Source organism: Clostridium moutaii, from assembly GCF_041205085.1.
Lineage (GTDB): Bacteria > Bacillota > Clostridia > Clostridiales > Clostridiaceae > Clostridium_B > Clostridium_B moutaii.
This window is the reverse complement of sequence record NZ_JBGEWD010000007.1, coordinates 115,343-203,880: the sequence shown is the minus strand read 5'-3', so window position 1 is coordinate 203,880 and position 88,538 is coordinate 115,343. Positions and strand designations below refer to the sequence as shown.

At 31.9% G+C, this 88,538-nt stretch carries 74 protein-coding genes, 5 tRNA genes, 1 pseudogene and 4 other annotated features; of the genes and pseudogenes, 64 read left to right on the top strand and 16 right to left on the bottom strand.

Features of this window, described 5'->3' with window-relative positions:
• Window positions 1–340 (top strand): EamA family transporter (locus AB8U03_RS09460; RefSeq protein ID WP_369704294.1); only part of this gene is annotated, 340 nt, incomplete at its 5' end.
• A 100-nt stretch (window positions 341–440) separates the two neighbouring features.
• Here the strand turns inward: AB8U03_RS09460 and AB8U03_RS09455 are convergent.
• Window positions 441–1,184 carry a type 1 glutamine amidotransferase gene (locus AB8U03_RS09455; protein WP_369704293.1) on the bottom strand — a complete coding sequence of 248 codons (744 nt, stop codon included), beginning with the start codon at window positions 1,182–1,184 and terminating at the stop codon, window positions 441–443.
• 32 nt (window positions 1,185–1,216) lie between these two features.
• Window positions 1,217–2,575 (bottom strand): MurT ligase domain-containing protein, encoded by a 1,359-nt coding sequence (locus AB8U03_RS09450; RefSeq protein ID WP_369704307.1) that lies wholly within the window; start codon window positions 2,573–2,575, stop codon window positions 1,217–1,219.
• A 418-nt stretch (window positions 2,576–2,993) separates the two neighbouring features.
• Between AB8U03_RS09450 and pckA the strand changes: the two genes are divergently transcribed.
• The 5 genes from pckA (at window position 2,994) to dapB (ending at window position 8,963) form a co-directional block, all read left to right on the top strand.
• Window positions 2,994–4,580 carry a phosphoenolpyruvate carboxykinase (ATP) gene (gene pckA, locus AB8U03_RS09445; RefSeq protein WP_369704292.1) on the top strand — a complete coding sequence of 529 codons (1,587 nt, stop codon included), beginning with the start codon at window positions 2,994–2,996 and terminating at the stop codon, window positions 4,578–4,580.
• 427 nt (window positions 4,581–5,007) lie between these two features.
• On the top strand, window positions 5,008–5,841 hold the full coding sequence (locus tag AB8U03_RS09440; RefSeq protein WP_369704306.1) for an undecaprenyl-diphosphate phosphatase: 834 nt from the start codon (window positions 5,008–5,010) through the stop codon (window positions 5,839–5,841).
• 301 nt (window positions 5,842–6,142) lie between these two features.
• On the top strand, window positions 6,143–7,138 hold the full coding sequence (locus AB8U03_RS09435; RefSeq protein ID WP_369704291.1) for an aspartate-semialdehyde dehydrogenase: 996 nt from the start codon (window positions 6,143–6,145) through the stop codon (window positions 7,136–7,138).
• Between the two features lie 38 nt (window positions 7,139–7,176).
• The gene (gene dapA / locus AB8U03_RS09430) at window positions 7,177–8,058 is read left to right on the top strand and encodes a 4-hydroxy-tetrahydrodipicolinate synthase (RefSeq protein ID WP_369704290.1); all 882 of its coding nucleotides are present in this window, start codon (window positions 7,177–7,179) and stop codon (window positions 8,056–8,058) included.
• A gap of 158 nt (window positions 8,059–8,216) precedes the next feature.
• Window positions 8,217–8,963, top strand: coding sequence for a 4-hydroxy-tetrahydrodipicolinate reductase (gene dapB / locus AB8U03_RS09425; RefSeq protein ID WP_369704289.1), 747 nt, complete (start codon window positions 8,217–8,219; stop codon window positions 8,961–8,963).
• Window positions 8,964–9,009: 46 nt separating this feature from the next.
• Here the strand turns inward: dapB and AB8U03_RS09420 are convergent, their stop codons facing one another.
• Window positions 9,010–10,173 (bottom strand): pyridoxal phosphate-dependent aminotransferase, encoded by a 1,164-nt coding sequence (locus tag AB8U03_RS09420; protein WP_369704288.1) that lies wholly within the window; start codon window positions 10,171–10,173, stop codon window positions 9,010–9,012.
• Between the two features lie 220 nt (window positions 10,174–10,393).
• Between AB8U03_RS09420 and AB8U03_RS09415 the strand changes: the two are divergent.
• Both AB8U03_RS09415 and AB8U03_RS09410 read left to right on the top strand, forming a co-directional pair.
• A pseudogene (locus AB8U03_RS09415) lies at window positions 10,394–11,236 on the top strand (helix-turn-helix domain-containing protein).
• On the top strand, window positions 11,233–11,658 hold the full coding sequence (locus AB8U03_RS09410) for a DUF2000 domain-containing protein (protein ID WP_369704287.1): 426 nt from the start codon (window positions 11,233–11,235) through the stop codon (window positions 11,656–11,658). Before AB8U03_RS09415 ends, AB8U03_RS09410 begins: the two are co-directional and overlap by 4 nt.
• A 549-nt stretch (window positions 11,659–12,207) precedes the next feature.
• On the opposite strand, the gene AB8U03_RS09405 is transcribed toward AB8U03_RS09410, so the two are convergent.
• The 5 genes from AB8U03_RS09405 to AB8U03_RS09385 form a co-directional block, all read right to left on the bottom strand.
• Window positions 12,208–12,281: transfer RNA gene (locus tag AB8U03_RS09405), tRNA-Cys, on the bottom strand.
• Between the two features lie 10 nt (window positions 12,282–12,291).
• Window positions 12,292–12,366: transfer RNA gene (locus AB8U03_RS09400), tRNA-Gly, on the bottom strand.
• Between the two features lie 10 nt (window positions 12,367–12,376).
• Window positions 12,377–12,452, bottom strand: a tRNA-Phe gene (locus AB8U03_RS09395).
• A 3-nt stretch (window positions 12,453–12,455) separates the two neighbouring features.
• A tRNA-Asp gene (locus tag AB8U03_RS09390) sits at window positions 12,456–12,532 on the bottom strand.
• Between the two features lie 9 nt (window positions 12,533–12,541).
• A tRNA-Val gene (locus tag AB8U03_RS09385) sits at window positions 12,542–12,617 on the bottom strand.
• Window positions 12,618–12,886: 269 nt separating this feature from the next.
• Between AB8U03_RS09385 and ytxC the strand changes: the two genes are divergently transcribed.
• The 11 genes from ytxC to AB8U03_RS09330 all read left to right on the top strand — a co-directional run bounded on the left by ytxC (window position 12,887) and on the right by AB8U03_RS09330 (window position 25,419).
• Window positions 12,887–13,789 (top strand): putative sporulation protein YtxC, encoded by a 903-nt coding sequence (gene ytxC / locus AB8U03_RS09380; RefSeq protein ID WP_369704286.1) that lies wholly within the window; start codon window positions 12,887–12,889, stop codon window positions 13,787–13,789.
• 68 nt (window positions 13,790–13,857) lie between these two features.
• Window positions 13,858–14,079, top strand: a binding site (T-box leader).
• Between the two features lie 75 nt (window positions 14,080–14,154).
• Window positions 14,155–14,378 (top strand) — a binding site (T-box leader).
• 61 nt (window positions 14,379–14,439) lie between these two features.
• Window positions 14,440–16,353, top strand: a complete 1,914-nt coding sequence (gene thrS / locus AB8U03_RS09375; protein ID WP_369704285.1) for a threonine--tRNA ligase — start codon at window positions 14,440–14,442, stop codon at window positions 16,351–16,353.
• Window positions 16,354–16,403: 50 nt separating this feature from the next.
• Window positions 16,404–16,534, top strand: a sequence feature (ribosomal protein L20 leader region).
• Between the two features lie 17 nt (window positions 16,535–16,551).
• Window positions 16,552–17,073 (top strand): translation initiation factor IF-3, encoded by a 522-nt coding sequence (infC, locus tag AB8U03_RS09370; RefSeq protein ID WP_369704284.1) that lies wholly within the window; start codon window positions 16,552–16,554, stop codon window positions 17,071–17,073.
• Between the two features lie 19 nt (window positions 17,074–17,092).
• Entirely contained in the window at window positions 17,093–17,290 is a 198-nt protein-coding gene (gene rpmI / locus AB8U03_RS09365; protein WP_369704283.1) for a 50S ribosomal protein L35, read from the top strand.
• Between the two features lie 28 nt (window positions 17,291–17,318).
• Window positions 17,319–17,678: a 50S ribosomal protein L20 gene (rplT, locus tag AB8U03_RS09360; protein ID WP_369704282.1), complete on the top strand. Its 360-nt coding sequence runs from the start codon at window positions 17,319–17,321 to the stop codon at window positions 17,676–17,678.
• Between the two features lie 241 nt (window positions 17,679–17,919).
• On the top strand, window positions 17,920–18,705 hold the full coding sequence (locus AB8U03_RS09355; RefSeq protein WP_369704281.1) for a TrmH family RNA methyltransferase: 786 nt from the start codon (window positions 17,920–17,922) through the stop codon (window positions 18,703–18,705).
• Between the two features lie 62 nt (window positions 18,706–18,767).
• Window positions 18,768–18,987 (top strand) — a binding site (T-box leader).
• A gap of 82 nt (window positions 18,988–19,069) precedes the next feature.
• Window positions 19,070–20,089 carry a phenylalanine--tRNA ligase subunit alpha gene (gene pheS / locus AB8U03_RS09350; RefSeq protein WP_369704305.1) on the top strand — a complete coding sequence of 340 codons (1,020 nt, stop codon included), beginning with the start codon at window positions 19,070–19,072 and terminating at the stop codon, window positions 20,087–20,089.
• A gap of 63 nt (window positions 20,090–20,152) precedes the next feature.
• Window positions 20,153–22,534, top strand: coding sequence for a phenylalanine--tRNA ligase subunit beta (gene pheT, locus AB8U03_RS09345; RefSeq protein ID WP_369704280.1), 2,382 nt, complete (start codon window positions 20,153–20,155; stop codon window positions 22,532–22,534).
• Between the two features lie 171 nt (window positions 22,535–22,705).
• The gene (zapA, locus tag AB8U03_RS09340; protein ID WP_369704279.1) at window positions 22,706–23,305 is read left to right on the top strand and encodes a cell division protein ZapA; all 600 of its coding nucleotides are present in this window, start codon (window positions 22,706–22,708) and stop codon (window positions 23,303–23,305) included.
• Between the two features lie 116 nt (window positions 23,306–23,421).
• Window positions 23,422–24,405: a glycosyltransferase gene (locus AB8U03_RS09335; RefSeq protein WP_369704278.1), complete on the top strand. Its 984-nt coding sequence runs from the start codon at window positions 23,422–23,424 to the stop codon at window positions 24,403–24,405.
• A 21-nt stretch (window positions 24,406–24,426) separates the two neighbouring features.
• Complete coding sequence (locus tag AB8U03_RS09330; RefSeq protein WP_369704277.1) at window positions 24,427–25,419, top strand: glycosyltransferase; 993 nt, start codon at window positions 24,427–24,429, stop codon at window positions 25,417–25,419.
• Window positions 25,420–25,523: 104 nt separating this feature from the next.
• Here the strand turns inward: AB8U03_RS09330 and AB8U03_RS09325 are convergent, their stop codons facing one another.
• The 3 genes from AB8U03_RS09325 to AB8U03_RS09315 form a co-directional block, all read right to left on the bottom strand.
• Window positions 25,524–26,573 carry a glycosyltransferase gene (locus tag AB8U03_RS09325; RefSeq protein WP_369704304.1) on the bottom strand — a complete coding sequence of 350 codons (1,050 nt, stop codon included), beginning with the start codon at window positions 26,571–26,573 and terminating at the stop codon, window positions 25,524–25,526.
• 432 nt (window positions 26,574–27,005) lie between these two features.
• On the bottom strand, window positions 27,006–30,128 hold the full coding sequence (locus AB8U03_RS09320) for an exosporium glycoprotein BclB-related protein (RefSeq protein ID WP_369704276.1): 3,123 nt from the start codon (window positions 30,126–30,128) through the stop codon (window positions 27,006–27,008).
• A 141-nt stretch (window positions 30,129–30,269) separates the two neighbouring features.
• Window positions 30,270–30,839, bottom strand: a complete 570-nt coding sequence (locus AB8U03_RS09315; protein WP_369704275.1) for a DNRLRE domain-containing protein — start codon at window positions 30,837–30,839, stop codon at window positions 30,270–30,272.
• Window positions 30,840–30,982: 143 nt separating this feature from the next.
• Here AB8U03_RS09315 and AB8U03_RS09310 point away from each other — a divergent pair, with 143 nt between their 5' ends.
• The 4 genes from AB8U03_RS09310 to AB8U03_RS09295 all read left to right on the top strand — a co-directional run bounded on the left by AB8U03_RS09310 (window position 30,983) and on the right by AB8U03_RS09295 (window position 37,931).
• Complete coding sequence (locus AB8U03_RS09310) at window positions 30,983–33,352, top strand: DUF3656 domain-containing U32 family peptidase (RefSeq protein ID WP_369704274.1); 2,370 nt, start codon at window positions 30,983–30,985, stop codon at window positions 33,350–33,352.
• Window positions 33,353–33,406: 54 nt separating this feature from the next.
• Window positions 33,407–35,767, top strand: a complete 2,361-nt coding sequence (locus AB8U03_RS09305) for an endonuclease MutS2 (RefSeq protein ID WP_369704273.1) — start codon at window positions 33,407–33,409, stop codon at window positions 35,765–35,767.
• A 129-nt stretch (window positions 35,768–35,896) separates the two neighbouring features.
• On the top strand, window positions 35,897–36,916 hold the full coding sequence (locus AB8U03_RS09300; protein ID WP_369704272.1) for an alpha-hydroxy-acid oxidizing protein: 1,020 nt from the start codon (window positions 35,897–35,899) through the stop codon (window positions 36,914–36,916).
• Between the two features lie 118 nt (window positions 36,917–37,034).
• Window positions 37,035–37,931: a bifunctional enoyl-CoA hydratase/phosphate acetyltransferase gene (locus AB8U03_RS09295; RefSeq protein ID WP_369704271.1), complete on the top strand. Its 897-nt coding sequence runs from the start codon at window positions 37,035–37,037 to the stop codon at window positions 37,929–37,931.
• Between the two features lie 87 nt (window positions 37,932–38,018).
• On the opposite strand, the gene AB8U03_RS09290 is transcribed toward AB8U03_RS09295, so the two are convergent.
• A complete protein-coding gene (locus tag AB8U03_RS09290; protein WP_369704270.1) occupies window positions 38,019–39,479 on the bottom strand; it encodes an aminotransferase class I/II-fold pyridoxal phosphate-dependent enzyme in 1,461 nt (486 codons plus the stop codon).
• Between the two features lie 283 nt (window positions 39,480–39,762).
• On the opposite strand from AB8U03_RS09290, the gene AB8U03_RS09285 reads away from it, so the two are divergent.
• From AB8U03_RS09285 to AB8U03_RS09185, 21 genes are all read left to right on the top strand, one after another.
• On the top strand, window positions 39,763–41,490 hold the full coding sequence (locus AB8U03_RS09285) for a phospho-sugar mutase (protein WP_369704269.1): 1,728 nt from the start codon (window positions 39,763–39,765) through the stop codon (window positions 41,488–41,490).
• Window positions 41,491–41,514: 24 nt separating this feature from the next.
• Complete coding sequence (locus AB8U03_RS09280; RefSeq protein ID WP_369704268.1) at window positions 41,515–42,606, top strand: tetratricopeptide repeat protein; 1,092 nt, start codon at window positions 41,515–41,517, stop codon at window positions 42,604–42,606.
• A gap of 32 nt (window positions 42,607–42,638) precedes the next feature.
• On the top strand, window positions 42,639–43,544 hold the full coding sequence (gene galU, locus AB8U03_RS09275; RefSeq protein WP_369704267.1) for a UTP--glucose-1-phosphate uridylyltransferase GalU: 906 nt from the start codon (window positions 42,639–42,641) through the stop codon (window positions 43,542–43,544).
• 134 nt (window positions 43,545–43,678) lie between these two features.
• Window positions 43,679–45,532, top strand: a complete 1,854-nt coding sequence (locus AB8U03_RS09270) for a polysaccharide biosynthesis protein (protein ID WP_369704266.1) — start codon at window positions 43,679–43,681, stop codon at window positions 45,530–45,532.
• Window positions 45,533–45,536: 4 nt separating this feature from the next.
• Window positions 45,537–46,718 carry a glycosyltransferase gene (locus tag AB8U03_RS09265; RefSeq protein WP_369704265.1) on the top strand — a complete coding sequence of 394 codons (1,182 nt, stop codon included), beginning with the start codon at window positions 45,537–45,539 and terminating at the stop codon, window positions 46,716–46,718.
• A 6-nt stretch (window positions 46,719–46,724) separates the two neighbouring features.
• Complete coding sequence (locus tag AB8U03_RS09260; protein ID WP_369704264.1) at window positions 46,725–47,837, top strand: glycosyltransferase; 1,113 nt, start codon at window positions 46,725–46,727, stop codon at window positions 47,835–47,837.
• Window positions 47,838–47,863: 26 nt separating this feature from the next.
• The gene (locus AB8U03_RS09255) at window positions 47,864–48,865 is read left to right on the top strand and encodes a glycosyltransferase family 2 protein (RefSeq protein WP_369704263.1); all 1,002 of its coding nucleotides are present in this window, start codon (window positions 47,864–47,866) and stop codon (window positions 48,863–48,865) included.
• A 34-nt stretch (window positions 48,866–48,899) separates the two neighbouring features.
• On the top strand, window positions 48,900–50,189 hold the full coding sequence (locus tag AB8U03_RS09250) for an O-antigen polymerase (RefSeq protein ID WP_369704262.1): 1,290 nt from the start codon (window positions 48,900–48,902) through the stop codon (window positions 50,187–50,189).
• A gap of 25 nt (window positions 50,190–50,214) precedes the next feature.
• Window positions 50,215–51,198 carry an acyltransferase family protein gene (locus AB8U03_RS09245; protein ID WP_369704261.1) on the top strand — a complete coding sequence of 328 codons (984 nt, stop codon included), beginning with the start codon at window positions 50,215–50,217 and terminating at the stop codon, window positions 51,196–51,198.
• A 106-nt stretch (window positions 51,199–51,304) separates the two neighbouring features.
• Window positions 51,305–52,843, top strand: coding sequence for a murein biosynthesis integral membrane protein MurJ (gene murJ / locus AB8U03_RS09240; RefSeq protein WP_369704260.1), 1,539 nt, complete (start codon window positions 51,305–51,307; stop codon window positions 52,841–52,843).
• Between the two features lie 44 nt (window positions 52,844–52,887).
• Window positions 52,888–54,081 (top strand): sugar ABC transporter substrate-binding protein, encoded by a 1,194-nt coding sequence (locus tag AB8U03_RS09235; protein ID WP_369704259.1) that lies wholly within the window; start codon window positions 52,888–52,890, stop codon window positions 54,079–54,081.
• A gap of 77 nt (window positions 54,082–54,158) precedes the next feature.
• Window positions 54,159–55,475, top strand: a complete 1,317-nt coding sequence (locus tag AB8U03_RS09230) for a nucleotide sugar dehydrogenase (RefSeq protein WP_369704258.1) — start codon at window positions 54,159–54,161, stop codon at window positions 55,473–55,475.
• 31 nt (window positions 55,476–55,506) lie between these two features.
• Window positions 55,507–56,613 (top strand): Gfo/Idh/MocA family protein, encoded by a 1,107-nt coding sequence (locus tag AB8U03_RS09225; protein ID WP_369704257.1) that lies wholly within the window; start codon window positions 55,507–55,509, stop codon window positions 56,611–56,613.
• Window positions 56,614–56,685: 72 nt separating this feature from the next.
• Complete coding sequence (locus tag AB8U03_RS09220; RefSeq protein ID WP_369704256.1) at window positions 56,686–57,432, top strand: N-acetyltransferase; 747 nt, start codon at window positions 56,686–56,688, stop codon at window positions 57,430–57,432.
• Window positions 57,433–57,454: 22 nt separating this feature from the next.
• Complete coding sequence (gene wecB, locus AB8U03_RS09215; protein WP_369704255.1) at window positions 57,455–58,507, top strand: non-hydrolyzing UDP-N-acetylglucosamine 2-epimerase; 1,053 nt, start codon at window positions 57,455–57,457, stop codon at window positions 58,505–58,507.
• A gap of 29 nt (window positions 58,508–58,536) precedes the next feature.
• Window positions 58,537–59,793, top strand: coding sequence for an O-antigen ligase family protein (locus AB8U03_RS09210; RefSeq protein WP_369704254.1), 1,257 nt, complete (start codon window positions 58,537–58,539; stop codon window positions 59,791–59,793).
• A gap of 9 nt (window positions 59,794–59,802) precedes the next feature.
• On the top strand, window positions 59,803–60,915 hold the full coding sequence (locus AB8U03_RS09205; RefSeq protein ID WP_369704253.1) for a glycosyltransferase family 4 protein: 1,113 nt from the start codon (window positions 59,803–59,805) through the stop codon (window positions 60,913–60,915).
• 14 nt (window positions 60,916–60,929) lie between these two features.
• A complete protein-coding gene (gene murJ, locus AB8U03_RS09200) occupies window positions 60,930–62,480 on the top strand; it encodes a murein biosynthesis integral membrane protein MurJ (RefSeq protein ID WP_369704252.1) in 1,551 nt (516 codons plus the stop codon).
• Window positions 62,481–62,534: 54 nt separating this feature from the next.
• Window positions 62,535–63,509 (top strand): acyltransferase, encoded by a 975-nt coding sequence (locus tag AB8U03_RS09195; protein ID WP_369704251.1) that lies wholly within the window; start codon window positions 62,535–62,537, stop codon window positions 63,507–63,509.
• A 60-nt stretch (window positions 63,510–63,569) separates the two neighbouring features.
• Window positions 63,570–64,223 carry a sugar transferase gene (locus AB8U03_RS09190; protein WP_369704250.1) on the top strand — a complete coding sequence of 218 codons (654 nt, stop codon included), beginning with the start codon at window positions 63,570–63,572 and terminating at the stop codon, window positions 64,221–64,223.
• Window positions 64,224–64,937, top strand: coding sequence for a WecB/TagA/CpsF family glycosyltransferase (locus AB8U03_RS09185; RefSeq protein ID WP_369704249.1), 714 nt, complete (start codon window positions 64,224–64,226; stop codon window positions 64,935–64,937).
• Window positions 64,938–65,057: 120 nt separating this feature from the next.
• Here AB8U03_RS09185 and AB8U03_RS09180 read toward each other — a convergent pair whose 3' ends face one another.
• Window positions 65,058–65,471: an RrF2 family transcriptional regulator gene (locus AB8U03_RS09180; protein WP_369704248.1), complete on the bottom strand. Its 414-nt coding sequence runs from the start codon at window positions 65,469–65,471 to the stop codon at window positions 65,058–65,060.
• 136 nt (window positions 65,472–65,607) lie between these two features.
• Window positions 65,608–66,498, bottom strand: coding sequence for a delta-lactam-biosynthetic de-N-acetylase (pdaA, locus tag AB8U03_RS09175; RefSeq protein WP_369704247.1), 891 nt, complete (start codon window positions 66,496–66,498; stop codon window positions 65,608–65,610).
• A 161-nt stretch (window positions 66,499–66,659) separates the two neighbouring features.
• Between pdaA and AB8U03_RS09170 the strand changes: the two genes are divergently transcribed.
• From AB8U03_RS09170 to sigF, 5 genes are all read left to right on the top strand, one after another.
• Window positions 66,660–68,426: an Eco57I restriction-modification methylase domain-containing protein gene (locus AB8U03_RS09170; protein ID WP_369704246.1), complete on the top strand. Its 1,767-nt coding sequence runs from the start codon at window positions 66,660–66,662 to the stop codon at window positions 68,424–68,426.
• Between the two features lie 111 nt (window positions 68,427–68,537).
• Window positions 68,538–69,365, top strand: a complete 828-nt coding sequence (gene speE, locus AB8U03_RS09165) for a polyamine aminopropyltransferase (RefSeq protein ID WP_369704245.1) — start codon at window positions 68,538–68,540, stop codon at window positions 69,363–69,365.
• Window positions 69,366–69,844: 479 nt separating this feature from the next.
• Complete coding sequence (spoIIAA, locus tag AB8U03_RS09160) at window positions 69,845–70,180, top strand: anti-sigma F factor antagonist (RefSeq protein ID WP_369704244.1); 336 nt, start codon at window positions 69,845–69,847, stop codon at window positions 70,178–70,180.
• A gap of 16 nt (window positions 70,181–70,196) precedes the next feature.
• A complete protein-coding gene (gene spoIIAB / locus AB8U03_RS09155; protein WP_369704243.1) occupies window positions 70,197–70,625 on the top strand; it encodes an anti-sigma F factor in 429 nt (142 codons plus the stop codon).
• A gap of 9 nt (window positions 70,626–70,634) precedes the next feature.
• Window positions 70,635–71,390: an RNA polymerase sporulation sigma factor SigF gene (gene sigF / locus AB8U03_RS09150; RefSeq protein ID WP_369704242.1), complete on the top strand. Its 756-nt coding sequence runs from the start codon at window positions 70,635–70,637 to the stop codon at window positions 71,388–71,390.
• A gap of 127 nt (window positions 71,391–71,517) precedes the next feature.
• Here sigF and AB8U03_RS09145 read toward each other — a convergent pair whose 3' ends face one another.
• Complete coding sequence (locus tag AB8U03_RS09145; protein ID WP_369704241.1) at window positions 71,518–73,881, bottom strand: transglycosylase domain-containing protein; 2,364 nt, start codon at window positions 73,879–73,881, stop codon at window positions 71,518–71,520.
• A 113-nt stretch (window positions 73,882–73,994) separates the two neighbouring features.
• Here AB8U03_RS09145 and yunB point away from each other — a divergent pair, with 113 nt between their 5' ends.
• Window positions 73,995–74,687, top strand: coding sequence for a sporulation protein YunB (gene yunB / locus AB8U03_RS09140; protein WP_369704240.1), 693 nt, complete (start codon window positions 73,995–73,997; stop codon window positions 74,685–74,687).
• Between the two features lie 76 nt (window positions 74,688–74,763).
• Here the strand turns inward: yunB and hpt are convergent, their stop codons facing one another.
• The gene (gene hpt, locus AB8U03_RS09135; RefSeq protein ID WP_369704239.1) at window positions 74,764–75,285 is read right to left on the bottom strand and encodes a hypoxanthine phosphoribosyltransferase; all 522 of its coding nucleotides are present in this window, start codon (window positions 75,283–75,285) and stop codon (window positions 74,764–74,766) included.
• Window positions 75,286–75,661: 376 nt separating this feature from the next.
• Between hpt and hflX the strand changes: the two genes are divergently transcribed.
• The 14 genes from hflX to AB8U03_RS09065 all read left to right on the top strand — a co-directional run bounded on the left by hflX (window position 75,662) and on the right by AB8U03_RS09065 (window position 88,476).
• A complete protein-coding gene (gene hflX, locus AB8U03_RS09130) occupies window positions 75,662–77,440 on the top strand; it encodes a GTPase HflX (protein WP_369704238.1) in 1,779 nt (592 codons plus the stop codon).
• A gap of 89 nt (window positions 77,441–77,529) precedes the next feature.
• A complete protein-coding gene (gene rd / locus AB8U03_RS09125; RefSeq protein ID WP_369704237.1) occupies window positions 77,530–77,691 on the top strand; it encodes a rubredoxin in 162 nt (53 codons plus the stop codon).
• Between the two features lie 231 nt (window positions 77,692–77,922).
• The gene (locus AB8U03_RS09120) at window positions 77,923–78,822 is read left to right on the top strand and encodes a nucleotidyltransferase domain-containing protein (protein ID WP_369704236.1); all 900 of its coding nucleotides are present in this window, start codon (window positions 77,923–77,925) and stop codon (window positions 78,820–78,822) included.
• A 137-nt stretch (window positions 78,823–78,959) separates the two neighbouring features.
• Window positions 78,960–80,378 (top strand): MocR-like pyridoxine biosynthesis transcription factor PdxR, encoded by a 1,419-nt coding sequence (gene pdxR, locus AB8U03_RS09115; RefSeq protein WP_369704235.1) that lies wholly within the window; start codon window positions 78,960–78,962, stop codon window positions 80,376–80,378.
• A gap of 54 nt (window positions 80,379–80,432) precedes the next feature.
• Window positions 80,433–81,077, top strand: a complete 645-nt coding sequence (locus AB8U03_RS09110) for a YigZ family protein (protein WP_369704234.1) — start codon at window positions 80,433–80,435, stop codon at window positions 81,075–81,077.
• Between the two features lie 116 nt (window positions 81,078–81,193).
• Complete coding sequence (locus tag AB8U03_RS09105) at window positions 81,194–81,934, top strand: YebC/PmpR family DNA-binding transcriptional regulator (RefSeq protein WP_369704233.1); 741 nt, start codon at window positions 81,194–81,196, stop codon at window positions 81,932–81,934.
• A gap of 271 nt (window positions 81,935–82,205) precedes the next feature.
• Entirely contained in the window at window positions 82,206–83,030 is an 825-nt protein-coding gene (locus tag AB8U03_RS09100) for a ComEC/Rec2 family competence protein (RefSeq protein ID WP_369704232.1), read from the top strand.
• Between the two features lie 53 nt (window positions 83,031–83,083).
• A complete protein-coding gene (locus AB8U03_RS09095; RefSeq protein ID WP_369704231.1) occupies window positions 83,084–83,686 on the top strand; it encodes a hypothetical protein in 603 nt (200 codons plus the stop codon).
• Window positions 83,687–83,818: 132 nt separating this feature from the next.
• Window positions 83,819–84,409, top strand: a complete 591-nt coding sequence (ruvA, locus tag AB8U03_RS09090; protein WP_369704230.1) for a Holliday junction branch migration protein RuvA — start codon at window positions 83,819–83,821, stop codon at window positions 84,407–84,409.
• A 14-nt stretch (window positions 84,410–84,423) separates the two neighbouring features.
• Window positions 84,424–85,467 carry a Holliday junction branch migration DNA helicase RuvB gene (ruvB, locus tag AB8U03_RS09085; protein WP_369704229.1) on the top strand — a complete coding sequence of 348 codons (1,044 nt, stop codon included), beginning with the start codon at window positions 84,424–84,426 and terminating at the stop codon, window positions 85,465–85,467.
• A 36-nt stretch (window positions 85,468–85,503) separates the two neighbouring features.
• A complete protein-coding gene (gene queA / locus AB8U03_RS09080; protein ID WP_369704228.1) occupies window positions 85,504–86,529 on the top strand; it encodes a tRNA preQ1(34) S-adenosylmethionine ribosyltransferase-isomerase QueA in 1,026 nt (341 codons plus the stop codon).
• Between the two features lie 15 nt (window positions 86,530–86,544).
• Window positions 86,545–87,675: a tRNA guanosine(34) transglycosylase Tgt gene (tgt, locus tag AB8U03_RS09075; protein WP_369704227.1), complete on the top strand. Its 1,131-nt coding sequence runs from the start codon at window positions 86,545–86,547 to the stop codon at window positions 87,673–87,675.
• Between the two features lie 51 nt (window positions 87,676–87,726).
• Entirely contained in the window at window positions 87,727–88,044 is a 318-nt protein-coding gene (gene yajC, locus AB8U03_RS09070) for a preprotein translocase subunit YajC (protein WP_369704226.1), read from the top strand.
• A gap of 60 nt (window positions 88,045–88,104) precedes the next feature.
• Complete coding sequence (locus AB8U03_RS09065) at window positions 88,105–88,476, top strand: TIGR04086 family membrane protein (protein ID WP_369704225.1); 372 nt, start codon at window positions 88,105–88,107, stop codon at window positions 88,474–88,476.
• Window positions 88,477–88,538 lie beyond the last annotated feature (62 nt).

Sequence of the window (88,538 nt, the reverse complement as noted above, 5' to 3'; positions counted from 1 at the left end):
CTTCGGCTTTTCTTTTGGAGTATTAGCTCTGTTGATTATCCTCATAGTAACAGGGAGACCAATTTTTTCAGGAATAACTTTAAGTAATATACTGGTATTATTATATATGGGTATTTTTATAAAGGCAATTGGTTATATATGCTATCTTGGTGCTATAAAGGAAACTTCAGCAATAACTGCATCAATGGTATTCCTAATAAAACCTGCATTGGCCACTATTTTTGCCATACTTATACTGGGTGAAAGTATAAAAATAAATATGATTATAGGAATAATATGTATAATTGCAGGATCTTATGTGAAATTTAGTGCAGGTAAAAAAGAAACTGTAAAGGCTTAATAGAAGATTCAGGTATGTGATTTTAGTTTAAAAGTTTAAAAGAGCAGCAGAGGTTATTTAATAAATAATCAGGTGACTCCTAACATAAAGAAAGATCATATTATATAATATGATCTTTCTTATTTTTAGTTTCTCTTTCTATTATAAAATTTTTAGCATCTATTTCAAATTTATCATCCAAAGGTTCTAATTTTACATCCTTGTATTTTTTAGATAGAGCCGTATATATAAATCTGTCTGCCAATTCAGGATTTTTGGAAAGCAGGGAACCATGAAAATATGTGCATAAGCAATTTTTGTAAATACATCCTTCGTAACCATCCTCACCATTGTTTCCATAGCCTACAATTACCTTTCCAAAAGGTTCCAGGCCATTTATGTAAGTCCTTCCCGAATGGTTTTCAAAACCCACATAAGTTTCTTTAAACTTTTTATTGTATATCACTGTATTTCCAATGAATCTTTTATTACCCCCTTCCGTGTATATATCCAATACATCAAGGCCAGGGAGTTTTTCACCATCTGGAGTACAGTAGTATTTACCTAAAAGCTGATAACCACCGCAAATTGACAAGAACACTTTTCCTTCTTCGATATAATTTACTATACCTTCTCTTTTATTCTGGGTTAAGTCTTCTGATACTATGGATTGCTCATAATCCTGTCCTCCGCCAAAGAAAGTTATATCATAATTGGAACCATCAAAAGCATCACCTAAAGATACATTGTATATATTAACAGATATTCCTCTTTGCTGTGCCCTGTATTTTAAGATACGGATATTTCCCAGGTCTCCATATACATTTAATAGATCGGGATACAAGTGGCATATGTTCAGCTCCATTTTATATTACACCTCCTATTGATTTAAATAGTTTACCATAACTTTTTAATATAGCCTTTAAGATTGAGAAATTTTCTAAAATTTATCATAGCAGTATAAGTGGCAAGTATGTATACAGTATCTAGTTTGCAATTTTTTATTTCATCAACCAGTTTTTCATAGGTCTTGCAAATTACAAAATTTTTCTCCGGTAATCCTGCAATCTTTAACCTAACAGCCATATCATAAAGCCGTATGCCAGATATCATTATTTTATCTATGTCAAGATGGGATAATTTTTCAAAATTAACATCCCATATCCATGATACATCTCTTCCATCCGCATAGTTGTCATTTAAAAGTACTGCCAGATTGAAAGTCCTATTGTCAAGGCTTATAGTATTTATAGCTTGATCATAACCAGCAGGATTTTTTACTAAAATTATCTTAACCTTCTTGCCATCTATATCTATGCTTTCCTGTCTTCCAAAAGTGCTCTGCTGGTTTTTCAAAGAGTTATATATGTGAGAAGTTGGGATTCCACAAACTCTGGTTATAGAATAGGCACATAGGGCATTGTACATGTTATATACGCCTGGTTGATTTATGTAATACTCCTTCCCATTTATCATTATCAATGATCCTTCCGGTGTCTGAAGTTTTATTTCATCCAAAGTATAGTCCAAATCGGGTCTTTTATAACCGCAGTTTTCGCAGTAATAATCACCCAAATGGCTGTAGGTAAGAAAATTATATTTATAAGGATTCTTGCACTTTTTACAAAACTTAGCATCAGCATTGATTTCTACTTTCTTGTTTTCTGTGGGAGAGCAGTTAAATCCATAGTAAATAGTTCTATTTGGCAGATTTAAATCTCCCAGTAATGATTCATCACCATTTAGAACTAAGTTTGTAAGAGGGGTCTTTTTAATACCTTGGAGAATTTTATTCAAAGTAGTATAAACTTCACCGTATCTATCCAACTGATCTCTAAATAAGTTGGTAACAGTTATAACCTGGGGGGTCACATAATCTGTAAAAAGAGGAACATTCGCTTCATCGCATTCTATAACCGCGTAGCTGGTTTCACAGCATCTCTTAAATGAATAATTTTTCACAAAGCAGGCAACTATTCCAGTGATCATGTTTGCTCCCGTGCTATTGGTTATTACACGGGCATCTGCGTCTTTTAATATGTTGTATACCATACTTGTAGTAGTGGTTTTACCATTTGTACCTGTTATAAGTATAACCTTGTAATTCCTGCATAGGACTTTTAGAATGTTCTTGTCTAATTTTAATGCAACTTTTCCAGGGAAATTACTCCCGCCCTTAAATAAAATCTTTGATAATTTTATTATGATTTTGGAAATAACAATACTAAAAAAAGATTTTATATTAATTTTCCACACCACCTTCATGTAAGTAAAAAATTATTATGTCTTTACTTATGTAAATTAACTCTTAAATATTATAATACAATATGATGACTTTTACATTAAAAAAGTAAAAAAACTGTTTCAAATTTAATAGTAAAACAAATTTTAACTATATAATAACTGATTAATATAATATAAAGCATAAATTATTGGATAAAAATGTTGAAAAATAAAATATGAAAATTAAAGGTTGAAGAAATTATAAATTCTTGATATAATATATCATATATTGAAATAGCATAGCACAATAGTTCTTAAACTTAAATAAGGAGTATGCTATTGCAAGCGTTCAATCAGAAATCTTTAAAAACTTAAAAAAAATAATTTTTTTGTTGCATTTTTCTATAAATAGTATAATATATAATTATAAGATTATTTGGGGGGAAGGAACATGAATGTTGATTTGGCATATTTGAATATTGAGGGTTATAAAAATGTGTACAAAAATTTATCACCAGCAGAATTGATAGAACTTTCAATCAAAAGAAGTGAGGGATTTCTGTCTGACAAGGGAGCTTTGATAATTAATACAGGGAAGTATACGGGCAGATCTCCTAAAGACAGATTCATAGTTAAACAAGAAAGTATAATGGATAAAATAAACTGGGGAAATTCAAATTTATCCATAGATGAGAAAACTTTTGATAAATTATATGATAGAGTTCTAAATTATTTAAAAGACAGAGATATCTTTATATTTGATGGATTTGTGGGGGCATTAGAGGAATATTCCATGCCCATAAGAGTTATATGTGAAAATGCATCCCAGGCTCTGTTTAGCACCCAAATGTTTAGAAGACCCGATCACGATAAATTGGAATATTTTAGTCCTGAATTTAATGTAATAGCTGTACCTGATTTTAAGGCTAATGGAGAAGAGGACGGCATTAATTCGGAAACTTTTATATTGATAAATTTTGACAAAAAGGTCATATTAATAGGAGGAACCCATTACTGCGGTGAAATAAAAAAATCTGTGTTTTCAGTGATGAATTTTTTATTACCTCAAAGAGAAGTCATGCCCATGCACTGCTCTGCTAATATAGGAGATAACGGAAGAACTTCTTTGTTTTTTGGTCTTTCGGGAACGGGAAAGACAACTTTATCCGCAGATGAAAAGAGAAAATTAATAGGAGACGATGAACATGGATGGTGTGATAAAGGTGTGTTCAATTTTGAAGGAGGATGTTACGCCAAAACTATAAGACTTCACCGGGAAAAGGAGCATGAGATATATGATGCCATAAAATTTGGAACTGTTCTTGAAAACGTAGTTACAGATGAGCATAGAGTACCTGATTATGATGACAACAGGTATACGGAAAATACAAGAGCTGCCTATCCTATTGAATATATAGATAATATAGAAAAAAGTGGGGTGGGAGGGAATCCACAAGCTATAATATTTTTAACTGCAGATGCTTTTGGAGTAATACCGCCTATATCCAAGCTGTCTAAAGAGGCAGCCATGTATCATTTTATGTCTGGATACACCAGTAAGGTATCTGGTACAGAAAGAGGTATAACTGAACCTGAGACAACTTTTTCAGCATGTTTTGGAGAACCCTTTATGTTAATGAATCCTGCAGTATATGCCAGATTGTTGGGCAAAAAAATAAATAAGTACAATACAGAAGTATATTTGGTAAATACAGGATGGATAGGCGGTGTATACGGAATGGGAAGCAGAATAAATCTATCATATACAAGAGCTATGGTTAAAGCAGCCTTGGATGGAAAACTTAAAAATGTAAATTTTATAGAACATCCTGTATTTAAAATAATGATGCCTACAGAATGTCCTGGAGTTCCAGATGAAATATTAAATCCTAGAAATATGTGGGAAGACAAAAAAGCCTATGACATTAAAGCAGGGGAATTATCCAGAAAATTTTATGAGAATTTTAAAAGGTTTAAAGGAGTTTCGCAGGATATAATAAATGCCGGGCCCAGAGTTAAATCCTTAAGTTATTTGTAAATTTCACATGTTACTGGTGCTATTATAAGGCATATGATGTAATTAGTATTATAAAAATCTATTTAGCCATCAAATTTTAATTGATGGTTAATTTTTTTTATGTTTCAAATTAAGTGATAAGACAGATATGTGGATATGAATATTTAATAAAATTATAATAAGATATATATGGGTACGCAGTTTTCTATTGTTAATACTTGACAATTAGCTATTAATACTGGATAATTATTAGAAAATGCTTAAAATATACAGATGAAATATGACTTGTGAATTAACTTGCTATGATAGTATAATGATGTTTGTTGTTAAAAGATTTGCAGTGATAATTGCTGTGAAAATTATAAACTGCATCAATTATATGTAAATGCAGCTATGACAAGGGGCTTAATCCTTGTACGATAGATATACAAGAAGGGAAGTAAAATTAATGGAAATAATCTTTATTATTAAAGCTGCTATTATTGGAATAGTAGAGGGAATAACTGAATTTCTTCCAATATCATCTACAGGACATATGATAATAGTGGGAAACTTAATAAATTTCAAAGCACCCACTTATAATAAAGTTTACATAGACATGTTTGAGGTTGTAATTCAACTTGGAGCAATATTAGCTATAGTAGTTCTTTATTGGGATAAAATAGTTAATTCTCTTAAAAATCTTGCACCAGGCAAATGGGGATTTAAACTTTGGTTTAGCATTTTAATCGCTTTTATACCTGCTGCAATTGCGGGAGTACTTTTCAATGATCTTATTCAGGAGAAACTGTTTAATCCGGTTACAGTTTCTTGTGCCTTGATATTCGGTGGTTTTCTCATGATATATATGGAGAATAAATATAGAATTGGAAACAGTACTAAAAAAATTGAAGATGTAAGTGTTGTACAAGCATTTAAAATTGGGTGTTTTCAGTGCCTTTCATTATGGCCAGGCATGTCTAGATCTGCATCTACCATAATGGGAGGATGGATAAGCGGACTTACAAATGTAGCAGCAGCGGAATTTTCTTTTTTCCTTGCCATACCTACTATGGTAGCAGCATCAGGATGGTCTCTTTTAAAGGTTAAAATTGTTATGGATTCTTCTCAGATAATTGCACTTGTAGTGGGATTCGTGGTTTCATTTTTAGTAGCACTTGTGGTAGTAGAAAAATTCATAGGGTTTTTGAAGAGAAAACCTATGAGGGTTTTTGCCATATATAGAATATTTATAGGAATAGTAGTACTTATTTTGGCTTTTACAAAAGTTATAAATGCTTAAAATTATTTGTATGTATTGGAAATAAGCCGTGATATGTCTTATCTCATTAATAAATATGCATGAATCATATGCTGCATGATATAGCATGCATGCAGCATATGTATGTTATTTTTAATTCTAAATAATATTTATTTTTATTAACATATTTCAGTGATTTAGTGTAAAATATTTAATAGGATTAAATTTAATTGACAATTTAAAAATATACTTAAATGCAATATGAATTTTAACTTATAGAATTATAGGTAGGAATAAGATTATGACAACTAATCTTATCTTATAAATTTTAGGAGGGACTAACATGAATTGTAATGTAGCAGTAGTTGGATGTACTGGAATGGTAGGAAGAAAATTTCTTCAGGTACTAGATGAAAGAAATTTTCCAATAAAAAATTTATATCTGTATGCTTCCGCTAAATCCAGTGGAAAAGTGTTAAAGTTTAAAAATGAGGATTTCATTGTGGAAGAATTAGATGAAAAAAATATAAAAAATAAAAAAATAGATATTGCTCTTTTTTCAGCAGGAGCAAGTGTGAGTGTTAAATTTGCACCTGTATTTTCAAAGTATGGAGCAGTAGTTGTGGATAACAGCAGTGCCTGGAGAATGGATACTAAGGTACCTTTAGTGGTTCCAGAGGTAAATCCTGAAGATATAAATTGGAATAGTGGAATAATTGCCAATCCCAATTGTTCAACTATACAGGCAGTGGTGTCAATTAAACCTCTCTATGATAAATACGGCATAAAGCGAATAGTATATTCTACATATCAAGCTGTATCTGGTGCTGGAATGGGAGGATACAATGATTTGATGGAGGGTTATAAGGGAAATCCACCTAAAAAATTTCCTTACCCAATAGCAGGAAACATACTCCCTCACATAGATGTTTTTTTGGATAATGGATATACAAAAGAAGAAATGAAGATGATAAATGAAACTAGAAAAATATTACATGACGATACTTTAAAAATTACAGCTACTACAGCTAGAGTACCGGTGATATATGGACACAGCGAGAGTATAAATGTAGAACTTAAAAAGAATTTTAATATAGAAGATATATTTAAATTATATAAAGAGTATAATGGAATAGTACTAAAAGATGACGTCAAAAACCTGGTATATCCTATGCCTGTGGACTGTGCTGGAAAGGATGAAGTGTTTGTGGGAAGAATAAGAAGAGATTTTAGTTTGGACAGTGGATTGAATTTATGGGTTGTGGCAGATAATATAAGGAAAGGTGCTGCTACAAATGCTGTTCAAATAGCAGAATGTATAATTAAGGATAAAAAGTAATATATTTTATTAAATATTTTAATAACGAGGTGTCTTTTATGAGTTTATTTAAGGGTTCAGGGGTTGCAATAATTACTCCATTTAATGACAGGGGAATTGACTTTAAAAAATTAGAAGAATTATTGGAATGGCAGATTAAGTCAGGCATTGATGCCATAATAATTTGCGGGACTACAGGAGAAGCTTCCACTATGACGGAAAAGGAGAGAAAGGATACCATAAAGTTTACTGTAGATACAGTTAAGGGAAGGATTCCGGTTATTGCAGGAACAGGAAGCAACTGTACCCAATCAGCTATAAATATGAGCAAATGGGCAGAAAGCATAGGTGTAGATGGAGTGCTAGTAATTACTCCTTACTACAATAAAACTACCCAAAAAGGATTGGTAGAGCATTTTAAGGCAGTGGCTTCAAGTATAAAAATTCCGGTAGTCATATACAATGTACCGGGAAGAACAGGATTAAATTTGAAACCTAAAACACTTGAAAAATTATGCCATATAGAAAATATAGCAGCTGTTAAGGAAGCAAGCGGGAATATAAGTCAAATTGCTCAAATAAAAGCACTATGTGGGGATAAAATTGATTTGTATTCTGGCAATGATGATCAAACCATACCTATACTTTCATTGGGGGGAATAGGTGTTATATCAGTACTCGCCAATATTATTCCAAAAGATATGCATAATATGTGCAAGTTATTTTTAGAGGGAAATATAAAGGAAGCATTGGATTTACAATTAAAGGCACTGTCCTTAATGAATTCTATGTTTATAGAAACAAATCCTATACCTATAAAAACAGCTATGAATATTTTAGGAATGGATGTAGGGGATTTGAGACTTCCACTTTGCAGTATGTCAGAAGAAAATCTGGAAATTGTAAAGGCAGAATTGAAAAATTATGGGCTTTTAAAATAAAAGATAATAAAAAATATTAAGAATATTATGTATACAGAAAGTTTATTTTATTGGATTTAACGTGGAAGACTAATTTCTTTCACGTTAAATTATATATGCCAAACTTTGAATTTTCTGAAATAAAGTAATTTTACAAAGAACTTTAAGGAGAGATGTAAATGATTAGGATTATATTGAATGGGTGTAATGGTAAAATGGGAAAGGTAATAACGGATTTGTCAGAAAAGAATTCAAAATTATCTATAGTGGCAGGAGTGGATAAAAACTGTATAAAGGGTAAATTCCCTATATTCCCAGATATATCTAAATGTGATGTAGAAGCGGATGTAATATTGGATTTTTCAAGACCAGAAGCTTTGAATTCTCTTTTGCAGTATGGCAGGGAAAAAAATGTAGCGATTATATTATGTACTACGGGATACAGTGATGATGAAATAAAAAAAATCAGTACAGCATCCAAGTACATTCCAGTTTTTAGATCTGCCAACATGTCAATAGGTATAAATGTGATAAACAAGGTACTAAAGGATATAAGTGCCTTTTTATATAAAAATTTTGATATAGAGATAATAGAAAAACATCATAACCAGAAGGTAGATGCTCCAAGTGGTACAGCATTACTGTTGGGAAATACCATAAGGGATTCCATTTCAGAGAATATAAATTTTGTAAATGGAAGAGAGGGAATTAGAAAAAGAACCCATAATGAAATAGGTATTCATGCTGTAAGAGGAGGAAGTATAGTAGGAGAGCATGAAGTCATATTTGCAGGACAGGGTGAGACCATAGAGATAAAACATACGGCTATCTCCAGAGAAGTGTTTGCAGTAGGGGCCTTAAAAGCTTGTGAGTTTATGTATAAACGTGAAAGTGGACTTTATTCAATGGAAGACGTAATTTCCTAAAAAATAAAATTCCCTACACAATTCATCTGTAGGGAATTCATTTTTGTCATTTTAAAGTGTTAATCCAATATTCTATTTTTTCCATGGATAATTTAAGTTTATCCATGCTGTATGCATAAGATATTCTAACATATCCTTTACCTTTTGTCCCAAAGGCGGATCCGGGTACAATCGCAACTTTGGCTTCTTTTAAGAGTTTTTCACAAAATTCATCACTTTTCATGCCGAATTTTTTTATAGATGGAAATATGTAAAAAGCTCCTTTAGGCAGATTCACAGAAAATCCCATGGATTTTAATCTATTATACATGTAATCTCTTCTTTCCATAAATTTGGAACACATATAATCTATATCTTTCATGCAGTTTTTAAGACCTTCGTAAGCCCCCCATTGAGAAATAGATGGTGCACAGGATACATTATATTGATGAACCTTCATTATTTCATCCATAAATAACTTGTCTGCACATACATATCCAATTCTAAGTCCTGTCATGGAGAACATTTTAGAAAATCCACCGATCAATATGGTTCTGTCCTTTATTTCACTATACTGTGAAATAGAATAGTAATTTTTTTCAAAACAGAGTGAAGCGTATATTTCATCACTTATTATAAGAACTTCATTATTTTTTAGCAGCTCAAAGAGTTTTATTGTATCCTCCTTTGACAAAATGGCACCTGTGGGATTGGAGGGATAAGATAAAACCATTGCCTTGGGTTTTTCATGCTCGAGTATTTTTTTCAAATTGTCAAAGTCAATGGAAAAGTCATCTTTCAAGTCATAATTTAATACAGTTCCGCCTAAAATTTTTACGCAGCTTTCATAAGCAGGATAGGCAGGATCGGGTATAAGTATTTTATCACCATGATTAATTAAAGCTGTAAATACGTCCATAAGAGCTTCACTTCCACCTATTGTAATGCAAATTTCATCTTTTGTATAGTTTATACCAAAGCTTTCAAGATATTTTGATATTTCTTCCCTGAGTTCTATGATACCGGCATTTGAAGTATATGAGGTTTTGTTATCTTCAATGGCTTTTACCATAGCCGCTTTAATTTTATCAGGTACATTGAAATCAGGCTGCCCCAAAGTCAAGGATATTGCATCTGGATATTGGACGACTTTATTATAAAATTTTCTAATGCCTGAAATTTCTACAGACTGTACATTTCTTGATATGCTATTCAAATTTACACTTCCCATCTATTTTTAAATTGCTATAAAATTTATTTTTCCTTTACTTTTAATATATTTTAATTATACTTTTATATTTTACAATTTTAAATGGATATAGTAAATAGATTATATTGAAGAGGATGATGATATTTGTGGATAAAATTAATTGTATGTAATGCAATATCATACAAGAATTATTGATTTATTTATGTTATCTTTAGAAACGAGTAGAAGGGAGTATTATAAAATGCAAAGGGAAACTCGAACTGTTTATTTAGATAAGGAGTTAAATATAGAAGCTTATAATTTTAAAGGAATTAAGCAGAAATTTCCAAACCATTTTCATGAGTATTATGTTATTGGCTTTATTAAAAGTGGAAGGCGACATTTGTCTTGTAAAAATAAAGAATACGATATTAAAAATGGTGATTTAATTTTATTTAATCCTCATGACAATCATACTTGTGAACAGATTGATGGAAAGGCACTTGATTATAGATGCTTAAATATTAAACCTGATGTAATGAAACAAACTGTATTTGAAATTACAGGTAAAAATTATATGCCGTATTTTACAGAGCCAGTAATATTCAATAATGATATTGTGCCATAATTGCAGGAATTATACCTTATGATCATGCAGGGTGAAAAAGATTTTAAAAAAGAGGAAATTTTTTTGTTTATAATTGAACAATTGATAACTGGATATGCTAAACCAATAGCTGTAGCTGTTATACAGGAAATAAATACGGAGATTAAAACAGTATGCGATTTTTTGGAAAAAAATTATATGAAAAATATTACACTGGATAATCTGAGTAATTTGACAGGGATAAGTAAATACAATTTGGTGCATTCATTTACCAGACAAAAGGGAATATCACCTTATAGCTATCTTGAGAGCATTCGTATAGATGAAGCTAAGAGATTTTTGGAAAGTGGAGTTAGTCCAATAGAGGTTGCATTAAGTACAGGATTTACTGACCAAAGTCATTTTACTAAATTTTTCAAAAAGTTCATTGGTTTAACCCCAAAACAATACATGAATATTTTTATAGACAAATTTACGGACAAAGGAGAATGTAAATGAATAAACAAGAAAATATAAAATGTGTTATGGTAATAAATGAAGATCTTCCATTGGGAGTGATTGCAAATGCATCAGCAATATTGGGTATTACTCTAGGAAAACATATTCCTGAATTAGTAGGCAAAGATGTTGCTGACGCTTCAGGGAAAAAACATCTAGGTATTATTACAATCCCAGTGCCAATTTTAAAGGGGAATAAAGAGATTATTAGAGAATTAAGAGAAAAATTATATACTTCTGATTTTGATGATGTTATTGCAGTTGACTTTTCGGATATTGCACAAAGTTGCAATGTTTACAGTGAGTATCTACAGAAAGTATCAACTGTTTTGGAAAAACAACATACATATTTTGGGATTGCCATTTTTGGTAATAAGAAAAAAGTTAACAAGCTAACAGGTAGTATGCCTTTGTTAAGATAGCCAATGTTAGCAAAAAATCTATATGATATAATTTTTTATAGAATAGACTGCAAATTTAAACTTTAGTGTAGGTGTGAGTATACTTAGAGAAAATAAGTATTATCCTTAATTAATCTCTAGTAATTTAATTCGTGTTAATTGAAACTTGCGAACTAGTTGTGATCAAATATTTTAGGGTATAAGTGAGACGAACAGCCACTTATTATTGTAAGTATAGTGTAGTTAATTATACTACTTTTTAATTTTATAATTTGAAATCCTTCCTGTAAAAAATGTCAAAAATATAATTATGATATTTACTACTGCAAATAATTTATTCCTTTCCATATGCCATTATACCCCAATTTATAAATGTAAATTACTTTCTGAAATTAGACCATATATTTTTATAACATTAAGAATTTTAATTACAACACCAAAAATGAATATGCTGGTTAGAATTGATAATATTCCATATTTTGCTAAATGAAAAAAAGTTACAATTCAAAAGAACCAGTATTAAAAATAAAAGATAGTTTAATCAGTGATTAAACTATCTTTTATTTTCTTTGGAGGCGCCACCCAGATTTGAACTGGGGATGAAGGTTTTGCAGACCTCTGCCTTACCACTTGGCTATAGCGCCATATAAAAAATGGAGCGGAAGACGAGATTCGAACTCGCGACGTTCACCTTGGCAAGGTGACGCTCTACCACTGAGCCACTCCCGCATATTTTAAATGGTGGCCAGACCAGGAATCGAACCAGGGACACGAGGATTTTCAGTCCTCTGCTCTACCGACTGAGCTATCTGGCCACATGGCGACCCAGAAGGGGTTCGGACCCTCGACCTCCGGCGTGACAGGCCGGCACTCTAACCAACTGAGCCACTGGGCCATAATATTATGGTGGGCACAACAGGGCTCGAACCTGTGACCCTCTGCTTGTAAGGCAGATGCTCTCCCAGCTGAGCTATGCGCCCATAATCACATTATCACCACGACAATTCATATTATATATTGAGTTCTATATATTGTCAATACTTTATATTAAAAAATTGCACTAGCCTTAGCAAACTTTAAAATTATTGATAATATGATTTTATTTATCATTTATTTATGGTATTAAAATATTATATGATATTAAAATATTATTTTGAATATATTGATTTTGTTATGTCGATATTTGACAATAGAAATTTGAATATAGATTTTTTTTAGACACATACTATTTTTGAAGGGAGTGTGAATAATGCTATTAACAACTATAGTTTACAATAAGGAAAAGAAAAGTGTAATACATGGTATTCAAGAATTAAAAGAATATTTTAGGCATAAAGGCGTGCTCATTGGTATATATGAAAGTATAGAGTCTGATACTCACTTCCTTAAACTATTTTGTGATAGAGAAATAAACAACAAACTTATGAATATATATAATATGTATATTGCAAATATTATATATGATATAGTAATAGATGAGTTTTATGAAAAAGATATTCTGGCTTTTTTGTCTGATGAATATTTTTTCCTAAAATATGAAGAATTAGAGGAAATTAGACTGGAAAGCTTAAAAGTATTGAAGGGTAAAATGACAATTATAGATGAAAATTCTATTTTTTGCATAAATAAGAGAAATGATATACTGGATAAAATATCAAATTGTATAAATGAAAATAATGAGATAAATATAGAGGGATTTATAACTTTTAGAATCAGGGAACTTTTAGATGATTTGGAAAGTATAATTGATAAAGTGGTTGAGAAATATATGGTGGATAAGGAATACAATGAATTTATAAAGCTTTTAAAATATTTTGTGGAAATTCAAGAAAGTAAAATAGACTATTTAAGTATAATAATAGATAATGATGGTAAATATATAATAAAAGATAAAGAAGGAGATATAACAGAAAGCTTTTTTAAGGACTTAAAAGCATTAAAATGCAATAAAAATATAAATTCAGATTTGGATGATGTTTTAATAAGTGCATTGATAACCAATTCACCGGACAAGATAGTAATTCATTGTGCTGAAAATTGCAGAAATTCAGAATTAATGGATACTATTGAAAAAGTTTTTACCGATAGAGTTGAATTCTGTAACAGCTGCAGCATATGCAAATCCGTAAAAAGCAATTTGAATAGAGTATAATTTATAAAAATTTTTAATTCCCATATTGACATACTGATTTTAGAATAATATAATGAATTTAAACAGAAATAAAGGCTATGAAAGGGAAAAGTAAATAAATTAATTATTTTAAGAGAGAAGGATTTTAAGCTGAAATATCCTTTAAATAAAATTTATTGAAAAACCACCTTTGAGTTGTATACTGAAATTTTAGTAAGTATTTCCGTTAACCCACGTTAAAGGTAGAGTGAATAGTAATTAAATTTTTTACTATTAACTTGGGTGGAACCGCGGTAATACTCGTCCCATATTTTGGGGGGAGTTTTTTTATTATTTATTTTTATATCAATTAAAAGTAAAGTGTCTATGTTTTATTAAATATTAAGAAAAAAGTCATGAAAAGGAAGAGTAAATAAAAAATTATTTTAAGAGAGAAGGATTTTAAGCTGAAATATCCTTTAAATAATTTTATTGAAAACCACCTTTGAATTGTATACTGAATTTTAGTAGGTATTTCCGTTTAATCTGCGTTAAAGATTCAAAGATAACAGATGGCCTTATATATTGCACTGTTAAATTTGGGTGGAACCACGGTAAATTCGTCCCTTATATTTGGGAAGAATTTTTTTTATAAATTTTAAATTAAAATAGATTTATAAGGAGGAACAATTATGATAAAAATAAGCCTTAAAAATGGTAAAGAATTGGATTCAGAGAAAGGATTAAAGGTAAGTGATATTGCAAAGAAATTAAGTACTTCCCTGGGGAAGAAAGCACTGGGAGCTAAAATAAATGGTGAAATAGTGGAATTAAATCATCCTGTAAATGAAGATTGCAAACTTGAAGTTCTTACTTTTGAAGATGAAGATGGAAAAAAGATATTGAGACATACAGCTTCTCATATACTTGCTCAGGCAATAAAAAAATTGTATCCGGAGGTTAAGCTTGCTATAGGACCTGCTATAGATTCAGGATTTTATTATGATGTAGATGCAGATTTTTCATTTACACCGGAATTATTAGTTAAGATCGAAAATGAAATGAACAAAATAGTCAAAGAGAATATTAAATTGGAAAGATTTGAGCTTCCAAGAGCAGAAGCAATAAAATTTATGGAAGAAAGAAAAGAACCGTACAAGGTGGAATTGATAAAGGATTTACCAGAGAATGAAATTATATCCTTTTACAGACAAGGGGATTTTGTAGATCTATGTGCAGGACCTCATTTACCTTCTACAGGGAAGGTAAAGGCAATAAAACTTCTTTCCATAGCAGGTGCCTATTGGCGTGGAGACGAAAAGAATAAAATGCTTCAAAGAATATATGGAACTGCATTTGAAAAGAAGAGTGATCTTGAAGATTATATTAAACTTATGGAAGAAGCCAAGAAAAGGGATCATAGAAAATTGGGGAAGGAATTGGATTTATTCAGTATGCATGAAGAAGGACCTGGATTCCCATTTTTCCATCCAAAGGGAATGATAATTAGAAATGAGCTTCAAAATTTTTGGAGACAAATGCACAGAAGAGCTGATTATGATGAAGTAATGACTCCAGTTTTGTTAAATGAAGAGTTATGGCATCAGTCAGGACACTGGGATCATTATAAGGAAAATATGTACTTTACTAAGATAGATGGAGAAAATTATGCTATAAAGCCTATGAATTGTCCAGGAGCTATACTTATTTATAAGAACAGCATACGTTCTTATAGAGATTTACCTAAAAGATATGGTGAAATGGGAATTGTCCATAGGCATGAAAAATCAGGAGCTCTCCATGGACTTATGAGAGTAAGATGTTTTACTCAGGATGATGCCCATATATTCATTACTAAAGAGGATATTACAAATGAAATAATACAGGTTATAAAACTTATAGATGATTTTTATAAGATATTTGGATTTAAGTATTTTGTAGAGCTTTCTACAAGACCTGAAAATTCCATGGGAAGTGATGAAGATTGGGAGGCTGCAACTGATGGATTGAGAAATGCATTAAAAGTGGCAGGACTTGATTACAAAGTTAATGAAGGTGATGGAGCTTTTTACGGACCTAAGATAGATTTCCATTTAAGAGACTGCATAGGAAGAACTTGGCAATGTGGGACAGTACAGCTGGATTTCCAGATGCCGGAGAAATTTGATCTCAGCTATATAGGGGCAGATGGAGAAAAACACAGGCCAGTTATGATACACAGAGTTGTATTTGGTTCCATAGAGAGATTCATAGGAATTCTTATAGAACATTATGCAGGGGCATTTCCAGCTTGGCTTGCACCAGTTCAGGTAGAGGTCATGGATATTACTGATGATCAAAAAGAATATGCAAAAGAGGTAATCCAAAAATTAAAAGACCAGGATATAAGGGTGGAAGCTGATGTGAGAAATGAAAAAATAGGCTATAAGATAAGAGAAGCTCAGATGCAAAAAGTACCTTATATGATTATTTTAGGTGATAAAGAAATGGGTCAAAAGAATATATCTGTAAGAAGCAGAAAAAATGGAGATTTAGGATCAATGTCATTGGATGATTTTATAGCAAAGCTTAAAGATGAAATTTCCAATAAAGTAAGTGATATATAAAAAGTTAAATTTATATATTGACTTACAATGACAAAAATAGTATAATATAATTCGTTAAGAAGAAACCAGCCGTTTCTCACCTTACGGCAGAGCCAGTAAGGTTTTAAGAATTTTATATTGTAAATTCTTTATTTTGATGTATTCAAGGGACGGCAGATGCTGTCCCTTTTCATATTTTTTGTTAAATCCACCTAGGAGGTGAATGTTATTAATAAAGGTTTTCTTTTAAATAGTGAGATAGTTGAAAAGGAAGTAAGGGTTATTTCAAATAATGGAGATAAGATTGGAATTGTACCTTTAGAAGAAGCTTTAAAGCTTGCAGAAGAAAAAGAACTTGATTTGGTTATGATATCTCCTAATGCAAATCCACCAGTGTGCAAGGTAATGAATTATGGAAAGTTTATTTATGAGCAATCCAAAAAGGAGAAAGAAGCTAAAAAAAAGCAGAAAGTCATTGATATAAAAGAAGTTAGACTTAGTCCAACTATAGAAGAACATGATATTTCCATTAAGGCTAAAAATGCAAGAAAATTTTTGCTTACAGGGGATAAAGTTAAAGTTACTATAAGATTTAGAGGTAGGGAAGCAGGCTATTCCTTTATAGGTAGAAAGACTTTAAATAATTTTTATTCTAAACTTGAAGATATTAGTATAATAGAAAAACAGCCAAAACTTGAAGGCAGAAATATGACAATGACATTATCAATAAAAAAAGCATAATTGAGAGGAGGAAGTTGTTATGCCAAAAATGAAAACAAAAAGAAGTGTAGCAAAGAGATTCAAAGTTACAGGAACAGGCAAGTTAAAGAGGGCAAAAGCCTTTAGAAGCCACATATTGACGAAGAAAAGTACAAAGACTAAGAGAAATCTTAGAAAAACAGGATATGTATCAGAAACTCAAGAGAAAACAATGAAGAAATTAATACCTTATGTATAATTAAAAGATTTTAAAAGGAGGTTTTAAAATGGCAAGAGTAAAAAGAGCTATGAATGCTCGTAAACATCATAAGAAAATATTAAAGCTTGCAAAGGGCTATTATGGCGGCAAAAGCAGGTTATTCAGATCTGCTAATGAAACAGTTATAAGAGCTTTAAGAAATGCATATATAGGAAGAAAATTAAAAAAGAGAGATTTTAGAAAACTTTGGATAGCAAGGATAAATGCTGCAACTAGAATAAATGGACTTTCCTATTCCAAGTTTATAAATGGAATAAAGACAGCTGGTATTGATGTAAACAGAAAAATGCTTTCAGAAATAGCAATAAACGATCCAAAAGCATTTACTGAATTAGTTGACATAGCTAAAAAACAATTAAGCGCATAATTCAGATAAGCGCATAATTCAGACTACATCAAGTGATTCTTAGGTTTAGCGGAGTTTTCTCACAAGAAATACTTTTCACACAGAACCTTGGAAGAACTTATCCAGGGGCATAGCATTGCTTATGATCTCCCGCCTTGAAAAGATGGGAGTGTTAGCAATGATAGCTATCGGATAAAAGAGTGCAGTATAGTTTACTGGGCTCTTTTATTGAATTCTAAGATAAATTATGAGGATGAGTCCAATGGATATAATTAAGAGCAGGGGTAATCTGCAGGTAAAACAAGCTAGAAAGCTAATGGAAAAAAAATATAGAATTGAAAATAAAAAGTTTTTAATAGAAGGCTTTAGATTCGTAAAGGAAGCTTTGAATTCCAGCTTTAGAGTGACTGCTATTTTCTTAAGTGATAGTTTTTATGATAAGTGGGAAAAGACTTTGATGGAAGAAAAGATTGGGTACAAATCTTCCGTATATATTGTTACTGATGAGGTGCTAAAGAGTATCAGCAGTACTGAAAGTCCTCAGGGGGTAGTTGCTGTGGTAGAGAATACACAGTTAAGCCTTAAAAATACAGAGGGATTTTATGTGCTGGCAGATAGAATACAGGATCCAGGAAATATGGGCACTATAATACGAAGCTCTCATGCAGCTGGAGCTTTAGGCGTTATAATAACAAAAGGAACAGTAGACATATATAATGAAAAAACATTGAGATCCACTATGGGTTCTGTTTTTTATATACCGATAATTCAAGACACAGATCTTGAAAAAACGAAAGTCCTGAGAGAAGATGGGTTTAAGCTCATAGCCAGTTCCTTGGATACAGATACTAATTTTTATAATATAAATTTAAAACAAAAAATTATATTTGCTGTGGGAAATGAAGCAAATGGATTAAGCGAGGATATAGGGAAAATTGCAGATATAAAAGTAAGAATACCAATGCCTGGTAAAGCTGAATCCTTAAATGCAGCTGTAGCAGTATCTATAATGATGTTTGAAGCAGTGAGACAAAATTCAAAATTTTGATATTGACAATAGATAAAAGTATATGTAATATTTAAAGATATAGATAATAAAAAATTTTATAATGTTATACTGTGAAAGAGAAAGTAGATATATGAGTTTTTTTAGAGAAAAAAAGTCAGGGCTGAAAGCTTTTTTAAAAATATTGTATATTGAAGTTCACTCTGGAGTACTATCTGTGAAATATGAGTAGCATCTAGCGGTAATGCCGATAAATTTTCAAAGAGAATATTATTTTATAATATTAATTTGGGTGGTAACGCGGAATAGAAGTTCGTCCCTTAAATGGGAGGGGCTTTTTTTATATAATATTTTAATTTAAGAAATTGAATTTTACTGAGAAGGGAGAGAATTTAGTATGAGTATGATTAAGGAAAAATTAGAGAAAATTAAAGAAAATGCACTTAAGGAATTACAGGATAGAGAAAGCAATCTGAGTATAGAGGATATAAGGATTAAGTATTTAGGCAAGAAAGGTGAATTAACTAAAATACTTAGGGCAATGAAAACACTTTCTAAAGAAGAGAGGCCCATGGTTGGAAGGCTTGCCAATGAAATTAGATCCGTTTTAGAAAATGCCATAGAAGAAGCATCCAGAAAAATAAAAGATTTTAAAACAGAAGAAAAACTTAAGAGTGAGACAATTGATATAACTATGCCTGGCATAAAACAAAATATTGGAAGACGCCATCCATTGGAACAGATTTTAGAGAATATGAAAGAAATATTTATTTCAATGGGGTTTACTATAGAAGAAGGACCCGAAATTGAAGAGGATTACTATAATTTTGAAGCATTAAACATACCTAAAAATCATCCGGCAAGAGGAGAACAGGATACATTCTATATAAACGATAATATAGTGCTTAGAACCCAGACATCGCCAATACAGATAAGAACTATGAAGAAGCAAAAACCTCCAATAAAAATGATATCTCCGGGAAAAGTCTATCGTTCAGATTCAGTAGATGCTACTCATTCACCTATATTTTATCAAATGGAAGGCCTTGTAGTGGATAAAGGTATAACTTTTGCAAATTTAAAGGGTACTCTTGAACTGTTTGCTAAAAAAATGTTTGGAGAAGGCATGAAAACAAAATTCAGGCCACATCATTTTCCTTTTACGGAACCATCAGCAGAAATGGATGCTACCTGTTTTGTATGCAATGGAAAGGGATGCAGGGTATGTAAAGGAGAGGGATGGATAGAACTTTTGGGATGTGGTATGGTTCATCCACAGGTACTTAGAAATTGCGGCATAGATCCTGAAGTCTACAGCGGATTTGCCTTTGGAATGGGTGTAGACAGAATGGTCATGCTAAAATATGGCATAGATGATATAAGAAATATGTATGAAAGTGATATGAGATTCCTGGACCAATTTTAGTTTAGGTAAAATGGTTGGGATTTAATTAGTGACTTTAGTTAGATTGAGAAAGGAGATTTTTTTATGAAAGTACCAGTAAATTGGTTAAAAGATTATGTTAAGATAGATATTATAGGGAAGGATTTAGGAGACAAATTGACTTTAAGCGGTTCAAAGGTTGAAGAAGTTATTACAACTGGAGATGAAATTCAAAATGTAGTTACAGGTAAAATAGTAAAAATAGAAGCACATCCAAATGCGGATAAATTGGTTGTATGTCAGGTGGATATAGGAAAAGACGAATTACTTCAAATTATAACAGCTGCAACTAATATGAAAGAAAATGATATAATCCCAGTTGCACTCCATGATTCAATAATCCATGGAGGAGTAAAGATAAAAAGGGGAAAATTAAGAGGAATTATGTCAAACGGAATGTTTTGTTCTGAAGAAGAATTGGGAATAGCCGGTGATAAGCCGGTATATGGGCTTATGATTTTACCGGCAGACACTCCAGTTGGAAAAGATATAAAAGAAGTATTAAATATGACCAGCAGCATATTGGATTTTGAAATAACTTCTAATAGGCCTGATTGTCTAAGTATCATAGGAATGGCAAGAGAGACCGCAGCAACTTTAGATGAAAAGTATAATATGCCTGAGTTAGGATATGTGACCTCTTCACATAAGAATATAAATGATGAGCTGAAGGTTGAGGTAAAGGATGAGCTTTGCAGAAGATATATGGCAAGAGGAATAGAAAATGTAAAAATAGAACAGTCTCCCGGATGGATGCAGGAAAGGCTTTTGGAGGCAGGGGTAAGACCTATAAATAATTTGGTGGATATAACTAATTTTGTAATGCTTGAAACAGGGCAGCCTATGCATGCCTATGATACAAGACATATAGAATCCGGTAACATAATAGTTGAAAGATCAAAAAATGGAGAAGAATTTGTCACATTGGATAATGAAAAAAGAATATTAAATGAAAATGTGCTTACCATAAGAGATGGAAACAGAGCTATAGGCATTGCAGGAATAATGGGAGGACTTAATTCTGAAGTTAAGGAGGATACTTCATCCATAGTATTTGAGTGTGCTAATTTTGACGGGGTTAATATAAGAATTTCTTCCCAAAGATTGGGGCTTAGAACAGAAGCCTCAGCCAGATTTGAAAAAGATCTGGACCCCAATTTGGCTGAAATGGCTATGGATAGGGCTTGTCATTTGGTGGAGAAACTAAGGGCAGGAAAAGTTATGCAGGGTACAATTGATATATACAACAAAAAAGTTGAACCGTTTAGCTTGCAGGTAAATTACAATTGGATAAATAATTTTTTAGGTACGGAAATATCTAAAAATGAAATGGCCCAATGCTTAAATAGACTGGAATTAAATACAGAAATTGAAGGAGAAGTTTTAAAGATAAATATACCTACTTTTAGAACTGCAGATATAAAGATAAAGGAAGATATAGCCGAGGAAGTAGCTAGAATATATGGATACAGTAACGTGCCTTCCACTATAATAAAAAGTGTAAGTACCAGGGGAGGGAAAAATACTAAACAAAAATTAGATGATGAAATTCTAAGAGCACTTACTTCAAGCGGTTTAAATCAATCTATAAGTTATTCCTTTATTAGCAGGAAGGTGTTTGACAAAATACTTTTGCCAGAGGATAGTGCCCTCAGAAATGCTGTAGCTATAAAGAATCCTCTGGGAGAGGATTACAGTATAATGAGAACTACTACAATTCCTTCTATGATGGAATCTTTAGGTAGAAATTACTCCAGAAAAAATGAACTGGTCAGATTATTTGAAATAGGTAAAGTATATATGCCAAATAAAAATGCAAATAAATTACCTCATGAAAAGAATATTGTCACTATTGGTATTTACGGTGGAGTGAATTATTTTAATTTAAAGGGTATAGTAGAAAATATATTAGAGGTGCTGGGAATAGAAAAATTTTATTTTGAAAGGGAAAGCAATAATCCAAGTTTCCATCCGGGAAAGACAGCATCCTTATATATAAGAAAGAATATGGCGGGAATATTAGGAGAGATTCATCCTAATGTACTAGACAATTATGGAATTGATGAGAAGTGTTATGTGGCAGAATTGAGTTTAGATGTGCTTTATGAATATGCCAATTGGGATAAAAAGTATAAACCACTTCCTAAATTTCCTGCAGTTACAAGAGACTTGGCAATATTGGTGGATGAAGATGTTCTGGTAAAAGAAATAGAAAATGTTATAAAAAAGCAGGGTGGAAATATAGTAGAGAGTGTAAAATTCTTTGATGTCTATAGGGGAAAGCAAGTGGCTCAGGGGAAAAAGAGTGTAGCTTATTCTATATCCTACAGGCTTGAAAATAGGACCCTTACAGATGATGAAGTAAATAAGATTCATGATAAAATATTAAAGGCATTAGAGCATAAATTCGGGGCACAACTTAGATAAATAATTATGGCTTAAATTAAGTTAGATGGTAAATCAATAACTGTCTAACTTAATTCCATTACCCTTTATAAAAATTTAAACTTAAATATAATATTTAACATATATAAGATTTGTGATAGAATGTTCTTATAGGAGATTGGAAAAACAGCATTGATCTGAGAGGGTGTTTGAATGAATGTAGTAACAGTATTTATAAATGGAATTGAATACAATTTAAAAGGTGATGAACAAGAAGAATATTTGCATAAAGTAGCCAGCTATGTAGATAAGAAAGTAAAAAATATATTGGGAAACAATAGTAAATTAAGCACTTCCTCAGCAGCTATTTTATCTGCACTTAATGTGGCAGATGATATGTTAAAAACACAAGAACATAATGATGAGTTGTTAAAGCAGGTAAGAGAGTTAAAAAAGATTGAAAAGGTTTATGAAGATCAGATTAATTCTCTTAAAAAACAACTTAAATATACAGAAGAGCTTAATGAAGAATTTAAAGAAAAGTTAAAAAGAACTGAAAATAGTAAACAATTAAAAGAAAAGGACAAACATATTGAAAAACTTCAGGCTGAAATAGAAATTATAAAGGAAACCACTCAAAAATATATAAAGGAAAATACAAAAATTACAGAAGAAAATAAGGAGTTGAAATTCCAGGTCCAATCTGGAAAATATAAGATAATAGATCTCCAGCATAAGTTAATAGAAAATCAAATAAATTTAGCAAAGGAAAAAAAACAGAAAAACCCTCTTTTAAATAAGGAGGCAAGGTAGAATCCGAACTGATAATGACATTAGTTCGGATTTCTTTTTAATAACTAAATTTAAATATCTGCATATAATAAGATGAGTGAAAAAAACTTTATTGTAATATTGTCTGGAGGATTAATATGAAAGCTTTATTTTGCATAAGAAGAGACTGCTTTAGTAATTTTGCAGGAGACTCAATGCAACTTATGAAAACAGCTAAGTATTTAAGAGAGAAAAAGGTGAAAGTAGATATAAATACAGGGTCCATATATGATTATTCACGTTATGATATTATACATCTGTTTAATTTAACCAGAGTTGAAGAAACTTATAAATATTACAAAAGAGCTAAATATTATAATAAGACTATAGTGTTATCACCTATATATTGGAATTTGACAAAATATTATAATCATGTAAATGATACTAAAAATTTAATTCTGTGGGATAAATTGGATATGTATAGGAAAGAGATATTAATGGGATGCAAATCAATATATCCTAATAGTAAATTGGAAAACATTCAGATACAGAAGGATTTTCATATAAATGCTCCTTATAATATAATTTATAATGGCATGGAAATAGAACATAGAGTTCCTTATAATTTTAAGAAAGCATATGGATTAAATGATTATGTACTTTGTGTAGGCAGAATATGCGGTAGAAAAAATCAACTTGCTTTAAGTAAAATATGCAGTCAACTGGGGTTGCAATTAGTACTTATAGGAAGTATAAATGATATGAATTATTTTAATAAATGTATGTCCTATAATAATGTAAGATATCTGGGATTTATGAATGACTACAATATATATAATGCGAATATGTGTGCAAGGATGCATATATTACCAAGCTTTGTGGAGACACCGGGCTTATCTTCTTTGGAAGCAGCTGCCAGTGGTTGTAATATAGTTTCAACCATAGAAGGAAGTACAAGAGAATATTTTAAAAATATGTGCATCTATTGCGACCCTTATAATGAACATAGTATAAAAGATGCTATAATCCGTTCTTTTGAAATGAAAAAGGATGAAAAATTAAAAAAGTATGTGATTAAAAATTATAACTGGAGAAAATGTATAAATGTATTATTTGAAAGTTATAAAAGTCTTGTAAAGTAATATAAAAACAGGAGGATGCAATTGGCTACTTTTATTCAAATGCCTACAGTTCCATATAATAAAATGTATCAAAGGCCCCAACAGATAATGCGAAAATTAAGTGAAAGGGGACATATTGTATATTATATGGATAATATAAATGAGGAGTATTTTATAAAGATAAATAAAAATCTATATGAGGTCGGGGCAAAATATAAAATTAATGTTAAAAAATTAAGTAAGCCTGTAATATTATGGTGCTCTTCTCCAGAACAAGTAGTTAGAATAAATAGTATATACCATGATTATGTAATATACGATATAGTAGATGATTATTCACATGAATTTAAGGCCTGGAATATATATGTAGATGATATGTTAAGTGCAGCGGATATGGTATTTGTAACAGCAGATAAACTTTATAAAAAATTTTTTCCAAGGCATGATAATATCTATTTAGTTAAAAATGGGCTTGATGTGGATAATTTTTCTCTGGATAAAAATGAAATTCCAGTGGATATTCCCAGGAATAGAAAAGTTGTGGGATATGTGGGAGCTGTGGCTACATGGATAGATTGGAACTTAGTTAAATATATATTAAATAGTAATTATGACTTTGTATTTGTAGGAGCTAAATATGGAGATATAAATATAAATTTTAATAATAATAATAATATTTATTTTTTAGGTGAAAAGAAATATGAAGAACTTCCTTATTACATTAGCAATTTTAACTGCTGTATTATACCATTTAAGGTAAATGAGATGACAAATGGCTGCAATCCTATAAAACTATATGAATATTTGTCTTTGGGAAAGCCAGTAGTAAGCACTGCTATAGAAGAAGTTGTTAAAATGGAAAGCAATTGTTATATATCAAGGAAAAATGAGGATTTTATAGAGAATATAATAAAATCAATTGATGAAGATAATGAAAGCCTTGTCATTTCAAGGAGAAACTTTGCATTAAATAACAGCTGGGACAAAAGAGTATCCAATATAATCGAAAAATTATCATTAAATAACATATTGTAATATTATTAAAAGTTAAAACTTTAATAAGTGCTGCAAGAGATTATATGAAATTCTATAAATATAATATTATATTGGGCAAAAAGGTGAGAATATAGAGGAATAAATTATATACCTATATTCTCAAAATACTTTTTGTTAAAAAGTATGTGCTTATCAGCAGGCCTGAATTTTCTGGCTATTTCATTATGAGAGCATGCTAATTTATGATTTCCAAGTTTATCATAACAGACACATAATTGAAGGTGGGGGATCCAGGTCCAGTAGGCATCATTAAAAAATCCAAGACTATTTTTAGGCTTTTCCAATCTTAAAGCCGTTTCATACCAAAATATGGCCTGATACAATTTATTTTCATTTAGAAATGAAAAGCCAATTTGACAGCATCCTTCAGCTCTTGGGTTATCATATTCAAAGCTTTTGAATATATATTTTCTAGCTTTTTCAGGTTTATTTATTGATAGATAATAATCGCACATATTATTGCAGACTCTGATCTTATCTTCTAACCATCCTTCATCCGAAGCTAAAAATTTAGAATAATATTTAATAGCCTCAACATATCTTTTGTGATCGTAAAGTTCATTGCCATAATAAAGAATATCTCTTAAAGAAAAGTGCATCCCTTCTTTTAATTTATCTTCATAAATTTGAATATTGCGATTAGGTTTATAGTGCACTTTTTTGTGTGTTATATTTATGTCAGAATCAAGCGCATTACCATATACTTCTAGATATTCATGGATGAAACCTATCCATTTAAAATTTCTTGAGGCTTTCACTAACCTGTTCCGTCTGTAGCTTAAAGTTATATTGCCGTATTCATCGAATCCTATATTGTATTTCATGGTTACAGAATCTAAAGAAGTATCAAAAGACCCCTTTATAATTTTAAATTTTTCCATATCTTTAGGAAGTAAGATATCATCTGCATCAAGCCATAGTATATGTTCTTTGGTAGCTTTACTGAAGGAAAAATTTCTTGCTGATGAAAAATCGTTTATCCATTTAAAATCATATATTTTATCAGTGAATCTTGTGCATATATCCTTTGTATTATCCGAAGATCCTGTATCTACTATTATGATTTCATCAACTATATCTTTAACCGAAGATAGACAGCGTTCTATTGTATCCTCTTCATCTTTTATTATCATACACAGGCTTATTTTTATAGAATGCTTCAATATATCATCTATCATCTCCACTCATTTCCACTTGTATTAATTTTAACTAAAATTAAACTCATTCTGTAATAAAAGTCTATCCGAAGGCCACTATTGCTAACGCCTCCACTTCGTAAAGGGGGATAGGCAAATGCTGTGTCCCTGGATAAGTTCTTCTAAGGTCCAGATAGGAAAAGTATTTCTTATGAGCAGATTTCATCTAAACCCAATAATAACTTGATATTATAAGTAAGATATGGCGTATACTCTTATTTATAATATGTTTTTCATAATATATGTGCTTTTAATTATAAAAATTTAAATAATATGCTATTTGAATGAAATTCCAGGTAAATTTTAAAAAGCCATTTCTCTATAAAAGTAGTTTCTATAGAGAAATGACCATTTTAGCAGAAAATTAAATTAATCAATATTAACGCCAGCACTTGCATAACCTGCGATGGTTGTAGCTAAATCAATACCAGATGTGACATTTGCTGAAAATACCATTAATAAACGAGTTCCTGTAGTTACCGGTATTGACAGACTTGAAACAGAGCCACTGCTGACAGAACCAATTGAAATTATATTTGTTAGTGCTGGAGATAATGTTACAGCAGCACCTGAAATTGGAGTAAAAGTATTATTAGGTGTAGTTGATTGATATAATTGTGCGGTAATACTTACAGTCGAGCCTATAAGAGCCAATGATGCTGTAGTGCTGAAATATGCGGCTATTGAAGTAATTGTACCCGTACGAGGAACCGAAAGTGCCAAGTTAAGCAGAGTTCCAGCGGCACCCGTTAAATCAATAGTACCATCTCCAGAAACATTGACACCAGTAGCTGAATTCCCAAAACCAACTAGGCTTACGTTACCTAATAAACCGTCTAAAACGGTAGTTAATGAAGTAGGAAGACCTGATGCAAATGGAATTATAGCACCGCCTCCGCCAGTTGCTCCAGTAGGACCGGTAGGACCGGTAGCTCCAGCAGGGCCAGCAACACCCTGGATGCCTTGAACACCTTGAGGACCAGTAGCGCCAGCAACACCTTGGATACCTTGAGGACCAGTAGCTCCGGTAGGTCCGGTAGGTCCAGTAGGACCAGTGACACCTTGAATGCCCTGAATGCCTTGAGCACCGGTAGCGCCGGTAGGACCAGCAATACCCTGAATTCCCTGAGGACCAGTAGGACCGGTAATACCCTGAATTCCTTGAGGACCAGTAGGGCCAGCAACACCTTGAACGCCCTGAATACCTTGAGGACCAGTAGCACCGGTTAAACCAGTGGCACCAGTATTACCCTGGATGCCTTGAATACCTTGAGCACCGGTAGCACCGGTAGGGCCGGCAACGCCTTGGATGCCTCGAGGACCGGTAGCGCCAGTAGGACCAGCAACACCTTGAACACCCTGAATACCTTGAGGACCAGTAGGACCGGTTAAACCAGTGGCACCAGTGTTACCTTGAACGCCCTGGATACCTTGAGCGCCAGTAGGACCAGCAACACCTTGAACGCCCTGAATACCTTGAGGACCAGTAGCACCAGTAATACCTTGAATCCCCTGAATACCTTGAGGACCGGTAGCACCGGTTAAACCAGTAGCGCCAGTGACACCCTGAATGCCTTGAGGACCAGTAGGACCGGTTAAACCAGTGACACCAGTGTTACCTTGAACGCCTTGAATACCCTGGGAGCCAGTAGGACCGGTAGCGCCAGTAGGACCGGCAACACCTTGAACACCCTGAATGCCTTGAGGACCAGTAGCGCCGGTTAAACCAGTAGGGCCAGCAACACCTTGAACGCCCTGAATACCTTGAGGACCGGTAGCACCGGTTAAACCAGTCGCGCCAGTGACACCCTGACTGCCTTGAGGACCAGTAGGACCGGTTAAACCAGTGACACCAGTGGTACCTTGAACGCCTTGAATACCCTGGGAGCCAGTAGGACCGGTAGCGCCAGTAGGACCGGCAACACCTTGAACACCCTGAATGCCTTGAGGACCAGTAGCGCCGGTTAAACCAGTAGGGCCAGCAACACCTTGAACGCCCTGAATACCTTGAGGACCGGTAGCACCGGTTAAACCAGTGGCACCAGTGTTACCTTGAATGCCTTGAACACCTTGAGGACCAGTAGCGCCAGCAACACCTTGGATACCTTGAGGACCAGTAGCTCCGGTAGCGCCAGTAGGACCGGCAACACCTTGAACACCCTGAATGCCTTGAGGACCAGTAGCGCCGGTTAAACCAGTAGGGCCAGCAACACCTTGAACGCCCTGAATACCTTGAGGACCGGTAGCACCGGTTAAACCAGTGGCACCAGTGTTACCTTGAATGCCTTGAACACCTTGAGGACCAGTAGCGCCAGCAACACCTTGGATACCTTGAGGACCAGTAGCTCCGGTAGCGCCAGTAGGACCGGCAACACCTTGAACACCCTGAATGCCTTGAGGACCAGTAGGACCGGTTAAGCCAGTGGCACCAGTGTTACCTTGAACACCCTGAATACCCTGAGGACCAGTAGGACCGATTAAACCAGTGGCACCAGTGTTACCTTGAACGCCTTGGACACCTTGAGGACCGGTAGCACCAGTAGGACCAGTAATACCTTGAATGCCCTGAATGCCTTGAGCACCAGTAGGGCCAGCAACACCCTGAGTTCCTTGAGGACCAGTAGGGCCAGCAACACCTTGAACGCCCTGAATACCTTGAGGACCAGTAGGACCGGTTAAACCAGTGGCACCAGTATTACCCTGGATGCCTTGAATACCTTGAGCACCGGTAGCACCGGTAGGGCCAGCAACGCCTTGGATGCCTCGAGGACCGGTAGCGCCAGTAGGACCAGCAATACCCTGAATTCCCTGAGGACCAGTAGGACCGGTAATACCCTGAATACCTTGAGGACCAGTAGGGCCAGTAACACCTTGAATGCCCTGAGGACCGGTAGCACCGGTAGGGCATATAGGTGGGCATGGATTACAAGGATCATAACAAGGATCATTGCAGTCATCATTATATCCTATTAACAAATAAGGTGGACAATTACCTCTGCTGCTGTCGCAACCTATTATAGTATTAATACTGTTTTCCGATTTAACTAGAGTTATTCCGTTATTTTGAACTGTATTATTATACCAATCAATAACTAAATTTGTGACATCTATTTGAATATAACTTCCAACATCTTCATCTAATATTGTTTCACTATAAGGGGTCATAGAGATATTGGGTGTATTACTCCAAGTAGCTGTACCTTCATTAAAATCACTTAAATTGTTATAAACAGTTACTTGTTGGTATGGGTGCTGACAATCAGATTGATCTTTTCGATTTACATAAAGATACAAAATTGCATTCGTTACTGTACCTCCAGAAGGTATTGAACTAGCAATATCAAATTTTAGCAGGCTTCTATAATCATCTGGGCATCCATTATATTGAGAAAATTCTCCCATATACAAAACAGGTGATGAAGCGAAGTTTTGATTTGGAAGAAATTGAGATATATATACGTCATCAGTTGGATAGGCCGTGTAAAAAGCCATAAATTTTCCTCCTCACTTTTCGAGTATTATTCTCTTGTATAAATAATTAAAAATGTTTCAATTATAATATATAGATTTTCTAGGTTTTTTGTTACATACGTTAAATAATAATTTCTTATATTTATGTAATATTGCCAACAGTTATATTTGGGTGTATTGTTGGCATTCTGTATTATAAGTATATTTAATTGAGAGATAAGGTGAATTGGAAGATCTGCTGCTGCCATATCCAATTATGGTATCAATAATATTTTCTGTTCCCACTAAGGTTATGCCATTATTTGCGATAATCTTATCATGCCATTTGAGAAACAGACAGGTGATATCCAACTGTATATAGTTGCCAATATCTTTATTTAAAATTGTTTTACTATATGGAGTTATAGAAATATTAGGGGCATTATTCCAAGTTGCCGTATTTTCACTGAAGTTTATTAGATTACTATAAACAGTTAAACATTGAGATGAATGTTTATAATCGGTTTTATCTTTCCTATTTACATAGAGATGCAAAGTTACTTTTTCTATGAAACTTTTAGATGGTATTATATCTGTAGTATTAAATTTTAATAGACTTCTATAAGCATCTGGACATTTATTATGTTCTGTATATTCTCCTGTATATAAAAATGGGGATGATACAAAATTTTGAGTTGAAAAAAATTCTGATATATATATATCATCAGTTGGATAACTTATATAAAAAGCCATAGTTTTACCTCCTGAATTTCTACTTATTCATATAATATTATAATTGTTTCAATTATAATATATGGTTTTAAAAAAGATAAAATTACAATATAATTTTCAACTATGCTAATTTATTATATAATTGATGTGAAGGTGATAAATTCATGAAAAAAATAGAATTACTAGCTCCAGCAGGAAGCTTAGAAAGCATATATGCTGCAATTGGAGCAGGAGCAGATGCTGTTTACCTAGGAGGAAATAAATTTTCTGCCAGGGCTTATGCACACAATTTTGATGACAATAACATGGAAAGTGCAGTAGAGTATTGCCATTTATATAATGTTAAAGTGTATGTGACTATAAATACTATAATGAAAGAAAAGGAGTTAAATGAAGCTTGTAAATATGCTGAGTTTTTATATAATATAGGAGTAGATGCCCTTATAGTGCAGGATATCGGGTTTTCTTCCATTTTAAAAGATAGGCTTCCAAACTTTGAATTGCATGCTTCCACTCAAATGACCATACATAACGGTGAAGCTGCCCTGTTTTTAAGCAAGGCAGGATTTAAAAGAATAGTACTTTCAAGGGAACTTTCATTGAAGGAAATAGAACATATATCTAAAGATATGGGAATAGAAACGGAAATATTTATACATGGTGCCCTTTGCATTTGTTATTCCGGACAATGTCTTATGAGTAGTATCATTGGAGGTAGAAGTGGAAATAGGGGAAGGTGCGCTCAGCCCTGCAGACTTCCCTATGAAATAATAGATAAAAAAGGTGAGAATAAAAAAAGTGGGTATCTCTTGAGTCCTAAAGATATGTGTACTATTGAGGATATAGGAAAAATAATGAAGAGTGGTGCATCATCTTTAAAAATTGAAGGAAGAATGAAAAGACCTGAATACGTGGCAGGAGTGGTAAGAGAATATAGAAATATGATGGATAATTTTTATGAGAACCCTGAAAAATTAAATGATATATTATATTTAAATAATAGTAAAAAAAACCTTTTGCAATTATTTAATAGAGGAGGTTTTTCAAAAGCTTATTTATATGGAAACACTGGAAAGGATATGATGTCTTATTCTTTCCCTAAAAATACTGGAATAAGAATAGGCCGTATTAAAGATGATAAAACTATTTCTTTAATTGGGAGCATATCTGTAGGGGATGGAGTGCGAATTGGAAATGAAGGCTTTGCTGTTTCTAAGATATTCAAGGGGAAAAGAGAAGTAGTAAGGGCCTGTGCAGGAGAAAATGTAAAAATCATACCTTTTAAATATAGAGGTGAAAATGTAATATACAAGACATCTGATTTAACACAAATTAGAAAATTGCAGGAAATTTATAAAAATCACCATTTAAAAAAGGTTAAATTGCCATTGACGGTACGATTTCAGCAGGGAAAACCTATTACATTACACACCTGTTATGATGGTGTGGATTTTAAAGCAGAGGGAAAAGAAGTTGTAAAAGCATTAAAGCAGCCTCTGAATAAAGAAAGAATATATGAAAATTTAAATAAAACAGGAGAAGAAATATTTGAATTCAGCAGTATAGAGTTTAAATATTTTGAAAGTGGTTTTTTACCTGTATCTGCACTAAATGAAGTTAGAAGAGAGCTTTTGAAAAAAATCAAAAAATATATATTGAATAAAAATAGTGGAAATAATAATTGCCATAGGGAAGTTTATAATCCATTTATTATAAAAAATGAATTTGATGAGGAGAGTTTACCTGAAAAAATGGTATTTGTAAGCAGCGATGAACAATTAAAGGCAGCATTGGAATCAAATTTTCAGTGTATATGTATAAATCCATTTCAGCAGAGTAAAATTGAGAATTTAGAAAACTTTAAATTTAAAAAAATATATATTAAAATACCCAATATAGTAAAAGAGGAATTTAATTATATAGAAGAGTTTATAAATAAAAACCTAAGTAAAATTGAGGGTATAGTTACTGCAAATTTAGGTGTAATAAGTAAATTAAAAGATAAAACAAGAATTTTAGGAGATTATAAGTTAAATATAACAAATAGCTCTGCTTTAAATTTTTATAGTAAAATTACAAATGGGGATTGCCTAAGTGTGGAATTAAACAAACATGAAATAAAGGATCTTATTGGAAAAGCCAGGGCTAAAGCACAGGTACTGGTATATGGTAAAATAGAACTTATGATAAGTGAACACTGTGTTATAGGAAGTGCCGTCGGAAATAAATGCAGTTCTAAAGGCTGTAATGAAGCCTGTAAAAAGGGAGAATTTTCACTTTTAGACAGAAAGAAAAAAGAATTTAAATTAAAAACGGATAAGTTTTGCAGAAGTTATGTATATAATACTGTGCCTATCAATTTGATACCCAATATAAGGGAATTAAGGAATATGGGTATAAACAGCTTCAGAATGGATTTTATAGATGAGGACTATAATCAGACTAAAAAAATATTAAGATATTTTGAAAAAGAAGAATTTGAAGGTGATTTTAGTGGATTTACACGAGGACATTATAAAAATGGTGTAGAATAAATTATATTAACAAATAATAAGCTTATTTTTCATTGAAAGGATAGATAAATTTAAATGAATGAAAAATCATTAAAAATACTAGAATTTAATAAAATAAAAGAAAAATTAAAAAAATATGCAAATACCAGTGCGGGTAAAGATTTAATAGAAGCTTTAACTCCGTACAATAACATATATGAAGTAAAGAAACATCTACAGGAAACCAGTGAAGCGCTAAAGCTTCTTATATTTAGAGGGAATCCCCCCTTTGAAGGGGTATATGATGTAAGACAGGGTATAGAAATGGCTGAAAAAGGTTTTGTCCTAATGCCTGGACAAATTTTGAAAATAGGCGCTGTTTTGAGAGCTGCTAGAAGATTCCAAAAATATATAAGTACCAAAGAAGATGAAGAGCATTTTAAAATTATAGAAGATATATGTGCAGGCATTATAGTTTTAAAAGATTTGGAAAACAGAGTTTTTATGTCGATAGAAAGTGAAGAAAAAATATCTGATAAAGCAAGCTCCGTATTATATAATATTAGAAAAAGCTTACAAGATAAAAATGCCTCTGTGAGGGATAAGGTAAATTCATTTATAAGGGCCTATTCTCCATATTTACAGGATAATTTATATACCATGAGAGGAGATAGATATGTACTGCCCGTAAAAGCAGAAAATAAATCCTCGGTGCCTGGACTTGTGCACGATCAAAGTTCCAGTGGCGCTACACTTTATATAGAACCTATGGGACTTGTAAATTTAAATAATGAAATAAAAGAACTAAGATTAAAGGAAAAAGCAGAAATAGATAGGATATTAGCTGAATTATCCGGTGAAATATATGAAAATATAAATGCAGTTAAAATCAATGCAGATATAATATGGGAATTGGATTTTATATTTGCAAAAGCCAAATTCGGCAGTGAATTAAATGCAACTATTCCAAAGGTAAATGAGGAGGGATTAGTTGATATAATAGAGGGGAGACACCCTCTTATAAATAAAAAGGCGGTAGTACCTATGGATGTACACATAGGCAGGGATTTTACTTGCCTGGTTATAACCGGTCCAAATACAGGAGGAAAAACAGTAGCACTTAAAACTATAGGAATTTTGCATATTATGGCATTGTGTGGTCTTATGATACCTGCCAGGGAAAATTCAATGGTGGGTTTCTTTACTGAAATATTTGCTGATATTGGGGATGAACAGAGTATTGAGCAGAATTTATCTACCTTTTCTTCACACATGTCAAATATAGTAAATATTATTAAAGAATCGGATAAAAAATCTCTGGTGTTATTTGATGAATTAGGAGCGGGTACGGATCCCACAGAGGGTGCAGCATTGGCAGTGTCCATACTTGAAAATTTGAAAAGCAGGGGATGTACTATAGTTGCTACAACTCATTATAGTGAATTAAAAGTATATGCACTGAAAAGTCAGGGTGTAGAAAATGCTTCAGTGGAATTTGATGTAGAAACATTAAAGCCGACTTATAGACTTATGATAGGAGTACCAGGAAAATCAAATGCTTTTGAAATATCGAAAAGGCTTGGATTGCCTGAATTTATAATAGAAGATGCAAGAAAAAATATAGCTAGTGAAGCTTTAAGGTTTGAAGATTTAATTCAAAGTCTTCAGGAAAAAAGATCAAAAGCTGAAAATTATGCCAGAGAAGCAGAGGTTTTGAAAAATGAGGCAGCTAAAATCAAATATAAATATGAGGAAAAGGCAAACAAGCTGCAGAATATAAAGGATAAATCCATTATTGAAGCCAGGAGAGAAGCAAAGGAAATATTAAGGCAGTCTAAAGAAGAAGCAGATAAAATTTTAAAGGATATGAGGGAATTAGAGAAAATGGGATATACTTCTTCGGCAAGACACAGGTTAGAAGAAAACAGGAAGAAACTTAAAGATAAATTGGAAAAAACCGAGGAAGAATTATACAGCACAAAAACTGAAGATGGTGAAAAAATTGAATCTGTAAAAGAAGGTCAGGAAGTGTTTATTCCCTCTCTAAATCAAAAGGTATTGGTTTTATCCAAGCCAGATAATAAGGGAGAATTACAGGTTCAAGCCGGGATTATGAAAATAAGCGTGAATTTAAAAGATTTAAGAGCTTGTAAAGGTGGTTTAAAAGATAAAAAAAAGAAAGTAAAAAGAGAAGCTAAATTAAATTTGAGGGATGTTTCCACTTCTGTGGATTTAAGGGGAATGGACTCCTTAGAAGCAATTTATACTACAGATAAATATTTAGATGATGCTTATCTGGGTGGACTCAAGGAAGTAACCATAATACATGGCAAGGGGACTGGTGTACTTAGAAATTCTATAACAGATATGCTGAAACATCATTCCCATGTGAAAAATTATAGATTGGGAGAGTATGGCGAAGGAGGTACCGGGGTTACATTAGTGGAGTTAAAATAATATAAATCGAAGTAATTAGATTTTATTTTATATGATATAATTATTATATTTAGAGGAGAGGGGTGAAAAGTCCGCTAAATAATGAAGATCCTACATAGATATAGGTTATTATTTAACGGTGTTATTATTATGAATTATAAGGATGTATTAAAAAATGCACGTGAAAATCTAAATGGAAGCTGCAGGGTATGTCCTGCTTGCAATGGAAATGCCTGTGCAGGTGAAGTTCCAGGTATGGGAGGCAAGGGAACAGGAGATTCTTTTAAAGAAAATTTCAATGCACTTAATAAATATAAATTAAACATGAGGGTTATACATGATGCTAAGGATCCGGACACTTCCATAGAACTATTTGGAAGGAAGATGGATATACCTGTTTTTGCAGCTCCAGTATCTGGAACTACCCTTAATATGGGTGGAAAATTTACTGAAGAGGAATATATATCCTGGGTTATAGGTGGATGTTTAGATGGAGGAATATACCCTATAGTGGGAGATACTGCAGTAGATTCTTTTTTAATTACTAATCTGGAAAAGTTGAAACAATATAAAGGTAATGGCATAGCTGTGATAAAGCCTTGGGAGAATAAAAATGTTATAAATAAAATAAAACTTGCAGAAGAGGCAGGAGTTTTTGCCGTAGGTATGGACATAGATGCAGCAGGGCTGATAACCCTGTCACTTCATGGAAAACCTGTGGGACCTAAGACTATAAAAGAAATAAAGGAAATTGTAGAAAGCACTGAACTTCCATTTATATTAAAAGGTATAATGACACCGGATGAAGCAGAGCTTGCTGCTGAGGCAGGGGTAAATGCCATAGTGGTTTCAAACCATGGGGGTAGAGTACTGGATCATACCCCCGGGGTAGCAGAGGTTCTTCCTGGTATAGCTAAAGCAGTCAAGGGTAAAGTTACAATATTAGCAGATGGTGGAATCAGAAGTGGAGTAGATATACTTAAAATGTTGGCTCTTGGTGCAGATGCTGTACTTATAGGGAGGCCTTTTGTAACTGCATCCTTTGGAGGACAGCAAGAAGGCGTAAAATTATATGTGGAAAATTTAAAAAACGATTTGAAATCAGCTATGGTTTTAACGGGATGTAAATCTGTTAAACATATAGATGATAGAATATTATATAATAGGTAATAAAAAATTATACATTAATTATATATAATATATGATAAAGATGGCAATAAGTAAATTTTATTATGGTAAAAGGAACTTACTTTTTGCCATCTTTTAAAGTATAGAGGGGAGTATATAAATGGTAAAAAGATTAGTGGAACTTATGGATGTAGCTAAGAAAAAGGGTAAAAAAGTACTATCTGTAGCTGTGGCTCAGGATGTTGAAGTATTAAAAGCTGTTACAGAAGCTGTGAAACTTGGAATTGTAGATGCAATTCTAGTAGGGGATAAAGAAAGTATAGTTGATATATTGAAAAAGGAAAGATTGTATAAAGATAATATAAAAATAGTAGATGAAAAGGATCCATCTAAGGCGGCAGCGGCAGCTGTAAAACTTGTGTCTGAAGGGAAAGCTCAATTTATAATGAAGGGCATGATAAAAACAGCAGATCTTCTCAGGGCTGTTTTAAATAAGGAAGCAGGGCTTAGAGGAAAGGAACTTTTATCCCATGTGATGATTTATGATGTCCCATCATACCATAAATTATTGTTTTTGACAGATGGAGGAATGCTGCCATATCCTAATTTAGAGGAAAAAGCAGGTATAATAAAAAATGCAGTTTTTGTAACGCATAAAATGGGGATAAATCTGCCTAAAATAGCATCTCTATGTGCAGTGGAAGTTGTAAACCCAACCATGCAGGCAACTTTAGATGCAGCGGTGCTGACACAAATGAATAGAAGAGGTCAGATAAATGGGTGTATAGTTGACGGCCCCCTATCACTTGATATTGCTGTATCTAAGATTTCTGCAGAACATAAACAAATAACAAGTGAAGTAGCAGGTGATACGGACATACTACTGGTTCCCAATATAGAATCAGGTAATTTACTTGGAAAATCCATGACATATTTTGCTGGTGCAGAGAGTGCAGGAATTATAGTTGGTGCTAAATGCCCAGTAGTATTGGTATCCAGATCAGACAGTGCCAAATCAAAACTTTATTCTATAGCCCTTGGTTCCATTGTCTCATAATTATATAAAAAATATTGAATAAAAACTGATAATATAATAGATAGGTATATAATGGACTGATTAAAGTACTTTATATACCTAAATCGTTCATTTTACAACTTTAATGTATTCAACTTCAGGATCTTCTGTACCTTGAACGTATAGACCGGTATCTTTTAATTCCTGTACGTAGTTTACAATTTCTCTTGTTATTTCTTCCCCTGGACAAAGTATAGGTATTCCTGGAGGATATGCCATTAAAAATTCACCGCTTATCATGCCCACACTGTTTTTTAAAGCTATTGGAATTTTGGGAGAATTAAAAGCTATTCGAGGGATTTTTAACTGTCTTGGTATATCAGGTATATCGAGAAAATCTGATTTTTTGTTTCCCATGCCGTAATATTCACTGCTTATTTCCTTTAAAGCGTTTATTAAAGAATTCATATTTTTCTTGGTATCACCAAAAGAACCTACAGCTAGAACATTATATATATCTGACAGCTCCATCTGAATGTGGTATTTGTTTGATAAAATCATATCCAAATCATAGCCGGTGATTCCCAAATCCCTGCAGGTTATAGTTATTTTAGTTGGATCCAGTGAAACAACACCTTCATTTCCCACTATTTCTTCACCGAAGCAATAGAAACCTGGAATATTATTTATCTCATATCGGGCATAATTTGCAAGTTCAATGGCTTTGTCCAAAAGTTCTTTTCCATGAAGAGCTATTTGTCTTCTGGCACAATCCAGCGAAGCCATTAAAATATATGAAGGTGAGGTTGTTTGAAGTAGCGACAGCACTTGCTGCACTCTATTTACATCAATGTATTTTGAGTTAACGTGAAGTAAGGAACATTGAGTTAAAGCGCCGATTATTTTATGTGTGCTCTGGGCACATATATCTGCACCAGCTTGTATAGATGACATTGGCAGGTTGTCATTAAAACCAAGATGTGGTCCATGAGCCTCGTCTACAATTAATGGAATATCATAACTATGTACAATATCTGCTATTTTCTTTATATCTGTAGCCACTCCGTAATAAGTGGGGTTTATAATTAAAACTGCTTTTGCATCAGGATTCTCCCGTAGAGTTTTTTCTACGGTTTCAGGAGTGACACCATGTGCAATTCCAACGGTTTTGTCTAAAGCAGGCTGCATATAAACAGGTATGGAGCCGCTTAATATAATTCCGGCAGTAACAGATTTGTGAACATTTCTGGGAATTATCAGTTTATCTCCAGAAGCTACTGCAGACATAATCATTGCTTGTATAGCCCCAGATGTGCCGTGAATTGAAAAAAAGGCAGAATCTGAACCATAGGCATCAGCAGCTAATTGCTGGGCTTTTTTTATAGGGCCGTTGGGATGATGAAGGCTATCCACCAGTTTAAATACGGTAACATCAATTTTAAAAGGGTTTTCGCCCATGAATTTTTTAAATTCATCATCTACTCCAACACCCTTTTTATGCCCAGGGACATGAAAAGGTATGGTTTCCCTATTCACATATTCCATTAATGCGTCAAATAATGGTGTTTCGTTTTGATCTAATCTATACAACTTGATAAAGCACCTTCCTTCATAAAAATATCCCTTTAATTCTTGAAATTAAAGGGCTGGGCTGCATTATTAATAAAAACTAATATAATTATATGTTAATTGGTTTATAAATTCAACATTATGGGTGTAAATTTTGTAGAATAAATTATGGACAAATTTAAAATAATATTTCATATAAATGTATAAAATGAAACTGTAGTAAAAATATGATGGCATAAGTGTTTTTAATTATGTTTTATAGTATAATAGTACTTGTTAAATATTGCATATAGGGGGAAATAGTATGTATAGAGAAAAATATGAATACTGGCTGAACTCACCTTATATAGATGAGAGCGAAAAATTAGAGTTAAAAGATATAACTGATGAAAAAGAAATAGAAGATAGATTTTATAAAGATCTGGAATTTGGTACAGGGGGCCTTAGAGGTGTAATAGGTTTAGGAACAAATAGAATGAACATACACACTGTTGGGAAGGCTACAGAGGGATTGTCTAAATATCTTGTAAAAAAGTATAAAAAAGGTATCTCTGTGGCAATAGCCTATGATTGCAGAATAATGTCTAAGGAATTTGCACAGACAGCTGCATGTAATCTATGCGCCAATGGAATTACAGTCAATCTTTTTAAAACACTTCATCCTACCCCAATGCTTTCATATGCAGTAAGAAAACTGGAGTGTAAGGCAGGAATTGTCATAACAGCATCACATAATCCCAAACAATATAATGGATATAAAGTATATGGGGAAGATGGCGGTCAGATAACAGATATTTCTGCAAATGAAATACTTTCCAATATAGAAAGCATTCAAGATTTTTCGGAGATAAAACATATGAGCGTGGAAGAAGCGGAGAATAAAAAACTTCTTCACATAATAGAAGAAAAAATAGATACATCTTATATAGAAAAGGTAAAAAACCTGGTGATAAGGAAAGAATTTGTGCATTACCATGCAAAGGAGCTAAAGGTAATATACACTCCTCTTCATGGAACTGGAAATATTCCAGTGAGAAGAACTTTAAAGGAGCTTGGATATGAGAATGTGTTTGTGGTTAAGGAACAGGAAAAACCAGATGGAAATTTTCCCACTGCAGCATATCCAAATCCAGAGGATCCAAAAGTGTTTCATCTTGCCTTAAACATGGCAAAAAATATAAAACCAGATATAATATTCGGAACGGATCCGGATTGCGATAGACTGGGTGTAGTGGTAAAGGATGTTCAGGGCGAATACAAAGTACTTACGGGAAATCAGGTTGGAGTGCTCTTGACGCATTATATTCTAATGTCTTTGAAAGAGTTTAATAGGTTGCCTGAAAATGGTGAAATAGTTAAGACAATAGTTACTACGGAAATGGCAGCTGAGGTAGCTGAGGATTATAAAATAGGTGTGACAGATGTACTTACCGGGTTTAAATATATAGGAGAAAAGATAAAGGAATTTGAAGAAAAAGGAGATAAAAAATTTATATTTGGCTTTGAAGAAAGCTATGGATATCTGTCTGGAGATTTTGTGAGAGATAAAGATGCAGTAATTGCTTCTACTTTAGTATGTGAAATGACTTTGTATTATAAGATGAAAGGCAAGAGCCTTTATGAAGCACTAATGGATCTTTATAAAAAATACGGTTTTTATAGAGAAAAATTAATTTCTATAGAACTTGAAGGGAAAAAGGGACATGAGGAAATTGAGACAATACTACATTGCTTGAGACATTCTATGAAAAGGACGCTGGGGAATGTGAAAATAATTAAAAAATTGGATTATAAATTAGGCGTTGAAAAAGATCTGGTGAACATAAGGGAGAAGATCATAAAATTGCCTAAATCAAATGTACTTAAATTTATTATGGAGGATAAGTCCGGGTTTGTAGTAAGACCGTCAGGAACAGAACCTAAAATAAAAATATATCTTTCTGTAATAGGCAGTAGTTTAAAAGACTCTCAGGATAAAATGGAATCTTTTAAAAAAAATGTTATGGATATAATTAGAAATGCAAATTGCTGATAAGTGATGTAGGTGATAAGGTTTATGGATATAAAATCGTATTTTGCAGAGAAGTTGTCTGAACTTCTATTTTTAGAAGTTGATAAAAAAAATGTTGAAAAAATATTTGGAGTCAAGATTTCAGAAAATATATATTTGCCAGTGAGCTCTAAATATATAGTAAATAATATTAAATCAAAAAGAAATATGGATGAAATACCGGTAGGTTATTTTATTGAAGGAATGTTCTATGTATTGGGAGCAGATGTAAAGTTTAAGTTTGGCAAATATTATAAGAATATATTGAAAAGTGATGAAAACAATAGTAAATTCATAAAAGGCATAATTGCAAAAAATATTAAAAATAAAAACTATGAGGATGCTTATGTAATTTTAAAGGGATTATCTATTTTAGAAGATACCAGGGAGATATATGACAAACTCATAATTATGGTAGATGAAATTAGAAAAAAAAATAATATGTATGAAGAAGAGGAATTAGAAATTTTGGAAAAAGCCGAGCTTAAAGAAAATTATGCACTTCCCTATTTTTATGAAGCCATTATAAAAAAGGAAAATGGAGATTATGAAGGAGCATTATTTTGTATAAACAACTATATAAAAAAAGGTGGAGAAGAGACTTTAGAAGTAACGGATCTGAAGCAGTGGTTAATATCCATTGTGAATTATGACAGGGGAAAAGAGCTTTTGGAGAATGAACCTGCAGATCCAACAAAAGCTTTAAAACTTTTAATACCACTTATGGATACATTAGGTGATAATGCTCTGCTATATTATTATATTGCCGTTGCCTATAGAATGCTGGAAAACTATGAAAAAGCGATTTATTATCTAAATGAAGCTCTGAATATAGATAGCAGTATAGTAGAAATTGTAAATGAAATGGGAATAAATTATGCTTCTATCGGAGAATATGAAACTTCTATAGCTTATCTGAGAAAAGCTTTTGAAGCTACTAAATCTGTAGAAATATGTACAAATCTCATAATGTGCTATTTAAATTCTGGAGATTTAAAGGATGCAAAAATCCATCTGGAAATTGCAAAAAAATTAAATCCCAAAGATGAAGTGGTAGTTCAATTGGACAATATAATTAAAGGTATATCTAAGAGCTAGAAAAATCACTTGATGGGAAAGGAGATTTTACAGTGAATGTAAAAAAAGCCATAATACCGGCAGCAGGACTGGGAACACGATTTTTACCTGCCACAAAGGCTCAGCCCAAGGAAATGCTCCCTATAGTGGATAAACCTACTATACAATACATTATAGAGGAAGCAGTAGCGTCGGGTATAGAAGAGATACTTATAATAACAGGAAGAAATAAAAGAGCAATAGAGGATCACTTTGATAAATCGGTAGAATTGGAAAAAGAACTGGAATGCAAGGGAAAAGATGAACTTTTGAAAATGGTAAGGGATATATCAAATATGGCAGATATCTACTATATAAGACAAAAAGAGCCTAAGGGGTTGGGGCATGCAATAAGCTGTGCCAGAACTTTTGTGGGGAATCAGCCTTTTGCGGTAATGCTGGGTGATGACGTGGTGGATAGCCAGGTTCCCTGCCTAAAACAACTTATAGATTGTTATAATGAGTATAAAACTTCAATTATAGGAGTTCAGGAAGTAGCTAAAAGTGAAGTTTATAAGTACGGTATAGTGAAAGGCATGTATATAGAAAACAGAGTATATAAAGTTAAGGATTTAATAGAAAAACCCAAGGTAGAAGAAGCTCCTTCTAATATAGGTATACTCGGCAGATATATAATAACTCCTTATATATTTGAAATATTGGATAATACTGTTCCAGGAAAAGGAGGGGAAATTCAACTTACAGATGCTTTAAGAACACTTGCTAAAAATGAAGCTATGTATGCGTACAATTTTGAAGGAAGAAGATATGATGTAGGTGACAAGCTTGGATTTCTTCAGGCTACAGTAGAATATGCACTAAAGAGAGAAGAACTAAAAATACCTTTTATGAAATATCTTTTAAATTTAAAAGAACAGGAACTGTTTAAAAATGTACATGATGAATTAACTAAAAAGTAGATGCTTACACCTATAACATAATTATACAAAAGCTGCGGAATTAAAAAATGTGTTGAATAATTTCGTTTATGATGTAAAATAGATAAAGAGAGTTTTTATAGGAAACTCTTACAATGATCTTAGGAAGTGTTGAAATGCAGAAAGATAAAAAACTTATAATATACGATATATTTTTCCTAATAATCTCACTTTATTTTGCTCTATTACTTAAGTTCGATTTTAACATACCATCGGAATATATGATATTTTTAAAACTTTCCGTTATTCCTGTGGTAGTTATAACTTTGTTATTAAATAAAATATTCAATTTATACAACAGTATATGGAAGTATGCGTCCGTGGAGGAACTTGTTTCCATTGTGTATTCTGTGTCACTGGCCAATCTTATATTTATAATTTACAGTTATCTTATAAATTATAAATTTCTTGAAAACAGGTATTATAGATTTCCATATACAGTGCATATAATCTTCTGGATATTATCAGTACTTGCATTGGGTGGAATAAGGTTTATATATAGAGTATCGGAAGACAGGAACACAGGAGAATATAAAAAAAGAAAAAGCAAAAGATTGCTTATAGTTGGAGCAGGAGATGCTTCAGCCATGCTTATAAAAGAAATAAAAAAACATAAAAATTTTAATTATAATATAATCGGGCTTATAGATGATGACAAATCAAAAAAGAGAAAAATGATAAATGGAATAAGGGTCTTAGGTGGAAGAGATCAGATTCAAAAGATATGCATGGAAGCAAATATAGAGGAAATAATAATAGCAATGCCTTCTGCAGATATTAAAACTAAAAGGAAAATTATAAATATATGTAAGAGTACAAAATGCAAACTTAAAACTTTACCGGGAATATATGAAATGATAGATGGAAATGTGAACATTTCAAAGATTAGAGATGTAAATATTGAAGATTTACTTGGTAGGGAAGAGGTAAAGTTAAATAATGAAAATATAAGCAAATACATAAAAGACAAGATTATACTTGTAACAGGCGGCGGAGGATCCATTGGTTCCGAACTCTGTAGGCAGATAGCTAGATTTGAACCAAAACAGCTTTTAATACTCGATATATATGAAAATAATGTTTACGATGTCCAAATGGAATTGAACTATAAATATCCTGAATTAAATAAAAAAATAATTATAGGTTCTATAAGGGATGTGGAGAGACTTTCAGATATATTTGATAGATATAAACCCCAGGTGGTTTTTCATGCGGCTGCCCATAAACATGTACCACTTATGGAAAGCAATCCTGCAGAGGCAGTTAAAAATAATATAATTGGAACTTATAATGTACTTAAATGCTGTGACAAATTTAAAGTAGAGAAATTTGTTCAGATAAGTACTGATAAGGCGGTTAATCCAACCAATGTCATGGGGGCTTCTAAAAGATTTTGTGAAATTATGGTTCAGGCTTTTGATGAAGCCAGTAAAACTGAATACGTAGCTGTAAGATTTGGAAATGTTTTGGGAAGCAATGGTTCCGTAATTCCACTATTTAAAAAGCAGATAGCTCATGGAGGACCTGTAACTGTAACCCATCCTGAAATAAATAGATTTTTTATGACAATACCTGAAGCTGCACAGCTTGTCATTCAGGCAGGTGCTATAGCTCATGGTGGAGAAATTTTTGTATTAGACATGGGTAAGCCTGTAAAAATAGTGGATTTAGCTAAAGATCTTATAACACTATCTGGATATGAACCAGATGTGGATATAAAAATAAAATATACGGGACTTAGACCGGGAGAAAAATTGTATGAAGAACTGCTTATGAACGAAGTAGCTTTAACTTCCACAGAACATGATAAGATATTTGTTGAAAAGCCAAATAAAATAGACATAAATTTTGTAGAAGAATCCATAGATGAGTTTAAAAAAGTAGTAAATAGTGATAAGGAACAGATAATTGGAGTTATAGAAAAAAAAGTACCAACTTATAAAAGAAAAAAATATCAAAAGGATGAATAAGACCATGAAGAATGTGCTAGTTATTTCCCATATGTATCCTTCACCTTTTAACAGTGTTTTAGGTATTTTCGTTCATAAACAGGTGCAGAAGCTTATAAGTGAAGGATGTAAGGTAAAGGTAGTATGCCCAGTGCCTTATGTCCCAGCTTTTTTAGGTATAATAAAAAAATATAAATCGTATATTGATATTCCATCCACAACGGTGCTTGATGGTGTAGAAGTTTTTTATCCCAGGTATATTGAATTTCCCAGGGGAATTTTTTTGCAGTATTCAGGATTTTTTATGTATCTTGGTATAAAAAAAACCGTAAGTAAACTGTATAAAAATTTTAAATTTAATGTCATACATGCGCATACGGCAATACCTGTTGGGTTTTCAAGTATGCTTCTTGACAAAAAATATAAGGTGCCTTTTGTGGTAACCATTCATGGTCAGGATTTTCAGTACACTATAAAAAAGAACAACAGGTGCAGAAAAAATGTGTTTAAGGTTTTAAAAGGTGCGAATAAAATAATAACTGTCAGCAATAAATTGAGAAATGTAATAACGCAAGGATATCTTTTAGATAAGACCGTAGTTATAAATAATGGAATTAATCCAGAGGAATATATAATAGATGAGCAGATTGAACTTCAGGGAGAATATGTAATGATCAGTGTTTCGGCTTTAATTAAGACAAAAGGTATAGATCTCAACATAAAAGCCCTATCCAAACTTGTAAAAAAATATCCTACTATTAAATATTACATAATTGGTGATGGAGAGGAAAGCAAAAATTTAAAAAAATTAGTAGAAACATTGAATTTAAATAAAAACGTAATTTTTTTAGGAAAATTGCCACATTCTGAAGTAATAAAATACATGTCTTCAAAATGTGATGTTTTTTCACTCCCAAGCTGGCAGGAGGGATTTGGCATAGTATATATAGAAGCAATGAACAGTGGCATACCTGTTATTGGAATTAAAGGACAGGGTATAGAAGATGTCATAAAGGACAGAAAAAATGGTTTTTTGGCTAAGCCACATGATGTAGATGATTTGGCAAATATTATTGATTATATATTAAGTCATAAAAGTGAGGCAAGAAAAGTCGGATTGAATGGGGAGAACACTGTACTCAGTGAATTTACATGGCTTAGAAATGCACAGAAAACTATTGATATATATGATGAAATTATGAGGTGAGAAATTTTGAACATTGCTATGTTGCTTACAAATGGATTTGATCCTGATCCCAGGGTTTATAAAGAGGCGAAGTCCCTTACAAAAATTGGACATAAAATTACTATTTTATGTTGGGATAGAGATGGAACATATATAGATAAGCCTGAAGAAAATTTAGATGGCATAAAAATAGTAAGATTTTTTGGAGAAGCACAGTATGGTTCTGGCTATAAACAGGTTTTTAAATTTTTAAAATTTAAAAGGGAAGTTTATGATTATTTAAAGAATAAGGATTTTCAGGCACTTCACTGTCATGATTTTGACGGACTTTTTATAGGAACAGGTATAAATAAAAAGCTTAAATTAAAACTCGTATATGATGAGCATGATCTTTTTTATATGTATTTTTATAATAGAACAGGTTTTGTAAATAGATTTATTTACAATGCAATTATTTTAATGGAAAAGCACATGTTAAAAAGAGTAGATGTTCATATAGTTGTTACTCCCAAGATGAAGCAAGTTTACAGTAAAATAAGTAAGAGTATCTATATAGTGAACAATGCACCATATAAAAATTTATTTGGCAGCATAGAAAAAACACCCAGTGATAAACTTAGAATTGGCTTTATAGGATCAGTAAGATATTATGAGGAAATGAAGGCACTTATAGATGCTTCACAAAAATATAGCAAATCAGTGCAAATTATAATCTGTGGTAGAGGAATATGCTCTGAAGAACTTGCTGAATATTCAAAAAAGTTTTCAAATGTACATATACAAGGGGTATACCATATAAATGAACTTGAAAAACTATACAGGAATATTGATATAACCTATGCTTTTTATCCTGGAAGTACGGCAGCTATATCCATGCCCAATAAGTTTTTTGAAAGCATAATAACTGAAACTCCAATTATTGCAAATGTGGCAACTGAATTTGGTTTTGAAGTGAATAAAAATGATTTTGGATATGGAATAGATGGGTATAATTTAGAAAAACAATTGGAGGATATTATAGGAAAACTTGTAAACAATCCGGAGGAAAAGAAAAGAATAATTGGCAATATGACAAAATTAAAAAGCAATTATTTTTGGGAGACCAATGAGCCTAAATTAAGTAAAATATATTCAAGTTAATTATATATGTCTAAAAGGAGATTTGTATGTGTAATAAGAATTCTGTTTCAATAATAATCCCTGTATACAATGAAGAAAAACATATTGAGAAATGTGTTGAGTCTATAATGTCTCAAACTTATGAAAATATTATTGAAATATTGATACTTGATGGTATGTCTACGGATTCTACTAGAAGTATAATAAAAAAATTTAAGAATAAGAAAATAAGAATTTTGGATAATGAAAAAAGAATTCAATCTGCAGCACTCAATAAGGGGATAAAAATGGCAAAGGGTGATATAGTTGTAAGAGTAGATGCCCATGCACTTTATGACAGAAATTATGTAAGCCAGTGTGTAAGTACCTTAAACAAACTCAAGCCACAAAAAGTTGTAAATGTGGGGGGACCTACATATCTATTGACTTCAGAGTCCTATATAGAAAATTGCATAGTGTTTTTGCATGAAAGCAAATTTGGCATAGGTGTTGCCAAGTTCAGACAAAAAGATTATGAAGGATTTGTGGACACTGTATGGAACGGAGCATTTTGGAGATGGATATTTGATAAAATTGGTTCATACAATGAAAGTTTATATAGAAGTGAAGATAATGATTTAAATAGTAGAATATTAAAAGCGGGTTATAAGATATACCAAAGCAAAAATATAATATCCTATTATAAACCCAGGAGCAGTATAAAGAAAGTAATTTCTCAAAATTTTGAAAATGGTAAGGCAATAGGGGGATCACTTGTTAACAACAGGGAAATAGTTAGAATCAGGCACCTTGTTCCTCTCATATTTTTTCTCACTATAGTTGTATTTGGAATAACTTATAGATTGTTTTTTGTGAGTAAAATTATAGAAATTTTAGCATTGGGAAGTTATTTTGCAGTGGATATAGCAGAATGTATGAAGATAGGAATAAAAAATGGGATAAAATATATGCCATGCATGTTTATACTTTTCTTTTTGCTCCATATAGTTTATGGAATAGGAACTATATGTGGATTTTTTGAATTGCTTTTTAACAGAAATTTGAAATAGAAATATAAATAAACAATGAATAGGAGGTCTCTGGATGATAGATGAAATTTACGACAGGCAAAGTAAAGGCGGAAAGATGTTGTCTGTTGCACTGTACTTATTTATAATAGCAGGGTTGACCATAGGCTACATATGCTCCATTAAGTATTATAAATCCTTTAATTTTATAATAAATTCGGGAATTTTAAAAAGAGGACTTATTATGCTTCCACTAGCTGTAGCTGTGGCTTATACAATTATATTTTTACTTCCCAATAGAATTAAGGGACTTACCAGTTTATATTGGCTTTTATTTTTAGTCTTAAGCATTACTCCACTTTTAGTGGTTTATACAATGAGTGGTCTTGGAGAAAGCAAGAATTCTGAAATACTTATATATACCATAACTGCAATTGCTATAATTGGAGTTATAATAGTAAATAAAATGGATTTTAAAATACCACAAATTACAATTAGCCCTAAGACTTTCTGGATATTTGTAATAGCATTTATGGTAATTGGTTATTCTTATTTAATATATAAATTGGGATTTCCCACTAATATATTTGAATCTTTTAAAGATGTATATGCAGTAAGACTTAATTACAGAAATGAAGCTGGGAGATTTGTAGATTATTTTGTTCAATGGCTTGGAAATATAATAAATCCTTTTATACTTGCATTTTTAATATATAAGAAAAAATATAAACTTGTATTTATACCATTTATATTACAGATTATTTTATATGGTTATGCTGCGTATAAAAGTCAATTTGCAGTATTGATTTTGGCACCGTTTTTTGGAATGATATTGAAATATGGTATAAAGAGAAGTTTTGTAGAAAAAATAATGGCACTTGCCGTAGTACTTGGACTTGTTGCTCTTTACTTAAAAAAATTGTCCATATATCTTCTTGTAATAATAAGGATATTCTTATGGCCTTCACTTATAGCACTGGAATACTATGACTTCTTTTGGATGTATCCTAAAATGCTTTTATCGCAAAGTGTACTGGGTCATTTTTTCAAAAATATATACAACATGGATCCGAATTTCTATATGGCAACGGTGTATTATGGAAGACCTGACATGAGACTAAATGTAACCTGGTATGGGGATGCCTATATGAACTTTGGTATTGCCGGGGTAATTTTATTTTCCATATTGCTCTATTTTATAATGATAGTTATTAAATCTGTAGAAAATAAAAATATATTTTTAGTGGGTACAATTCTATTTGGAGGAATAATGTCATTGTTTAATGGACCTATACTCACTACACTGCTTACAAATGGGCTTGGAATCGGACTTGTTTTAGCCTACTTGATGCCTAAAAAATTATAACATTTTTTATTTGCGGAGGTATAAGATGATAAAAAAATATTATAAGGATATGGATATAGCCAGGGGAATAGGTATATTTTTAGTAGTTCTTGGACACTCTTTTCCTGATTCACAGTTTAATAACAGTGCTTTTTATGCATACATATATAAACTTATATATTCATTTCACATGCCGTTTTTTTTCATTATATCGGGTTTCTTTGCCTACAAAATATATGAAATAAAAAGCTTAAAAAATTATAGGTATTATATATATAAAAAATTGAAGAGACTGATGGTTCCGTATTTGACAGTATCATTGGTAGCAGTTCCCATAAAATTGTATATGAACAATTTTGCTGCAAGACCTGTGAAATTAAATGGTCTCATAACAAATATATTATTGTACCCGCTTGATATTCCAATACAGTATTTTTGGTTTATCTATACACTGTTTTTTATATTTGCAGTGGCTCCTGTTTTTAATAAACTGCCGGTAACTTTTACATTGGCAATAGCCTTGGTTTTAAACTTACTATTTACAAAACAAATAGGATTATTTTATGTATATGGGATAATACATTATCTATTTTATTTTTTCGTTGGAATTTATTTAAAAATTACATATGACAGGTGGAAAAATATTAAGGGTAAATATGTTATAGTTTTATTGTTTTCGGTATTTCTTGTAGTTATCAATATATTTGTTGTAAAAAGAGAGGTATATCCTTATTATAATTTGCTTACAGCTCTTGTAGGCAGTAGCATATTTTTACTCGTATCACAGCTCATAGTCAATTCTTCAACTGGGGAGTTATTTAGAAAAATAGGAAAATACAGCTATGATATATATTTATTGTCCTGGTTTTTTCAAACAGGAGCCAGAGTTGTATTCTATCAGATTTTTAAACTGAACTACAATATGGTAATTGTAATAATGCTTTTTATAGGGTTTATGCCAATATTCATGTCCAAATGGATATTTAATAAAAGGCCCATGCTTGGAAAAATATTTTTAGGACATAAATGAATTGCTATTTTCAAGTAAAAGTTCATCGATTTTATTTCATTGTATATAAAATTAATTAGTGATAAAATACTTAAAGTAAGCGCAGTTAATTATTTTGGAGGAAAACATGAAAAGCAATAAACTTGTAAAAGCTGCTGGTGTAGTGATGGCTATTTCAATGATAAGTAGGGTTATGGGCTTCGTAAGAGATGCTCTTATTGTCAGCGTATTTGGGGCGTCTGTAAGTTCGGATTCATATACCATGTCCCTTACAATACCTAATTTGATGTTTAATTTGTTTGGTCTTGCCATTACTACGACTTTTATTCCAATACTCAGTGAGTGCTATAGTAAAAATGGAAAAGAAGAAATGTTTAAATTTGCCAACTATATAATGAATATTTTAATGATCATATCCTTATTTTTATGTGTACTGGGATGGATATTTACTAAAGATATAGTAAATGTTATTGCGAATTTTACAGGAGAACGATATAATTTAACTGTATTTTTGACAAAAATAAGCATGATAAATATACTTTTTTTGAGCTTAAATAGCGGATATACAGCAATTCTTCAAACTTTGGATGATTTTACAGCGCCAGCACTAGTTGGAATAATAATGAATGTACCTATAATATTGTACATATTGACAGGAACACATTATGGGATAATAGGGCTTGCAGCAGCTACTATGATTGGAAACGGACTGCAGATAATAATACAAATTCCTTGGCTTATAAAAAACAAATATAAATACAGCTTTAAAATAGACTTCAGAGACCCTAAAATAAAAAAGATGTTGTCTTTAATTGCGCCGGTTATCATTGGAACAGGTGTGAACCAAGTTAATGAGGTTGTTCAAAAAAGAATGGCGGGAAGTCTTGCAATTGGAAGCATAGTGGCACTTGATTATGCAAATAAGTTGAATATGCTTGTGTATTTTACCTTTGCCTCTGCCATAGTGACAGTTATTTTTCCGTCACTATCCAGGGATGGAAGCGTCAAAAATTTTGATAATTTTAAAGCTCATATAAGCTCAGCTGTAAACAATATAAATATTATAGTGATTCCAGCTGTTGTAGGCCTTTTGGTACTTAGGGTTCCTATAATAAGCGCACTTTTTATGCATGGCGCATTTAATAAGTCAGCAGTTGATATGACAGCAGAAGCTCTTTTTTTCCTAGTGTCTGGATTGGTGTTTTGGGGTATAAGAGATGTATTTAACAGATCCTTTTATGCGCTGCAGGATACAACCACACCTATGATAAATGGAGCTATAGGTGTAGGAGTAAATATAGTAATGAGCATTGTACTTGTAAAAAAAATGGGTATAGGCGGTTTGACACTTGCAACTACCATTTCTGCTTTTGTAAGCTGTGTTCTTTTGGTCAAAGACCTTAGAAAAAAGGTGGGCAGTGTAAATGGATTTAATATGTTCGTGGTAGGAAGCAAAATAATGGCTGCGGCGTCAACTATGGGATTTTTTATATTTTTAATAAATAGCTATCTGGGTAGGTTTCTCATAGGATTTAAAGGACAGTTAATAATAATATTGATTTCCATAATTGTCGGTATAGGAGTTTATATTGTAATGCTGTTATTGTTAAAAGTAAGTGAAATTACAAATATAATAAACTTAATTAAAAGCAAATTTAAGAGATAGATGGTTTTATAGATTAATGTGGTGAAAAGGAGAATAAAGTTCTAATGAAGAAATTTTGTAAACTCATAACTGCACTTTTAGTATTTATGATTTTTTCAACAGGATGTACAGATATTGCAGGAAGACACAATAAGGAAATAATAATCTGGTCCCATTTTACAGATCCTGAAATAACTCAACTGAGAGTTCTTGCAGATAAGTGGTCAAAAACTTCAGGGTATAAGGTGATAATTCATTCAGATAAAGGCGACAATAGGGCATACATCGAGGCATCTTATAGAAACATGGAACCGGATATAGAATTTGGAGTATCCCATGATAGAATGGAAAAACTACATAGTGAAAATCTTTTGGCTAAAGTGCCGGATAATTTAATAGATAAAAATAAATATATACCTTCAGCTCTGGAAACTGTTTCTTTTGGAAATAAAATGTACGGCATACCATTATCTATAGAAACCTATGGATTGTATTATAATAAAAATAAAGTGAAAAATTTGCCTAAAACCTGGCAGGAATTGATTTCTATGGGACAAAAACAGGGATTTCAATATGATATAAACAATTTTTATTTGAGTTTTCCCATATTAGATGCCAATGGAGCCTATATTTTCAAAAAGGAAGATGGTAAATACAATGTAAAGGACATAGGGCTTAATAATGAATCTGCAATTAAAGGATATTCCATGATTCAAGATATGGTTCAGAAATATAAGTTGATGCCGGAAAACATAGACAGCATAACGGCAAGAAATAATTTTAAAAATGGAAAGACAAGTTTTTATATAAGTGGTTCCTGGGATTTACAGGAACTTGATGAATCAGGGCTTAATTATTCCGTAGTCCCTTTTCCAAAATATAATGGAAAGCAGATGATGTCTTTTGTAACAGCTCAGGTAGCTTATGTAAGTCCTAAATCCGAGTATCAAAGTGAAGATTGGAGTTTGATAAAATATCTTACAGATAATTCCAGTGAGCCTCTTTTTAAGATAACAGGAAGAATTCCTCCTTTTAAGGTGGATTATAATATAAAAGAAGTTAAAAATGATGAAAAAGCAAAAACTTTCGTCAGGCAATCGGAGTATGGAGAGATATTGCCTAATGTGACTGAAATACAGGCTCTCCAAAATACAAACAAAATAATGATGGATTTAACTTCAGGTAAAATAACTCCAAAGGAATGCGGACAAAAAATAGAAAAGGATATACTGGATTTTATTGCAAAAGAAAAACAGTAAAAAACATCGGGGTGACAAAGGAAAAATGATGTATTATAATGAAAAACGTTGAGTAAGTTAATCTAGGAGGTAAAAATATGTCGCAGTTGAAAGACGAATTAATAGAAAAACTTGAAAATAGAAAAGCTAGGCTGGGAGTAGTAGGATTAGGTTATGTGGGACTTCCGCTTGCTGTAGAAAAGGCTAAAGCAGGATATAAGGTTATAGGATTTGATGTTCAAGATAAAAAAGTTGAATCAGTAAATAAAGGAATCAATTATATAGGAGATATAGTGGATTCAGATTTAGAAAAGTTGGTAAAAGAAGGCAAACTGAAAGCTACTATGGACTTTAGCTTTGTTAAAGATGTAGATGCTGTTTCCATATGCGTTCCAACTCCTCTGGATTTATATAAGCAACCTGATATATCCTATGTGGTGGATTCCACTAAAAGTGTTGCAAAATATCTTCATAGGGGAATGCTTGTAGTGCTTGAAAGTACAACTTACCCGGGTACTACGGAGGAAGTGCTAAAGCCAATACTTGAAAAAAGCGGATTGAAATGCGGGGAGGATTTTTTTCTTGCATTTTCACCGGAAAGAGTAGATCCCGGCAATAAGTATTATAAGACAAAAAATACTCCAAAGGTAGTAGGAGGGTGCACTCCTGAATGTACGGATGTTGCAGCGACTCTTTACAGAAATATACTTGAAAGCGAAATATACACGGTATCTTGTCCTGCAGCGGCAGAAATGGAGAAGATACTTGAAAATACATTTAGAAACATAAATATAGGTCTTGCCAATGAAATGGCCGTACTTTGCAAAAGGATGGGCATAGATATATGGGAAGTAATAGACGCGGCAAAAACCAAGCCTTATGGTTTTATGGCATTTTATCCTGGACCAGGACTGGGAGGGCATTGTATACCCCTTGATCCATTTTATCTTTCATGGAAGGCAAAAGAATATGATTATCATACAAAATTAATAGAGACCTCTGGAGAAATAAATGATTTCATGCCTGAATTTGTAGTTGATAATGCCATGAAGCTTTTAAATGGGCATAAGAAGGCAATGAACGGAGCAAAGGTACTTCTTCTTGGAGTAGCTTATAAGAAGGATATAGATGATTTAAGGGAGTCACCAGCTCTCAAGGTTATAGAACATCTGGAGAAAAATGGAGCAAAAGTGGTTGTGGATGATCCTTTTATTCCTGAATTTAAGCATGGTGGAAAAGTGTACCATACGGTGAATTGGAAAAATGAAATTGATGATTCTGATATAGTAATTATAACTACGGATCATAGCTGTTATGATTATGAAACCATAGTTGACAGAGCTAAGATAGTTTATGATACAAGAAATGCCACTAAAGGAGTAAAAAACAATAGAGATAAAATTCATAAATTGTAATTCAGATTAATTATTTATAAGAGGTGTTTTTATGAAAAAATTAAAGTTTGCCATTATAGGATGCGGCAGAATTTCCTATAAGCATATTGAAGCTCTGGCAGCCAATAAAGAGGAAGCAATTTTAACAGCAGTATGTGATGTGATTAGTGAGAAAGCCGAAAAAAGAAAAAGCGAGTATATAGATAAAGCAGGGAAAACTGGTGAGATAGCAGTTTACACTGATTATAAAAAAATGCTCAAGGAACAGGATATAGATATAGTCACTATAGCTACTGAAAGTGGATATCATCCTGAAATAGCCATTTACTGCATGAATAATAAAAAGCATGTCGTATGCGAAAAACCTATGGCACTTTCAATAAAAGATGCTGATGCCATGATAGAGTCTTCCGAAAAAAACAACGTAAAATTATGCATATGTCATCAAAATAGATTTAACAAACCAGTGAGACAGCTTAGATCTGCCATTGAAGAAAACAGGTTTGGAAAACTGATAAATGGTACAGCCAGAATTCTATGGAGCAGAAATATGGGATACTATGAGCAGGCTCCTTGGCGTGGAACCTGGAAGCTTGATGGTGGTACCCTGATGAATCAATGTATACATGATATAGATTTGCTTCAGTGGATGATGGGTGGAGAAATTGACAGTGTTTATGCACAGTGCGATACTTTTATAAGAGATATAGAGGCTGAGGATTTTGGAGCAGTTATAATAAGGTTCAAAAATGGTTCCATAGGTATAGTTGAGGGAAGTGCCTGTGTTTATCCTAAAAATCTAGAAGAAACTTTAAATATATTTGGAGAGAAGGGTACTGTCTGCATAGGAGGACTTGCGGTAAATAAAATAGAAACCTGGAAGTTCGAGGATCACAGAGATATAGATGATGAAATATTAAAATCCCAGGAAGGTGATCCTGACACTGTATATGGTTTTGGACATATACCTCTTTTTAAGAATATGATAGATGCCGTAAATAGCAATACAAAACCTCTCATAGATGGAAGAGAAGGTAAAAAAGGAATGTCTATAATATTGGCGGCATATAAATCAAGACTTACAGGCATGCCTGTTAAATTTCCTATGGGGGATTTTTCCACCATGGATATGACTGGGATCAAGAAAATAAATAATTAGCAGTACGAATTGAGAATGGAAAAGTTTCATTCTCAATTCTTAAATATGTGTGAGTAGACGAGGAGAGTTGATATGTGTAACAAGTATATATCTGATACTGCAAAGGTTGGCAATAACGTAGCTATTGGAAAATTTGTAGTTATAGAAGATGATGTTGTATTAGGTGACAATTGTATGATAGGCCATAATGTAGTCATCCATAGTGGTTGTAAAATAGAGGATAATGTTAGAATAGATGACAATACCGTAATAGGCAAAGAGCCTATGAGATCAGTAAACAGTATATTTAAAGATGATAAAAAGTTTGAACCTACTTTAATAAAAAATGGATGCTTGATAGGTGCAGGAGTTATAATTTATTGTGGGTGCACTGTAGGAGAAAATGTACTTGTTGCTGATTTGGCAACGGTGAGGGAAAATGTGGCTATAGGAAGTAAAACCATAATAGGGAGGGGAGCTGCAATAGAAAACTTCTCCAAGGTTGGTTCAAATTGCAAAATTGAAACAAATGTATATATTACAGCTTACTCAGAAATCGAGGACAATGTATTTATTGCACCTGGAGTTGTAACTTCAAATGATAATTTTGCAGCTAGATCTAAAGAAAGATATAATCATTTTAAAGGTGTTACTGTTAAAAAAGGCGGCAGGATAGGTGCCCAGGCAACTATTCTACCGGGAAAGATTATAAATGAAGATGGTTTTGCAGCAGCAGGAAGTGTAGTTACAAAAGATGTGGAAAAAGAGACCATAGTTGCAGGAAATCCAGCTAAAAAATTTAGAAAAGTCCCAGAAGATCAGCTTCTTAAGAATCAATAGTAAATTTTATAGGAGGATATCCATGAAGATATTAACAGTTGTTGGGGCAAGGCCCCAATTTATTAAAGCTGCTGCCGTTTCAAATGTAATAAGAAAACATCATAAGGAAATATTGGTGCATACAGGACAGCATTATGATGAAAATATGTCTAAAATATTTTTTGAAGAATTGAATATACCTAAACCAGATTATAATTTAGGGGTGGGTTCCGGCAGACACGGAAGGCAGACGGGAACTATGCTTATAAAGCTTGAGGAGATATATGAGGTGGAAAAACCTGATTTTGTACTTGTATATGGTGATACCAATTCAACTTTGGCAGGAGCTCTGTGTGCCAGTAAACTCTTAATCCCAGTTGCACACGTAGAAGCAGGACTTAGAAGTTTCAACATGGAAATGCCTGAGGAACAAAATAGAGTTCTTACAGATCATATTTCAAACCTTTTATTTGTACCCACAGAATCAGCAGAAAAAAATTTAAAAGAAGAAGGAATAAAAAAAGGCGTTTATAATGTGGGAGATGTTATGTTTGATGCCATTTTAAATTTTAAAAAATTGGCAGAAAGTAAAAATGAAATCATGGAAAAGCTTAGTATTAAAGGTAAAGAATATATACTCACTACTATACACAGGGCTGAAAATACAAATCATATAGACAGATTAAAGAATATAGTAAATGCACTGAATAAATGTGGTAAAACCATTGTACTTCCACTTCATCCCAGAACTAAAAAGTATATGATGGACTATGGACTGGAGTTTAATGAAAATATAAAAGTTATAGAGCCTGTGGGATATCTGGAAATGATAAATCTTGAAATGAATTCCCAGAAAATAGTTACGGACAGTGGTGGAGTTCAAAAAGAAGCTTTCTTTATGAAAAAACCTTGTATAACCATGAGAGAGGAAACAGAGTGGGTTGAAACTGTAGAAAATGGCTGGAACAAGATAGTGGGAACTGACACAGAAAAAATACTGGATGGCATATTGAATTTTACACCTTTAAGTAAACAGAAAAATATATTTGGAGATGGAAATGCCTCAGGCAAAATATTGAAAGTACTTGATATGTAGCACCCTATAATTAGCGTGGAGGTGAGAATTTGTTTTTAGATAGAATTTTATATTTGTTTCTATGTGTTTATATAATAGGGCTTCCCAGTTTATCTGATACAGTTAAAATAGGAAGCATTGGATTTACAGATTGTATACTGGCATTTATCATGCTGGTTTATATGTTGAAAATTATTATTTCAGAAAAAACACGTTGTAGATTTATAGAGGGAATAAAAGATTTTTTTAAAAATTATTTAACTGTATTTATGAGTATATTTGCCATTATGATGCTTGTTTCAGTGAGTTACGCTTCAGAAAAAACACTTGCAATCAGTGAGAGTCTAAGGTTCATATCATATATCATATTGTTTTTTATGGTAAAATATGAATGGAATAAAAAGGAACTTTTAAATGGAATATTATATTCCTATATATGTTCTGCTTTTATAGTAGGTATCTATGGATTATATCAGCACTTTACAGGTTTTGGGCTAAGTAATGAATTTAAAAATTATGGATATGCAAAATTTAAAATAGCAGCTAATATGGATAATCCAAATAATCTGGCGGCTTTTTTGATAATCGCTATTTTTCCAATGATTATGCTGATCATATACGAAAGTAAAAAGATAAAAAAATGTTTCTATTTACTTTTGACATGTGTTATGTTTTTGGATTTGGCTTTTACAGGTTCCAGAAATGCCATTATTGGAGCTGCAGTTGGACTCATTGTCCTTGTGATTTTGTACAGTGCCAAATTTATCATACCCCTTTTGGCTGCAGGAGCCATATCCATGTTGGTGCCAGAATTGAGAGAGAGGATTATGGCTATAGATGATCCTGTCCAAAATCAGTCCAGAATATATTTATGGAGAATTGCACAGAAAATGATAAAGGATCATCCTGTATTTGGTGTGGGAAATGGAAATTATGTGAGCCTTTATGACAGATATGTTCAGATATATCCCCAATATAAATTTTATGGATACAGTAGATGGCCCAGTCATAATTCCTATTTGAAGGTAGAGAGTGAACTTGGAATTATAGGAGGAATATCTTTTGCTGGTATTATTATATCTTCTCTGGTAAAGGTTAAATCTTTTATTGATAATACAAAAAATAAATTTTATAAATATTTTTACACAGGTTTTTTTGCTTCCATGATAGCTTTCTATGTGATGAACTTATTTGACAATTTATTTTTTGTACCTAAGACCACTACATATTTCTGGCTTATTCTGGCTGTATCCCAGGGCATGATGTATAGAGAAAAGCATGAAAGTATATTTTTGAATATTTTTTAAAAGTAGGAGGTGACAGGTATTAAAGTATTGCAGATTATATCGGGAAATGATACAGGAGGCGGCGGAAACCATGTGTTAAATCTAAGTCTTTATTCAAAACACATGTTTGACTGTATTATAGGTACTATAGGTGGAGGCGGCCTCTATGATAAGAGTAGGGAGCTGAAGATAGATACAGTAAAATTCAAGAGAAGTGCAACTTACGACAGACATATATTGGAGTATATAAAGAAAAATCAGATTGATATTGTGAATTTTCACGGACCCAAAGCTTTTTTTATGCATTATTTTATAAAAAATAAAATAGAAATTCCTACAATAGCTACAGTACACAGTGATTTTAGAAAGGATTTCTTAAATAATAAAATTAAATATCTGCTTTTTACACCTCTAAGCCAAAGGGGATTGAGGAGTTTTAACAAATATATATGTGTGTCCAGTTATATAGAAAATATATTAAGTCATGAAAATTTTACAGGGAAAAAATTTAGAGTGAACAATGGAATTGATTTTAATGGAATTAACGTAAGAGAAAACAGGGAGTGTATAAGAGAAAAATATGGCATTTCCCAAGATGATTTTCTATATGTAAATGTGGCAAGGATGCATCCCATAAAAAATCAGATGTCACTTGTAGAAGCCTTTGGTATTATTAAGGATAAGGTTAAAAATGTAAAGCTACTTATAGTTGGAGACGGGTCAGAGGAGCTTAAATTGAGAAATATCATAATAGATTTAAAATTACAGGATCATGTAATACTTGCCGGATATAAAAAGAATGCTGTGGATTTTATAAATGCAGGAGATGTGGGAATATTGACATCTTTTAGTGAAGGGGGAGCACCTCCTATAACCCTACTTGAAAGTGCATCAGTAAAGAAACCTTTTATAGCTCCAGATACAGGTGATATAAGGGAAATTATGGATAAGGATTCTATATTTTTAGTGAATCCAAATTCTATAGAGGATATAGAGGATAAAATGAAGTTGGCTTATGATAAAAGAGAGTACATATCAAAAATGGGAGAAAAATTATATCATGTTTGTATGGAAAAGTTTTCAATAGATAATTTTTGCAGGCAGTACAATGAGATATATACTAAAATACTCTCCCAAAAATAGTTGGAGTGAAGAAAATGGCGGGAAAAAGAGTAATAAAGAGTTCCATTATAGTAATGCTTCTCATAGTAGGAGGTAAAGTTCTAGCACTTGTAAGGGATGCTCTTATAGCGGAAAAATTTGGAGCAACTTATATAACTGATATATATAATTTTTCACTAGGGCTTGTATATCTTTTAACTACTATAAGTTATGGATTGACTACAACTTTTATACCGCTTAATTCAGAACATATTGAAAAGAGCAGCAGTGAAAAAAGAAATAAATTTGTAAATAACATAATAACCGTGTCTACCTTTTTTACAATAATAATTACAGTTGTACTTATTATATTTTCAAAACAGATAATATATTTATTTGGACATGGATTTACATCCAATATATACATATTTAATCAATCGGTTGAAATAATTAGAATAATGTTGTTATCACTTGTATTTGTCACATTGCAAAGCGTAGTTACAGGAGTGCTGCAATCTCATAAAAAGTTTTATGAACCTGCCGCCATGGCATTGGTATCCAATCTGGTTTATATAATTTATTTGGTATTTTTGACTGCCAAATATGGAATAAAGGGATTTGCAGTAGCTACTGTAATAGGTTTTTTTGTTCAGTTTGCCATAAACCTCCCAAGATACAGGAAACTTGGATACAGGTATAAATTTGTAATGAATTTAAAAGATAGTGATGCACTTTCCATGTTTAAATTAATGATACCTATAGTCATAAGTACTTCAGTAGTTCAGTTGAATTTATTTATAAATAGGTCTTTTGCAAACAATATATACTTTGGTGCAGTTACAGTTCTGGATTATTCAAATAAGGTAAATACCCTGGCCTATGAAGTATTTGCCATAGGCATTGCCATGATTGTATATCCAACCCTTTCAGAGCTGGCAGTTAAAAAGGATATTTTAAAGTACAAGAAAGCTCTTGTAAATTCTATAAACATAATAATGATAATTATGATACCTGCAGCAGTTGCCATAGGAGTTTTAAGACATCCGCTTATAAATGTAATTTTTAGGCGTGGGGCTTTTAGTCTGGAAGCTTCAAATTTGACCTCCAGTGCACTTTTATTTTACTGTCCTGCAATGATTGCCTATGGAATAAGGGATATATTGAATAAAGCTTTTTATTCCATTAAAGATGCAAAGACACCTATGGTGAATAGTTTTGTGGGAATAATTATAAACATAATTATAAATTTTGTCTTGATAAAGTACATGAAAGTTTCAGGGCTGGCGTTAGCTACTACAATTTCTGCAATTATAACTACAATACTTATGATGATAGGTTTGAATAAAAAATTGAATGGAATGAACATAGGAAAGCTTTTTTTCAGTTTCTTAAAAATTGCTCTTTCTTCAGCAGCTATGGGAGTATGTATATATGCTGTAAACTATATCTGCATGAGTAACACTGCTTCTTTTATGAAAGGCAGTATGATTTCTATTCTAGTTTCATTTATACTGGGAGGTACAGTTTATCTCATATGCCTGTATTTTGCAAAGATTGAAGAGTATGAATATCTAATAAGAATAGTTAAAAATAAAATTGCAGTATAGTATTTATTTTGAGTAAAGAAGGTGGCAGATATTATTAAAAAACGTATTTTGGGTATGGATGTAATAAGGGCCTTTTCAATACTTGCAGTTATAGCATTGCATGTTTCGGCAACTGTACTTTACAGATGCACGCCTTATTCTGCCACTTATAATGCATCATTTATACTAAATCAGCTTTCCAGGTTTTGTGTTCCAGCTTTTATAGTTATTTCAGGAATGGGACTTACCGTAAATTATAAAAAAGGTGGAAGTTATTCGGAATACATAGTGAAAAGATTTTTAAGGGTAGTGCCTCAGTACATACTTTGGTGTGCACTTTACATATTGATAATAACCAAAGATTTTAATATACATGAGGATATCAATAACATAATTTATGGAAATATATTTTATCATTTTTATTATGTACCATTGATAATTGAATTTTATATCATATTTCCATTTGTATATAAATTCATGAATAAAAGATGGTGGGTTTTGCTTAGTTTTACAGTTACAATTTTTTTCCTGATGTATACATATTATTTTAAAATTGTTTCTCCAGAGGAATGGTTTTGGGATAAAAAAAACCTGTTGTACTGGCTTTTTTATTTTTCGCTTGGAGGTTATATAGGTAAAAATATTGATAATATTTCTGAGAGATTAAATAATCACAGGGTTCTGGTATCTGTATTTTTTTTGATCACAGTTTTTATGGCTATATACGGTTTCATATCGGGCAATCAATTTAGAGGAAATGTAGACTATGTGACTACTTTTCAGAGGCCTGTTATACTTTTCTATTCTACAGCATTTATACTTTTTGTATTTAGTTTTAAGTTTAAAGGTGGATTTATTATGAAGATCATAAGATATATATCGGATATATCTTATGATATATACTTGGTTCAAGCAGGAATATTATATCTTTATACCCAGTACTACCTGAATAAATACATTCATGCAGATAATTTGAGTTTTGAAATGAGTGCCTTTTTAATCACTGTTTTTAGTTCTATTGTTTTAACTAAAGTAAAAAAGGTTTTATAGTAAAAAACATATATGATATAATAATTAAAAATATAAGAGAGTAGGTGAACTTGCGAAATCATGCAAGCAGATGAAATAGAAATAGATGTTGGAGAAGATATAAGAAATAAGGCAGTGCAATTTTTTTTCAAAAGAGTTTTTGATTTTATACTTTCTGCACTAGGGATAATATTATTGAGTGTTGTATTTATTATACTTGCTATATGGATTAAATTAGACTCCGAGGGTCCTGCTATTTTTAAGCAAGTCAGGGTAGGCAAGGATGGAAAAAACTTTACAATATATAAATTTAGAACAATGGTGGTGAATGCAGAAAAAAAGCATACACTGGACATTGATCCCCATAATTTAGAAAATTTTGTATTTCAAAGTAGAAGTGATAACAGGGTTACCAAGTCGGGAGCTTTTTTGAGAAAAACAAGTTTGGATGAAATACCCCAGCTTTTTAATGTATTGATAGGAAACATGAGTTTAGTGGGACCGAGACCGGAAATACCGGAAGTGGTTAAATTATACCCTAAAGCGTATAGCCAGAGACTGCTGGTTACTCCAGGTATAACAGGTCTTGCCCAGGTAAGTGGAAGAGGAGAAATAGAGCTTGGTAAAACTATTCACTATGATTTAACTTATATAAAACAATTTTCTCTTTTTATGGATATCAAAATTTTATTTAAAACAATTTTTTCTGTGTTTAAAAGTGAAGGTGCATTTTAAATGTTTACTAAGTTGTTGGAGTACAATATATTTAATGGAAGTAAAATAGAATTCATGAAATATATAGATAAATTTTCAAAGATAAATATAGTATCAGGTAATCCTGAAGTATTGTACAACGGGCTTGACAGTGATTTGTTGTTAAAAAGTTTTACAGACAGCAATACTGTAATAATTCCAGATGGAGTAGGAACTCTTTTAGCTTCTAAAATTGTAGGTATGCCTGTAAAAGAAAAAATAGCCGGCATTGAGGTTATGGAAGAGATAATAAAAAAATGTACAGAAGAAGGCAAGTCAATATATTTACTTGGAGCTAAACAGGATGTTTTGGATATGTGTAAAGGAAATTTAAAAAAAAGATATCCTCTTTTAAAAATATCCGGAAGTCACAATGGTTACTTTGATTTAAATAATTGTGACAGTATAATTTCTGACATAAAGTTCAGCAATCCCTATGCAATATTTGTAGCTATGGGGGCTCCAAAGCAGGATATTTTTATATCACAGAATATGAATAAGCTGCCCTGCAGTATATTCATGGGCGTAGGAGGAAGCTTTGATGTATTTGCAGGCAAGGTAAGAAGGGCACCAAAGTGGATGATAGGTCTGGGGCTTGAATGGCTTTATAGGGTTATTGCAGAACCTTCCAGGATAAAAAGGCTGGTGTCCATACCTAAATTCTTATTAAAAGTCATGACTTTTAATAAAACATGATTTAAAGCTGATTAAAATTTTAATCAGCTTTAAATCATGTTTTATTAAAAGTCATGACTTTTATTAAAACATGATTTAAAGCTGATTAAAATTTTAATCAGCTTTAAATCATGTAAGTTACTAAATCTTATTTTCCAATATATCTCTGAAGTTAATGTCTTCCAGCTCTTTAATTAGTCTGTTTTGTACTTTTAAAAGCGAGTTATGTATATCACAGTGACCATTTCTATTTGCAGTACAATGCCCGGGGTCGTACAGGCATCTGTTTAAATAAATGGGACCATCTATAGCTTCAATTATACTTCTTAAATTTATTTCTTCAGGCATATGATTTAATGCATAGCCACCATTAACCCCCCTATAGGATTTAATTATACCTGATTGGGTCAACTTCCCTAAAAGTTTAAGAAGAAATCTAAGCGGTATCTTTTCATCTTTAGCTATGGATTTAGCTTCAATTTTTTTGCCATAGCCTAATTTTGACAAATAAAGTATAACTCTAAGACCATAATCTGATTCTTGTGTAATTCTCATATATAATATCTCCCCAAAAATATTTATTTTATATAATTTAATAAATTAGGTATAACTAAAAATATAATGTATAAATCAATTATACCTAATTTATGATCCAATATAAAGAAAAATTATATTAGAAAGACATATACATTTATGGCAATTTATCTAGACTTTCCAGGGTATAACCTTGATTTTTCCAATCTTTTATTACAGAATCTAATATTTCAGAATTTGTTTTGGAAACTGCATGAAGTAATACAATTGCCCCATTGTGGGCTCTGCGGCTTATCATTTTCTGAGATTCTGCAGGAGAAGGCTGTTTTTTGATATTCCAGTCATTGTAGGCGAAGCTCCAAAATATGGTTTTATATCCTAATTTATTAGTATAAAATAAAGATAACTCACTGTATTTTCCCATAGGTGGTCTGAAAAAGTGGGGCATTTCTTTGCCGGTAACTTCTTTATAAGCTTCCTCAGTTATTGAAAATTCTTTCTCAAATTTTATAGGATCTTTTGCAGTATCCGCCATTGAAGGGTGTTTGGTTGAATGGTTGCATACTAGATGGCCTTCATTTACCATTCTATTTATTAAATCCGGATTACCCTTTATATAGGGAGTTGTGACGAAAAAAGCAGCCTTTACATTATTTGATTTCAATATGTCCAATATTTTAGATGTATATCCATTTTCATATCCCTCATCAAAGGTCAAATAGAGTACTTTTTTAGAAGTGTCTCCCAGATAATATGCAGAGTATTTATTTATAAGTTTAAGGACATCTTCAGGTTCTTCTGAAGGAGTACCTTTATTATTGGGTTTAAAAAACCAATTTTTTTCACTACTATCTAATTTAGAGATATCTAAATCCTGCAATTTTCCAGTTTTTTTAGTGGCATTATCCTCTTTAGAATTTGGTTCTATATGTGCAGCTAAAGGCTTATTGTATATTAAAAGTTTTTCTTGTTTATAACAGACTCCTGCATTATAAGAACACAAGGAGATTATGCACATTAAGAAAATTGATATAAGTTTTTTAATCATAGCTATATTATCACCTACCTTGTAAGATATAATTTATGATATACTTAATTTAATAATTTATACTTAAGTTTTATAGGAATTAGTAGTAAATAATACTAAAGAAACATTGGTGTATCAATGTTTCTTTAATATTAGGTATAATAAAAATTGGAGATAGTGATGTGGATAATTTTATTGAAGGCATTGAAAAAATTTATGAATATATCAATAAAGATATAGATAATGAACTTAAATTCAAATTTATAGAAAGCTATAAAAAGAAATTTAATATGTCAGAAAAAAGTTGTTTCTCACAAAATTATTATGAACTGAGAGATACAAATAAAAGAAAAGGGATAGTATACACACCTTATGAAATAGCAGTATATATGATTGAAAATTTAATTAGCCCTTTGGATGTAATTAAAAATCCATTTATTAAGATTGTAGATCCATCCTGTGGATGTGGAAATTTGATATGTGCATGTTTTTCCTACTTGAGAAATATATTCATAAATAATATAGAATCTATAAATAAACACAATAATATTAATTTAGAAATCAGGGATATAAATGCACATATAATGTGCAACAACTTATTTGGTTTTGATATAGATGAAATGGCGACAAAAGTTTTACGAATAGATTTATTTGTTATTAGTGGACAACTTAGCTCAAATAACTTTATAATAAAAGATTTTTTAATGGAAAATATAGATGAAAGATTTGATATATTTATAGGAAATCCTCCTTATATAGGTCATAAAAATGTTGATAGGGATTATTGTAAAATTTTAAAAAAAATGTATGGCAGCATATACAGAGATAAAGGAGATATCTCCTATTGCTTTTTTAAAAAATCATTAGAATGTTTGAGAAAAGGCGGAAAGCTTGGGTTTATTACATCTAGATATTTTTGTGAAGCCTGTAGTGGTGAAGAACTTAGAAAATTTTTAATTCAAAATACTTCTATATATAAAATCGTAGATTTTTATGGTATAAGGCCTTTTAAGAATGTTGGGATTGATCCGATTATAATATTTTTATCAAAGGAAAATATTTTAGATAATAGTATAGAGATTATAAAACCTGAAAAAAGCAGTAGACTAGAGAAAAGTAGATTTTACAATTCCTTATTTTTGAAGAAAAATAAGGAGCATAAAAGCTTTTTTATACATCAGAGTTTTATTGACAATGGTGGGTGGGTATTTATCGACAAATTGGAAAGGGGGATAATTGATAAAATAGAAGGAAAAAGTAAATGTACTTTAAAGGATATATGTGAAAGTCATCAGGGAATAATAACAGGCTGCGATAGGGCCTTTATAATAGATAAGCATATTCTAAAAGAAAAGAATATTGAACCCGAGTTAATCAGGCCATGGATAAAAAGCAGTTATATACATAGAGATAAGATAATAAATAGGGAAAAATTTATTATATATTCTAATTTTATAGAAAATGAAGAGGACTGCCCCAACTCCATAAATTATATAAAAACATACAGAAAAAAGCTTTTAAATAGGAGGGAGTGCAGGAAAGGAATTAGAAAATGGTATGAACTTCAGTGGGGAAGAAGGCCGCAAATATTTGAAGGTAAAAAAATTGTATTTCCCTATAAATCTAAAGACAATAGGTTCGCCATAGATGAGGGAAGTTATTTTAGTGCAGATGTATATTCCTTGGTATTAAAGAAAAATGTCGGTTTTACATATGATGATTTAGTTAAAATTTTAAATAGCTCCTTATACGAATTTTACTTTAAAACCTTTGGCAAAAAATTGGGTGAAAATTTGTATGAGTACTATCCTAATAATTTAATGAAATTGAAGATTTCTTATATCGATTTTTCTGGTGAAGATGATGTGGAAAAGTATTTGTATAGATTTTTTGAGCTGACAGAAGAAGAAATTAAAGTTGTGAAAAAGGATCATTGTTCTGGAAAATAGTCATTTTGTAGAGTATTGTTGTCATAATATAAAATTATTGCTATAATGATATTTACTGTAACAAAAAAATTTAAGAAGATTAAGTTTTAAAACAACCAAGGGGGTATATTTATGGATTTATGGTTAAAAGAAGGGCAAATTGAGGATGCTGTTATGACATATAAAATAAAACAAACTTTGATTACAAAAAAAACTGAGCATCAGGATTTAGCCATAGTAGATACATACAGTTTTGGAAAAATGCTTGTTTTAGATGGAATAGTACAAACTACTATTAAAGATGAATATGTTTATCATGAAATGATAACCCATATACCTTTATTTACCCACCCGGATCCTAAAAGGGTACTTGTGGTTGGAGGAGGAGACGGTGGTGCAGTAAGAGAGATTTTAAAACATCCTACAGTGAAAGAAGTTGTTCTCTGTGAAATTGACAGAGAGGTTATAGATGAATGTAAAAAATATCTTCCTGAAATAAGCTGTGCTCTAGAAAATCCAAAATGTGAAATCTTCATTGGAGATGGAATAAAGTATGTCCATGAGCATAAAAACAGTTTTGATGTTGTAATAGTAGATTCTACAGATCCTTTTGGTGCTGCAGAAGGTTTGTTTGGTGGAAGTTTTTATAAAGAAATATATGAATGCCTGACAGAAAACGGCATATTCGTAGCTCAAACTGAAACTCCTTTTTATTTACCTGAAGTGGTAAGAGGTGTTTATAGGGATGCAAAATCTGTTTTCCCTGTGACAAAACTATTTATGGCCGGAATACCAACTTATCCAAGTGGATTTTGGAGTTTTACATTGGGTTCCAAAAAATATGATCCGCAGAAGGTGGATTTATCTTCTACTGTAGATATAAATACAAAATATTATACAAAAGAATTGCACAAAGCTTGTTTTGTACTTCCAAAGTTTGTAGAAGATTTAACTAAATAAATATATTTATTTTAAAGTTTCAGTTGCAATTAAGAGGCACATCCAATAGGGCAATAAACTCATTGAATGTGCCTTTTTTATTATGACTTAAATTTTTTGCCAAGAAAATCTGAAACTGGGGTATTTTTAAAAATAACTTAGATATATGTTTAAAAACATAATACATGGTAAAAATAAATAATAAAATGACTAACGAAAAAAAAAGGAAAATTATGACACGTATAGAATAATAATTAAGGTGAATGTTTTATTCCATAGATTACAGAAATATTACATAAAAAATAACAGAGGGGGGGTAAGAATGTCTGGCTCGGACTATGCGATATTTTGCATATGCTAAAGTTTATGTATTGAACTTTAGTCATATAACATTAAGGCCTTCATATGTTATATGGTAAATTAAAGTTAAAATAATATTTTAACGCTAAAATTATATGAGCGGTTTTGCAGTATGATCTTAGTAGAGCTTTGGATAATTTATGAATTTGGAATTTAAAGTTAGAGTTGATAAACTTATAGTCGGCATAAAAGGAGAGCTAGATCACCACAGTGCAGAAGAGGTGAGAAATAAAATTGATGATAGATTGGACAGAGATGGATTAGATAAACTCATAATGGATTTTTCAGGGGTGAGTTTTATGGACAGTTCTGGAATAGGGGTGGTAATTGGAAGATATAAAAAGTTAAATTTGAAAAATGGTGCTATGTGTATTGCAGGAGCAACTGACTTGGTAAAAAGAGTATTTGAGCTTTCAGGCTTGTTTAAGATTATAAAGCTTTATGACAGCGTTGAGGAAGCAATTGCGAATATTTAATGGGGGGATAAATATTATGTACGATAACAGTATGAAAATAGAGTTTGTTAGCAAATCACAAAATGAAAGTTTTGCGAGAGTAGCGGTAGCAGCTTTTGTATCTCAGTTGGATCCTACAATAGAGGAATTAACGGATGTAAAAACTGCAGTTTCAGAGGCTGTTACAAATTCTATTATTCATGGCTACGAAAATAAAGAGGGTACAGTTGAAATTGAAGCTTTTATTGAAAATAGAGAACTTACTTTAGTTATAGAAGATCAAGGAATAGGTATAGAAGACATAGATCTGGCCAGACAACCTCTTTATACATCAAGGCCTGATCTTGAAAGATCAGGAATGGGATTTACTGTAATGGAGACTTTTATGGATTCACTTAGAGTAGAATCTAAAAAAAATAAAGGGACAAGATTAATAATGAAAAAAGTTTTTAATTCATTAAGTTAGGTGAATAGTATGAGTGAAGAAGCAGTAAAAAAATTAAAGTATAGTTATGAAGATAACTTGGAATTGATTAAATATGCCAAGCAAGGGGATAAGAACGCCTTAAATAAATTAGTAGAATTGAATTTACCATTGGTATCAGCTATAAGTAAAAAATTTTTAAATAGAGGATATGAGTATGAGGATATATTTCAAATAGGTTGTATGGGTCTTATGAAAGCAGTAAATAATTTTGATCCAAGTTATAATGTGAAATTTTCTACATATGCAGTACCCATGATATTAGGTGAAATAAAGCGCTTTTTAAGAGACGACGGAATGATAAAGGTTAGTAGAAGTGTAAAAAACACAGCTAAGAAACTTCACTATGATAGGGAAACATTGACAAAAAAGTTAAATAGGGAGCCTACTGTAGAAGAGTTAGCAGAATATTCTGGCGTTGAGGTTGAAGATCTGATCTTTGCTACAGAGTCTGCTACCAGCTTGCAATACCTCTATGATACTATACATCAGGATGATGGTTCACCAGTTCTTTTAATAGATAAAATAAGTGAGAATCCCAATGAAGATGTAGAAATGGTAGATAGAATTGCACTTAAGGAAGCACTTAAAAATCTGGATGTAAAGTCACGACAAATTATAATGCTCAGATATTTTAAGGATAAGACCCAAGTTCAAGTGGCAAAGATGTTAGGCATAAATCAAGTACAGGTTTCTAGAATAGAAAAAAAAGTGTTAAAAACAATGAGAAAAATTTTAGGTGGATAATTATTAAAAAGGACCTGCTGAAATTTATTATATTATTTAAATTTCAGCAGGCCTTTTTTTATCTCAGGGCCGCCGGCTTTGTAAAGCTAGGATGATAAGCACTGCTGCGTCCCTGGATAAATGATTTCTAATTATTTAAATCAGATGTCTTAGAAGGTATATTGTTAGAATCTGTTGTGGTGTTTTCACCGCTATTTGTGCCATCCTTTGGAGTGCTATCAGGTAATGTAATATCACCTCTGTTTAAATTATTGTCATTTCCTTTTGTACTATTGTTATTGTTATGTTTAAGATCTTCATTGTTATTTTTATTATTTGTTTTGTTTTTAGTACCTGAAAAATAGTCAAATATATTCCAGGAATGATGTATGTCACAATAATCCGTGGGAACAGTACCAGATATAAAGAATTCATTATAAACTTTACTGCCCGTAGGATCTGTATAACAGGCTGAAATAGGTAGTTTGCCAGATTCAGAACAAATTGCCTGAGTTACTATTTCAGAAGGCATTTCAATATCCTTTGCAGGTAAACCTTCATGAAAAGGAGACATTATGTCCGCCCAAAGTTTAGCAGCTGAATTACTGTTTATGGAACCACTAGAAACCCCTTGTATTACGGAATTATCGTCGTTCCCAATCCATACAGCAGCAGAATAGTAGGGAGTCAGCCCACAAAACCATAGATCCCTGTTGTTACTGGAAGTACCTGTTTTACCTCTTACAGGCATATCTCCAAAATTGGCATTGGGACCTGTACCTTCTGCACTGACAGGCCCTTTCAACATGTCATATAGTATATAGCTGCTTTGAGGAGAAAGAACTTTTTTTGTCTTGGTGCTATTGTCCAATAGAACTTTCCCATTTCTATCTTCTACCTTGGTGTAAAGTTTAGGATAAGTATATATACCGGAATTTCCAAATACACCATAGGCCGAAGACATTATGAGGGTATTTACGCCATGATGAAGTTGTCCAAGTGATAAGGCGGATATACTGTTTCTGTCATCTTCATCTAAAGTTATTCCAAATTTTTCTGCATAATCAGCTCCGGTTTTTAATCCCAATTTATCTTCTAATTTGACTGCTATTAAATTTATGGAATGGGTTAGTGCAGTTCTTAAAGTCATATTACCGCCGATTGACTCGTCATCCTTAGGCTGATAGGGTTCTCCACTAGTAGCATATTTATTTGCAATATCATCTGATAATGGAGAATCTTCAAATATACTGGCCGCCGTAAATTTTTTTGAATCTATGGCAGGACTGTATACAGTTAATGGCTTTATACTAGAGCCTGCAGGTCTTAAATAATTTTGGGATGCAGCTCTGTTAAAAGATCTGGCAGGTTGACTACCTCTTCCCCCAACTAGAGCCTTAACCTCTCCAGAATGGTAGTCCATAACTACAGCAGAAGCTTGAGGCTGTACTATTCCATTCTTGTCTAAGGATGAAGCTTGAAAAATACTGTCATTGTCCAAGGTGTTTTCAGTTTTTTCTTGTAGGTCTTTATTCATTGTAGTATGTATTTTTAAACCACCATACATAAGTAAGTTTTCTATTTGTTCGTCACTATACTTATATTTAGATTTTAAATCCTTTTTTACTGAATTAATTACAGGTACCGTAAACCATTCGTTATTATAGCCATTATTTACAGTAGGTTGTGGTTTAATATCCAATTTACCTGTCGAAATGTCATTTATAGCGGAGGTATATTGAGAATGAGATATATATCCATTTTCATACATTTTTTTTATTACAGTAGCAGTTCTGTTCAAATATATGGATGGATTCTTTTGGGAGGCTGGAGAATATGGATAATATACAGATGGACTTTGAGGCATACCGGCAATAAAGGCACATTCAATTAAATTTAAATCTTTTGCAGATTTGCCAAAATACTGATTAGAAGCAGCTTCAACACCTAAAGCTCTGCCACCTAAAAAAATTGTATTCATGTATGCTTCTAGTATTTGGTCCTTGCTTAATTTTTTTTCGAGTTTCAGAGAAAGATATATTTCCTGTAATTTTCTTTTGTAAGATACTTCAGATGATAAAAATATACTTCTCACCAGTTGTTGTGTTATTGTAGATGCACCCTGAATATCTGAACTCTTTGTAAATTTGCTTTTAATATCTATGAATATTACTCCAATAAGTCTTTTTAAATCTATTCCCCTGTGATTGTAAAATCGTTGATCTTCTATGCTGACAAAGGCATTTTTTAAATTTTGGGGCATACTGCTAAATGGGATTACCGTTCTCTGTTGAGGAGTAACCACTGCATCCATTAAATTGTCCTTATCATCATATAGAACAGAAGGCTCGCTTAAATTTAATATCTGAGTTACATCCAGTTTGGGAGAATTTTTTATAATTGCCAGGGACATACCTATTGACACTAACAGTGCTATTATTAACAAGCCAGATAAAATGATAGCCACCTTTTTAAAAGTCTTGATTTGGGTCTTTTTATGTCTTTTGACCATAATTGTCCTCCTTGTTTTAACCTTTACATTTAAATTATTATAACATAAATTAAAGTGTTAATGAAATATATAAAATTTTTAGATAAATAAAGGATTAATTGTTATCATATATTATGGTATATGATAATAAGGGTGTGATAGGTATAAGAATATTTAAGGTAATTGACAATAAAGTGAAGGGTATATTTATAATAGGATTCATTTTAATAATTTTAGGATTTTGTATTTATTTTGTAAATGCCAAAATAAGTCCAGCAATTGTCACAGCTGCTGATGTACAAACCAGAGCCATAATTACTGAAACTATAAATTCGGTAATCATAGAAGAGTATTCAAAACAATTTGATTACAAGGATATTATAGATATAGAGAAAGATAAACAGGGAAACATAGTCATGATAAGAGCAAATACATTAAAGATGAATAAAATAGCTTGTGATGTAGCTATTAAATGTCAACAAAGGCTAAAAAATATAGGAAAGGTTGGATTAAAACTTCCATTGGGGTATATAATGAAAAACAATTTGCTGGCGTTTTTTGGTCCTAACATTACTGTTAAAATGCAGCCTGTAGGATATATAGAAACTAAATACTTATCTAGTTTCGAAAGCGTGGGGATAAATCAATCCAGACATAAAATATATGTTCAAGTGAATACAAATATGAGAATTATAATTCCACTGGGGATTGAAGATATAAAAGTAAAAAATGAGGTGCCTATATCAGAAACCATTATATTGGGTAAAGTTCCGGAAACAGCTATAAATCTAGGACTTGATAAAGCAGGATTTAAAATTCCAAACTAGTTGTAAAAGATTGTTAGGAGAAAAAATTGTTGGTGATGACCTATATTTTTTCTCCTAAAACAAGGTATGAATGTAATTAGTTCCAGTTAAATATGTAAGGTATATTTCTATAATAGTCACCATAATTAAGACCATAACCGACAACAAATACATCAGGAATTTTAAAACAATAAAAATCTGGTTTTAAAGTAACTTTTCGTCTTTCTGGCTTATCCAATAATACACAGCATTTTATACTGGAAGCACCCAGGGATTTTATATAATCTATGACAAAATTCATAGTTATTCCTGTGTCTATTATATCGTCTACAATTAATACATCATATCCGTGAATATCATCTAATATACCATTTAGAATCTTTACTTTTCCGGATGATGTTTCAGAAGCCCCATAACTTGACGTCGTCATAAAACCTATTTTTAAAGGAAGATCTATTTCTCTTACTAAATCCGATGTAAATATAAAACTTCCCCTTAAAAGGGACAATACATATAAATTTTTACCCTTGTATTCCTGGCTCAACAATTTTCCAAGTTCATTTATTTTACCTGCAATCTGATCTTTAGTTATCAGTATATTCTTTGACTTATTTTCCATTACAAACCTCCAGTAATATATATTAAAACATTAGTTTCAATAAACACAAAATTATATTATTAATATTAGCAATATTTTTGTCAATTTTCAATGATCATGTTAAAGAGTAATAAAATTATTTTACTTAAGTAGGCAAAATTGAAGTTTTTGGTATTTACAATGTTTTTTATCTAGTATAAAATTATACAAAAGTAATAAGGTTATTCTTAGATTTGGTGGATTTTCGCACCGAACCTTAAAAGAGCCAATCCAGGGGCGTAACAGTGCTTATGCTCCCGCTTCGAATAGGATGGGAGTGTTAGCAATGGCAGCCTTAGGATAAAGGTATATCTGTAATTGAATTTATTGTGTGAATTAAAAAATTGGAGATGATATTTTGATATATGGTAATACTGAGGGAATAAAAAATTCCATATTAGATAAATTGGAAAAAATTTATGATATGAGGGTGCCTAAGGACAGTGTGTGCAGTAGGGAAATCATGGAGATAATTTGCAGCTTCTCTATTTATCTAAATAGAGAAATAAGCACAGCTATTGATAGAAAAGGAAAAGTTGTAAATGTGACAATTGGAGACAGCAGTACTGTAAATATGGAGGGAGTTAGTTTTTTAAAGAATAGGCTTTCAGGTATTAGAGTAGTACATACTCATCCAAATGGTACAGCTCAACTTTCCACAGTAGATATTTCAGCATTGATAAAATTAAGACTGGATTGTATAGCTGCCATAGGAATTAAGCCGGATGATATTAAAATAAGTGTGGGATTTTGCAAGATTCGAGATGGGGCGATTATATCAGAAATTTCAAATGAGCTAACTGTAGATGAAGCAATTGAATATGATATATTGAGAAAGATACATGAAATAGAAGAAACCTTAAGGCTAAAAAATATATTAGAAGAAAAAGGTGAAAGGGCAATACTTGTGGGGACAGATAATGAAGAGAGTTTAAATGAGCTGGAAGAGTTGGCCAAAGCCTGTAGTGTAAAATCTTTGAGAAAGGTATTTCAAAAAAGAGATACTGTAGATGCTGCTTTTTATATTGGAAAGGGAAAAGTGGATGAAGTAAGATTGATATGCCAAATAGAAGATGCAAACATAGTTATTTTTGATGATGAACTATCTGGATCCCAAATAAAAAATTTAGAAGATAATTTAGGCGTAAAGGTAATAGACAGGACTGTTCTAATACTTGATATATTTGCTACCAGGGCAAAGAGCAAGCAAGCTAAAATGCAAGTAGAACTTGCACAGCTTAAGTATAGATTGGCCAGACTATCTGGACTAGGTATAATTCTTTCTAGGACAGGGGCAGGTATAGGTACTAAAGGACCTGGAGAAAAGAAATTGGAAACCGATAGAAGACATATTAGAGAAAAAATATATGAAATTAATAGAGAACTAAAAAAGATAAAACAGGTTAGAAGTACACAAAGAGAGAGGAGAAATGAAATGTGCAAAGTTTCTCTAGTTGGATATACTAACTCAGGAAAGTCTACTTTGAGGAATAAACTATGTGAAATAGCTGTTCCAGATGAAAATATTCATAAAGAAAAAGTATTTGAAGCAGATATGTTATTTGCTACTCTGGATACGACTACCAGGGCTGTAGAATTGAGAGATGGAAGAATAGCCGCTATTACTGATACTGTAGGTTTTATAAATAAGCTTCCTCATGATTTAATAGAGTCTTTTAAATCCACTTTAGAGGAGATCAATTATTCTGATTTAATATTACATGTAGTGGATGTATCCTCTAACTATGTAGAAGAACAAATAGAAGCAGTAAATAAAGTGTTGGGGGAACTTTCAATAGGAGAGAAGCCCATTATTATGGTATTGAATAAAATAGATAAAATAAGTGAGGAAAAAATAAATAATATAATATCCCAATATACAAATTTGAATATAGTTTGTATATCGGCTAAGTACGGTACTAATTTGGAAGAACTTTTAAAAAAAATATCAAATTTGCTTCCCATGAATATGAAAAAGGTTCAATATTTGATTCCATATACAGAACAGTCTCTAGTGGCATTTATGCATAGCAATTGTAAAGTGGAAGAAGAAGAGTATAAAGAAGGGGGAACGTATATAAGCGTATTAGTGGATGAAAGGATGTATAATAGATTCAAGGAGTTTATGATTAAATAATAATACATATTATATGATAGCATGTATTGACTTAAAAAATGGATTGTGCCATAATTTAATATAGATTATATTATATAGGAGGAATTAAAATGGATAAATATGTTTGTACTGCTTGTGGTTATGTTTACGATCCTGAAGTAGGGGATCCGGATTCTGGTGTTAAACCGGGAACTCCATTTAAGGATTTGCCAGAAGATTGGGTATGTCCACTTTGCGGAGTTCCAAAGAGTGATTTTGAAAAACAGGAATAATTAATCGAAAATAATTAATAATGTTAAGGGAACAGCGCTTAATATTGTAATTGGTACCTATAGATAGAATACTTAAAAAGGTGTGTATCTGTAGATACCTTTTATTATTGTAAATATTTATCCCAAATTAAATTAAAATATTGAATTTTTATGAAAAGAATAGTATATAATTGTATAATGTATATACAATATAATTTTTATACAGCAAAATTTTAAAGGGGGCTAATTGAAATGGAAAAAACTATTTTACAATATCAAAAAGCTTTTAATGTTGTTATCGAAAGACTTAAAGCTAATGATTCTATTCTCGCAGCTATGGTTTTTGGAAGTATGATTACAGGGGACTTGTGGGATGAATCTGACATTGATTTACTTGTGATATGCGACAATAATATGGATAATATGAAAAACTTATACACCGAAGAAGAAGGTGTCCCTATTCATGTTAAACTCATGAGTAAAGGCAATTTTTTGCAGTTACCTGAACGAGATTTAAAGGGTGGATTTATTCACAGAATAATATCTTCATCCAGATTAATATTTTCTAAAGATATGGATATAACATCTAAATATGATGTGGGCAGATATTATCCAGATTTGGACAGGGAAAGATGGAATATGTTTTATCTTGGGGAATTATTTAAAAATATGAGTATATGTAAAAAGTATCTTCAGAATGACGGAATACATACTTCATATATTGCGGCAGTACGATCAATAGAGGAATTTTCCAAGTTATATATAAATTCATCAGGACATATGATAAGTAAAGATGCCGTGACTATAGCTATGAATTTAAATGATGATTTTAAATTGTGTGTGGATAATTTGTTTTTTAATGATGCTAAAAAAGTGGAAGAGGCTATAAAAGACACCATGGATTATTTAAAGAAAAATGTAGATAAAAATATCAGAAATGTTGCAAAGATACTTTTGAATTACATGAGGGAAAAAGATTGCTTTTTAAGTTCGGAAGATATAAGGAATGACGAATTGTTTTATAATTATAATATAAATGTGGAGGAAATTTTAAATGAATTGTGGAAAAAGAATTTAATTAAAAGGGAAACCAGGGATTACAAGATGAAAAATGGCACCCCTTTATTTAAAGAAAATGTATATTTTATCTAAATGTTTTTCCTTTATAATGTAATAATAAGATTTGGTATTAAAAATTTTAAATTTTAGTACTAAATCTTTTATTTTTGTGATATTGTGGTGATATAAAATAGTGTATAAATTATTTTTAAATAATATAGAGGAAGGAAATGAATTTTCTATTGAATAAGTATTTCATGGATTTAAGCGGGGGGAGAATTAAGTATTTAATAATAGAAGAGCATATAAAAAAATTAATAGATAAAAATAAAATAGAAGACGGTGAAAAATTGCCTTCTATAAGAGAATTATCACAATTTTTAAAAGTAAATAATATTACCATAGTAAACGCTTATAAAAGGCTTAAAAGTGAAGGCTATGCTGTTCAAAAAATGGGAAGTGGAACCTATGCTAAAAGAAAAGATATGAATAGAAATCTTAATAGAGAATATTCCAGAGCTTTAAAGAAAATATTCAGCAGTGAAATAGGAGATTACATAGATTTTACAGGAGAGACTTCCAGTGGAGAATTTTTTAAAATAAATCTTTTTAAAGATGTTTTAAATGAGGTATTGGACAGAGATGGCCCTAGAGCTTTAATTTATCAAGAGCCCTTGGGATATGAGGGATTGAGAAAAAGCATAAGTGATATTTTTTGGAAGGGAAATATAAATAAGGAGGATATACTTATAATTTCTGGAGCACAACAGGGAATAGATGTAGTTTCAAAGTCTATTTTAAATACAAATGATAGTGTAATAGTTGAAAAACCAACTTACAGCGGGGCATTATCCGTGTTTAGGTCCAGAAGATCAGAAATAGTTGAAATTCCTGTTGAGAAAAATGGGGTAAATGTGGATAAACTTGAAAAAATACTCCAGAAAAATAATATAAAATGTTTTTATACTATGAGTTATTTTCAGAATCCATCAGGTATAAGCTATAATAATGATAAAAAGAGTCGAATATTGAGGCTGGCAGAGATATACGATTTTTACATAATAGAAGATGATTATCTTTCAGAATTGATTTATGATAGTAATATAAAATATAATAGTTTTAAGAGTCTGGATCATAATGATAGAGTTGTTTATATAAAGAGTTTTTCAAAGATATTTTTACCTGGTATAAGAATTGGCTATTTAATACCTCCTAAAAAATTCAAGGAAAATATTCAAAACTCTAAAATCAATACAGACATAGCTACATCTAGTCTTATGCAAAGGGCGCTGGATTTGTATATTAGAAAAGGTATGTGGAAGGATTACATAAATACCTTGAATATAAAATACAAGGATATATATATATACACGGAAGAATGTATAACTGAGTATTTGAAGGATAAGATTGACTTTATAAAACCGGGAGGGGGACTGCATTTTTATTTGAAAATCAAGGATAATGTTAAAATAGATTCTATAAATCTTTTTAGAAAAGCGAGAGATAAGGGAGTCTTAATTACTCCAGGTTCATTATATTATAAAAACCCTTTGGAAGGTAAAAAATATTTTAAAATTGGATTTTCACATATAAGCAAGGAGAATATAAAAAAAGGAATTCAAATATTAAATAAGCTTATGATAATATGATTTATTATATTATGAAATGATTTGATGAGGGATGTTTTGAAAGGTGGGGTAATATTGGGGTACTTTACAATAAAGGATCAAGCCTGTTCTAGGTTTGAAGAAAAAAAATCCGTATTTATAGGCAGTATAAAAAGGGTATACACTGAGGTTGATGCTAAAAAGTTTATAAATGTAGTAAAAGAACAAAATCCTAAAGCATCACACAATGTATATGCATATGTAATTGGAGAGAAAATGAATATTCAGAGATATAACGAGGACAAAGAACCACAGGGAACTGCAGGAATACCTATTTTAGAAGTGATTAAAAAAAAGGTGATAACAGATGTAGTAATAGTGGTTACAAGGTATTTTGGAGGAATACTTTTGGGCAAAGGAGGATTGGCAAAAGCTTATTCAAAATCTGCTGCACTATCCATTGATGAGGCAAAGATAGTGGAGAGAGTAAAAGGTTCGCCCATAGACATATCTGTAGATTATGAGGTTTTGGGAAAACTGAAGTATCTTTTTGAACAAAAATCTATTCCCATAGAAAATATAGAATACGCTGATAAGGTCCAATTGTCAATAAACTGTATTCTGGAAGATGTTGATTTGCTGATAAATGAAATTATAGATGTAACTAATGGAAAATGTGAGTTAATAGTTGGAGATGAGGAATTTTACTTTAAAGTTGATAATGCTCTGATTAAAGAATAGTATTTTCTGGTATATAGTGATCTTTTATATTTGTAGTTAAACGCTTTTATATGATATAATACAGTTTGCGTAATTAATATAAATAATCATAAACTGTAAGTTGGGAGGAAATTTATATGTCAGGACATTCAAAATGGCATAATATACAGGCAAAAAAAGGTAAAGCAGATGCAAAAAAAGGTAAGATATTTACTAAAATAGGAAAAGAGTTGGCTATCGCAGCTAAAACCGGAGGCTCAAATCCAGACAGCAATGCAAAATTGAGGGATGTTATAGCAAAAGCCAAAGCTAACAATATGCCTCAAGATACAGTGACAAGGGCAATTAAAAAAGGTTCAGGGGAAATGGAAGGAATAAACTATGAAGAAATAGTTTATGAAGGATATGGACCAGATGGAGTTGCAATAATAGTAAAAGCATTGACCGATAATAAAAATAGAACAGCAAGTAGTGTGAGGGCTGCATTCTCAAGGCATGGCGGAAATCTAGGAGCTAATGGATGCGTATCATGGATGTTTCAAACCAAAGGACAAATTATAATAGAGAGAAAAGAAGATATCGATGAGGACGAAATTATGATGCAGGCACTGGATGCTGGTGCAGAGGATTTTGATTCCCAAGATGAAGTGTTTGAAATAATTACTGCTGTAGAGGATTTTGGAGCAGTTAGGGAAAAACTGGAGGAAAAAGGATTGGATTTTCTGTCAGCGGATATTACCATGATACCTGATAACACTATATCTGTTAATATGGAAACTGCTGAAAAAGTTCAAAAGTTAATAGATAAACTTGAAGAAGATGACGATGTTCAGGATGTTTACCACAATGCAGATTTTCCTGAAGAATTTGAAGGCTAAAAAGCATCAATTATTTAATGACAGTGAGTAAATATACGTTAAATAAGCTGCTTAATCGATTGTGTTCAGAAATACATAAAATATTCATATGTAAAATACAAGTCACTTTCAATATAGATATGTAAAATACCTATTGTTGAAAGTGATTTTTTATTATCTATTAAAAGTATTTAATTTTTAAATTTTGCAGATATTTTTTTGCCTTTTAGAATATAACAATTTAAATTGTAAAAAATAATAGCAGCAACACAGTTTATGGGGGAATATTAATATGAAAAAAATATTAGCTATTATTATTTTTATAATTATAATGTATATGGATAGTGTCACCTCAGCCAAATTTGGAAATTATGAAGTACATTTTTTAGGCGTAGGTCAAAGTGACTGCATTTTAATAAAGGCTGACAATAAAAATTATCTAATAGATACGGGAGCCGCTTATTATACCAAAAGGATTATAAAATATTTAGATTTGAACAAGATAAATAGAATAGATGGCATAATACTCACTCATTATCATGACGATCATTATGAGGGTATAATTAAAATAGTTCAGTCCAGAAAAGTTTGTAAAGTGTATTTGCCTGATCATAAAAATTACATGAAAAATATCATAAGTGATAAATTGATTAAGATGGGGATAAATGTTAAGTATATAAAGAGAAACTGGCATATTGAAACTTATGGACTTAGTCTTAAGGCCATTGGTCCAGTTCTTAAAAATAAACCTACAGAAAACAATAATTCCATTGTATTACAGGGGAAAATAGGTGACTTAACATATGTATTTGCAGGAGATTGTGAAAAAACAGAGGAAGAAGACATGCTAAAGACAGGAGAACTTAAAAAATGTGATATACTTAAAGTATCCCATCATGGTCTTAATACCAGTACAACTGGGGAGTTTTTAGATGAAATAAAACCCAGAGTGGCAATTATAACAAGTGATGGAGTGGGAACTCCTGATAAAAGAGTTGAAAACAGATTGATAAATAGGGGAGCCATAGTCTGGAGAATAGATAATCAGGGAAATATAGTTATTAAAAATAATATACTATACTGTAGTAAAAATTATACTAGCATAAAATTAAAATAATATGTATAATTTTAGAAAATTTGTCCATAATATTCAAAAAAAGGAGGGATATTGTGGATAAGAGAAAAGTTCGTACCGCAGTTTTAGTTGTTTTTACTATTTTGATCTTTGGATTGAGTTGTTATATATGTGTAGTGGGACTTCAAAATATAAATATGGAAAGAAGACTGAGCCAGATTAGACAAAATGATACTTCATATGATACTGTAAAGGTAAATTCTTCTGTAAATGAGATTGTTTCTGATAGTGCAAAGATCATATTTAAGATAAAATATGATAAAAGTGGAGAGCTTAATATAGAAAAAGAAGAATCAGCAGGAAAATTAACAGGAAAGAAAAAAAGTGAAGTTGAAAAAATTTATAAAAGTGTAGGATATAAGGTTCAGAAATTCAGTGCAAAAGAGGTAATATTAGTAAAAGATGTGGATAAATATGCTCCTGATAAATATGTATTAGGCATAAAGGATGGGGCCATTGCTATATATAAAACAGATAAACAGGGAAATATGTTTATAGAAAATGAAAAGAGAGATATTACCCATATAAAGACAAGCAGATTAAAACAAGAGGATATCAGACTTTTAACTAAAGGGGATAAATACTTTCAATGCAATACTAGAGAAGAAGCGGAAGCACGCCTTGAAGACTATGAATAATAGTCTTTAAGGTTTTTTTAAAGTGTAGGTAATTCTAGTACAGTATAACTTGAACTAAGATATCCAAAATGGTAAAGTAATATATGTTATAATATTATATATGATTTTTAATATCTTATGGGGGAGTTTTAGATGTATGAATATATAAAGGGAATATATAAAGGCGTGAATAGAGATTATATAGTAGTTGAAAACAATGGTATAGGCTATAAGATAAATACATCCGGAAGTACTATCGCTAAAACCCCTAAAATAGGTGAGAATATAATATTGTATTTACAGCAAATAGTTAGGGAAGATTTTATAGGATTGTACGGATTTTTGACAAAAGAAGAGATAAATATGTTTAATATTCTTCTTACTATAAATGGTATAGGAGCAAAAGCGGCACTTTCACTTTTATCCATAAGTAGCGTTAATAATTTAAAATATGCTATAATATCTGGAGACGAAAAAAATTTAGTGAGAGCTCCTGGTATAGGGAAGAAAACTGCCCAGAGAATTATTCTGGAACTCAAGGATAAGGTATCATCAGATGAAATTATGGATTATAAAAATAATTTCCAGGGATTTAGTGCGGGTAAAACTATTTCTGAAGTTACAGAAGCCCTTGAAGCTCTTGGATATTCTGAGAAAGAGGCAAATGGTGCATTGGCTGCTATAGATAATAACAATTCCATTGAAGTTATGATAAAGGAAGCTTTGAAATTTTTAATGAATTAGGCTAGGTGATGGGTGTGGAAGATAGAATAGTCACTCCAGTGGATATTGTGGGTGATGCTGAAAACGAGTATAGTTTAAGACCTAAAAGACTTAGTGAATATATAGGACAAAGCAAGGTAAAAAGCAAGCTTGAAATATTTATAAAAGCTGCTAAAAACAGAAAAGAAGCACTGGATCATGTGCTGCTTTATGGACCACCGGGACTTGGTAAAACTACTTTAGCCAATATAATTGCCTTGGAAATGGGAGGAAATTTAAAAGTTACTTCTGGTCCGGCTATAGAAAGAGCAGGAGATTTAGCTGCAATACTTACCAGTTTAAATGATATGGATGTACTTTTTATAGATGAAATACACAGGCTAAATAGAAGTGTGGAAGAGATATTATACCCTGCCATGGAAGATTATGCACTGGATATAGTTATAGGAAAAGGAGCTGCGGCAAAATCTATAAGATTGGATTTACCTAAATTTACTCTAATTGGGGCCACTACAAGGATAGGACTTTTAACGGCTCCACTAAGAGATAGGTTTGGAATGTTGTGCCCCATGGAGTTTTATGGAGAAAAGGAACTTAGTGAAATTATAATTAGATCTGCAGAGATACTTAAGATAAATATAGAATATGAGGCTGCCTGGGAAATAGGAAAGAGATCCAGGGGAACTCCAAGAATTGCAAATAGACTTTTAAAAAGAGTAAGGGATTATTCAGAGGTCAAGGGCAATGGAATAATAGATCTTAAAACCAGTAAATTGGCTTTGGAATTATTGGAAGTTGATGAGGAGGGATTTGACAGCATAGATAATAAGATATTAAAAGCCATAATTGATAATTTTAATGGAGGACCTGTTGGAATAGAAACACTAGCTTATTTTATAGGAGAAGAATTGGATACTATAGAAGACGTATATGAGCCATATTTACTCCAAAAAGGTTTTATAATCAGGACGCCCAGGGGAAGAATGGCATCTGACAGTGCATACAGGCATTTTAATAAGACCAGAAAAAATAAAATTCCACAAAAAAAGACAGGACAGTCATCTTTGTTTGATAATTAAATATAACTTGGACAAAAGGAAACGGAGTGAAATATATTGAAAGTTATAGATTTTGATTTTTATTTGCCAAAGGAATTAATTGCACAACATCCGTTAAAACAGAGAGATGAAGCAAGACTTATGGTATTGGATAAAAACACAGGGAATATAGAACATAAGGTATTTAAAGATATAATAGATTATTTAAATCCAGGTGATTGTCTTGTGTTAAATGATACAAGAGTTTTGCCTGCAAGACTTATAGGAAATAAAGAGGGAAGCGGCGGTAAAATGGAAATTTTACTGTTAAAGAGAAATGAAGATGACAGCTGGGAAACATTAGTTAAGCCAGGAAGAAGAGCCAGAGTTGGAGATAAATTTGATTTTGGAAATGGAGAGCTAAAAGCTGAGATAGTTAAAATAAAGGAAGATGGAAATAGAATAGTAAAATTTGAATATAAGGGAATATTTGAAGAAGTATTAGACAAACTTGGTCAAATGCCTCTGCCGCCGTATATAAAGGAAAAGTTAGAGGATAAGGAGATGTATCAAACAGTATATTCCAAAGAAGAAGGATCGGCAGCAGCCCCTACAGCTGGACTTCATTTCACAAAGAAATTGCTTAAAGAGATAGAAGAAAAGGGAATTAAACTTGCCTTCCTGACTTTGCATGTGGGAATAGGGACTTTTAGGCCAGTTAAAGTTGAAAATATAGAGGATCATGATATGCATTCGGAATACTACCGCATGACAAAGGAAACTGCAGATATAATTAATGGGGCAAAGGAAAATGGTCACAGTGTGATCTCAGTGGGGACCACTTCCTGTAGAACTCTTGAAACCATAGCCGATGAAAACGGAAGAGTCAGAGAGCAATCAGGCTGGACAGATATATTTATATACCCAGGATATAAATATAAGATAGTGGATAAACTCATAACAAATTTTCATCTTCCTCAGTCTACACTTATAATGCTAGTAAGTGCACTTTGCGGAAGAGAAAACATATTAAATGCATATAAAGTTGCAGTAAAAAACAGATATAGATTTTTCAGTTTTGGAGATGCTATGTTCATCAAGTAGATATGAGGTGTTTTGATGTATAAATTGCTGAAGAAATGTGGAAGTATAAGAAGGGGTGAGTTTATCACACCTCACGGAGTGGTTCAAACTCCGGTATTTATGAATGTAGGTACTCTGGCAGCTATAAAAGGTGCTGTTTCTACTGTGGATTTAAAAAAAATTGGCTGTCAAATAGAATTGTCCAATACATACCATTTAAGTTTAAGACCAGGAGATGAAGTTATTAGAGAACTTGGCGGATTGCATAAATTCATGAATTGGGATAGGCCTATTTTAACTGATTCAGGGGGATTTCAAGTATTTTCACTGGCTGATATAAGAAAGATAAAAGAGGAAGGCGTTTATTTTAATTCCCATATAGATGGGAGTAAGATATTTATGGGTCCTGAAGAGAGCATGAGGATTCAAAGTAATTTGGGTTCTACTGTAGCTATGGCTTTTGATGAATGTGTAAAAAACCCTTCTCCAAAGGATTATGTTGAAAATTCAGTTAAGAGAACTACCCGATGGCTTAAAAGATGTAAAGTGGAGATTGATAGATTAAATTCTATGCCCGATACCATAAACAAAAAGCAGATGCTGTTTGGAATAAATCAGGGTGGGGTATATGATGATATAAGAATAGAACATGCCAAGATAATAAGTGAAATGGATCTGGATGGATATGCAATCGGAGGATTGGCAGTAGGGGAAACTCATCAGGAGATGTATAGAATTCTGGAAAGGGTCATACCATATCTTCCACAGAATAAACCCATATATCTAATGGGGGTAGGTACACCTGCGAATATACTTGAAGCAGTGGAAAGAGGAGTGGATTTTTTTGACTGTGTCCTGCCTGCAAGAAATGGAAGGCATTCTCACGTATTTACATCAGAAGGTGAGATAAATCTTTTAAATGCAAAGTATAAATTAGACGATAGTCCTATTGAGCATGAGTGTAATTGCCCAACTTGTAAAAATTACAGCAGGGCCTATATAAGGCATCTGTTCAAGGCAAAAGAAATGCTGGCCATGAGACTTTGTGTACTTCATAATTTATATTTTTATAATAATTTAATGGGGGAAATAAGGGATGCCATTGATGGAGACTATTTTCCATCATATAAAAGGGAAAAGCTTGATAAGTGGAATAATAAAAGTTAAAGAAGGATTTTTCCATTTTATATAGAATTGTTGCATAAGGAGGTGAAAAGGTTGGATTTATTAGCTAGAATAGCACCATTATTACTCGTGGTAGTATTTTTTTATTTACTTATATTTTTACCTGAGAGTAAGAGAAAAAAGAAATATAATGCCATGTTAGACAATCTTAAAGTTAATGATGAGGTTATGACTAAAGGTGGTATAATAGGCAAAATTGTTAATATTAATGAAAGGGTTTTAACAATTCAGACAGGACCTGACAGGGTAAAGATAAAACTTGACAAGACAGGAGTATTAAATGTCTTATCTGAAAACAAAAAAGCAGAAGATTCTAATAAGGATAAAATTGAAGGAAAAAAAGAAGTTTAAAATTTAGGTATAAAGCACCTTTTATCTACATAGATACTATTAGATGGGAGGTGTTTTAATTTGGAAAGAAGTAATAATTATCTTCCTGCTATAGAAGGGGTTATAAGAGGGTTTATAATTACAGTGATTTTGCTTCTGATTTTTGCAGTTGTAATGACTTTTATAGAAGTTAGTTCCGGGGTAAGTTATATAGTTTATCTGGTTACCACAATAGTCAGTATAATGTATGCTTCTATTTATGCAGTGAGAAAAATAGGGGAAAGAGGATGGCTTATAGGTATTATAGTTACTCTTTTATATTTATTTATACTATATATAGTTTCTATCATTTCTGGAAATTCTGCAGTGATAGGTATGGATGGAATTAAGAGGTTAGTGCTTGCACTAATGGTTGGAGCTTTATCTGGAATGATTGGTATTAACTTGCAATAAGCCTTTCCGCTGGCAACTTTATTTTATAAGTAATTTATGTTATAATCAAAAAGATATCTTTA

Bases quoted from the DNA above. Each gene is read 5' to 3' on its own strand.
- AB8U03_RS09180 (WP_369704248.1), bottom strand. From the start codon at position 65,471: ATGAGAATTACACAAGAATCAGATTATGGTCTTAGAGTTATACTTTAT.
- spoIIAB (WP_369704243.1), top strand. From the start codon at position 70,197: ATGTACGATAACAGTATGAAAATAGAGTTTGTTAGCAAATCACAAAAT.
- AB8U03_RS09355 (WP_369704281.1), top strand. From the start codon at position 17,920: ATGGATATAATTAAGAGCAGGGGTAATCTGCAGGTAAAACAAGCTAGA.
- thrS (WP_369704285.1), top strand. From the start codon at position 14,440: ATGATAAAAATAAGCCTTAAAAATGGTAAAGAATTGGATTCAGAGAAA.
- AB8U03_RS09195 (WP_369704251.1), top strand. From the start codon at position 62,535: ATGGATGTAATAAGGGCCTTTTCAATACTTGCAGTTATAGCATTGCAT.
- rpmI (WP_369704283.1), top strand. From the start codon at position 17,093: ATGCCAAAAATGAAAACAAAAAGAAGTGTAGCAAAGAGATTCAAAGTT.
- pheT (WP_369704280.1), top strand. From the start codon at position 20,153: ATGAAAGTACCAGTAAATTGGTTAAAAGATTATGTTAAGATAGATATT.
- wecB (WP_369704255.1), top strand. From the start codon at position 57,455: ATGAAGATATTAACAGTTGTTGGGGCAAGGCCCCAATTTATTAAAGCT.
- AB8U03_RS09305 (WP_369704273.1), top strand. From the start codon at position 33,407: ATGAATGAAAAATCATTAAAAATACTAGAATTTAATAAAATAAAAGAA.
- spoIIAA (WP_369704244.1), top strand. From the start codon at position 69,845: ATGAATTTGGAATTTAAAGTTAGAGTTGATAAACTTATAGTCGGCATA.
- rd (WP_369704237.1), top strand. From the start codon at position 77,530: ATGGATAAATATGTTTGTACTGCTTGTGGTTATGTTTACGATCCTGAA.
- AB8U03_RS09285 (WP_369704269.1), top strand. From the start codon at position 39,763: ATGTATAGAGAAAAATATGAATACTGGCTGAACTCACCTTATATAGAT.
- AB8U03_RS09325 (WP_369704304.1), bottom strand. From the start codon at position 26,573: ATGATAATAAAAGATGAAGAGGATACAATAGAACGCTGTCTATCTTCG.
- rplT (WP_369704282.1), top strand. From the start codon at position 17,319: ATGGCAAGAGTAAAAAGAGCTATGAATGCTCGTAAACATCATAAGAAA.
- hpt (WP_369704239.1), bottom strand. From the start codon at position 75,285: ATGGAAAATAAGTCAAAGAATATACTGATAACTAAAGATCAGATTGCA.
- ruvA (WP_369704230.1), top strand. From the start codon at position 83,819: ATGTATGAATATATAAAGGGAATATATAAAGGCGTGAATAGAGATTAT.
- AB8U03_RS09300 (WP_369704272.1), top strand. From the start codon at position 35,897: ATGAATTATAAGGATGTATTAAAAAATGCACGTGAAAATCTAAATGGA.
- murJ (WP_369704252.1), top strand. From the start codon at position 60,930: ATGGCGGGAAAAAGAGTAATAAAGAGTTCCATTATAGTAATGCTTCTC.
- tgt (WP_369704227.1), top strand. From the start codon at position 86,545: ATGTATAAATTGCTGAAGAAATGTGGAAGTATAAGAAGGGGTGAGTTT.
- AB8U03_RS09120 (WP_369704236.1), top strand. From the start codon at position 77,923: ATGGAAAAAACTATTTTACAATATCAAAAAGCTTTTAATGTTGTTATC.
- yunB (WP_369704240.1), top strand. From the start codon at position 73,995: ATGGTATATGATAATAAGGGTGTGATAGGTATAAGAATATTTAAGGTA.
- zapA (WP_369704279.1), top strand. From the start codon at position 22,706: ATGAATGTAGTAACAGTATTTATAAATGGAATTGAATACAATTTAAAA.
- AB8U03_RS09250 (WP_369704262.1), top strand. From the start codon at position 48,900: ATGATAGATGAAATTTACGACAGGCAAAGTAAAGGCGGAAAGATGTTG.
- dapB (WP_369704289.1), top strand. From the start codon at position 8,217: ATGATTAGGATTATATTGAATGGGTGTAATGGTAAAATGGGAAAGGTA.
- AB8U03_RS09185 (WP_369704249.1), top strand. From the start codon at position 64,224: ATGTTTACTAAGTTGTTGGAGTACAATATATTTAATGGAAGTAAAATA.
- AB8U03_RS09410 (WP_369704287.1), top strand. From the start codon at position 11,233: ATGAATAAACAAGAAAATATAAAATGTGTTATGGTAATAAATGAAGAT.
- AB8U03_RS09420 (WP_369704288.1), bottom strand. From the start codon at position 10,173: ATGGGAAGTGTAAATTTGAATAGCATATCAAGAAATGTACAGTCTGTA.
- AB8U03_RS09315 (WP_369704275.1), bottom strand. From the start codon at position 30,839: ATGGCTTTTTATATAAGTTATCCAACTGATGATATATATATATCAGAA.
- AB8U03_RS09190 (WP_369704250.1), top strand. From the start codon at position 63,570: ATGCAAGCAGATGAAATAGAAATAGATGTTGGAGAAGATATAAGAAAT.
- AB8U03_RS09225 (WP_369704257.1), top strand. From the start codon at position 55,507: ATGAAAAAATTAAAGTTTGCCATTATAGGATGCGGCAGAATTTCCTAT.
- AB8U03_RS09220 (WP_369704256.1), top strand. From the start codon at position 56,686: ATGTGTAACAAGTATATATCTGATACTGCAAAGGTTGGCAATAACGTA.
- AB8U03_RS09280 (WP_369704268.1), top strand. From the start codon at position 41,515: ATGGATATAAAATCGTATTTTGCAGAGAAGTTGTCTGAACTTCTATTT.
- dapA (WP_369704290.1), top strand. From the start codon at position 7,177: ATGAGTTTATTTAAGGGTTCAGGGGTTGCAATAATTACTCCATTTAAT.
- speE (WP_369704245.1), top strand. From the start codon at position 68,538: ATGGATTTATGGTTAAAAGAAGGGCAAATTGAGGATGCTGTTATGACA.
- murJ (WP_369704260.1), top strand. From the start codon at position 51,305: ATGAAAAGCAATAAACTTGTAAAAGCTGCTGGTGTAGTGATGGCTATT.
- AB8U03_RS09435 (WP_369704291.1), top strand. From the start codon at position 6,143: ATGAATTGTAATGTAGCAGTAGTTGGATGTACTGGAATGGTAGGAAGA.
- pdaA (WP_369704247.1), bottom strand. From the start codon at position 66,498: ATGATTAAAAAACTTATATCAATTTTCTTAATGTGCATAATCTCCTTG.
- AB8U03_RS09230 (WP_369704258.1), top strand. From the start codon at position 54,159: ATGTCGCAGTTGAAAGACGAATTAATAGAAAAACTTGAAAATAGAAAA.
- pckA (WP_369704292.1), top strand. From the start codon at position 2,994: ATGAATGTTGATTTGGCATATTTGAATATTGAGGGTTATAAAAATGTG.
- AB8U03_RS09245 (WP_369704261.1), top strand. From the start codon at position 50,215: ATGATAAAAAAATATTATAAGGATATGGATATAGCCAGGGGAATAGGT.
- AB8U03_RS09235 (WP_369704259.1), top strand. From the start codon at position 52,888: ATGAAGAAATTTTGTAAACTCATAACTGCACTTTTAGTATTTATGATT.
- ytxC (WP_369704286.1), top strand. From the start codon at position 12,887: ATGCTATTAACAACTATAGTTTACAATAAGGAAAAGAAAAGTGTAATA.
- AB8U03_RS09335 (WP_369704278.1), top strand. From the start codon at position 23,422: ATGAAAGCTTTATTTTGCATAAGAAGAGACTGCTTTAGTAATTTTGCA.
- AB8U03_RS09270 (WP_369704266.1), top strand. From the start codon at position 43,679: ATGCAGAAAGATAAAAAACTTATAATATACGATATATTTTTCCTAATA.
- AB8U03_RS09100 (WP_369704232.1), top strand. From the start codon at position 82,206: ATGAAAAAAATATTAGCTATTATTATTTTTATAATTATAATGTATATG.
- AB8U03_RS09105 (WP_369704233.1), top strand. From the start codon at position 81,194: ATGTCAGGACATTCAAAATGGCATAATATACAGGCAAAAAAAGGTAAA.
- AB8U03_RS09145 (WP_369704241.1), bottom strand. From the start codon at position 73,881: ATGGTCAAAAGACATAAAAAGACCCAAATCAAGACTTTTAAAAAGGTG.
- pdxR (WP_369704235.1), top strand. From the start codon at position 78,960: ATGAATTTTCTATTGAATAAGTATTTCATGGATTTAAGCGGGGGGAGA.
- AB8U03_RS09320 (WP_369704276.1), bottom strand. From the start codon at position 30,128: ATGGCTTTTTACACGGCCTATCCAACTGATGACGTATATATATCTCAA.
- AB8U03_RS09295 (WP_369704271.1), top strand. From the start codon at position 37,035: ATGGTAAAAAGATTAGTGGAACTTATGGATGTAGCTAAGAAAAAGGGT.
- sigF (WP_369704242.1), top strand. From the start codon at position 70,635: ATGAGTGAAGAAGCAGTAAAAAAATTAAAGTATAGTTATGAAGATAAC.
- AB8U03_RS09310 (WP_369704274.1), top strand. From the start codon at position 30,983: ATGAAAAAAATAGAATTACTAGCTCCAGCAGGAAGCTTAGAAAGCATA.
- AB8U03_RS09255 (WP_369704263.1), top strand. From the start codon at position 47,864: ATGTGTAATAAGAATTCTGTTTCAATAATAATCCCTGTATACAATGAA.
- AB8U03_RS09265 (WP_369704265.1), top strand. From the start codon at position 45,537: ATGAAGAATGTGCTAGTTATTTCCCATATGTATCCTTCACCTTTTAAC.
- AB8U03_RS09455 (WP_369704293.1), bottom strand. From the start codon at position 1,184: ATGGAGCTGAACATATGCCACTTGTATCCCGATCTATTAAATGTATAT.
- AB8U03_RS09440 (WP_369704306.1), top strand. From the start codon at position 5,008: ATGGAAATAATCTTTATTATTAAAGCTGCTATTATTGGAATAGTAGAG.